This is a genomic window from Streptomyces sp. NPDC087787 (assembly GCF_044743035.1).
In the GTDB taxonomy this organism is placed as follows: Bacteria; Actinomycetota; Actinomycetes; order Streptomycetales; family Streptomycetaceae; genus Streptomyces.
Genome location: NZ_JBIUVQ010000001.1, coordinates 1 through 114437, shown reverse-complemented (window position 1 = coordinate 114437; position 114437 = coordinate 1). Strand labels below are relative to the sequence as shown.

Sequence of the window (114437 nt, the reverse complement as noted above, 5' to 3'; positions counted from 1 at the left end):
TTGATCGACCGGGCGGTGGTGCTGCGCGACGGCTGCGTCGTGCACGACGGACCGCCCCCGAAGGCCGTCGGCCAGCACGCCCTGCCCGGCCACGACCACGTCCACCCCCACGACGCCTCGGGCGCCGATCCGATCCGCACGGGACTGCTGAGCTGATGGACCTGTTGAACTACGCCTTCATGCAGCGGGCCCTGCTCGCCGCCGTCCTGGTCGGCATCACCGCGCCCGCCGTCGGCATCTACCTCGTCCAGCGCCGCCAGGCCCTGATGGGCGACGGCATCGGGCATGTGGCCATGACCGGCGTCGGCCTGGGCTTCCTGCTGTCCACCTCCCCGGTGTGGATGGCCACGGCCGTCTCCATCCTGGGCGCGGTCCTCATGGAACTGATCCGCTGGTACGGCCGCACCCGCGGCGACATCGCCCTCGCGATGCTCTTCTACGGCGGCATGGCGGGCGGCGTCATGTTCATCAACCTCGCCCCCGGCGGCTCCAACGCGAACCTGACGTCGTACCTGTTCGGCTCGCTCTCCACGGTCTCGCAGTCCGACGTCACCGCGATCTGCCTGCTGGCCGCCTTCGTCGTGCTGGTCACCCTGGGCCTGCGCCGCCAGCTGTTCGCGGTCAGCCAGGACGAGGAGTTCGCCCGGGTGACCGGGCTGCCGGTGCGCGCCCTGAACCTGCTGACGGCGGTCACGGCGGCGGTGACGGTGACGGTCGCGATGCGCGTGGTCGGGCTGCTGCTGGTCAGCGCGCTGATGGTGGTCCCGGTGGCCGCCGCCCAGCAGCTCAGCCGCAGCTTCGCCGCGACCTTCGCGATCGCCGTCGCCATCGGGGTGAGCGTGACGATCGGCGGCACGGTCACGTCGTACTACCAGGACGTGCCGCCCGGCGCGACGATCGTGCTGCTCACCATCGCGGTGTTCATCGCGCTCACCGCGCTGGCCACGCCGCTGGCCCGGCGACGCGCGCGGGCCCTTGCCGCGTCGCTGCCCGCCGGGGACCCGGCGGAGTGCGCGATTCCGGCCACCCGGGCCGCCGGCGACGGGGCCGGCGCCTGACCGCGCACGGCCCGGGCTGGCACAATGGCCCGCAGGCGAGACGTGAGGAGGCCGACCGGTGACCACCGCTGGACCGCCCGTGAAGGGCCGCGCCACCCGGCAGCGTGCCGCTGTCGCGGCGGCCCTCGACGAGGTCGACGAGTTCCGCAGCGCGCAGGAGCTCCACGACATGCTCAAGCACAGGGGCGACTCGGTGGGCCTGACGACGGTCTACCGCACCCTTCAGTCCCTCGCCGACGCGGGCGAGGTCGACGTCCTGCGCACCTCCGACGGCGAGTCGGTCTACCGCCGCTGCTCCACCGGCGAGCACCACCACCATCTCGTCTGCCGCGTCTGCGGCAAGGCGGTCGAGGTGGAGGGGCCGATGGTGGAGAAGTGGGCGGAGGCGATCGCCGCGGAGCACGGCTACGTCAACGTCGCCCACACGGTGGAGATCTTCGGCACCTGCGCGGAGTGCTCCGCGGGTTGAGCGTGTTCTGTGCGGGTGGTCCGGGGCGGCCGACCCTGGGGGCTGCCGCCCCCAGACCCCCGCTTTCGGCCTGAACGGCCTCGTCCTCAATCGCCGGACAGCTCGTTCTACTCGCCGTCGCCCTGCATGGCGAGGAGTGCCTCGTTCGGGATGGCGCCGCCGAAGCGGCGGTCGCGGGAGGCGAACTCGATGCAGGCCCGCCACAGGTCGCGGCGGTCGAAGTCGGGCCACAGGACGTCCTGGAAGACCAGCTCCGCGTACGCGCTCTGCCAGAGCAGGTAGTTGGACGTGCGCTGCTCGCCGCTCGGGCGCAGGAACAGGTCGACGTCCGGCATGTCCGGGTAGTACAGGTACCTCTGGATGGTCTTCTCGGAGACCTTGGCCGGGTCGAGCCGGCCCGCCTTGACGTCCTCCGCGAGCGCCTTGGCCGCGTCCGCGAGTTCGGCCCGGCCGCCGTAGTTCATGCAGAAGTACAGTGTGAGCCGGTCGTTGTCCTTGGTCTGCTCCTGGGCGACCTGGAGCTCCTTGGCGACCGACTTCCACAGCTTGGGCATGCGGCCCACCCAGCGCACCCGGATGCCGAGTTCGTCGAGCTGGTCGCGGGTCTTGCGGATGAAGTCGCGGTTGAAGTTCATCAGGAAGCGCACCTCGTCGGGCGAACGCTTCCAGTTCTCGGTGGAGAAGGCGTAGAGGGAGATGTTGCCGACGCCGATCTCGATCGCGCCCTGCAACACGTCCAGCACCCGCTCGGCGCCGACCTTGTGCCCCTCGGTGCGGGGCAGCCCGCGCTCCTTGGCCCAGCGTCCGTTCCCGTCCATGACGATCGCGACATGCTCGGGGACCAGCTCGCCGGGGAGCTTCGGCGCGCGGGCGCCGGACGGATGCGGCTCGGGCGCCCTGTACTCCGGGCGCCGGCGCCCCAGGATCCCGCGTACGGCCATGTGCTTCTCGTCTCCCTTGTCTCGGACCTGTCCTGGACAGGTCTCGGACTACTTTTCCACGTACCGAAGTGAGCGCAGCCCGCGCTCCAGATGCCAGTGCAGGTAGGCGGAGACCAGCCCGCTGCCCTCCCTGACGTACCGCGGCTCGCACGCGTCCGCGGTCTCCCAGTCCCCCGTGAGCAGCGCGCCGAGCAGCGCGAGCGTCTGCGGCGAGGGTACGACGCTGCCGGGCACCCGGCAGTCGGCGCAGACCGAGCCGCCGGAGGCCACCGAGAAGAACCGGTTCGGACCGGGCATCCCGCACCGGGCGCAGTCGCCGAAGCTGGGCGCGTAGCCGTTGACGGCCAGCGAGCGCAGCAGGAAGGCGTCCAGCACGAGGTGCGGGGCGTGCTCGCCCCGGGCGAGGGTGCGCAGGGCACCCACCAGCAGCAGGTACTGCTGGACGGACGGCTCGCCCTCGTGGTCGGTGAACCGCTCGGCGGTCTCCAGCATGGCCGTCCCGGCGGTGTAGCGGGCGTAGTCGGCCACGATCCCGCCGCCGTAGGGGGCGATGGTCTCGCTCTGCGTGCACAGCGGCAGCCCCCGGCCCACCAGCTCGCTGCCCCGGGCGAAGAACTGCACGTCCACGTGCGAGAACGGCTCCAGCCTGGCCCCGAACTTCGACTTCGTCCGCCGCACTCCCCGCGCCACGGCACGAACCCGCCCGTGCCCGCGGGTGAGCAGCGTGATGATGCGGTCCGCCTCACCCAGCTTCTGGGTGCGCAGCACGACGCCGTCGTCCCGGAACAGACTCATGGGTTCCATTCTCACTCACGGCGAACGTGGGCGTGGCCGCGCCCGCGACCCGGTCCGGCTCCCGGCGCGGCGCAACCGCGCTTCGCCCCGCGGCGTCGGTCAGTGTGGAGATCGTTCCGTCCGCACCGACCGGAGGAGAGCACCATTCGAACCCCGGGAGAGTTCAACCCGACCCGACGTACCTTACTGACCGCCGCCGGCTGCGCCCTCGTCACGGCGACGGCGGCCCTCACCACGGCGGCGCCCGCGCACGCCCTGCCGGACGAGGCCGACGGCACCACCGCGCGTCTGCGCGCCCTGGAGCAGGAGCACGGCGCCCGGCTGGGCGTGTTCGCCCACACCCCCGGTACCGGCCGGACCGTCCGGTACCGGGCCGACGAGCGCTTCCCGATGTGCTCGGTGTTCAAGACCCTGGCGGCGGCCGCGGTCCTGCGGGACCTGGACCGCCGCGGCGAGGTCCTCTCGCGCCGCGTCCACTACACCGAGGCCGACCTGGTGCCGGAGGGCTCCGACCAGACCCGCGCGCACCTGGCCACGGGCATGACCATCGCCGAACTCGCCGACGTCGCCATCCGCTTCAGCGACAACACCGCCGGCAACCTGCTCCTGCGGGAGCTCGGCGGCCCCACGGCCATCACCCGTTTCGCCCGCACGCTCGGCGACCCGGTGACCCGCCTGGACCGCTGGGAGCCGGACCTGAACACCGCCGAGCCCTGGCGGCTCACGGACACCACGAGCCCGCGCGCGATCGGCCGCACCTACGCCCGTCTCGTCCTCGGGGACGCGCTGAACCGTCGTGACCGCCGGACGCTGACGCACTGGCTGCTGAACAACACCACCAGCACCCACCGCTTCCGCGCGGGCCTGCCACCGGCCTGGACGGTCGCGGACAAGACGGGCACCGGTGCCCACGGCACCGCCAACGACGTGGGCGTCGCGTGGACCGAGTCCTCTTCGCCCGTGGTCCTGGCCGTGCTGTCGACCAAACCGGCCCAGGACGCCCCGTACGACGACGCTCTCGTGGCCCGCGCGGCCGCGGTGGTCGCGGAGGCGCTGGGATAGACACGGCCGTCGGGGCACCGCGCCGCGACTGCCGGCGTTCGCATGGGTCGTCGCGGCGCTGAGCCCCTCGGGCCACCTTCTCGAGTACGGGCCGCAATTCCGCGAGGGCAAGAGCAGCTACGGCGACGGAAACGGCGGCGACTGCGCCGAAGTCGCCTGCGGAGGCTCCGGCGTCGTCGCCGTCAGGGACAGCAAGGTGCCCTCGCTGGTCACCGCGGCGGCGTGAAGTTCCGTACGTACCGCTTCTGCCACGGTGTCTCCACCGCGTGCCGGTCGTAGTGGGCCCGGACGTAGGCCACCGCCTCCTCGGGCGGTACGCCGTCGAGGACCGCGAGGCACGCCAGTGCCGTACCGGTGCGGCCGCGACCGCCGCCGCAGGCGATCTCGACGCGCTCTGTCACGGCGCGACGCCAGGCTTCGGTGAGGACCGCGCGGGCGGTGGCCCGGTCCGCCGGGAGGCGGAAGTCGGGCCAGCGCAGCCAGCGGGACTCCCAGGGGAGGTCCGGGGGTTGCCTGCCAAGGAGATAGACGCCGTACGACGGGGTAGGCACACCCGGATCGAGGGCTCGCCTCAGACCTCTCCCGCGCACCGACCGGCCGGACGGCAGCCGCAGCACACCTGCGGCCCGCTCGTCCCACGGCTCCTCACGTCCGGCGAATTGCTCGTGATCCCCGTTCACGGGCGCGGTATCCCCTTCCGACGTGTCCGTCGCGGCGCGGCGACTATACAAGCCGGGCTACAGGCCAGGGCAAGCGACAAAGATCACCAATCGATGGACTGCAGGCGGGACTGCAGCCCCTGTACATCGCACGTCCGATCTGTAGGATCCCCCCACACTCCGACCGGCTGAACGGAACCCATGGACATGGCTGCATGGTCTACCCGGATGGCCCACCCCGGTGATCTCGCCCAGCTCCGCACCCTGTTGTCCGATACTTGCGATGCGGCTGTCGTGCCGTCGTCGGCCCTCCTTGCTGACGCCCTCGGGCGCAATCTGGTTCGAGTGGCTGAATCCTCGGGCGAGTTGGTGGGCTGCGTCGCAGCAGAGATGCCTTCTCCGAAACACGTGCACTTGTCCGTGATCGCGGTCCGGGCCGGGATGCGCCGGAAGGGCGTGGCATCACGACTCCTGGCCGAGATGCTGCAGCAGGTTCCCCGAACGTCGGGCGAACCGCCACTGGTCTCCGCCATGGCGAACACCGAGCAGCCGGCGGCGACAGGCCTCTTACTGGCGTGCGGCTTCATAGGAACTCGGGCCATGCACACCAGCGATACAGATGACGCGCTTCCCATTCACTTCCAGCACACAATGCGCGTGGAATATATTGATCCGGATGCGCGACATCTCGTTCCCGTAAGCGCTCGGGAACAACTCGTGGAATCCTTGGCACCCGCCGACCACGCCGTGACGGCGCTGGTGACTCTATCCGGTGCGCCCGCATTCGAAATCGCACGTTTCGAGCGGGATGATCCAGCGACCCTGCAGTCCGGGGAAGCCGCAGCGGGCATAGCATTCTCCGGTTCCATTCTCGCCGCTGTGACGTTCCTCCTGGGCTTGTCTTTCGCGTCGAAACGCTTCCCTGATGATGTACGCCTGCTGCTCATCCTGGCGACCTTCAGCACGGTTCTCTCTCTGATCGTGTACGCGAGCGCCTCCGGCGAGCTGGCTCGAATACGCTCGAACTCATTCGGCAAGATCATGAAGTGGGGGAATGTGCTGTCCGAGTACGGCGGCGTCCTACCCTTCGTGATCTCACTTCCCGTCATCTATGCCCAGGTGAGCAGCAATCCATGGACGACCATGGTCCTGGCCGTCGTACTGAGCGCCGCGATCGCCTGGTACGAGCATTCCGAATTTTCCATCGCTTCCCGATTTCGCCGGAGCCGGAGCGAAATCGCTTTGATGGTATTCACTGCCGTCTCGCCGGTACTCGGTGCAGCGCTCGTGGCGACGAGGACCACCAGCTGGCCGTGGACCGCCGCCCTGGCTGTGGCGCTGGCGATGCGGACCTGGTTGTACCTCTTCCGCAGAGGCTCGGAGAGGGGAATCACGGAGCGTCGGCAGTGGCAGATCAGGGAATGAGTCCGGTCGCCTTGCGAACCCGCTCGGCGACCTCACGGGCGCACCCCCACGACAGGGTCAGTCCAGCTCCGCCATGACCGTAGTTGTGCAGGAGCAGTGTGCCCCTGCGACGCTCCTGCTCGAGCCGCACCTCCTCACGCACCGGCCGCAGCCCGACCCGGTGCTCGAGTACCCGGGCACCCGCGAGGGACGGTTCTACCGCGACGCAGCGCTCAACGATCCCCTGAGCCGCGGCCTCGTCAGGGCGCAGATCCCAGTCCCCGGACGCCGCGGTCCCCCCAAGGACCACGGCGTCGGAGTGCGGGTAAATGTAGGTGAGCTCCTCAGCCCCCGGGGTGTCGTCGCAGAAGAACGACGTAATACCCGGGTTCTCCACCACTGTCAGTTGGCCACGCACCGCCTCGACCGAGGCGTCCGCCGCCAGCGACCGGGCCCCCGCACCCGAACAGTTGACGACCACCGGCGCCTCGTGCGTCGCTTCTTCGAGCGTGTTGTAACGGTGACGGCGAAGGTGACCGCCGGCCCGCTCAAGCCGGCCAGTCAGATAGCGCAGATATCGGGGCATGTCCACGACGGGAGCCCGATAACGCCACCCGGACAGGAAACCCGGGCGGAGTTCACCGGGTTCACAGACGCGTGCCTCGACCAGGTTGCCCCACTCCGGCATCCCGCGGGAAACCCGGGACTCGTGAGTTCCTTCCACCAGCCGGATCCCCGTGTCCGCGTCGGAGCTCAGCGTGTTCAACACCGACAGGGTCACACGGCTCCATCGGTCGACCAGGTGAGCGGGCTCAACCAGGTACGGATCCCACATTGCGCCCGCGGCTGCCGAGGTCGTCTCACCCGGGGACCGATCCGTGTCCACGCGTACGTCCATTCCGGACTCCGCCAGACACACCGCTGTGGTGAGTCCCGCTACCCCAGCACCGATCACCACCGCGCCGGCCGACAATGCACACCTCCGTGTGGTTCTCTCGTCCCCCGCCCGGGCAGCGTGCCTGCCTCGCAACTGTTCCAACCACCGTACGCTCCACGTCTGCCACGACGTCCCCGCGGTGTACCCGACGTAGCGACACCCCCACTCCTTCCCCAGTGGCCCAGCGGGCATACGAGCAGGGCGTCGCCCATCGTCGGCGCGATCCTTGTGCGAGGCCCGCTCACCGCGCACCACTTCTCACCTGGACCTGGCACTCATGCGCAGAGCGGTGCGCAGCCGGCGCGGGTGGCCGGTGAGCAGGCACAGCAGAGCCTGGCGGCGGGCGAGCCGCTTGACCTGGACGCTGTCGGGACCGAAGACGCGGGCCCTGTCGTCGAGCAGCGTGTCGCACAGCGCCGTGGCCCGGTGAGGACGAAGGGACCAGAGGGTGGCGTAGGCGAGGTGACCGCGCGCCATGAGAGTCAGGGGATGGTCGGGGCCGTGGACGCGAGGCAGGTCGTCGGTCAGCCGCGAACACTCGGCGAGGGCCATGCGGACCCGCCCGGTACGGCGGGCCGTGACCGCCACGAGGCGGCGCGCGTCGAACGTCCACAGGTGGTCGGGGCCGTACAGCCGCTCGCAGTCGGCGACACGATCTCGGGCCACCTGCAGTGCCTTGCGCCAGCGGCCCGCGCAGCGCAGGGCGTGAGACCACCAGTCCCGTTGCCACAGCACGTCGGGATGGTCGGGACCGAACTTCTCCGTCAGCTCATCCAGGAGCCGCTTCTGAAGGACGGCATGGCGCCACCCCAGGCCGAGGGACGCGTAGGCGGCGCCCAGGCGTCTGCGCGCGCTGATGGAGGTGTAGCTCAGCCGGCCGCTTCCGGCGATGTTCTCGAAGGCCTGGGCCGTGGTCGTCACCACCACCTGCGCCCGGCCTGCCGTCGGCAGCCAGCGTGCCACCTCGTCCGGGTCGGTGGCGTTGTCCAGGACCAGCAGGCATGGGTCGGGATTGCGCACGATCCAGATGAGCGCCGCCTGAGCTCCGGACACCGTGTCGTCACCGGCCTCACGCACCCCCAGCTGCTCCGCCAGCTCGGCGAGTCCGGACGTGAGCCGGCCGCTGCTCTCCGCCGTGATCCAGGCGACCACGGGCCAGCCCTCCTCGATGCGGCGCCGGGCGTACGCGGCGGCGAGCTGGGTCTTGCCGACGCCGCGGGCTCCGGTGACAGCGTGGACGACGGTCAGCCCGTTCCCCTCGGCGACGCGGGCGAGCTCCGCCACCAGGTCCTCTCGGGGCTGGAAGCCGACAGGCTCGCGGGGCAGGTCGCCCATGCGAACGGGGAGACGGACGGACGCCGCGGGGGAGGCTCCGTGCACGGTGACCGTCGCGTGCCGCATCTCCAGTCGCACGTCGGTCCGGGGAGTCCTGGTCCCCGTCTCATCGGTCGGGGACGGCCCGGTCCGGGTCCCGGAGATGCGCGGTGCCCACCACGCGCCCCATGTGCCGCCCACCGTCGCCGCCACGGTGGCCGCCGCGACTCCGACAGCCACACGATTGTCGTCGGATGTCGGCAGCAAGGGCACATCGGCCGCGTAAAAAAGCAGGAAGACCCCCGCGAATGCCATCACGTTCAGCGCCGCCGCCAGCGCCCAGCGCATGCCGAGCCTCACACGCTCCCCCTCGCCCGCCAACCCCTACCGGCAGGACGATTGTGGCCTCGAACTCCCTCTCCCGCGCCCCTGTGGGAGAGGTTGGGTCCAGCCGGACAGCGGGTGCTACGACGGGGTGCGGGCCTCCGTCAGGAGGCGGGTCACGTCGCTGGTGCAGATGGTCAGGGCCGCGCCGACGGTGCCGAGGGTGTCGTGCTCGGCGGGGGTGTAGGGGCCGTCGGCCAGGGCGATGCGGGCGGCCTGGAGGAGGATCGACTCCCGGCCCGCGGGGGCCAGGTGGGGGGCGAGCGGGTCCAGCGCCTCGTGCAGCTCTATGGCCAGGCCCGCGCCGCACGGCCGGTCCTCGTAGGCGCGCCCGGTGTCCGCGGCCAGCGCCTCCACCAGGGCGGCCAGCTGCTCCTCGGTGCAGTCGGCCAGGCCGGCCGCGCGGACCGTGGCCGCGGCGGTCTCCAGTGCCGTGCGTGAGCTGGTCCCGCCCGCGGACAGCACCGCCAGGGCGACGGTGTGCACGGCGTCGCGGAGCATCGCGGAGAAGCGGTTGGTCGTCGGATGGTCCAGGACGTCCGTGCCGAAGTGCCCGCCGCAGGCGGCGCATTCGACCACGGGCCCCGCGGTGCCGCGCGGCAGCAGCGGGACACCGAGGACGGTGAAGCGCCGACGCCCGGTCAGCCGTTGGTAGTTGCGGTCCCCGCCGCAGCCGGGGCAGAAGAACTCGCCGTCGCCGACCGGCGTCCACGCGGTGCGGGTGCCCAGCAGTCTGGCAAGCGTGGTGACACGGCCGTTTCGTCCCCGTACTGGCAGCACGTCCCACCTCCGTAACGGCACGGCAACATCGCCGCGCTGGCGTGATGTTAGCCACATTGTCGAGGTGTCGTCAGCACCCTGGACGAGACCTTTCCGTGACCTGGGTAGCCGACTGGCCGATACTCGCCGGGCACACGACGGGGCCCCGGCCGCCTCAGCAGGCGGCCGGGGCCCCGAAAGCACCGGTCAGAGCGGTCAGCGCGCCGCGCGGTTGACGGCCGAGACGACGGCCTTCAGCGACGCACGTGTCGTGTTCGCGTCGATGCCGATCCCCCACAGGACCTTGTCGTCAATCGCGCATTCGATGTACGAGGCGGCCTGGGCGGAGGCGCCCTCGCTCATCGTGTGCTCCTGGTAGTCGAGCAGGCGCACGTCGACGCCGATGGAGTGCAGGGCGTCGAAGAAGGCCGAGATCGGACCGTTGCCGGAGCCGGTGAGGACGGTGTCCTCGCCGTCGACGGTGGCCTCGACGGTGAGGGTGTCGACCCCGTCGGTGTCCGTCGTCGACTGGCCGGTCCTGACCTGGATGCGGCCCCAGGCGTTGTCCGGGTTCGGCAGGTACTCGTCCTGGAAGGCCGCCCAGATGTCCTTCGGCGTGACCTCGCCGCCCTCGGCGTCCGTCTTGGCCTGGATGATCTTCGAGAACTCGATCTGCATCCGGCGCGGCAGGTCCAGCTTGTGGTCGTTCTTCAGGACGTAGGCGACACCGCCCTTGCCGGACTGCGAGTTGACGCGGATGACGGCCTCGTAGGACCGGCCGACGTCCTTGGGGTCGATGGGCAGGTACGGCACCGCCCACTCGATGTCGTCGACCGTGACGCCCTTGGCCTTCGCGTCGGCCTCCATCGCGTCGAAGCCCTTCTTGATGGCGTCCTGGTGGGAGCCGGAGAAGGACGTGTAGACCAGGTCGCCCACGTACGGGTGGCGCGGGTGGACCTCCATCTGGTTGCAGTACTCCCACGTACGGCGGATCTCGTCGATGTCGGAGAAGTCGATCTGCGGGTCGACGCCCTGCGAGAACAGGTTCATGCCCAGGGTGACCAGGTCGACGTTGCCGGTGCGCTCGCCCTGGCCGAACAGGCAGCCCTCGACGCGGTCGGCGCCGGCCATCAGCGCCAGCTCGGCGGCGGCGACGGCCGTGCCGCGGTCGTTGTGCGGATGGACCGACAGGCAGACGTACTCGCGGCGGGACAGGTTGCGGTGCATCCACTCGAAGCGGTCCGCGTGCGTCGACGGCGTCGAACGCTCCACCGTGGCGGGCAGGTTGAGGATGATCTCGCGGCCCGGGCCCGGCTGGTACACGTCCATGACCGCCTCGCAGACCTCCAGGGCGAAGTCCAGCTCGGTGTCGGTGAAGATCTCGGGGCTGTACTGGTAGCCGAACGCCGTGCCGTCAGCCTCGGGGCCCAGCAGCTTCTCGGCGTACTCCATCACCAGGCGGGTGCCGTCGACGGCGATCTGCTTGATGTCGTCCCTGGAGCCGCGGAAGACGACCCGGCGGAAGACCGGGGCGGTGGCGTTGTAGAGGTGGACCGTGGCGCGCCGGGCGCCCTTCAGGGACTCCACGGTCCGCTCGATCAGGTCCTCGCGGGCCTGGGTCAGTACGGAGATCGTGACGTCCTCGGGGATCGCGCCCTCCTCCTCGATGATCGAGCGCACGAAGTCGAAGTCGGTCTGGCCGGAGGCCGGGAAGCCGACCTCGATCTCCTTGTAGCCCAGCGCGACCAGCTGGTCGAACATCCGGCGCTTGCGCTCGGGCGACATCGGGTCGATCAGGGCCTGGTTGCCGTCGCGCAGGTCGGTGGAGAGCCAGCGGGGGGCGGCGGTGATCCGGCGGCCGGGCCAGGTGCGGTCGGGGATGTCGACCTGCTCGTAGCGGCCGTACTTGTGGATCGGCATGGAACTGGGCTGCTGACGGTTGACCATGGTGGCGTGGGCTCCTCGTGAGATCCGCGGGTCCGCGGGTGCCGGAGAACGGCCGACGGCGCAACGCCGAACTCCGCGGGGAGGGGGTCGGCCTCGACTACAGGCCCTCGCCGCGGCAGCTAAGGAGAAGCAGCCCGAAACGCATGATGGTCCGCAGCCTAGCCGAGCCGCACCGGATGCGCGGGCCCGTCCCAGTATGCGAAACCGAAGGGGCAAACGGGGCAAAAAGTGCGCGATGTCACGCGCCCCGACCTCTCTCCACCTATCACTCCGTGACGGACGGACGGACCCCTTGCCCCGATATTTCACCAATCATGGTTGCGGGTAGTGACATCGCGGCCACGCAGTGCAATGGTTCCGGACATGACGACCACCGGGGGCTTCGAGCCCGTCTTCTGCACCATCGTGCCGCCGCACGTCCTCGACCGCCTGGCCCGCAACGAGGACCCCGCGCTTTCCGGACCCGCCCGCCGGACCCTGGAGCGCGACGCCTTCGAGCGCACCCGGCGGCGGCTGACCACCGTCATCGGCGCGCCCGCCGTCGCCGCGCCCGCCGGCAGACGGGACGGGCATCCGCACCGCACCGTCTACGACGCCCGGCACGGCACCGGACTGCCCGGCAGAAAGGTGCGCGGCGAGGGCCAGGACCCCGGCGGGGACGCCACGGTCAACCGCGCCTACGCCGGCCTCGGCGCCACCTTCGAGCTGTACCTCACGGCCTACCGGCGCGACTCGATCGACGGCAGCGGACTGCCGCTGGACGCGACCGTGCACTACGACAGGAACTACAACAACGCCTTCTGGAACGGCGAGCAGATGGTGTTCGGCGACGGTGACGGCGAGATCTTCCTGGACTTCACCATCCCGGTGGACGTCATCGGCCACGAGCTGACCCACGGCGTCACCCAGCACACCGCCAACCTGGCCTACTTCGGGCAGTCCGGCGCGCTCAACGAGTCGCTCTCCGACGTCTTCGGCTCGCTGATCAAGCAGTACACGCTCGGCCAGACGGCCACCGAGGCCGACTGGCTGATCGGCGCGGGGCTGCTGGCCCCGGGCGTCAGCGGCACCGCGCTGCGCTCCATGAAGGCACCCGGCACGGCGTACGACGACGACGTCCTCGGCAAGGACCCGCAGCCGGCCACCATGGACCACTACGTCCACACCGGCAGCGACAACGGCGGCGTCCACATCAACTCCGGCATCCCCAACCACGCCTTCTACCTGGTCGCCACGGCGCTCGGCGGCCACGCCTGGGAGAAGGCGGGGCAGCTCTGGTACGACGTGCTGACCGGCGGCGAGCTGCACGAGGACGCGCAGTTCGCGGACTTCGCCACGCTCACCGTGCGGGCCGCGCGGGAGCGGTACGGCTCCGACGGCGGCGAACTCGAGGCCATGCGCAAGGCCTGGGAGCAGGTGGGGGTGCGGACGCTGTAGTTCCGTACTAGACACGGACCATGCTGATTCGAGTGAGGCGCACAGGAGGGTTCGCGGGCATCGAGCGCCGCGCCGAGGTGGACGTCTCGGGGCGGCCCGACGCCCCGCAGTGGCGGGACCTGGCCGAGCGGGCGCTGGCGGGCGGCAAGGCCGCGCCGCCGGCCGGGGTGCCCGACGGCTTCAGCTACGAGATCACCGTGGACGGCCGGACGGTGTACGCGGCCGACCCCCGGCTGACCGGGGAGCAGCGCGAGCTCATCTCCCGCGTGCTCAAGGAGGGCGCGTGAGGCCCTTTTCCCCACCCGGGCGTTGACTTCCGTTACCGACGGTAAGGATGATCCGCCCATGGCGACGAAACCGATGCCCCGGTTCCCGGCCGGCTTCCTGTGGGGCGTGTCCACCTCGGCCCACCAGATCGAGGGGGCGGCCGACCGGCGGGAGCCGTCCGTGTGGGACACGTTCTCGGCCGGGCCGGGACGGATCAAGGACGGCTCGACGGCGGCGGTGGCCTGCGACCACTACCACCGCCACCGCGAGGACGTGGCGCTGCTGGCCGGCCTCGGCGTCGGCGCGTACCGCTTCTCCGTCTCCTGGCCCCGGGTGGACTCCGCCGGCGGCCTCGACTTCTACGACCGCCTGGTCGACGACCTGTGCGCGGCCGGCGTCCGCCCGGTCCCCACCCTGTTCCACTGGGACCTGCCGGCCCGCCTCGACTGGCTGGAGCGGGACACGGCCGCGCGGTTCGCCGACCATGTGTCCGTGGTCGCCGAGCGCCTGGGCGACCGCGTGCCGAAGTGGATCACGCTCAACGAGCCCGCCGAGCACACCCTGCTCGGCCATGCCCTGGGTGTGCACGCGCCGGGCGGGCGGCTGCTGTTCGACGCGCTCCCGGCCGCCCACCACCAACTGCTCGCCCACGGCCTGGCCGTCCGGGCGCTGCGCGCGGCCGGGGCCGCGGACATCGGCATCGCCAACTCGCACAGTCCCGTCCGGCCGGCCTCCGGGGAACAGGCGGACGTCGAGGCGGCCGGCCTCTACGACCTGCTGCTGCACCGCCTGTTCGCCGACCCGCTGCTGCTCGGCCGCTACCCCGGGGGACTGGGCGAGCTGATGCCGGGCACCCCCGGGGAACTGGCCTCGGATCTGGAGATCATCGCCGAGCCCCTGGACTGGTACGGCGTCAACTACTACGCCCCGAGCCGGGTGGGCGCCCCTCGCGGCGAGGAGATCGAGTTCGGCGGTCTCACCCTGCCCGCCGAACTGCCCTTCTCGGTACGGGAGATCGAGGGCCACCCGGTCACGGACTTCGGCTGGCCCGTGGTCCCGGAGGGGCTGACCGAGCTGCTGACCGGCCTGATCGACCGCTACGGCGACCGGCTCCCGCCCGTCGTCATCACCGAGAACGGGTGCTCCTACGAGGGCTTGGACGACCAGGACCGCATCGCCTACCTGGACGGACACCTCCGCGCCCTGCACCGGGCCCTGGAGGCGGGCGTGGACGTGCGCGGCTACTTCGTGTGGTCGCTGCTGGACAACTGGGAGTGGGCGGAGGGCTACGCCCGCCGGTTCGGCCTGGTGCACGTCGACTACGAGACGCTGGAGCGCACCCCGAAGGCGTCCTACCACTGGTTCCGGGACCTGCTGCGGGCCCAGCGGGAGACGGGGACGGCGGCCGCCGCGTCGCCCGTGCCGGACTGACGCGGCTCCGGGTCCGCCGGGGTCGCCGGTCCCATCAGGGTCGCCGGGGTCGCCCAGGTCGCCCAGGTCGCCGAAAAGCCCTACGGCGTCGGCACTCCCCCGTCGTACCCTGGGAAGCGCGAGGCCGCCCTGACGTGTGCGGCCGTGACGAGGAGGAACCGCAGGCCTTCAGCGCCGGCCCATGACTCAGACACCCGCAGCCAAGACCCCCGCGCAGGGGCAGGCCAGAGCACAGTTCACCGTCCCCGCCCAGCACCCCATGGTGACCGTCCTGGGGTCAGGCGACTCTCTCCTGCGCGTGATCGAGAAGGCCTTCCCGGGGGCCGACATCCATGTCCGGGGCAATGAGATCAGCGCGGTCGGCGATCCGGCGGACGTCGCCCTGGTCCAGCGCGTGTTCGACGAGATGATGCTGGTGCTCCGCACCGGGCAGCCGATGACGGAGGACGCTGTGGAACGCTCCATCGCCATGCTCAAGGCCAGCGAGAACGGCGAGAGCGACGGCCAGGAGACCCCGGCCGAGGTCCTGACGCAGAACATCCTGTCCTCCCGCGGCCGCACGATCCGTCCCAAGACGCTCAACCAGAAGCGGTACGTCGACGCGATCGACAAGCACACGGTGGTCTTCGGTATCGGCCCCGCCGGCACCGGCAAGACCTACCTGGCCATGGCCAAGGCGGTGCAGGCGCTGCAGTCCAAGCAGGTCAACCGCATCATCCTGACCCGTCCCGCGGTCGAGGCCGGCGAGCGCCTCGGCTTCCTGCCCGGCACGCTCTACGAGAAGATCGACCCGTACCTGCGCCCGCTGTACGACGCGCTGCACGACATGCTCGACCCGGACTCCATCCCGCGTCTGATGGCGGCGGGCACGATCGAGGTCGCACCGCTCGCCTACATGCGCGGCCGCGCACAACCGCGCTTCACGAACGTGCTGACGCCGGACGGCTGGCGCCCGATCGGCGATCTTCAGGTCGGTGACCTCGTCATCGGCTCCGCCGGCGAGCCGACCCCGGTCCTGGGCGTTTATCCGCAGGGCGAGAAGGACATCTACCGTGTCACCGCCCAGGACGGCTCCTGGACCCTGTGCTGCGGCGAGCACCTGTGGACGGTCAGGACGCGCGACGACAAGCGCCGCGACAAGCCGTGGCGGGTCCTGGAGACCCAGGAGATGATCGGCAACCTGCGTGCCGCGCACGCGCGCCGATACGAGCTGCCGATGCTCACGGCACCGGTGTGCTTCCCCGAGCGTGAAGTACCGATGGACCCCTATGCGCTGGGGCTCCTGCTGGGCGACGGATGCCTGACCGGCTCCACCACCCCCTCTTTCGCCACCGCGGACCCGGAACTGGCGTCGGCCCTGCAATCGGCCCTTCCCGGAGTCTCGGTACGGCATCGCGGCGGGCCCGACTACGTCCTCGACCGGGACAAGGCCGCTGGCGACGTGGTCACCCTGGAAAACCCGGTCACCGGCGTTCTGCGCCGGCTGGACCTGCTGCGGACGCGCTCGTACAGCAACTTCGTCCCCGACGACTACCTCTTCAACTCGGCCGAGGTACGGCTGGCGGTCCTGCAGGGGCTGCTCGACTCCGACGGCGGCCCCGTCGTCCAGAAGAACCGCACCTGTCGCGTCCAGTACACGACCACATCCATCCTGCTCCGTGACGATGTGATCGCTCTGGTGCAGTCACTGGGCGGCGTCGCCCACAGCCGTCGCAGGGCCGCCGAGGGGCGCGGTCCGGGCCGCGCGGAGGGGCGGGACGTCGCCCACCGTCGCGACGCCCACGTCGTCGACATCCGTCTCCCCGAGGGCATCGAGCCCTTCCGCCTTGCCCGCAAGCGGGACCGGTACCAGGCGGCCGGTGGCGGCGGACGTCCGATGCGGTTCATCGACAGCATCGAGCCGGCGGGCCGGGAGGAGTGCGTCTGCATCCAGGTGGCGGCCGAGGACTCCCTGTACGTCACGCAGGACCATCTGCTGACGCACAACACCCTCAACGACGCCTTCATCATCCTGGACGAGGCCCAGAACACCAGTCCCGAGCAGATGAAGATGTTCCTCACCCGGCTCGGCTTCGACTCGAAGATCGTGATCACGGGAGACGTCACGCAGGTGGACCTGCCCAACGGCCAGAAGTCCGGGCTGCGGCAGGTGCAGGAGATCCTGGAGGGGGTCGAGGACGTCCACTTCTCCCGGCTGTCGTCGCACGACGTCGTACGGCACAAGCTCGTGGGCCGTATCGTCGACGCGTACGAGAAGTACGACAGCAAGCACGGCACCGAGAACGGCGCACCCAACAAGTCCGGCGGCCACGCCAGGGCCGGGCACGCGCACGGACACGGGCACAAGGGGAAGTAGACCAGCACCACCATGTCGATCGACGTCAACAACGAGTCGGGAACCGAGGTCGACGAGCGGGCGATCCTCGACATCGCCCGCTACGCACTCACCCGCATGCGCATCCACCCGCTCTCCGAGCTCTCGGTGATCGTCGTGGACGCCGACGCCATGGAGCAGCTGCACGTCCAGTGGATGGACCTGCCGGGCCCCACGGACGTCATGTCGTTCCCGATGGACGAGCTGCGGCCGCCGTCGAAGGACGACGACGAGCCCCCGCAGGGCCTCCTCGGCGACATCGTGCTCTGTCCCGAGGTCGCCGCGAAGCAGGGCGCCGAGGCCCCGACCCGGCACTCCATGGACGAGGAGCTCCAGCTGCTCACCGTCCACGGCGTGCTGCACCTGCTCGGCTACGACCACGAGGAGCCGGACGAGAAGGCCGAGATGTTCGGTCTTCAGGCAGCGATCGTGGACGGCTGGCGCGCCGAGCAGGGCCTGCACGGCCCGTCCCCGGCGCCCACCGTCTCGTAACCCGCCGATGAGCCCTCAGATCGTCGTCGGCGCGATCGCGCTCGTCGTCGTCGCCTGGCTCGCCGCCTGCGCGGAGGCGGGCCTGGCGCGGGTGTCCAGCTTCCGTGCCGAGGAGGCCGTGAAGGCGGGCCGCCGCGGCAGCGCCAAGCTGGCCCAGATCGCCGCCGACCCGACCCGCTACCTCAACCTGGCGCTGCTGGTGCGCGTGACCTGCGAGATGGCGGCCGCCGCGCTGGTCACCTACGCGTGCCTGGAGGCGTTCTCCGGCACGGCCCAGGCGCTGGTCGTCGCCATCGCGGTCATGGTGCTCGTCTCGTACGTGGCCGTCGGGGTCTCCCCGCGCACCATCGGCCGCCAGCACCCGCTGAACACGGCGACCGTGGCGGCGTACGTGCTGGTGCCGCTCGCGCGGGTGCTCGGCCCGATCCCGTCGCTGCTGATCCTCATCGGCAACGCGCTGACCCCCGGCAAGGGGTTCCGGCGCGGCCCGTTCGCCTCCGAGGCGGAACTGCGCGCCATGGTCGACCTGGCCGAGCAGGAGTCGCTGATCGAGGACGACGAGCGGCGCATGGTGCACTCGGTCTTCGAGCTGGGCGACACCCTCGTGCGCGAGGTCATGGTGCCGCGCACCGACCTGGTGGTGATCGAGCGGTACAAGACCATCCGGCAGGCCCTCACGCTGGCGCTGCGCTCCGGCTTCTCGCGGATTCCGGTCACCGGCGAGAGCGAGGACGACATCGTCGGGATCGTCTATCTGAAGGACCTGGTCCGCAGGACGCACATCAACCGGGACGCCGAGAGCGAACTGGTGTCGACGGCGATGCGCCCGGCCGTCTTCGTGCCGGACACGAAGAACGCCGACGACCTGCTGCGCGAGATGCAGAAGGAACGCAACCACGTCGCCGTCGTCATCGACGAGTACGGCGGCACGGCCGGCATCGTCACCATCGAGGACATCCTCGAGGAGATCGTCGGCGAGATCACGGACGAGTACGACCGCGAGCTGCCGCCGGTGGAACCGCTCGGCGACGACCGCTACCGCGTCACCGCGCGCCTGGACATCACGGACCTGGGCGAGCTGTACGGCCTGGACGAGTACGACGACGAGGACGTGGAGACGGTCGGCGGGCTGCTCGCCAAGGCCCTGGGCCGGGTGCCCATCGCGGGTGCGTCGTCGGTCGTGGAGCTGCCCGACGGCCGCGAGCTGCGGCTGACCGCGGAGGCGGCGGCCGGACGGCGGAACAAGATCGTGACCGTGCTCGCGGAGCCGGTGGACCCGGCGGCGCCCACCGGGGACGGGGAGGGGAAGCCGGAGTGAGCCCCGAGGAGCTGCGCGCCCTCTGCCTGTCGTTCAACGCGGTGGCGGAGGACTTCCCCTTCGACCTGCGGACCTCGGTCTTCAGGGTCCGGGGCAAGCTGTTCGCGCTGTCGGCCCTGGACTCCCGGCCGCTGAAGGTCAACCTCAAGTGCGACCCGGAGGACGCGGTCCGGCTGCGCGCGGAGTACGAGGGCCTGATCGTCCCCGGCTGGCACATGCACAAGCGCCACTGGAACACGGTCACGGTGGACGCCGGGCTGCCGGACCGGCTGGTCCGCGAACTCGTCGAGGACTCCTACGACCTGGTGGTGGCGGGGCTGCCGCGCGCGGAGCGGCTGCGGCTCGACCGGGCGTGAGCGTCGGGGACGCCATGGCTGCCGGGGTGATCTCCGCGGCAGCCGGGGCTGCTCCTATGCTCGGGGCATGACCGAGACCAACGCGCTTGATCCCGAGGACCTCAAGATCGTCACTCTGGCCCGTTCGGCACGGGCCCGCAACGGTGTGCCGGAGGGCGCGGCCGTACGGGACGAGACGGGGCGTACGTACGTCGCCGGGTCGGTGAACCTCGCCTCACTGAGGCTGAGCGCCCTGCGGACGGCGGTGGCGATGGCCGTCGCGTCCGGGGCGACGTCGCTGGAGGCGGCGGCGGTGGTCGGCGAGGCGGAGGAGATCGCCCCGGAGGACCTGGCCGCCGTACGCGACCTGGGCGGTGCGAAGACGCCGGTTCTGCTGGCCGGACCCGACGGCACCGTACGGCTCACCCGGCCCGCGGGCGAGGACGGCTGAGGCCCGCCGGGACAGGACGACTGCGGCCCGCCGGGCGGGGTCCGGTGGCGGGCCGCGCGTGGTCGCGGGGCACGGGTCAGTCGGTGGGGGCCGCCCCGGAGGCCTCCTGGACGGTGCGGTAGGCCGTCAGACCGCCGTCCACGCGGATGTCGGTGCCGTTGATCCAGGCCGCGGAGTCGCTCAGGAGGAAGGCCACGACACGGGCGATGTCCGCCGGCTCCCCGAACCGTCCGAGCAGGGCGCCGGCTCCCTCGACCTTGGCGACGCCGTGGTCCCGCTTGAAGTCGTCGAGGATCGGGGTGGCCACGGGGCCCGGGCTGACGGAGGTCACCCGGACCCTGCGGGGCAGGTACTCGGCCGCGAGGTGTTCGGTGAGGTACCGCACGCACTCCTTGGAGAACCGGTAGGAGTGGCCGGTGACGCTCTCGTCCCGGGCCACGGCGTCGAGCGCCGCCTCGGTGTCGGCGGCGAGGGCGAAGGCCCGTACCGCGGGCAGGTTCCGCGCCCAGCCGGTGGCCACGGCCGAGGAGAGGTTGACGACGCAGCCTCCTTCCCGGATCGCCGGTGCGAGAGCGGCGGTCAGTTCCCGCAGGCCGAAGACGTTGACGCCGAGCACCGTCCGCCAGGGCGCCGTTCCGGGCACCCCGGCGATGTTGGCGAGCCCCGCGAGCCCGTCCGGCGCGGCGGCCAGTACGCTCCCCGCGGCCGTGTGCGCGCCGGCGGGCGTGGACAGGTCGGCCCGGACGAAGGTCCCCGCGAAGGACTCGGGCACCGACCGGTCGATTCCGACGACGGGCAGGCCCCTGCCGGCGAGCAGGCGGGCGGCCGCCGCTCCGATACCGGAGGCGACCCCGGTCACGACCACGGGCGACTGCGTGTTGTTCGTCATGGCTCTCACTTGTTCGTCGGCGGAATGTACGGATGACGAATGACCAGGGGTCCGCGGGCCGAGCCTCCGGGTGAAGCGGCGTCCGTGACAAGCCCACTTTCCACCCTGTGGAAAACTCCGCGGCGCCGAGGGTGAGCCGGCGGCCGTGGCACGGTCCGCTTTCCACTGAGTGGATGACCTGCTTGCCCAAGGTGTGACCTGCGGGGATCGTGACATCCCGTCCCCCTCCCCCGACCAGGAGCACGCCGATGGCCCAAGAGACGTACGCCGTACACGACCCGGCCACGCTGGAGCCGGTCGGCCGGGCCCCGGTGCACGGCGAGGGCGAGGTACGGCAGGCGATCGCCGCCGCGCGGGCCGCCGCACCGGCGTGGGCCGCGGACCGCTCTGCCCGGCGGGCCGCGCTGCACGCGTGCGCGGACCTCGTCCGCGCCCACGAGGACGAACTCGGACGGCTGCTGTCCCTGGAACAGGGCAAGGTCCTGGCCGAGGCCGTCGGCGAGTTCCGGGTCGGCGCCGCACTGCTGGACCACTACGCCGCACTCGCCTGGGACGAGGTGGAGAGGCTGCCCGACCGGGCCGACCGCACGGTCGAGGTGCACTACCGGCCCGTGGGCGTGGTCGGCACGATCACGCCGTGGAACTTCCCCATCTCCCTGCTGTGCGTGAAACTCGCCCCCGCGCTGACCGCCGGGTGCACCGTCATCGCCAAGCCCTCCGCCACGACACCGCTGTCCACCATGGCGCTGGTCGACCTCATGAACCGGGTCCTGCCCGCCGGTGTGCTGCAGTACCGCACCAGCCCCGGCCGCGCGGTCAACGTGGCGCTGAGCGCCCTGCCCGGCGTCCGGAAGATCTCGTTCACCGGGTCGACGGAGGTCGGCACCGCGGTGGCCGCCCAGGCGGCCGCCACGGTCAAGCGCGTCACCCTGGAACTCGGCGGGAACGACCCCGCGATCGTCCTGCCGGACGCGGACGTCGAGACGACCGCGTCCGGCATCGTCGGTTCGGCCTTCCGCAACGCGGGGCAGGTGTGCATGGCCGTCAAGCGGGTCTTCGTGCCGCGCGGCCTGCGGGACGAACTGGTCGAGGCCATGGCCGAGGCCGTCGCCCGGCACCGGATCGGCCACGGGGTGGCGGCCGGGTCGACCATGGGCCCGATGCACTCGGCCGCCCAGCACGGCATCGTCCGCGGCCTGGTCGACGGTGCCGTCGCCGCCGGGGCGCGGGTCGCGGCGGGTGGCGGACGCGGCTGCGACCTGCCCGGTCACTTCCTCGAACCGACGATCGTCACGGACGCCGAGGTCGGCATGGACCTCGTCGACGCCGAGCAGTTCGGCAACGCCCTGCCGGTCGTGGCCTACGACGACCTCCGGACGACGATCGACGGCCTGAACGCACAGGACTTCGGGCTCGGCGCCTCGGTGTGGTCGCCGGACCTGGACCGCGCCCACGCGGTGGCGGCGGAGATCGAGGCCGGCACGGTCTGGATCAACCAGCACACCCAGGTTGAGCCGGACGCCCCGTTCGGCGGCTGGAAGGCCTCCGGCCTCGGACGTGAGCGCGGACGCTGGGGACTGGAGGAGTACCTCGAACCCCGGACCGTCAACGCCCGTCCCCACCACACCCCGGCACCGCACGAGGCGGCTCCCGTACCGGAAGGACAGCGTCGGTGACCGACACCACGTCCGCACAGCGCGGCATGGACCTCATCACGCTCGGCGTCGCCGCCGGGCCCGCCATCCGAGGCCCCGAGCACGGCATCGCCAGCGCGGTCGTCGTCGACGACGTCTTCTACCTGGTCGACTTCGGCATCGGCTGCACCCGCGCCGCGGGCGAGGCCGGTCTGCGGGGGCAGCGGTTCCGGGCGGGGTTCATCACGCACCTGCACTCCGACCACGTGATCGAGCTCCCGGGGTTCCTGCTGTGGAACTGGGGGCGGCCGGTGAACGGCTTCTCCACCCCGGTCGACATCATCGGACCCGGCCCCGACCCGGACGACGGCACCCGGCATCTCGCCGGTACGGACCGCCTCGTGGCCTCCGTGCTGGACGCGTTCTCCTACGACATCGCCATCCGGGCGGGCGACGAGGACCGGCCGCCGCTGGCGGACCTGGTGCGTGCCTCGGAGGTGGCCGCCCCGGCCAGGGGCTCGGCGGCCGCCGGGGAGCCGTTCGAGGTCTACGCCGACGAGCGGATCACGGTGACCGCCGTCCTGGTGGACCACCCGCCCGTGCACCCGGCCCTCGCCTACCGGTTCGACTCCGCGTACGGGTCGATCACGTTCTCCGGAGACACGGCCGAATCGGCGAACCTCGCCCGGCTGGCCGAAGGCACCGACATCCTCGTCCACGAGGCCGTCAACCTCGGCTTCTACCGCAGCCGTGGCTTCTCCGCGGCCTTCCTGGCCCACCAGGAGAACTCGCACACCCCGCCGGCCGGGGCGGGCCGGATCGCCAAGGCCGCCGGCGCGCGGCGCCTGGTGCTGTCCCACTTCGCGGGGTTGGCGGACGCCCAGTACTGGCGTGCCGAGGCCGCGTCGACGTACGACGGCCCGATCGACGTCGCCACGAGCGGCGCGCGGTTCTCCGTCGCCACGGACCCGGCGGTCCGCGCGGGGACCTGAACGGGCGTACGTGGGTGTCGGCGGGTGCCGACGGGTGTGGAACGGCACGGGAAGGAAGCGGGAGAACGGCATGGGCTCGGACAGTGGCCGGGGACGCGAAGGCGGGGACGGCAGGGACGGCGGGGAGAGGGAACCCGACTACCGGTTCACGCTCGCCAACGAGCGCACTTTCCTGGCCTGGATCCGCACCGGTGTCAGCCTGCTCGCGGCGGCGGTGGCGGTGCGGCAGCTGGTACCGGCCTTCACGATCCCGCACGCGCGGGAACTGCTCGCGGTCGTGTGCGCGCTGCTGGCCGTCGTGATCACGGGTGGGGCCTATCCGCACTGGCGGCGCGTCCAGCGGGCGATCCGACGTGACGCGCCGCTGCCCGGCTCCTGGCTGCTGCCCGTGCTGGCGACCGTGATCACGGCGATCGCGTCGTTCACCACGGTGCTGGTCTGGGCCGGCGGGCCCGCGTGAGGCGGCGGGATCCGGGACTGCAACCCGAGCGCACCCGCCTCGCCTGGCGGCGGACGACCATGTCCCAGACGGTGGGTGCGCTGCTGCTCGTTCACACGGCGGCGAGCGGCTCCTCTCCGCTGGGCTGGGCGGCCGCGGTCTGCGCGGCCACGGCCACGGCCGTGACCTTCCTCGTCGGTGGCATGCGCCGGGAGACCGCGCCTCCGCCGCCCGCGGCGATGGCCCTGACCGCGGCGACGACGGCCGCCACGGCCCTGATCGGCCTGCCCTTGCTGCTGACCGGCGGGGCGTGAGCCGCAGGCTCCGCCGCCGGATCCGCCGCCCTACGACACCAGCCGCGCGCGATGTGCCGGCCCCGCGAGGTCCTACCGGGGTCCGTACCGCGAATCGCCGACCTCGCGCGGCCCCCGCGGCGCACGCGCCCGGGCGTCATGACGCCCGCCCGGCGGACACCCGCACCGCAAGCGCCCTTCCGCGGACACCCGCCCCGCGAGCACCCACGCCGCGAACGCCGGTCCGCCCGAACCTCCGCACCGCCGAGGCTCGACCCGGGCGATGCCCGCACCGCCGGCCCCCGCACCGCCGACGCCCGCGTCCCGCGCGTATGCCCGCGCCGCACGAACTCCCGCACCACCGAGGCCCCGCGTCCCGGGCGTATGCCTGCCCCGCACGAACTCCCGTAACGCCAAGACGCCAGGCGGATGCCCGCACCGACGACGCTCGGCCGCGCGCCCCCGTCCCTGTGAAGCGCCCATCCCACGCGGACACCGGCGCCCGACCCGGGCGAACCGCCGCACCGCCGAGGCAATCCACCGCGAACGTGTACATGCCTGCACCCGGCGGCAGGGTGCGGGCCCTCGCCTCGCTCGGCCGCCGCGCTACGCGGCCAGGCGGCCCGCCTCCCGGGCGATGCTCCGGGCGGCGATCTGCAGGACCGGGACGATCCCGGCCGGTCTGGGGCGCGTTCCGACGGTGACCACGCCGAGGGCCGCGATGACTCCGCCGCCGGCTGCGGTGACCGGCACCGCGATCCCGTGCGCCCCCTCGACCGCCTCCTCCAGGGTCATGGCGTACCCCTTGCGACGGACCTGTTCGAGTTCACGGCGCAGCCGGGTCGGGTCGATCACGGTGTGCGGGGTGAGCCGCTGCGGGTTGGCCAGGGCGGCCCGCGCGAGTTCCGGCGGTCCGTAGGCGAGGAACGCCTTCCCTCCGGCACTGGCGTGCAGGGCGAGGCGGTCGCCCACCCGGTGCAGGGCTGGACCGGGCTGGGTCCCGGAGATCCGTTCGAGCAGCAGGGCGTGGGCGCCGTCGAGGACGAAGAGGTTGACCACGTGCTTGGTCAGGAACAGCACGTCGTGCATGTAGGGGGCGGCCAGTTCGGCGAGGCCGTGGTGGCTCTCGGACAGCAGCCCCAGGGACCACAGCTTGTGGCCGATGCGGTACCGGCCACCGGTCCGCAGCAGGCCGCCCCACTCGACGAGCTCACGGACGAGCCGGTGGCAGGTGGCCACCGGCAGCCCGCTGCGGCGGGAGATGTCGCTCAGGGACAGCTCGTAGTGCTCGGAGTCGAAGGTGTCCAGGATCCTCAGCGCACGGGCGGCGACGGACTTCGGCGCCGCCTCCGCGGATCCCGCCGGCAACGCCTCCCACTCGGTGGGCCGCTTGTCCTGAGAGCTCATGAAACCGCACAGTACGACCCGTGGGAGGCGAAGGAAAGCCCTCGGGAAATTCCGGTAAGCCGCAGGTCGGAGCAGCGGTGAGCAGGGACACGTCGACCAGGGCGCCCATAGCGGTTTCTACTGAGTGGAAAGCCCCGGGGAAAGGCGCTCCGCGCTACCTAACATTCCCGCACCGGTGCGACACGGTTCGCCCGGCCCCCGAGGACCACGTGAGAAAGCAGGCTTCAGATGGGCGGACTCAGTGCGCGCGCGGACCGCCGCGGCGTCGGGCCCAGCACCCGCGAGGTGATCGCGGAACGCGTGGACCGGATCGCCGACGGTGTCGTCTCCCTGGTCCTCGTGACCCCGGACGGGTCGCCCTTCCAGCCGTGGGAGCCCGGCGCCCACATCGACGTCCACCTCGGCGGCCAGTACGTGCGGCAGTACTCCCTGTGCTCCTCCCCCGACGACCTGTCGCACCTGCGTGTCGCCGTCCTCGACGTCCCCGGCTCGCGGGGCGGCTCCCGCTGGATCCACGGGAACGTACGCCCCGGCGACACGCTGGAGATCTCCGAGCCGCGCAACAACTTCCCGGTCAGGGACTCCCGGAAGTACCTCTTCCTGGCCGGCGGCATCGGCATCACCCCGATCATCCCGATGATCGAGCGGGCGGCGGAGGCGGGCAAGGACTGGCGCCTGGTCTACGGCGGACGGTCGCGCGGCAGCATGGCCTTCGCCGAGCGGCTCGTCGGTACGTACGGCGACCGGGTCGACATCGTCGCCGAGGACGAGCGCGGCCGCATGGACCTGGCGGGCGTGCTGGCCCTGCCCCGGGCCCACATGCTGGTGTACGCCTGCGGGCCGGGCGGGATGCTGCGCGCGGTCGAGGACCTGTGCATGGGATGGCCGCCCGGCTCGCTGCACACCGAGCGGTTCGCGGCGACCGCGCTGGGCCCCGGGTCCGTGGCCGAACCGTTCGAGGTCGAACTCGCACGCAGCGGGAAGACCGTTTCGGTGCCCACCGACCGCACGATCCTGGAGGCGGTCGAGGACGTCGGTGTCCGCGTGCTGTCCTCGTGCCGGCAGGGGCTGTGCGGCACCTGCGAGACCACCGTCGTCTCGGGCGAGCCGGAGCACCGGGACGCGGTGCTCACCCAGGACGACCAGGACGGGGGCGCGACCATGATGATCTGCGTCTCCCGTGCGGCGGCGGGCTGCGGCCGACTCGTCCTCGATCTGTGACAGACCGGCACCGAAAGAGGTTCCCTTCATGACCATCGCACCTGCCGACGGCGTCGTCACGCTCCCGGACGACCCCTTCTCCCCGGCGAACATCGCGGACCCCTACCCGATGCTGACCCGGATGCGCGAGGCCGGCCCCGTGACCTGGCTGGAGAAGTGCGGCGCGTACGCGGTCGCCGGCTTCGAGGAGGTCTACGAGGTCCTCACCGACTTCGAGACGTACTGCTCCTCCGGCGGTCTCGGCCCGCGCGACATCCGCGAGGACGCGGGATGGCGCCCGCCGAGCATCCTGGAGTCCGACCCGCCAATCCACACGGTCATGCGGCGCGCGCTGACCGGCGTCATCAACCCGGCGACGGTACGGCCGCTGCGGGAACGTTTCACCGGACCTGCTGAGGAGATCGCCGACGAGCTCGTCGCCCGCCGCGAGTTCGACGTGGTCAAGGACCTGGCGGAGAAGTATCCGCTGCGGGTCTTCCCCGACGCGGTCGGCATCCCCCAGGAGGGCCGGGAGAACCTGCTGCCCTACGGCAACATGGTCTTCAACGCGTTCGGCCCGCAGAACGAGATCTTCGACCTGGCCTTCGCCCACGCCGACGAGCACAGCGCCGCGATCCTGCGCAACTGCGCCCGGGAGAACCTCGACGACACCGGCTTCGGGGCGCGCGTCTGGGACCGCGTGCAGGACGGTCTGATCACCGCCGAACAGGCCGCGCTCCTGGTGCGTGCCCTACTGTCCGCGGGGGTCGACACCACCGTCTTCGGGATCGGCAACACCCTCGCCTGCCTGGCGCGCACGCCCCGGGCGTGGGCGGCACTGCGCGAGGATCCCTCCCTCGCCAAGTTCGCCGTGGACGAGGCGCTGCGCCTGGAGTCCCCGTTCCAGAAGTTCCACCGGACGACCACGGCGCCCGGCGTGCTGGGCGGCGTCCACATCCCGGCGGGCGCCAAGGTGCTGCTGTTCATCGGCGCCGCCAACCGCGACCCGCGCAAGTGGGGCGCGAACGCCGACACGTACGACCTGGACCGGCAGGCGTCCGGCCACGTCGCGTTCGGCATGGGGCTCCACCAGTGTGTCGGGCAGCCCATCGCCCGGCTCGAGATCGAGCTCGTACTCAAAGCCCTCGCCGCCCGCGTCGACACGATCGAACTCACCGGCGAGCCGGTCCCGCTGACCCACAACGTCCTGCGCGGATTCGCCTCCCTGCCCGTCCGGGTCACGCCGCGGTCCTGACCACCGCGCCACCCCTTCTCCGTTTCGTCCGGCCCTCTGTCCCAGCCGGCCCCTCTGTCCCAGCCGGCCCTCTCGCCCCGTCCGGCCGTCTCCCGGCCGCGCGGCCCTTTCCGTCCCGTCCGGCCAAGGTTCAGGCCTCGCGTCCCGTACCGGCCCCGTGCCCGCCGACGGGCGCGGGTCACGGCTTCCAGGAGCCGTCGGCAGCCCGCCGGCGGCTCCGCCCCTCCCTCTTCGCTCCCAGCGGTCCGTTCGCGACCGTCTCCGCTCCGGAGGCTTCCATGACGCAACACCTCGCCACGCCGCCATCGGCCCCATCGGTTCCGGACCCCGCGGACCCCCGCCACTGGACCCCCAGGAAGCGCACGTCCTACGGCTGGCTGACGGCCGTCCTGCTGCTGGTCCTGATGATGATCAGCTGGGCCGACAAGGCCATCCTCGGCATCGTCGCCGTACCGGTGATGCGGGATCTGCACATCACCCCCGAGCAGTTCGGTCTGCTCGGCAGCGCGGTGTTCTTCCTGTTCGGTGTCGCCCAGCTGGTCGCCGCGCCCATCGCCAACCGTGTGAAGTCGAAGTGGATCCTGCTGGCCCTGTGCCTCATCTGGGCCTTCGCCCAGGTGCCGGTCTTCGTCTTCGCGTCGCTGCCCGCCCTCTGGTTCAGCCGGGTCCTGCTGGGCGCCGGCGAGGGCCCGCTGGCCCCGATGATGATGCACGCCGTCTACCAGTGGTTCCCGAAGAAGAAGGGGGCCACGCCCGCGGCTCTCGCCGCCTCCGGCGTGACGCTCGGCATCGTCTGCTTCGCGCCCGTGCTCTCCTGGATCGCGGCCGACTACGGCTGGCAGGCGACCTTCGTCTTCCTCGCGTTCATCGGCGTGGTGTGGGCGGCGCTGTGGCTGGTGCTGGGGAAGGAGGGGCCCTACACCTCGGAGCGGGCCGAGCACGAGATGGAGGGGACGGCGCCCGTCGAACCCGGCCGCACCGCTCCCGTCGCGCGGCCCGTGAAGTACCGGCGTTCCTTCCTCACCCCGTCGTGGCTCCTCGCCGTGCTCTGCTCCTTCCTCGGCTACTGGACCTTCGCCCTGGCCACGTCGTGGCTCCCCACGTACTACGAGAAGGTCATGGGGTACGGCACCCAGCAGGCCGGATCGATGATCGTGTTCCCCGCGCTCTGGGGCACCGTCGCCACGGTCGGGCTCAGCTGGATCACCCAGGTCCTCGACGGCCGCGGTGTCCCGACCCGGGTCTCGCGCGGGGTCGTCCTCTCCTCCGCCACCGTCTTCAGTGGTCTCACCCTGCTCCTCGGCGCCCTCGTCCCCGACGACACCGTGCGCATCGTCGCCTTCACCTTCGGATTCGGCACCGCTCCGGCCCTGTTCGCGGTGACCTACCTGGTCGCGGCCGAGATGACCACGGTCGGCCAGCGCGGCGCCGTCCTGCAGGTGACCAACGCCCTGCTCAGCACCGGCGGCCTGTTCGCTCCCGCCGTCACCGGCTTCCTGGTCGGCTCGGCGGCCACGAGCGCGCTGGGCTTCACCCACGCCTTCGTGCTCACCGCCGTGCTGCTGCTGGCCGTGGGCGCCCTGTCGATGGTCTTCATCAACCAGCAGCGGGATCGTGCCCGGCTGGGCCTCGCCGACTGACCACGGGCCGCCCCGGCCGGGTCTCCGGCCGGGGCGGCCCGTACCACCGGTGGTACAGACAGGGCTTGTCGATCAGGGACAATGGGCGCCATGAGCGTTCGCAACCAGTCATCCGAGCAGTCCGTCGCGGCTTCCCATCGGGCCGGCTTCGCCTGCTTCGTGGGCCGCCCCAACGCGGGCAAGTCCACCCTCACGAACGCTCTGGTCGGGCAGAAGGTGGCGATCACCTCGAACCGGCCGCAGACGACGCGGCACACCGTGCGGGGCATCGTCCACCGCCCGGAGGCACAGCTGATCCTGGTGGACACGCCGGGCCTCCACAAGCCGCGCACGCTGCTGGGAGAGCGGCTGAACGACGTCGTACGGACCACCTGGGCCGAGGTCGACGTGATCGGCTTCTGCCTGCCGGCCGACCAGAAGATCGGCCCCGGTGACCGGTTCATCGCCAAGGAACTGGCCGGCATCAAGAAGACGCCCAAGGTCGCGATCGTCACGAAGACGGACCTGGTGGACTCCAAGGCGCTCGCCGAGCAGCTGATCGCGGTCGACCAGCTGGGCAAGGAACTGGGGATCACCTGGGCGGAGATCGTGCCGGTGTCGGCGACGGCGAACAAGCAGGTGGACCTGCTGGCCGACCTGCTCGTCCCGCTGCTGCCCGAGGGGCCCGCGCTCTACCCCGAGGGCGACCTCACGGACGAGCCCGAGCAGGTCATGGTGGCCGAGCTGATCCGGGAGGCGGCGCTGGAGGGTGTGCGGGACGAACTTCCGCACTCCATCGCGGTGGTGGTGGAGGAGATGCTGCCCCGTGAGGACCGGCCCGCGGACAAGCCGCTGCTCGACATCCACGCCAACGTGTTCATCGAGCGTCCGAGCCAGAAGGGCATCATCATCGGCCCCAAGGGCAAGCGGCTGAAGGAGGTCGGGATCAAGTCCCGCAAGCACATCGAGGCGTTGCTGGGGACACCGGTGTTCCTCGACCTGCATGTGAAGGTCGCGAAGGACTGGCAGCGGGACCCCAAGCAGCTGCGCCGCCTCGGCTTCTGAGAGCCCCTGGTAACTCAGGGCTCTCCCCCGGGGCTCCGCCCCCGGCCCCGGCAAGGGGCTCCGCCCCTGCACCCCCGCTTGCCCACCCGCCCACCCGTCTCGCTGGGGTGAGGGGTCCCGTCCTGGGGCTCCGCCCCGGACCCCGGCGGGGGCTTCGCCCCCTGCACCCCCGGCTCCAGCCGCCCCAGGACTCTGCCCAGGCTCCCTGCGAGGGGGGCGATCCCCCTCAACGCAGGGCCTTCAGGGCCTTCTTCGCGGCCTTCGCCTTCAGGTTGATGAAGACCGGGGTCGTGTTCAGGGGGGTCGTGTAGGCCGGGAGGGTGCGGGGGCCCTGGACGGTGCGGGCGTGGGTCACGTCGTACCAGGTGCCCGGGGGCAGGTGGACCGGGCGGCTGGGGGCGTCGGTCAACTGGGGGGCCGCCAGGATCGCGGGGCCCAGCATCCACTCGTCGGTGACCGTGTACGCCCGCTCGTCGTGCGGGAAGTCGAAGAAGAGCGGGCGCATGATCGGGTCGCCGGTGCGCAGCGTGTCCCCGACCTGGTCGCGGATGTAGGGGGCGAGGCGGCCGTGGCGGGCGATGGCCTCGCGGTAGAGGCCGGTGGTCCGCGCGTCGTACACCACCTTCCGGCCGGTCGTCACATCGACGGTGCCGACGGGTGACGTGGAGGAGTACATGAGCGGCATCAGCGACGCGGCCTGGGCCCAGCGGACCAGGACCTCACCGGTGGGGGCGGGCTGACCGCTGGAGCCGCCGATCATGTCGGTGGTCACGAAGGGGTAGCCGATGGTGGAGATGGCGAGGTTCTGCGTCACGGCGGCCCGCAGGGAGTTCCACCCGGTGCCCTTGTCCAGTTGGCGGGTGACGAACCCGGCCCGGTGCGCGGTGGTGTCCCAGTGGACGCGGATGCCGACGCCCTGGAGATCGAACTCGTCGGCGAGCCGCGCGCCGAGGCGCTGGTAGTCGGTGGGCTGGTAACCGGCGCGGGGAACGCACCGCTCGTCGAAGAAGCGGGTGTCGAACTTCAGCCCGTCGACGCCGTAGGTGCTCATCAGGCCGCGGAGCCGGCCCTCGTACCAGGCCCTGGCCTCCGGGTTGGCGAGGTCGACGATCCCGGCGGTGCCGTTCCACCAGGTGGCCCGGCACGGCTCGGCGGGATCGGCGGCGGTGCCCAGCAGATAGCCGTGGTCGGCCGCGTACCGGTACTGGTCGGAGTCCAGGTTGATCCACAGCGTCACCCAGAGGCCGAAGTCGAAGCCGAGGCCGTGGATCCGGCGGGACATCGCCCCGGGGTCCGGGTAGGCCTTCGGGTCGAAGGTCATGTTCCCGTAGTCGGACTCCCATTTGTCGTCGAGCTGGAGCGTGTGCCCGGTGATCCCGTGGTCGTGCAGGTCCTGGGCGTAGCCGAGGAGCTTCGCCTGGTCGACGTGGGTGTAGAACTGCGCCCAGGAGTTCCACACCGGCTCGGCGTACTGCCGCGGGGTGGCGTCGCTCTTGTCCGGCCTGCCGACGACGCCGACGTAGTCGCGGTAGACGTCCAGCGGCGTGGACTCGACGAAGACCGTGGCCCGGTAGGGGTCCGCGGACTCGATGTCGAAGCGGCCGAGGCCGTCCTCGTCCTGGTTGATGGCCACGTTCATGACGTGCCCGGTGTCCACGTGCAGTCCGGCCGCGGAGGACGTGTACCAGAACGGGTCGACCATGTAGTAGGAGGCGGGCCCGAAGGCCGGGTCGGCGACCTGTCCGCTGTCGAGCGGCCAGGGCTGGTCGGTGGCGGGGCCGCCGTGCGGGGTCCGGGTCTCGCCGTGGCCGTACCAGTGGCCGGCGGAGGACAAGTCGTAGGCGAGGCCGAGGCGTTCGGGGGCGGCGCCGACGACCTGCCAGTCGAGCCGGTAGCGGTCGGCGGACGGGGTGACGTGGGCCCGTACGGTGACGCCGGGCGCCGTCGTGGCGGCGGTGAGGGTGAGCGTGCCGTTCTTCCAGGTCCAGTCGGTGACGCGGGTGGCGTGCCGCCATGTGCCGGCGGTCCGGAAGCGCAGTGCTCCGGTGTCGCCGCCTGCGGTGGCCAGAACCGTGCCGCCCGAACGGCTGGTCGTCAGGGCGAGTTGATTCCTCGTCACCCGTAATGCGTAACCAGGGGTGGTGCGGTCCGCCGGTACGGTCAGGGTGAGCTGGTCCGCGGAGTGGGTGAGCCGGGGCGCGGACCGGTCGGCGGCGGTCCCGGTCAGCGTCCGCGCCCGGGCCGGTTCCGGCGCGGTCAACGCGACGGGCAGCGCGAGGACAAGGCCGAGGACGGCGAGGAGTACTCCGGGGCTGCGTGAGGGTCTGCGCACGACGCGTGTCCTTCGGCGGTGGGAGTCAGGAGGCCGGAGCTGCTTGCCTCACCGTGCTCGGTCGCGCCGATGATCGGGCGGCGGACGTCACCTGTCAACGACCTTCCCGGCCATGTCGTGGGCGGCTCGGCACGCGACCTGACCGACACGCGACCGCGCCGGTCGGGCCGGTCACACCGGTCACGCCGGCCTGCGGAACCCGATCGTCGGCACGGCCCGGCGCCGTGGCCACGGCTCGACGCTCGCCTCGGGAATCAGGGCCTCGAGGAACGCGTACCGCCGCAGGGCCGCCGGGTCCTGGCCCTCGACCGACTGCACCCGGCGCCACCAGGCGGCGATCTCGGACCAGCCGGGGGCCGACAGGGAGCCGCCGAACTCCTGCACGGACAGGGCGGCGGTGAGGCCTGCGAAGGCGAGCCGGTCGGCCAGCGGCCAGCCGGCCAGGGTGCCGGTGACGAAGCCGGCGACGAAGACGTCGCCCGCGCCGGTCGGGTCGAGGGCCTCCACCGCGATGGCGGGCACCTCGGCGCTCTCCCCCGTGCGCCGGTCGACCGCGTAGGCGCCCTCGGAGCCGAGGGTGACCACCGCGAGCGGTACGTACGCGGTGAGCGCGTGCGCGGCGGCGCGCGGACAGTCGGTGCCCGTGTAGCGCATGGCCTCCTCGGCGTTGGGCAGGAACGCCTCGCAGTGCTCCAGGTCGGGCAGACCCGCCAGGTCCCAGGCGCCGCTGTCGTCCCAGCCGACGTCACCGAAGATGCGCGTGCCCTCGGCCGCGGCCTGGGCGATCCACGGGGAACGCCGGCCCGGCGTCAGGGAGGACACCGCGGCCCGCGCGCGGGGCCGGCACGCCGGGGCGCCCTCCTGGAGGAACACGGCCTCCGGGGGCGGCTCGTGGCCGTGCGAGACCATGGTGCGCTCGCCCTCGTACGCCATGGAGACGGTGACCGGCGAGTGCCAGCCGGGCACGGTGCCGGACGGGGACAGGTCGATGCCCTCGCCCTGTTCCAGCGCGTCCCAGCAGTAGTCGCCGTAGTGGTCGTCGCCGAAGGCCGCCGCCAGGGACGTCCGCAGTCCCAGACGGGCCAGCGCGGTCGCCATGTTGGCGACCCCGCCGGGGCTCGAACCCATCCCGCGCGCCCAGGACTCGGTCCCGCGCACCGGGGCGGATTCGAGTCCGGTGAAGACGATGTCGAGGAAGACGGTGCCCGTGAGGTACACGTCCCAGGGCGGGTCGTCCGCCGAGCGCAGTCCGGCCAGCGGGTCGACCGGGTGATCGACGTGGGCGTGCGGCGCCCCGACGATGTACTCCCGGCCGTCCCGGTCCTCCCGGCCGTCCCGGTCCTCCGGGTACTCCGGTCCCGCTCCGGCGGACGTGTTGGACGCGGTCACGGTGCGCTCCCTGACGTGGTGCTGGTCCGGCCAGTGTGCACCAGAGCGCCGACGACACGTCGGCGCTCGCGCCGGGGAGGTCCGCCGCGCCTACCAGCGGGGGGTCGCCGGGGCGGTCCAGCCCGGTTCGGCGACGCGCATCGCCGCCGCGTCGTCGCGGTCGCGCAGCCGGCCGTCGTCCTCGGCCCAGCGGCGGTGCAGGAAGGCCAGCCTGTCCCGGTCGAGTTCGACGCCGAGACCGGGGCCGTCGGGGACGGCGACCCGGCCGCCGTCGAAGGTGAGCCGCTCGGTCAGGACGTCCTCCGACTGCCAGGGGTAGTGGGTGTCGCAGGCGTGGTGCAGGCCGGGCACGGTGGACGCCACGTGGGTCATGGCGGCGAGGCTGATCCCCAGGTGGGTGTTGGAGTGCATCGACACGCCGACGCCGAAGGCGGCGCACAGGGCCGCGAGTTGCTGGGTGTTGCGCAGGCCGCCCCAGTAGTGGTGGTCGGAGAGGAGCACCTGCACCGCGTTCGAGGTGAACGCCTCCTTGATCTCGGCGAACGTCGTCACGCACATGTTGGTGGCCAGCGGCACGCCGGTCCGGGCGGCCACCTCGGCCATGGCGGGCGTGCCGAGGGCGGGGTCCTCCAGGTACTCGAGGACGTCCCCGAGCTGCCGGGCCACCTCCACGGAGGTCTCCACCGACCAGGCGCCGTTGGGGTCCAGCCGCAGCGGGTGCCCGGGGAAGGCCTCCGCGAGGGCCCGTACGGCGGCGATCTCCTCCTCGGGCGGGAAGACGCCGCCCTTGAGCTTGAAGGAGGTGAAGCCGTGGCGCTCGGTGAACGCGCGCGCCTGCTCGACCACCCCCGCCGGGTCGAGCGCGGCGCCCCAGTCGTCCTTCTCGCAGGCGACGCCCTCCGGATGCCCGGCCCACTTGTAGAAGAGGTAGGCGCTGTACTCGACGGAGTCGCGCACCTTGCCGCCGAGCAGCGCGTGCACGGGCAGGCCGAGCGCCTTGCCGAGGGCGTCCAGGCAGGCGACCTCGAAGCCGGACAGGACGGACAGGCGCAGTTTGTCCGCGGTCTGGACGCCGCGCAGCCCGCCGACGTCGACGGCGTTCTCCACCCGGGAGGCGTCCACGGCGAGATCGAGGCCGAACAGACCGTTCAGGTCGGTGACCCGGCGTCCCGTCAGCCGGTCGGCGAGCGGGCGGGCCAGCTCCAGGTACTTGGTGTCGCCGTAGGTCTCGCCGTATCCGGTGATGCCGTCCGCCGTCACCACTTCCACGATCAGGCGGGGGGTGTACGGCTGGTGGACGCCCTGGGTGTTCAGCAGCGGCGGGTCGGCGACCAGGATCGGGGTCAGCCGTACCTCGGTGACGGTCAGGTCGCCGGTCACAGGGCGGCTCCCACCATGTCGAGTCCCGCGGAGAGCAGTTCCCGCAGGTCGGCCAGGTCGGCGGGCGAGGGTTCGGTGAGCGGGGCCCTCACGGGTCCGACGGGGCGGCCGCGCAGCCGGGCGGCCGCCTTCACCAGGGACACGGAGTATCCGGGCACCCGGTCGCGCAGTTCGACGAAGGGGACGTAGAAGTCGCGCAGCAGTCTGTCCGCGGAGCCGGCGTCGCCGGACCGCAGCGCGGCGAAGAAGGCGTTCGCGATCTCGGGGGCGAAGGCGTGCACGGCGGAGGAGTAGGCGGCCACGCCGACGGTGGCGTAGGCGCGGGCCTGCATCTCGGCGGTGGGGGCGCCGTTGAAGAACAGGAAGCCCTCGGGGGCGGCGAGGGTGAGCCGCTGGAGGGCGTCGAGGTCGCAGCGGCCGTCCTTGAGGCCGATGACCGAGGGGATCCGCACGATGCGCCGGAACGTCTCCAGGCCGTACGCCACCTGTCCGCGCTGGTAGGCGATGAGCGGCAGCCGGGTGCGGGCGGCGAGCTGTTCGAGCTGGGCGGCCAGTCCGTCCTGCGGGGCGGCGACGAGGTAGTGCGGCAGGACGAGGAGCGCGTCGGCGCCGGCCTCCTCGGCGATGCGCGAAAACCGCGTGGCCTGCGCCCAGCCGTAGCCGGTGCCCGCCACCACGGGCATCCGGCCCGCCGCCTCCTCGACGGCGATCGTGACGACCCGGCGGTACTCGTCCTCGTCCAGGGAGAAGAACTCGCCGGTGCCGCAGGCCGGGAAGAGGGCGCCGGGTGCGGTGGCGAGCTGGGCGGCCAGGTAGGCGCGGCAGCCGTCGGGGTCGAGCGAGCCGTCGTCGTGGAACGCCGTCAGTGGGAAGGACAGCACGCCGTGCGCCATCCCGTCCCGCAGTCTGCGCACCACATCGGACGGACCCGCGGTGTTCGTCTCCGGACTCACCCTGGCCATCTCCCCACATAGACGCCATCCACGTATGGGAACGGAGTTTAGAAACGCGAACATGCTGCGTCAACGGGCATGCGCGGAGGGGTCGTTGGCGGAGGACCTAAGGGAACTCGTACGCCTCGACCTCGGCGAGGTACCGGCGGCGCCGCTCCTCGTCGTGTTCCAGGAAGGAGGCCAGGAAGGAGTTGCGGGCCAGTTCGCGCAGCCGGTCCTTGCCCAGGGCCAGGGTGTCGCGCACGGCGTGGAAGTTGTCGCCGACGTAGCCGCCGAAGTAGGCCGGGTCGTCGGAGTTGAGCGTGCACAGCAGGCCGGCGTCCAGCATGGCGGGCAGCGGGTGGTCGGCCAGCGTGTCGACCGCGCGGAGGCGGACGTTCGACAGGGGGCACACCGTCAGCGGGATCCGGTCGCGCACCAGGCGGGCGACCAGCTCCGGGTCCTCCATGCAGCGCAGCCCGTGGTCGACGCGCTCGACGCCGAGCACGTCGAGGGCCTGCGCGATGTACTCCGGCGGGCCCTCCTCGCCGGCGTGCGCCACGCGCCGCAGCCCGAGGGCGGCGGCGGCCTCGTACACCTCGCGGAACTTCGCCGGCGGGTGACCCGCCTCGGCCGAGTCGAGGCCGATCCCGGTGATCCGGTCGAGGTACGGCTTGGCGGCGTCCAGGGTCTCCATGGCCGACTCGGCGGACTCGTCGCGCAGGAAGCACATGATCAGTTGGGTGGAGACGCCGTGTTGCTCCTCTCCCCCGCTCTCGGCTTCGCTCGAGCGGGGGGACCCCCACCGGCCCAGCGCCCGCCACAGCCCGTCGACGACCGTGCCCATGTCGACGCCGCGGGAGAGATGGGCCTGCGGGTCGAAGAAGATCTCCGCGTGCCGCACGCCCTGCGCGGCGGCCCGCGCGAGATAGGCGTCGGCCAGGTCCTCGAAGTCCCGCTCGGTGCGCAGGACGGCCATGAGCTCGTAGTACAGGTTCAGGAAGGACTGGAGGTCCTCGAACCGGTAGGCCTCACGGAGCGCTTCGGTGTCCGCGTACGGCAGTTCGACGCCGTTGCGCGCGGCCAGCTCGAACGCGAGCTCCGGCTCCAGGGTGCCTTCGATGTGCAGGTGCAGTTCGGCTTTCGGCAGAGGCATCGGAACATCGTACGTCCCTGGTCAGCGCCGTTTCGGGACCGGCACTCTGAGCAGGTCGTACGCCACGGTCAGCTCGCCGTCGAACCCTGCCGCGCGTGCCTGCCGCTCGAACTCCTCGGGCCCGGTGTACCGCTGGCTGAAGTGGGTGAGGACCAGATGCCGCACACCGGCGTCCCGCGCCACCCGCGCCGCCTGACCGGCCGTCAGGTGGCCGTGCTCGACGGCCAGCGGCTCGTCCTCGTCGAGGAAGGTCGACTCGATGACCAGCAGGTCGCAGCCCTCGGCGAGCGCGTGCACGCCCTCGCACAGCCGGGTGTCCATGACGAACGCGAAGCGCTGTCCCGGCCGCACCTCGCTGACGGCCTCCAGCGGGACCCCGGCCAGGGAGCCGTCGCGCTGGATGCGGCCCACGTCCGGGCCCTTGATCCCGTGCGCGGCGAGCCGCTCGGGCAGCATGCGACGCCCGTCCGGCTCGACCAGCCGGTAGCCGAAGGACTCCACCGGGTGGGAGAGCCGGCGGGCCTCGAAGGTGTACGCCGGGGTGGTCGCGAGGACGCCGTCGGCGTCGACCGGGACCTCGGTGAGCCCGACCGTCTCGCGGTAGGCGGTGGCGTAGCGCAGGCGGTCGAAGAAGCGCTTGCCCGAACGCGGGTAGTGGGCGGTGATCTCGTGCGGCACCCGGTCGAGGTTGATCCGCTGGATCACCCCGGCCAGGCCGAGGCTGTGGTCGCCGTGGAAGTGGGTGACGCAGATCCGGTTCAGGTCGTGCGCCGCGACCCCGGCGCGCAGCATCTGGCGCTGGGTGCCCTCGCCGGGGTCGAACAGGATGCCCTCGCCGTCCCAGCGCAGCAGGTAGCCGTTGTGGTTGCGGTGGCGGGTGGGCACCTGGCTCGCGGTGCCGAGGACGACCAGTTCACGTACGGACACGACGGCCTACCCGGGGGGCCACTGAAGGCCGCGGCCGCCGAGGACGTGGGCGTGGGCGTGCCAGACGGTCTGGCCCGCGCCGGAGCCGGTGTTGAACACGATGCGGTAGCTGTCCAGCTTGTCCTCGTCGGCGATCGTCTGCGTCTCGCGCAGCACGTCCGCGGCGAGGGCGGGGGCCTCGGCGGCGAGGGCCGCCGCGTCCTTGTAGTGCGCCTTGGGGATCACCAGGACGTGGGTGGGTGCCTGGGGGTTGATGTCGCGGAAGGCGATGGTCGTCTCCGTCTCGCGGACGATCGTGGCCGGGACGTGTCCCGCGACGATCTTGCAGAACAGACAGTCGTCCTGGGGTTCCCCTGCCATGCGGTGCCTCCTCGGTCTGATCCAGTACGGGCATGTTACCGAGCGCCGCTTTCCGGGTTGCCCGGTGTTTCCCCGGTGGGGGCGGGCGCGCAGCCCGGCGCTTGCGGAGTGCCGCCCGCGCCCGCCCGTGCCGCCCTGGGGGTCCCCCTGCGGGGGTAGGCACTTGTGCCCGCGGCTTATGGCAGACCGGGCGGAGTCTTCGCCGGTGTTGTCTCCAGGGCCTCCAGCGCGACGCGGATCGCCTCGTCCAGGGGGGCGTCGAGGGCCGCCGCGTGGTCCTGCGGGCGCTGGGCCACCTCGATGTCCGGATCCACGCCGTAATTCTCCACGCCCCACCCCTGACCCTCCAGCCAGAAGGCGTACTTGGGCTGGGTGATCAGCGTGCCGTCCACCAGGCGGTAGCGGCTGTCGATGCCGATCACGCCGCCCCAGGTGCGGGTGCCGACGACCGGTCCGATGCCGAGCGCCTTGATCGCCGCGTTGACGATGTCGCCGTCGGAGCCGGAGAACTCGTTGGCGACGGCGACGACCGGACCGCGGGGCGCGTCCTGCGGGTAGCTCTCCGGCCGCATGCCGCGCGGCAGGTCCCAGCCGACGATCCGCCGGGCCAGTTTCTCCACCACGAGCTGGGAGGTGTGGCCGCCGCGGTTCTCGCGGACGTCGACGACGAGTCCCTCGCGGGCCACCTCCACGCGCAGATCGCGGTGGATCTGCGCCCAGCCGAGGGCCTGCATGTCCGGCACGTGCAGATAGCCGAGGCGGCCGCCGGACCGCTCGTGGACATGGGCCCGGCGGTCGGCCACCCACGCGTGGTAGCGCAGGGGCTCCTCGTCGGCGACGGGGACCACGACCGCGTGCCGCGGGTCGCCCCCGCCGGCCGGCAGGACGGTCAGCTCGACCGGCTTGTCCGCCGTGCCGACCAGCAGCGGGCCGGGTCCGGACACCGGGTCGACCGGCCGCCCGCCGACCGCGACGATCGCGTCCCCGGCGCGCACCGCGACACCGGGCGCGGAGAGCGGGCTGCGCGCGTGCGGGTCGGAGGTCTCCGAGGGCAGGATCCGGTCGATGCGCCAACTGCCGTCCTCGTGACGGGAGATGTCCGCGCCGAGCAGCCCCTGCCGGGCGCCGTGCCCGTAGCCGCCGGCCGGTATGACGTAGGCGTGCGAGGTGCCCAGCTCGCCGTGCACCTCCCACAGCAGGTCGACCAGGTCGTCGTGGGTGGCGATCCGGTCCAGGACGGGCCGGTAGCGGTCGAGGACGCCGTCCCAGTCGACGCCGCCCATGTCCGGCCGCCAGAAGTGGTCCCGCATGACGCGGCCGGTCTCCTCGTACATCTGCCGCCACTCGGCGGCCGGGTCGACGGTCTGCCGGACGCGGCCGAGGTCGACGGTGATGTTGGAGTCGCTGTCCTCGTCGCCGGAGGCGCGCCGGTCGCTGGGCACGACCTTCAGCTTGCCGTCCGTCCACAGCAGGACCCGCTTGCCGTCGCCGCTGACCGCGAAGTGGTCGGCGTCGGCGGCGAGGTGCTCGATGCGCTGCTGGAGGAGGTCGTAGCGCTCCAGCTCGGTCTTCGGGTCGGGGTCGTCGGGCGTGGCGCGGGAGGCACCGAGGACTCCGCGCACCGGGTGCCTGAGCCAGAGCACTCCGTCCTTGGCGGCGCGCAGGTCGGAGTAGCGGGCGGCCTCGACCGGGAAGGGCACGATGCGGTCGGCCAGGCCCTCCAGGTCGATCCGGGTCGCCGGGACGCCCTCGCTGTCCGGGGTCTCCTCCTTGTCGGGCGTCTCGAAGGGCCGGCCGTGCCGCTGCGGGCCGAACGGCGAGGGGGTCGCCGCGGCGAGCGTGATCAGGTGCGGGCGGGAGCTCTCGACGAACGCCAGGTCGAAGACGTGCTCGTCGTAGACCGGGTCGAAGGAGCGGTGGGAGAGGAACGCGAGGTGCTTGCCGTCGAGGGTGAACGCGGGCGCGTGGTCCCGGAAGCGCAGCGGGGTGGCGTCGGTGACCGACAGGTCGGTGGTGTTGGCGAGGCGGAGCTGGCTGAGGGGGCGCGGGCCGGGGTGCGACCAGGCCAGCCAGGCGGAGTCGGGGGAGAAGGCGAGGTCGCACACGTCCCCGTGCTCGCTGCGGTCGACCTCGCGCACCTCGCCGCTCTCGCGTTCGACGAGCAGTAGCCGGCCGTCGTGGGAGGCGACGGCGACGCGGCTGCCGTCGGGGGCGGTGACGAGTTCCAGGACGCGGCCCAGTTGCCCGGCGCCCAGCCGGCGCGGGGTCGCGCCGGGCGCGAGTCCGGTGGCGGGCGCGAACTCCAGGGCGTCGTCGCCCTCCGCGTCCGTCACCCACACCACCCACTCCTCGCCCTCCGCGCGGAAGGTACGCGGCAGCCGGGTGCGTACGCCGGGCTCGGCGGCGAGCGCGCGGGCGGGACCAAAGCGGTGGGTGACCCAGTGGACGGCACCGCGCACGGCGACCGCGCTGCCGCGCGCGGTGTGGTCGGGGGACGCCGAGCCGAACCAGTGGGAGGCGCTCAGCGGATAGGGCTGCAGGTCCACGCGCGGCCCGCCGAGCCGGACGTCGATCCGGCGCGGCTCGGCGCCGTCCAGGTCGTCGAGGAGCCACAGTTCACCGGCGCTGGAGTAGACGACCCGGGTGCCGTCGGTGGCCGCGTGTCGCGCGTAGAACCCCTCCAGGGGGGTGTGCCTGCGCAGGTCCGAGCCGTCGGCGAGGGAGGAGTACAGCGCTCCGGTGCCCTCGTGGTCGGAGAGGAACGCGATCCTGTCTCCCACCCACAGCGGGTATTCGAGGTTGCCGTCCAGCGCCTCGTGCAGCCGGACGAACTCCCCCGTGTTCTCACGGTCGATCCACAGCTTGCCCGCCGCGCCGCCCCGGTACCGCTTCCACCAGGCCGCCTCGCGGCCCATCGGCGCGGACAGCAGCACGGTGTGCGGGCCGTGGGCGACATCGCCGACGGGCCCGTACGGCAGGGTGGTGGCCGGTCCGCCATCGAGCGGGACGGCGCGTGCCCAGGTGCGGCGGAGGCTGGCCTGGCCCTGGGTGCTGAGCGCGAGGACCTCGCCGTCCGGGGTCCAGCCGCGCACCTGTGTCCTCGTACTCCCCCAGTACGTCAGGCGTCTGGCGGGGCCGCCGTCGACCGGGGCGATGTGCGCCTCGGGTGCGCCGTCGCGGGTGGAGGTCCAGGCGACGAAGGCGCCGTCGGGCGAGATGCGGGGGTGGTTCACCGGCACGTTGTCCGCGCTGACCCGCCAGGCCCGGCCGCCGTCCAGCGGCGCGAGCCACACGTCGTCCTCGGCGGTGAAGGCGACCAACTCGCCCCGCAGGTGCGGGAACCGGAGATACGAAGACGAGGCGGACGAGGCAGACGACACGGACGACACGGACGCGGGCGACGATGTGGGCTGAGTCACGTGATCACCCTACGCAGGGGCGGCGGCCACGGACAGGGGGCGAACGGCCTCCCCGCGCGCGCGAACCGGCGGCCGTGCGGTCTCACTTGCCGCGCACGGGCCAGCAGGTGGGATCGCCCTGGCACCAGATCGTCCGCGTGACGGTCACCGTGACCCCCGGCTGCGGCTGCCCCTGGGGGGGCCGGTAGGTGACGGGAGGCCGGTACGTCGGCCCGGTCGTGGCGTCGCAGTCGCCGAGGCCGCGTACGTGGAACCACTCCTTGCCGCCCACCGTGGCGGTCAGGTCCCCGCGCACGCAGGCTCCGTCGACGGCCCGGGTGACCTTCCCGGTGACGGTGATCCTCCGGCCGTCCTTCGTCTCGCCCTTGCAGTCCACGGAGACCATGGTGATCTCGGACGCCGAAGGCGCCGGACTCCCCGCAGCGCGTGTCCGGCCTCCGTCGTCGTCCCTGCCCGTGCAGCTGAGCCAACTCACGGATGCATGCCGCCGGTTCAGTTCCGCCGTCGCCGTCCTGTCGGTCGTGTGCGCCGCCGAGGCCGCGCTGAGCCCGCCGGGATCGCAGGCGACGGCGCCGCCCGCGGCGACCACCGCGAGCACCGTCACGGCCCTCACCCGCCGCCCGTGCGGCAGGCGCCGAATCCGCCTCAATGCCCCCATGTACGGCAGCCTGCCACCGCCGCGCCCGGGACGGTAGAGCGCATATGGCCACGCGCGCGCCGCGCACGCCCGCGCTCATCCGGCCGGCCTCGGGACGTGCCGGGCCGGTCGGGGCGAGCGGCTGATCAGGACCAGCGGCCGGTACGGCCCAGCAGCAGGGCGGTCGCCGCCGTGCCGGCGGTCGAGGTGCGCAGCACGGTGGGCCCGAGCACGTACGGCTTCGCGCCCGCGTCCCGGAACTGTGCCAACTCCTCGGGGGACACCCCGCCTTCAGGGCCGACGACCAGCACGATCTCGCCCCGGGCGGGGAGTTCGGCGGTGGCCAGGCGTTCCTCGCCGCTCTCGTGGAGCACGGCGGCGAAGTCGGCTCCGGCCAGAAGTGCGGCAACCTGTTTGGTCGTCGCCGCGTCCGCGACCTCGGGGAAGCGCACCCGACGGGACTGCTTGCCGGCCTCGCGGGCGGTGGCGCGCCATTTGCCGAGCGCCTTGAGACCCCGGTCGCCCTTCCACTGCGTGATGCAGCGGGAGGCGGACCACGGCACGATCGCGTCCACGCCGACCTCGGTCATGGTCTCCACGGCGAGTTCACCGCGGTCGCCCTTGGGCAGCGCCTGGACGACGGTGATACGGGGGGACTCCGGCGGTTCCTCGACGAGGGCCGCCAAGTCCGCGATCACCAGCCGGTCCTTGCCCTCGGCCGCCTTGACCACGCCCTCGGTCCAGCGCCCGCGGCCGTCGGTGAGCACCACGTCCTCGCCCGGCCGCAGCCGCTTGACCGAGACCGCGTGCCGCCCCTCGGGGCCGTCCAGCACGAACTCCGTGCCGACCAGGTTCAGTTCGTCGACGACGAACACCGGCGCGGTCATCGCGCGTCACCTCCTGCCGCCGGGCCGGCCGCCAACGCCGTGCGTGCCGCGTCGAGTTCGGCGAGCAGTACCTCCACGAGCCGACCGGCGGGCAGTACGCGGGCCATCCGGTGGCCCTGGCCCGCCCACAGCGCCATGCCCTGCGCGTCCTTCGCCTTGGCGGCCGCCTTGCGCAGCGGCGCGGTGAGGTGGTGGACCTCCGGGTAGGCGGCGGGCGCGTAGGGGCCGTGCTCCCGCATGAAGCGGTTGACCAGTCCGCGGGCCGGCCGCCCGGAGAACGCCCGGGTCAGCTCCGTACGCGGGAACACCGGGTCGGTGAGGGCCTCCTTGTGCAGCTTGTGCGCGCCGGACTCGGGGGTGGCGAGGAAGGCCGTGCCGAGCTGGGCGGCACTGGCGCCCGCCGCGAGCACGGCGGCGATCTGGCTGCCGCGCATGATGCCGCCCGTGGCGATGATCGGCAGGGCGACCGTCTCACGGATCTGCGCGACGAGTGAGAGCAAGCCGATCCCGGCGCCGTCCTGCTCCGGCAGGTCGCGGTGGGTGCCCTGGTGGCCACCGGCCTCCACGCCCTGGGCGATCACCGCGTCCGCGCCCGACCGGTCCACGGCGAGGGCCTCCTCGGTGGTGGTGGCGGTGGCGAGGACGAAGGTGCCGACCCGGTGCAGGGAGTCCACGACCTCCCGGGCGGGCACACCGAAGTGGAAGGAGACCACCGGCACCGGGTCCTCGAGGAGCACGGCGAGCTTGGCGTCGTAGCCGTCGTCGCGTCCGGACTCCGGGTCGCCGAGTTCGGTCTCGTACCAGCCGGGCTCGCCGGCGAGCTGGTGGGCGTAGAGGTCGACGGCGCCGGTCTCGGCGCTCTCCGGCTGCGGCATGAACACGTTGACGCCGAAGGCGCGGCCGGTCAGTCCGCGAAGCTGCTTGATCTCCTGGTACATGCCGTCGGCGGTCTTGTATCCGGCCGCGAGGAATCCCAGCCCGCCGGCGTCGGACACCGCCGCGGCGAGCGGCGGCACCGCGGGACCGCCCGCCATCGGCGCCTGCACGATCGGGTGCGGGAAGAGATCGGTCAGTGCGGAGGACATGACGGCATGTTGTCACGTCCTCCGGACGAGTCCGAATCCGGGCGACCTCCGGCATATGCCGGAGGAATCCCCCTTCCCACCCCAGTCAGGCGTCAGCGACCGTTGGCTGTGACTGCCCGGGGGACAACCCCCGGGCCCCCGGCCGACCCCAGCCCCGCCTCAGCGGCCGTTGAAAGCGTCCTTCAACCGCGAGAACAAGCCCTGCTGCCCCGGCTGACCGTGCCTGCCCGGGGGACAACCCCCGGACCCCCGGCCGACCCCAGCCCCCCTCAGCGGCCGTTGAAAGCGTCCTTCAACCGCGAGAACAAGCCCTGCTGCCCCGGCTGGAACTGCCCCTGGGGGCGTTCCTCGCCGCGCAGCTTGGACAGTTCGCGCAGCAGGCGCTCCTGCTCCGGGTCGAGCTTGGTCGGGGTCTGGACCTCGACGTGGACGATGAGGTCGCCCCGGCCGCCGCCGCGCAGATGCGTGACGCCCCGGCCGTGCAGCGGGATCGACTGGCCGGACTGGGTGCCCGGGCGGATGTCGACCTCCTCAAGGCCGTCCAGGGTCTCCAGCGGCACCTTGGTGCCGAGGGCCGCCGCGGTCATCGGGATGGTGACCGTGCAGTGCAGGTCGTCGCCGCGCCGCTGGAACGTCGAGTGCGGCAGCTCGTGGATCTCGACGTACAGGTCGCCGGCCGGACCGCCGCCGGGGCCGACCTCGCCCTCGCCCGCGAGCTGGATGCGCGTGCCGTTGTCGACACCGGCCGGGATCTTCACGGTCAGGGTGCGGCGGGCGCGGATGCGGCCGTCGCCGGCGCACTCCGGGCACGGGGTGGGCACCACCGTGCCGAAGCCCTGGCACTGGGGGCACGGACGCGAGGTCATGACCTGGCCCAGGAAGGACCGGGTGACCTGCGAGACCTCACCCCGGCCGCGGCACATGTCACACGTCTGCGCCGTGGTGCCGGGGGCCGCTCCCTCGCCGCTGCACGTGTTGCAGACGACGGCCGTGTCGACCTGGATGTCCTTCGTGGTGCCGAAGGCCGCCTCGTCCAGCTCGACCTCGAGCCGGATCATCGCGTCCTGGCCCCGGCGCGTGCGGGAGCGCGGTCCGCGCTGCGACGCCGTGCCGAAGAAGGCGTCCATGATGTCGGAGAAGTTCCCGAAGGAACCGCCGGCCCCGAAGCCGCTCGCGCCGGCCCCGCCGGACTGCGAGAGGGGGTCGCCGCCGAGATCGTAGACCTGCTTCTTCTGCGGGTCCGAGAGCACCTCGTAGGCGGCGTTGATCTCCTTGAACCGCTCCTGGGTCTTCGGATCCGGGTTGACGTCCGGGTGCAGCTCGCGTGCGAGCCGCCGGAAGGCCTTCTTGATCTCTTCCTGCGACGCGTCACGGCGCACGCCGAGAACGGCGTAGTAGTCCGTGGCCACCTACGACTCCGCCAGGATCTGTCCGACGTACCGTGCCACTGCGCGTACCGCTCCCATCGTTCCCGGGTAATCCATGCGGGTCGGTCCGACCACGCCGAGCTTGGCCACTGCCTCGCCGCCCGAACCGTAGCCGACCGACACGATGGACGTGGAGTTGAGTCCTTCGTGGGCGTTCTCGTGACCGATGCGCACGGTCATGCCCGCATTCTGCGTCTCACCGAGCAGCCTCAGCAGCACGACCTGCTCCTCCAGCGCCTCCAGAACGGGCCTGATGGTGAGCGGGAAGTCGTGCGGGAAGCGGGTGAGGTTGGCGGTGCCGCCGATGACCAGCCGCTCCTCGTTCTCCTCGACGAGCGTCTCCAGCAGAGTGGACAGCACGGTCGAGACCGTACCCCGGTCCTCGACGTCGAAGGCGTCGGGCAGGTCCTCCACGAGCTGCGGGACGTCCGTGAAGCGGCGGCCCGCGACCCGGCTGTTCAGCCGCGCCCTCAGATCGGCCAGCGAGGTCTCCCCGAAGGGCACCGGGCAGTCGACCATCCGCTGCTCGACCCGGCCGGTGTCCGTGATCAGCACGAGCATCACGCGCGCGGGCGCGAGGGACAGCAGCTCCACGTGCCGCACGGTCGAACGGGTCAGCGACGGATACTGCACCACGGCGACCTGCCGGGTCAGCTGGGCGAGCAGCCGCACCGTGCGGGCCACCACGTCGTCGAGGTCGACGGCGCCGTCGAGGAAGTGGTGGATGGCGCGCCGTTCGGGCGCGGTCATCGGCTTGACCTCGGCGAGCTTGTCGACGAACAGGCGGTAGCCCTTGTCGGTGGGGATGCGGCCGGCGCTGGTGTGCGGCTGGGCGATGTAGCCCTCGTCCTCCAGGGCCGCCATGTCGTTGCGGACCGTGGCCGGTGAGACGCCCAGGCTGTGCCGCTCGGTGAGGGCCTTGGAGCCGACCGGCTCCTCGGTGCCGACGTAGTCCTGGACGATGGCGCGCAGCACCTGAAGCCGCCGCTCGCTGAGCATCGCGCACACCTCCAGGGTCGTTCCTCGGCCACCCGCCTGGCACTCTGCGCATAGGAGTGCCAGCTCTACCCGGCCCAGTGTACGGCCGCCGGGTACGCCCCCGGCAAGGCCGGGCCACGACTGCCTGCGAGGTCGGGACCGGGATCACCCGGGATCGGCCGGGATGTCGTACCCGGCGGGCATCACCGCTAGCGTCGCCCCATGACGGATGCGCGGGAAACCCCTCGGGACGAAGCCCGGGGAGAACTGGAATGGGAACGGCTGGCGGACGGTGTGGGGCGGTGCCGCCTGCCCGGATGGGACTGCACGACCGGGCTGGTCGTCGGGGAGGGCGCCGCGCTGATGGTCGACGCGGGTTCGAGCCACGCGGAGGGCGCGCGGTTGCGTGCCTGGGCGCGGGCGCGCGCCGGTGGTGATGTGACACATCTCGCGCTCACCCACCCCCACTTCGACCACATCTTCGGGGCGGCGGTGTTCGACGGCGCGGAGATCTTCGCCGCCGAGGGCGCGGACGCGGTGTTCGGTGACAGCGGTGAGCGCGCGGAACTGCGCGAGGACGCGGTACGCCAGGGCCTGGACGCCAAGGCGGCCGAGGAGGCGGCGGACGCCCTGGTACGGCCCGGCCGCGAGGTCCGCGACCGGCTCACCGTCCGGCTCGGGGGCGGGCGGGAGGTGCTGCTGGCGAACATGGGCCCGGCGCACTCCACGCACGATCTCGCGGTGGTGGTGCCCGGCGACCCGACCGTGGTGTTCTGCGGGGACCTCGTCGAGGAGTCCGGCGAACCCCAGGCGGGCCCGGACGCCGTGCCGTCCCGGTGGCCCGCCGCGCTCGACCGGCTGCTGGCGCTCGGCGGCGAGGACGCGCTGTACGTCCCCGGTCACGGAGCGGTGGTGGACGCCGCCTTCGTCCGCGCCCAGCGGGACGCCCTGGCCACGCGCTTCGGCGTGTCGCGCTGAGGGGACACGGCCCCGTCCCTATCGTCACTCGAATGCGCCCACCCGTCTCCCGCCACCGCCCTTCCGGTGAGGGCCCTTCGGGCCCGCGCCCCCGCGTGTACTCGCCCGACCTCACTCCCCCGTGGAAGAAGCCGCGGACCGTGCCGGAGGTTCCCGCCGAACCGGGTCTGGTGGTGGAGGAGCCCGGGACCGGCTTCTGCGGGGCGGTGATCCGCTGCGAGGCGGGCACGGTGACGCTGGAGGACCGCTTCGGCAAACACAGGGCGTTCCCGCTCGCGCCCGGCGCCTTCCTGCTGGAGGGGCGGGCGGTCACCCTGGTGAAGCCGTCGTCCGGTCCGGTACGGCCCACCCGTACGGCATCCGGTTCGGTCGCCGTGCCCGGGGCACGCGCGCGTGTGGCCCGGGCCGGGCGCATCTACGTCGAGGGCCGGCACGACGCCGAACTGGTCGAGAAGGTGTGGGGCGACGACCTGCGCGTCGAGGGCGTGGTCGTGGAGTACCTGGAGGGCGTCGACGACCTGCCGTCGATCGTCGAGGCGTTCGCACCCGGCCCGGACGCCCGTCTCGGCGTCCTCGTGGACCATCTGGTGCCCGGCAGCAAGGAGTGGCGCATCGCCGAGTCGGTGACCAGCAAGCACGCGCTGGTGGTCGGCCACCCGTACATCGACGTCTGGGAGGCCGTGAAGCCCTCCTCGCTCGGGATCGAGTCCTGGCCCCGCGTCCCCCGCGGCCAGGACTGGAAGACGGGCGTGTGCCGCGCCCTGGGCTGGCCGGAGAACACGGGCGCGGCCTGGCAGCGGATCCTGTCCCATGTGCGGTCCTACAAGGACCTGCAACCGGAGCTGCTGGGCCGGGTCGAGCAACTGATCGATTTCGTCACCGCCCAGCCCGAGTAGCCGGGCCGGGCCCGCGTCCCCAGGGACCGCCCGCTCCGGGCGGCTCAGTCCACCAGGTCCCGCACCACCGCGTCCGCCAGCAGCCGGCCCCGCAGGGTGAGCACGGCCCGCCCCGCCTCGTACGGCTCCTCCTGGAGCAGCCCGTCGGACAGTCCCCGCCGGGACGCGGCCAGGCCGTCCGGGCGCAGCAGGTCCAGCGGGACGCCCTCGCGCAGCCGCAGCTCCAGCAGGATCCGCTCCACCCGGCGGTCCTCCTCGGTGAGGAGTTCCCGCCCGGCTCCCGGTGAGCGGCCGGCCGCGAGGGCCGCCGCGTACGCGCCCGGATGCTTCACGTTCCACCAGCGCACGCCCCCGACGTGGCTGTGCGCGCCGGGTCCGGCGCCCCACCAGTCGGCGCCGCGCCAGTACAGCTCGTTGTGCAGGCAGCGGCCGGCTTCCGAGGTGGCCCAGTTGGACACCTCGTACCACTCGAAGCCCGCCGCGGACAGCGTCTGCTCGGCGATCAGATAGCGGTCGGCGTGCACGTCGTCGTCCGTCATCGGGATCTCCCCGCGCCGGATCCGGCGGGCGAGCTGCGTGCCCTCCTCCACGATCAGGGCGTACGCCGAGACGTGGTCGGGGCCGGCGCCGAGGGCCGCGTCCAGCGAGGCGCGCCAGTCGTCGTCCGACTCGCCGGGGGTGCCGTAGATCAGGTCGAGGTTGACGTGCTCGAAGCCGGCGGCGCGGGCCTCGGCCACACAGGCCTCGGGGCGGCCGGGCGTGTGGGTGCGGTCGAGGATCTTCAGGACATGCTGCCGGGCGCTCTGCATGCCGAAGGAGATCCGGTTGAAGCCGCCCTCGCGCAGCGCGGCCAGGTAGGCCGGGTCGACCGACTCCGGGTTGGCCTCCGTCGTGATCTCCGCGTCGGCCGCGAGACCGAACTCGTCGCGGATCGCCGCCAGCATCCGCACCAGGTCCTCGGCGGGCAGCAGCGTGGGCGTGCCGCCGCCGACGAAGACCGTGCGGACCTCGCGCGGATCGTCGCCGAGCACCTTGCGGGCGAGGCGCACCTCGTCGGTCAGCGTCCCGGCGTAGTTGTCCCGCGAGGCGAGCACCCCGCCGGTGCCGCGCAGCTCGGTGGCGGTGTAGGTGTTGAAGTCGCAGTACCCGCAGCGGGTCGCGCAGTAGGGCACGTGCAGATAGAACCCGAGGGCCCGCTCGGCGGCCCCGGCAAGGGCCTGCGCGGGCAGCGCACCGTCATCGGGAACGGACTCACCGTCGGGAAGTGCGGAAGGCATGTCTTCCATTGTCCAGCACACGCGGGCTGGTCCCGGCTGGGTGGTTCGTCAGTCCCGTTCGGCCTGGAGCACCAGGAGGGCCAGGTCGTCCTCCGGGGGGCCCGCGCCGAAGTCGTGGACGAGGTGGCGGATCCGCTCGGCGATCGGTTCGGCGTCGAGGCCGGCGCAGTCGGCGAGGGCCGTGGCGAGGCCGTCGCCGTCGTCGAACTGGCGGGAGCCGGAGCGTCGCTCGGTGACGCCGTCGGTGACGCACAGCAGGGTGTCGCCGGGCCCCAGCTCGAAGGTCTCGCAGTCGTACGTCTCGTCCTCGATCACGCCGAGCAGCGCCTGTGGCCGGGCCACCGTACGGACGCCGCCCTCGAGTCCGAGGACCAGCGGCAGCGGGTGCCCGGCGGAGGCGAGGGTGCAGTGCACGCCGCCGTCGAAGGGGACCAGCTCGCCGTACAGCAGGGACAGGAAGCGGGTCTGGGTGTCCCCGGGGAGCGGGGTGCGTCCGCCGGCCGCCACGAGGACGCGCGCGGCGGCGTCGGCGGCCTCGGTGGCGTCGTCGAGGAGGAGCTGGTTGAGGCGGTCCAGGACGTCGGCGACACCGTAGCCCTCGCGGGCCAGCAGCCGCAGCCAGGGGCGGGCGAGCCCGATGACGACGGCGGCCTCGGGGCCCTTGCCCTGCACGTCCCCGACGGCGAAGCACCAGCGGCCGTCACCGGCCGGGAAGAGGTCGTAGAAGTCGCCGCTCGGGCCACCCTTGTCGCACGGCTCGTACACCAGCGCGCTGCGCAGTCCTGGGATCTCGGCGACCGCGCCGGGCAGCAGGCCGCGCTGGAGCACCGCGCTGATGGTGGCCTGGCGGGCGTACTGACGGGCCGCGCCGATGGCGAGGGCGACCCGGCGGCTGAGGTCCTCGACAAGCCCGGTGACCTCGTCGGGGAAGCGGAGCAGCCCGGTCCGCCCGATGACCAGCGTGCCCAGTGGGCGGCCGCCCGCGATCAGGCGGTACGCCAGCGCCGCGCCGTGGGCCGCGTGCGGCCCGAGGGCCTCCCCTGGCCAGGGGTAGGGGGCGGGCCCGGACCGCAGGCCGTCGGTGGGGCGCGGCGGGTCCTTCTCCAGGGCCCGGCGCAGTTCCTCGATGCGGCTCTCGCTGCCGTGCCAGACCCGGGCGAGCCGCGGCCCGGCCGCGCCGGTGACGTCGCTCCAGCCCCCGCCGCCCTCGCTCCAGCGGGAGGTCCCCCACCGGCCGGTGGACTCGTCCTCCAGCCACACCGCGCACCAGTCGGCCAGCCGGGGCACGAGCAACTGCCCGGTGAGCGAGGCGACCAGATCCTCGTCGAGCTGTCCGGCGAGCAGGTCGGAGGCCTCGGCGAGGAAGGACAGGGCGCCGCGCCCCAGCCAGTCCCGTCCGGCCCGCTGCGGCTCGGGCGCGAGGACCTCGGCGATGCCGAGGCCGCGTTCCGCCCCGTACGCCTCCTCGTCCTCCCCCGCCGGTGGGGCCTCGGCGGGCAGCCGCGCCCACACCGTCTTGGCGCCGGTCCGGTAGGTGACGCCCCAGGCCTCGCAGAGCGTCGCGATCAGCCGCAGGCCGCGGCCGTAATCCGGGGTCTCGTGCGGCGCCCCGGAACCGTGGTCGCGGGGAGCGCGCGAGGGGTGGTGGTCGCACACCTCGACCACGCAGGCGCCGGTCTCCGGTTCCAGCCGGCAGGTCAGCTCGACGTCGGTGCCCGCGTGCACGACGGCGTTGGTGACCAGTTCGCTGACCACGATCAGGGTGTCGTCGGCCAGCCGCTCGCCGATCTCGAACCCGAGGTCCGTCCACTCGGCCAGCGCCGCGCGCAGCAGCGCGCGGGCGGCGCCCGGTGCCAGGGAGCCCTGGGGCAGTGTCGCGTGCGCCTGAGGGCACGCCGCCGTGCAGTGCGCGGGCACCTCGGAGGTACGGGAGACGGTCTCCCGCTGCGTGGGAATGGCCCCCATCTGCGGCTCCCCGGGCGGTCCTGACGGATCGGTTCGGTCAATGCCGACAGGGTGACAGACCGACCGTGCCCATAAGCGAGGAGTTACCGAAGTGAGCCGCCTTGGCCGAAAACTGCACCACCGGAGTGATCAAAAACGGACAGTCCTGAGCACCCGCGAACGTTTTCGGTGATCGTTCCCCGCGCTCCCGAGGCGCGCGGGGAGTTCACCGGCGGTCCGGACTCAGTGATCAGGCCTCACGCGCGCCTGCGTACATCTCGTCGATCAGATGCTTGTACTCCCGCTCCACCACGGGCCGCTTCAGCTTCAGGCTCGGGGTGATCTCGCCGTGCTCGACGTCGAGGTCGCGCGGCAGAAGGCGGAACTTTTTGATGGCCTGCCAGCGCTGCAGGCCCTCGTTGAGCTGCCTGACGTAGCCGTCGACCATCTCGACGGTCCGGGGCGCGGCGACGACCTCGGCGTACGGCTTGCCCTCCAGGCCGTTCTCCTTGGCCCACTCCAGGATCGCGGGCTCGTCGAGGGCGATCAGAGCGGTGCAGAAGTTCCGGTCGGCGCCGTGCACGAGGATGTTGGAGACGTACGGGCAGACCGCCTTGAACTGGCCCTCGACCTCGGCGGGCGCGATGTACTTGCCGCCGGACGTCTTGATCAGGTCCTTCTTGCGGTCGGTGATGCGCAGATAGCCGTCCGGGGAGAGCTCGCCGATGTCGCCGGTGTGGAACCAGCCGTCGGCCTCCAGCACCTCTGCGGTCTGCTGGGGCAGCTTGTGGTAGCCCTCCATGATGCCGGGGCCGCGCAGCAGGATCTCGCCGTCGTCCGCGATGCGCACCTCGGTGCCGGGCAGCGGCTTGCCGACCGTGCCGGTGCGGTAGGCCTCACCCGGGTTGACGAAGGAGGCGGCGGAGGACTCGGTGAGGCCGTAGCCCTCCAGGATGTGGATGCCGGCGCCGGCGAAGAAGTAGCCGATCTCCGGGGCGAGCGCGGCGCTGCCCGAGACACAGGCGCGCAGCCGGCCGCCGAAGGCCTCGCGGATCTTGGCGTAGACGAGCGCGTCGGCGACCTTGTGCTTGGCGGCCAGAGCGAAGGGCGCGGACCGGGTGCCGGTGCGCTTGAAGTTGTCCTGGGTGACCTTGGCGTACTCGCGGGCGACCTCCGCGGCCCACTGGAAGATCTTGTACTTGGCGGGGCCGCCGGCGCGGGCCTTGGCGGCGACGCCGTTGTAGACCTTCTCGAAGATGCGCGGGACGGCCGCCATGTAGGTGGGCCGGACGACCGGCAGGTTCTCGATGATCCGGTCCACGCGGCCGTCCACGGCGGTGACGTGCCCGACCTCGATCTGGCCGGAGGTGAGGACCTTGCCGAACACGTGCGCCAGCGGCAGCCACAGGTACTGCACGTCGTCGGCACCGACCAGGCCGGTGGCGGCGATGGCCTTGGCCATGTACGACCAGTTGTCGTGCGGCAGCCGGACGCCCTTGGGGCGGCCGGTGGTGCCGGAGGTGTAGATGAGGGTGGCGAGCTGGTCCCTGGTGATCGCGCCGACCCGCTCCTTGATCAGCTCGGGGTGCTCCGCCAGATACGCGGCGCCCCGCCGCTCCAGCTCGGCCAGGCCGATCACCCGGTCGCCGGTCTCGACGCCTTCAGGGTCGATGACCACGACATGGTGCAGTTCGGGCAGCTCGGCGCGCTTCTCCTCGGCCTTGGCCGCCTGCTCGGCGTTCTCCGCGATGAGCACCCTGCTCTGGGAGTCGGACAGGATGAAGGCCGCCTCGTCGGCGTTGGTCTGCGGATAGACCGTCGTCGTGGCCGCGCCCGCGCACATGATGCCGAGGTCGGCCAGCGGCCACTCCACACGGGTGGAGGAGGCGAGCGCGACGCGCTCCTCCGGCCGCACGCCCAGTTCGATGAGTCCGGCCGCGATCGCGTAGACCCGCTCGGCGGACTGCGCCCAGCTCAGCGACCTCCATTCGTCCGGGCCCTCGCCGGAGGCCGCGGGTACGGGGTAGCGGTAGGCCTCGGCGCCCGGTGTGGCCGCCACGCGCTCCAGGAAGAGGGCCGCCACGGAGGGCGGACGGTTCTCGATCAGGTTCTGTGCGTCGCTCACGACATCCTCCGGGGCCCGCGGCGGTGCGGTCGGCTCTTTGCGGCTGGGTGACTCACGGGTGGTGGTTCGGACTGTTGTTTAACTCACGAGTAACTAACAGGCGGGATCAGACTAAGGCGCGACCGGCCACCGCGTAAGGGGCCGCGCCCGGACACTTCCCACGGAGAGCTACCGGGCGGATGCGCAGGGGCCCGCCGCGCTTTCGCGCGACGAGCCCCTTTTACACCCGGTTCACCGGGTCGCGTCCGCTCGCTCCGGACTACTGGACGGTCACTTCTTGCCCTTGGCCGATCCCGCGCTCTCGTCGCTGGAGAGCACCGCGATGAAGGCCTCCTGCGGAACCTCCACGGAACCCACCATCTTCATGCGCTTCTTGCCTTCCTTCTGCTTCTCGAGCAGCTTCCGCTTGCGGGAGATGTCACCGCCGTAGCACTTGGCGAGGACGTCCTTGCGGATGGCGCGGATGGTCTCGCGGGCGATCACCCGGGAGCCGATGGCCGCCTGGACGGGCACCTCGAAGCTCTGCCGCGGGATGAGTTCCCTGAGCTTGGCCACGAGCCGCACGCCGTACGCGTACGCCTGGTCCTTGTGGGTGATCGCCGAGAAGGCGTCCACCTTGTCGCCGTGCAGGAGGATGTCGACCTTGACCAGGGAGCTGCTCTGCTCGCCGGTGGGCTCGTAGTCGAGGGAGGCGTAGCCGCGGGTCTTGGACTTGAGCTGGTCGAAGAAGTCGAAGACGATCTCGGCGAGCGGGAGCGTGTAGCGGATCTCGACGCGGTCCTCGGAGAGGTAGTCCATGCCGAGCAGGGTGCCGCGGCGGGTCTGGCACAGCTCCATGATCGAGCCGATGAACTCGGTCGGCGCGAGGATCGTGGCCCGTACGACCGGCTCGTACACCTCGTCGATCTTCCCCTCGGGGAACTCGCTGGGGTTGGTCACCGTGTGCTCGGTGCCGTCCTCCATCAGCACGCGGTAGACCACGTTGGGGGCGGTGGCGATCAGGTCGAGACCGAACTCGCGCTCCAGACGCTCGCGGATCACGTCCAGGTGGAGCAGGCCGAGGAAGCCGACGCGGAAGCCGAAGCCGAGGGCGGCGGAGGTCTCCGGCTCGTAGACCAGGGCTGCGTCGTTGAGCTGGAGCTTGTCCAGCGCCTCGCGCAGCTCGGGGTAGTCGGAGCCGTCCAGCGGATACAGACCGGAGAAGACCATCGGCTTCGGGTCCTTGTAGCCGCCGAGCGCCTCCTCGGCGCCCTTGTGCTGGCTGGTGACGGTGTCACCGACCTTGGACTGCCGGACGTCCTTCACACCGGTGATCAGATAGCCCACCTCGCCCACGCCGAGGCCGTCGGCCGGCAGCATCTCCGGGGAGTTGGTGCCGATCTCCAGCAGCTCGTGGGTGGCGCCGGTGGACATCATCCGGATCCGCTCGCGCTTGCCGAGCTGGCCGTCGATGACACGGACGTAGGTCACGACACCGCGGTAGGAGTCGTAGACGGAGTCGAAGATCATCGCGCGGGCGGGGGCGTCGGCGACGCCGACGGGGGCCGGGATCTCCTTGACCACCCGGTCGAGCAGCGCCTCGACGCCGAGGCCGGTCTTGGCGGAGACCTTCAGCACGTCGTCGGGGTCGCAGCCGACGAGGTTGGCCAGCTCCTCGGCGAACTTCTCCGGCTGGGCGGCCGGCAGGTCGATCTTGTTGAGGACCGGGATGATCGTGAGGTCGTTCTCCATCGCCAGGTAGAGGTTGGCGAGGGTCTGGGCCTCGATGCCCTGGGCCGCATCGACGAGCAGGATGGTCCCCTCGCAGGCGGCGAGCGACCGCGAGACCTCGTAGGTGAAGTCGACGTGCCCCGGGGTGTCGATCATGTTGAGGATGTGCGTGTTGCCGGGGTCGTGGGTCGGGGCCCACGGCAGGCGCACCGCCTGGGACTTGATCGTGATGCCGCGCTCGCGCTCGATGTCCATGCGGTCGAGGTACTGGGCGCGCATCTGCCGCTGCTCGACCACCCCGGTCAGCTGGAGCATCCGGTCGGCGAGCGTGGACTTGCCGTGGTCGATGTGCGCGATGATGCAGAAATTGCGGATCAGAGCCGGGGCGGTACGGCTCGGCTCGGGCACGTTGTCAGGGGTCGCGGGCACGCAGGGTCCTGTTTCTTGAGGCGCCTTATGCCTCGGGTCGGAACGATACGTAGCTTCCATGGTCCCACGGGCGCGGACCGGGGACCGGTTTGGGCCGCCCAGCGGGCCGCTGGTAGCCTGGGCGACTGTGTCTCATGCCCTCTTCGCGCGAGGCACAACTCAAGAAATCACCGGTACGGGACCCGTGCGGCCCCGTGCCAGAACCTGAAAAGGCTCATTCGTGGCGAACATCAAGTCCCAGATCAAGCGGAACAAGACCAACGAGAAGGCCCGGCTGCGCAACAAGGCCGTCAAGTCCTCTCTGAAGACCGCGATCCGCAAGGCCCGCGAGGCCGTTGCCGCGGGTGACGTCGAGAAGGCCACCGAGCTGCAGCGCGCTGCCGCGCGTCAGCTCGACAAGGCCGTCTCGAAGGGCGTCATCCACAAGAACGCGGCCGCCAACAAGAAGTCGGCGCTGGCCACCAAGGTGACGACCCTCAAGGGCTGATCCTTCCCTGATCTGAACGGATCCCCAGGGATCCGAGTGGCCGGAAGGACCCAGGGCGGGCCCTCTCTCATCCGCCCCCGACCGGCCCCCCGGCTCCGCGCGCGGCCTGCGTTCGCCACGCGGGCGCGGAACCGAACGGCGTGACCCGAGGACCCCGTCGCACTCCCTTTCCCCAGGGAGAGCGACGGGGTCCTCGGCGTGTCGGGGGAGCGTCAGGGGCACGGATGCGCGAGGAACGCGAACGTGTGAGGCCGCGGGGCCCGAGGGTCTCGGAAGCGTGAAGGGGCCTTCGTCGCTTGACGTGGGGGCGCCAGGTCATGGGTTGCGCGGGGTGGGACGGCGCGGGGCGGGACGCCATGGGATTGCGCCGAGCGGGGCGGCGCGGGGCGCGGCACACCATGGGCGACCCGAGACAGGCGGCGCGGCTCGCGGCACGCCGTGGATGAACCGAGACGGGCGGTGCGGGGCGGCGCACCAGAGTGACCCGAGACGGGGCGGCGCGAGGCGTGGCAGCGCGGGGCGTCTGAGCCGGTGGTGCGGGGCTTCTCAGGCGCGTCCTCTGGAGCGGGCCGCCCGGGCGATGGTGACGACCGCCTTCTCCAGGGCGTACTCGGGGTCGTCGCCGCCGCCCTTGACGCCCGCGTCGGCCTCGGCGACGGCGCGCAGGGCGACGGCCACGCCGTCCGGGGTCCAGCCGCGCATCTGCTGCCGGACGCGGTCGATCTTCCACGGCGGCATGCCCAGTTCCCGTGCCAGGTCGGCCGGACGGCCGCCACGCGCGGACGACAGCTTCCCGATCGCCCGCACACCCTGGGCGAGCGCGCTGGTGATCATCACCGGGGCCACCCCGGTGGCCAGCGACCACCGCAGCGCCTCCAGCGCCTCCGCAGCCCGTCCCTCGACGGCCCGGTCGGCGACCGTGAAGCTGGACGCCTCGGCCCGCCCGGTGTAGTAGCGGCCCACGACGGCCTCGTCGATCGTTCCCTCGACGTCGGCGGCCAACTGCGCCACCGCGGACGCCAGCTCCCGCAGATCGCTGCCGATCGCGTCGACCAGCGCCTGGCACGCCTCCGGTGTGGCCGAGCGCCCGAGCCCGCGGAACTCGCCCCGCACGAAGGCGAGACGGTCGGCCGGCTTGGTCATCTTCGGGCAGGCCACCTCGCGCGCGCCGATCTTGCGCGCGGCGTCGAGCAGACCCTTGCCCTTGGCGCCGCCCGCGTGCAGCAGCACCAGCGTGATCTCCTCGGCGGGCGACCCCAGGTACGCCTTGACGTCCTTGACGGTGTCGGCCGACAGGTCCTGCGCGTTGCGCACGACCACGACCTTGCGCTCGGCGAAGAGCGACGGACTGGTCAGCTCGGCGAGCGTGCCGGGCTGCAACTGGTCCGGGGTGAGGTCCCGCACGTCCGTGTCGGCGTCGGCGGCCCTGGCGGCGGCCACCACCTCCCGCACGGCACGGTCGAGCAGGAGGTCCTCCTGCCCCACGGCTAGCGTCACCGGGGCGAGAAGGTCGTCGTTCGCAGTCTTCCTGGCCATCGCGACAAGCATCCCACGGACCACCGACAACGCCCCCGGCGCGGGGCCGCGAGGAGGGTGCAGGAAGGCTAGGGCTCCTCCCGCCAGCCCTCCCACTCCCCGGCGAACGCGTCCAGCTCCGCCGGATCGAGCCGTTCCCCCTCGTCCCGGAGGACGACGAGCCACTGCGCGTCCTCGGCGTCGTCCTCACCGGCCAGCGCGTCGCGGACGATCCGCGGTTCCTCGTCGACCGCGAACCGCTCCGCGAGCGCCTGCGCCGCCTCCTCCGCGGCATCGCGGTCGGGCAGCACCAGTACGTGTCTCACATCGCTCACGGGGCCATTGTCCGGTACCCGATGTGACCGCGGCCGCCGGCGTCCGTGACGGCCGCCGTGCCCGGCCGGCCGTCAGGCCTCGGGGACGAGCTGCACGTCGAGGGTGACCTCGATGGTCGGCCCGACCACGGCGATCCCCCGCGCCAGCATCGTCTGCCAGATCACCGTGTAGTCGTCCCGGTGCAGCTCGGTGGTGGCCAGGCAGGCCGCCCGCACCTCGCCCTCGATGCCGTTGCCGAGCCCAGGACGAATCGCGCGGTGCGGCCTGTACCCGCCCGGCGTTCAGTCCCGCGCCACCCGCATTCCCGCACCCGCCCCGGTCACCGCGAGCGCCCCGTCCCGGTCCGTGCGCAGCACCACCGCGCCCAGCGCCCGCAGCACCGCGACGGTGGGAGCAGCCGGGTGCCCGTAGGGGTTGTCCGCGCCGCAGGAGATCAGGGCCAGGCGCGGGGCCGCCACACGTATCAGGTCCGGGCTCTGGAACGCCGAGCCGTGATGGGCGACCTTGAGCACGTCAACGCCCGCCAGTCGCGCGCTCATCGGTGAGTCCAACAGCGCCTGCTGGGCCGGGGGTTCGAGGTCGCCCAGGAGCAGCAGCCGCAGTCCGCCGGAGCGGACGAGCAGTGTGACGCTGGCGTCGTTGGGTCCGTCCGGGTCCGGGGCGGGGGACGGTGGCGGCCACAGGACCTGCCAGGTCAGGTCGCCGGTGCCGCGCTGTTCGCCGGCGCCGGCGTGGGTGAGCGGAATGCCGCGGCGGGCTGCCTCCCGCCGTACGAACTCGGCCTGCTGCGCGGGTTCTTCGTACCCGGTCGTCTCGATCGCGCCCACCGCCCGTCCGCGCAGTACGCCGGGCAGGCCGGCCACGTGGTCGGCGTGGAAGTGGGTCAGCACGACCAGCGGGACCCTGGTGACGCCGAGCTTGCGCAAGCAGTGGTCCACCAGCGTCGGGTCGGGTCCGGCGTCCACCACCACACCCGCTCCGTGCCCCGCCGCGAGCACCGTCGCGTCGCCCTGCCCCACGTCGCACATCGCGAACCGCCAGCCCGGCGGCGGCCAGCCGGTGATCACCCGGGTGAGCGGCGGCGGCTGTACGACCACCAGCAGGAGCACCACCCCGCAGACCGCGCAGACCCAGGGGTGTCTCAGCAGCCGTCGGCCCACGAGCACGGCCGCCGCCGTGACGAGGGCCAGCAACAGCGCACCGGTCCAGCTGTCGGGCCAGTCCACTCCCCCGCCGGGCTGGGCCGCCCCGGTCCTGGCCACGTCCGCGATCCACCCGGCCGGCCAACTCGCGCACCAGGCGAGCGCCTTCGCCACCGGCATCGCGAGCGTCGCCGTCGCCAGCGCCGCGAAACCCAGCACCGTGGCGGGCGCGACGGCGGCCTCCGCGAGCAGGTTGCACGGCACCGCCACCAGGCTCACCCGGGCCGACAACACGACGACGACGGGCGCGCACAGCGCCTGCGCCGCGGCCGCCGCGGCCAGCGCCTCGGCCGCCCGGGCGGGCACCCGACGCCGGCGCAACGCCGCGCTCCAGCGGGGCGCCAGGGTGAGCAGGGCCCCGGTGGCCAGCACCGACAGCAGGAAGCCGTAACTGCGCGACAGCCACGGGTCGTAGAGCACCAGCAGCAGGACGGCCGTCGCCAGGGCGGGGAGCAGCGATCTGCGGCGCCCGGTCGCGAGGGCGAGCAGTGCCACCGCTCCGCAGGCCGCGGCCCGCAGCACACTCGGGTCGGGCCGGCACACGACGACGAACCCCAGGGTGAGCGCGGCTCCGAGCAGCGCGGTGCCGCGGAGGGTGAGGCCGAGCCGCGGCGCCAGGCCGCGGCGCTCCACTCGCTGGGCCAGGCCCGGTGGCCCCAGGAGCAGGACGAGGAGGATGGTGAGGTTGCTCCCGGAGACGGCCAGGAGGTGGGTGAGGTCCGTGGCCTTGAACGCCTCGTCGAGTTCGAGGGTGATCCGCGAGGTGTCTCCGACGACCAGTCCCGGCAGCAGGGCCCGCGCGTCCGCCGGCAGGCCGTCGGTCGCCGCGCGCAGCCCGGCGCGCAGCCGGCCCGCCAGCCGCTGCGGCGCGGACGGCTCGGCCACCACCTCGGGCGCCGCCCGGTCCCGGACCCGGAGGACCGCCGCGATCCGGTCGCCGCCCGTCATCGGGGGCTCCAGCCGCGCGGTCACCCTCAGCCGCGTGGACGGCAGCAGCCCGAGCCAGGGCGAGCGCTGCGCCTGTTCCGCGGGGCGGCCGCCGTGCCCGCCCGGAGCGTGGCCCCCTGACGGGCTCTCGGCGCGGGCCGCCGCCTGTGAACCGGTGTTGACGAGGATCAGTACCGGAGTCCGGGTCGCCACGGCCGCCGCCGGACCTGGACTGTCGACGCGCAGCACCTCGGCGTCCATCCGTACGGAGGCGGGTGCCTGGCGGTCGCCGCGGATCCGGGGGCGGGTGAGCCGGGGGTCGGAGGTCAGTTCCACCTCGGCGGTCACCGTGGCGAACTGCCGTGCCAGAGCGGGCACCGGACCCCGCCGCACGTCCGCCCCGTGGAGCCCGGCGGACACGGCTGCCGCGGCGGCGGCGAGCAGCGCTGCGGCGGCGGAGGTACGCGTCCACGAGGCATGCGACCGGGGCCGCCCGGCAACTGGGGCGGGCGACTGCCCCGTCGCGGGTGTCCTCCGTCTTCCGCCGCGTCGGCAGAGCAGGAGTACGGCGACGGCGAGGCAGACGACCACGAAGCCGGTCACCCGGCCCGGAGAGGCGTCCAGCGCCACCGCCGCCGTCGCCCAGGCCGCGAGGGCGGGCGGGACGAGCCGGAGGTCCACCGGTCCTTCCTGCCGGGGGTGGGCGGCTCCCAGCCGCTTGCCGGAGGCGGCGTGCACCTCCGGGCGGGTGTGGGACGGGTCGGGCGCGGGCTCGGCGGGGGTCGTGCGGCCGGGAAGCGCGGGCTCTCGCCCGGCACCGGGGTGCGGGGCGGTGTGGGAGCTCATGGGCTGACCAGGTCACGCAGATCGGCGAAGCGGCGGGTGCCGATGCCGCTGACCTCACGCAGTTGGTCCACCGAGCGGAAGCCGCCGTGCTGCGTGCGGTAGTCGATGATGCGCCGGGCCAGCACCGGACCGACACCGGGCAGGGTCTGCAACTGTTCCGCGCTGGCCGTGTTGAGGGCCACCGGCGCGGTGGACGTGCCCGCCGTATCCGTACCGGGCGCTCCGGCTGGGCCCGGCCCGGCGGCATCCGGTGCGGCGCCGGGGGCCGGGCCGCCGACGACGACGTGTTCGCCGTCCACGAGGAAGCGGGCCCGGTTGAGGCCGTCGGTGTTGGTGCCAGGGCGCACCCCACCGGCCGCCTGGAGCGCGTCGGCGACCCGCGAGCCGGCCGGCAGGTGCTGGAGACCGGGGCGCCTGACCTTGCCGCTGACGTCCACCACGATCTCCGTGCCGGGGGACGCCGCGGGGCGCCGCGCGGTGACCGGGGCTCCGGCCGGGGCGGCCTTGTCCCGTCCCTGCTCCTCGTGGGGAGCCACGGCACGCATCACCTCGGGTGCCTGGACCGTCTGCGTACGGCCGCTCCAGAAGTGCTGCACGGCGAAGAGCGCGGCGACGGCGAACAGTACGGTGAGCGCGACCACGTTCCTGCGCTCCAGCCCGCACCGCGTCTGCAACCACAACGGCATCCGCTCGCGCACCGCGGCCCCGGCCCGCTCCCGCCAGTCCGGCACCACGGCAGGACCCACGAGCCCCACCTCGGCGCCGCCGTCCGCCTCCGGGGCAGCCCGGAGGTCCAGCTCCGGGGCGCTGCGTACGCCCGCCTCCACGGCGCCCCGCACAGCCACGCCCACCGCGCTCGTCCGGCCCGCCGCCACCGGGCCCACCCCAAGTGCCGTGGCCGAGCAGGACACTTCCCTCACCGCGCCGGAGTTCGCGCGGCCCGGAACGACCGGACTCGCGTCTGCCGAACCCCCGTCGGCCACCACGACCGAGCCGGCGCCGACCACGCCGGCCACCCCTCTGTCAATCGCAACCGAGCCCGCACCGGCGGCTCGGGCCGCGACTGCCCTGCTCGCGCGTACCAGCCCGCCATCGGCCACCGCAGGCGGGCCCACCGCCCGCGCGGCGAGAAAACCCGCTTCGTCCACGCCAGTCGAAGCCGCGCCGTCCATCACGGGCGGACCCGCGGCCGCCGCACTCGGCTCACTCACGGCAGTAGCAGCGTCGGCCGGGAAAGCCGGGGCCGTATCGCTCACCGCGAGCGGGCCCGCGCCAGCAGGGCCGCCCTCACGCACGGCGGCAAAGCCCCCGTCGTCCAAGGCAGTCGAAGCCTTGTCGCCCACGGCAAGCAGACCCGCGCCGGCCGCGCCTGACTTCCGCACCACGCCAAGGCCCGCATCCGCCGTGCCGGCCGACTCGTTGCCGCCCACCGCAAGCCGTCCCGCGGCCCCCCGGCTCGGCGGCCCGAGTGCCTCCGGCGGCGCGCACGCCTCCGTCCGGCGGCGGCTCGGCGACCCGAGTGCCTCGGCTCGGTGGTGCTTCGGTGGCGGGTGTGCCTCCTCCGGTGGGCGGCCGGTCCGGTTCAAAGGCGCTGCGGCCCAGGACGGCCTGGGCCGCAGCGGCCCCGTCGGCGGCATCAGGTCAAGGCCGTCAGAGCTCTCAAGGCCGTCAGGGTCCTCAGGGCCGTCAGAACCGTCACGGCCGTTCGTGTACCTGTGCGCCGCTCCCTGGAAGCCGCTGCCCGGTTCCCCGGTCCGCGCGGCGCGTTCGGCGAACAGCGTCCGCGCGCGCCGGTGCAGGTCCTCCGCCGAGGCCTGAGAGCCCCGGGGGGCCGGCGGGCGGCGGTGGCGGGTGCGGCCGTCCGAATCGGGGGCGCGGCCAGGGCCGCTGGTCGCCGCCGCTGTGCGTGAGCGTGATCGAAGTGCCATGCCAGGAGCATCCGGCAACCCGGCACACACGCGATGATCTTGCTCGATTTCCGGGGACTACCCCCCAGTTGTGGACAACTCACTCACCCGTACGGATCAGCGGGGCGAGACCACGACCGCCAGCAGCCCCGGTCCGGTGTGCGCGCCGATCACCGCCCCGACCTCGCTGACATGCAGGTCGGCCAGGCCGGACACCCGGGTGCGCAGCCGGTCCGCGAGGGCCGACGCCCGTTCGGGGGCGGCGAGATGGTGGACGGCGACATCGACGTCCGCCCCGCCGGCGCGCTCGGCCACGATCTCCTCGAGGCGGGCGATCGCCCTTGATGCGGTACGCACCTTCTCCAGGAGCTCGATACGGCCGTCCTGCAACTGGAGCAGCGGTTTCACGGCGAGCGCGGAACCCAGCAGCGCCTGCGCCGCGCCGATGCGGCCGCCACGGCGCAAATAGTCGAGGGTGTCGACGTAGAAGAAGGCGGAGGTGCCCGCGGCGCGCTTCTCGGCGGCGGCGACCGCCTCGTCCACCGTGCCGCCGGCCTCCGCGGTCTCGGCCGCGGCCAGGGCGCAGAAGCCGAGCGCCATCGCGACCATCCCGGTGTCCACCACCCGTACCGGCACCGGCGCCTCACGCGCGGCCAGCACCGCGGCGTCGTACGTGCCGGAGAGTTCCGCGGACAGATGCAGGGAGACGATGCCGCTCGCGCCGGACTCCGCGACTGTGCGGTAGGTCTCGGCGAACTGCTGGGGGCTGGGGCGCGAGGTGGTGACGAACCGCCGCTTCTGCAGCGCCTGCGCGAGGGAACGCGTCGAGATCTCGGTGCCCTCTTCGAGCGCCTGGTCGCCGAGGACCACGGTCAGCGGAACCGCGGTGATGCCGTGGCGCTCCATCGTCCACGGCGGCAGGTAGGCCGTTGAATCGGTGACGATCGCGACATGGCGGGACATGAGCTGGAGGTTACCTGCCGTAGTGCCCCGACGGCAGCCCAGCCCCTCTCACCGGGTCAGGTGTGGCCGGATCGGGGCCCTGAATCAAGTCGTGCTCTCGGGGCGGGGCTTCTTCTGCCACGGGTGGGCGGGGCGACGGCCCGACGGGGTGATGGCCGGCCGGGCCGGCTCCTCGGCGGAGGCCTGCCGCGGGGCCCCGGACCAGGTGGGCGAATCCGCTCCGGGGGCCGGGGACGCGGCCGTCCGCCCGGCCGCCGGTCCGGCCGCCCCGGTCGTGTGCTCGGTCGTCGGCTCGACCGTGGTCCAGTGGCGCAGCGCGCCGGCCTCCACGTCGATCTGGGCGCTCAGTGTGTCCAGGTCGTCGTCGGCGAAGCGGCGGGCGCGGTCGCGGGCCGCCCAGCGCAGCGACTCGGCCGACTCCGTGATGCGCCGGGTGCGTTCGCGCAGGACCGGAAGCCGCTCGCTGAGCGTCGCCCGGTCCGGGTCGGCCTCCAGGCGCTTGAGGTCCGTGTCCAGCTCGCGCCCGTGCGCGCTGAGCCGCTCGAACAGGGCGATGGACTCCTTGAGGGACTCGTCCTCGCGCACACCCGCGTGCAGGGCGTCCTGAGTGGCGCGCATCGAGGTGCGCAGGGTGAGCCGGAGCTGGGCCAGTTCGCCCGCCGGGCCGGGCTGGGTGAAGGACTTGGCCCGCAGCGTGTGGTCCTCGACCGTGCGGCGGGCCTGGGTGATGGTGCGGTCCACACTGCGCTTGGCGGCCCCGACCACCTTCACCGCGGCGAAGACGCCGAGCGCCACGAAGACCACGAAGAGGAGGACGAGGACGGTGACGACTGTTTCCACGGCGCTCCTCCTCAGGCTGGCGCGGCACAGGTCGCGCCGCCCTTCAACGGTAAACGCAAGGGGCAGGTCCCGGGTTCCGCGGGAACCCCGAACCTGCCCGTAGGGGACTACCCCGAGGCGCTCACGCCCCGGCCGTCACGCGCCCGCCACGAACGAACGCTCACGCCGGAACGATGTTGACCAGCTTCGGCGCCCGCACGATCACCTTGCGGATGCCCGCGCCCTCCAGCGCCGCGACGACCTTCTCGTCGGCCAGCGCCACCTTCTCCAGCTCCTCCTCGGAGATGGCCGGCGACACCTCCAGACGCGCCTTGACCTTGCCCTTGATCTGGACCACGCAGGTCACCGTCTCGTCGACCACGTACGCCGGGTCGGCGACGGGGAAGTCCTGGTGGACGACCGAGCCGGCGCGGCCCAGCTTGTGCCAGAGCTCCTCGGCGATGTGCGGGGCCAGCGGGGCGACCATCAGCACCAGTGCCTCGGCGACCGGGCGCGGCACGGGCCGGCCCGTCTTGGTCAGGTGGTTGTTCAGCTCCGTCACCTTGGCGATGGCGGTGTTGAAGCGCAGGCCCTCCAGGTCCTGGCGGACACCGTCGATCGCCTTGTGCAGGGCACGCAGCGTCTCCACGTCGACGTCCGCGTTCTCTGCTTCAACGACGGTGACCTCGCCGGTCGACTCGTCGACGACGTTGCGCCACAGCCGCTGCAGCAGCCGGAACTGGCCCACCACCGCGCGCGTGTCCCACGGCCGGGAGACGTCCAGCGGGCCCATCGCCATCTCGTACAGGCGCAGCGTGTCGGCCCCGTACTCGGCGCAGATCTCGTCCGGAGTGACCGCGTTCTTCAGGGACTTGCCCATCTTGCCCAGCAGCCGGGAGACCTTCTCGCCCTGGTAGTAGTAGGCGCCGTCGCGCTCCTCCACCTCGGCGGCCGGCACCGCGATGCCGCGGGCGTCCCGGTAGACGTAGGCCTGGATCATGCCCTGGTTGAACAGCTTGTGGAACGGCTCCACGGAGGAGACGTGCCCCAGGTCGTACAGGACCTTGGACCAGAAACGGGCGTACAGCAGGTGCAGCACGGCGTGCTCGGCGCCGCCGACGTACAGGTCGACGCCGCCGTGGGGCATGCCCTCGCGCGGGCCCATCCAGTAGCGCTCGATCTCCGGGTCGACCAGCTGCCGGTCGTTGTGCGGGTCCAGGTAGCGGAACTCGTACCAGCAGGAACCGGCCCAGTTGGGCATGGTGTTGGTCTCGCGGCGGTACTTCTTCGGCCCGTCGCCCAGGTCCAGGGTGACGTGGACCCAGTCCTCGTTGCGTGACAGCGGCGTCTCGGGCTGGGTGTCGGCGTCGTCCGGGTCGAAGGTGCGCGGCGAGTAGTCCTCGACCTCGGGCAGCTCCAGCGGCAGCATCGACTCGGGCAGCGCGTGGGCCACGCCGTCCTCGTCGTAGACGATCGGGAAGGGCTCGCCCCAGTAGCGCTGGCGGCTGAACAGCCAGTCGCGCAGGCGGAAGTTGACGGTGCCCTCACCGATGCCCTTGCGCTCCAGCCACTCGGTGATGCGCGCCTTGGCGTCGACGACGCCCAGGCCGTCCAGCTTCACGTCGTCGCCGGCGGAGTTCACGATCTTCGCGTCGTACGAGGCGAAGGCGTCGTCCCAGGTCGCGGTGTCCGTGCCACGGTCGTCGGCCGGCTCGACGACGCAGCGCATCGGCAGTTCGAAGGCGCGCGCGAAGGCGAAGTCGCGGCTGTCGTGAGCGGGGACGGCCATGATCGCGCCGGTGCCGTAGCCCATCAGGACGTAGTCGGCGATGAAGACCGGGATCTTCTCGCCGTTGACCGGGTTGACGGCGAACGCGCCGGTGAAGACGCCGGTCTTGTCCTTGGCCTCGGCCTGGCGCTCGACGTCCGACTTCGAGGCGGCCTGGGCGCGGTAGGCGGCGACGGCCTCGGCCGGGGTGGCGTGGCCGCCGGTCCACACGTCGTGGGTGCCCTCCGGCCAGGCGGCCGGGGTGAACTTCTCCACCAGCGGGTGCTCGGGCGCCAGCACCATGTAGGTGGCGCCGAACAGGGTGTCCTGGCGGGTGGTGAAGATCGTGATCTTCTCGCCGTCGATCGGGAAGTCGACGCGGGCGCCCTCGGAGCGGCCGATCCAGTTGCGCTGCTGGAGCTTGATGGCCTCGGGCCAGTCCAGCTCCTCCAGGTCGTCAAGGAGCCGGTCGGCGTAGGCGGTGATGCGCATGTTCCACTGGCGCAGCTTGGCCTTGAAGACGGGGAAGTTGCCGCGCTCGGAGCGGCCCTCGGCGGTGACCTCCTCGTTGGCCAGCACGGTGCCCAGGCCGGGGCACCAGTTGACGGGCGCGTCGGAGGCGTAGGCCAGGCGGAACCCGCCCAGGACCTCGGCGCGCTCCGCGGCGCTCAGCTCGGGCCACGCGCGCGTGTGCCCCGGAACGGTCCGCTCACCGGACTCGAACTGGGCGATCAGCTGCGAGATGGGGCGGGCCTTGCCGGCCTCGTCGTCGTACCAGGAGTTGAAGATCTGCAGGAAGATCCACTGGGTCCACTTGTAGTAGTCCGGGTCGATCGTGGCGAACGACCGGCGCTTGTCGTGGCCCAGGCCCAGCCGGCGCAGCTGCGCCTTCATGTTCTCGATGTTGGCCTCGGTGGACACGCGCGGGTGCGTGCCTGTCTGCACGGCGTACTGCTCGGCGGGCAGGCCGAAGGCGTCGAAGCCCAGGGTGTGCAGGACGTTGTGGCCGGTCATCCGCTGGAAGCGGGCGTACACATCGGTGGCGATGTACCCGAGCGGGTGGCCGACGTGCAGACCCGCACCGGACGGGTACGGGAACATGTCCATGATGAACTTCTTGGGCCGGGCGGCCAGGTCGGGGTCGCCCGCCAGGTCACCCTTGGGGTTCGGCGCCGCGTAGGTGCCCTCGGCGTCCCAGAAGTCCTGCCAGCGTGCCTCGATGTCGGCCGCCACGGCGGCCGTGTAGCGGTGCGGCGCTGCCACCTCGGAGGGGGCAGCGGGGTTCGTCTCGCTCATGGTCCTCAAAGCTCCATCGATCGTCTCTGCCCACGGCTGCGACTTTCAGAAACGAAAAATCCCCTCGCACAGGAGGGGACGCCGCGCCGATGCCGACCGTCCTGTTGGTCCGGCGGTCGGGACTGATCAGCGCGGCTCGCTAAGCAGAAGGCGTACGGCACGCATGGCGTCAGGGTACCGCAGGCGTCGAGCCCGGGGCGACGAGCGTCCACGGGACGGGACGCGGTCCCCGGCGAACCGTGAGGGACCGGGGGGCCGCCGGTGAAGGTTCAGAAAAACTGAACATCGTTCAAAGTTAACCCGGCGTAACGGAGCCTATGGGGACAACATGAGCCTCAGCTGTGGCGTTGATAACAACGCAATAACTCAAACGGCGTACTGCTCGGTTTGGAGCCACTTAGAGTTCGTGCTCGGGACCGCTTTCCCGAACCGCTCGGAGTCGCCCCCATGAACCCTCGTCGCAGTAACAGCTCGCTCCCCAAACCCGGCCGCTCGGCCTATGGGGTGGCGTCGGCTGTCGTCCTGCTCCTCATACCCGTGGTCGTGCTGGCCGGAGGCAGCCAGTTCCGCGAGTTCCTGAACTTCGGCGCGGGCGTGCTCTCCCTCGTCTCGCTCAGCTGCTCGGTGATCTGGGGCCTGGTCGCCCAGGACCGGATCATCCTCAACACGCGCCAGCGGATCGTGGGCCAGGCGGTGCACCGGACCACCGCGGTCGCCTCGATCGCGTTCCTCCTGGTGCACATCACCACCAAGATCGTGCTGGGGCACACCCAGCTGATCGCCGCGGTCGTCCCGTTCTCGCTCGGTCTCACCGGGATCGAGGGCCTGGTGGGCCTCGGCTCCCTGGCCGGCCTGCTGATGATCTTCGTCGGCATCACCGGCGCGCTGCGCAGCAACTTCGCCACCCCCGCCCCGGTCGCGGCGCGCTGGCGGGCGATGCACATGCTGGCCTACCCGGCCTGGTGCGCGGCGCTGATCCACGGCCTGTACGCGGGCCGGGAGGCCAAGCCGATCTTCGTCATCCTCTACGGCCTGTCCCTGCTGGGCGTCATCGTGGCCCTGGCCGTGCGCGCGGCGCCGCGTCCGGTCAAGCGCAGGCTCGCCGAGCAGCTGATGGCGGTGCTGGGCGGCGGCGAGCGTCCGGAGCTGGACGACCTGGACGCGAGCCGGGCCAGGGTCTCGGAGTCCGGACTGGCGGGCTACGACAACGCACGCGGCGCGACGCCCCCGCGCGCCGACGCGACGAGGACCGCGCCGCGCGGACCGCGCCCCGCCTCCCCGCTGTACGACACCCCCGCGCCCGCCGCGGAGCCCCAGCCCGGCTTCGCGGCCGCCTACCGGACCGTCGCGACGCCGCCGCCCGGGCAGTCCTTCGCGGCCGACCAGACCGCGCGCATGAACGTTCCGTTCGACGCGCAGACCGCGGGGGCGGCACCGCGCGTGGACGGCCCCGGCAGCACCTCGGGCAGCTGGCCGATCCCCTCGCCGCCGCCGGTCGGTGAGGCGCCCCCGTCGGCCTACGACCCGCTGAACGACACGGGGTACAACATCCCCGCCTACAACAATCAGGGCGCCGCCGCGGGCACTCCCGCGTACGGCGGACGTGATGTGTACAACACCGGTGAGACGAACGCCCCCTACGGCGCGTACAACCCCAACGACACGTACAACAGCGGTCCCGCCAATGAAACACCCCCCGGCGCCTCCTACGACGCGCCGGGTTCGGGCGAACCTTGGAACACGCCTTCCGGAGGCTACAGGTGAACGAGGCCCTGCCCGACGTCCCGGAAGTCCGTGTGGTCGGGCTTCCCCAGCTCACGTCGGGCTTCGACCTTGTCGAACGACTCGATCTGCCCATGCACCTGAAGGTGCACGGGCCGCTCGAACCCTTGGGCGGCGAGCAGCTCGCGAAGCTCTCCGAGGCCATCAACCTGAAGGGCCGCGGCGGCGCGGGCTTCCCCTTCCACAAGAAGCTGCGCTCGGTCGCCGAGGCCGCGATCAAACGCGGCGTACGGCCGGTCGTCGTCGTCAACGGCAGTGAGGACGAGCCGGCCTGCCGCAAGGACACCGTCCTGATCAACCGTGCCCCGCACCTCATCCTGGACGGGGCCCTGCTGGTCGCCGAGGCCCTCGGTGCCCGCACACTCGTGGTGGGCGTCACCCGGGAGTCCACCCAGCGCTCCATGGAGGCGGCGCTCGCCGAACGCGGACTGAGCAACAGCCGCAGGTCGGCGCTGCGCGCGAGCGTCCAGCGCAACCCGGTGCGCATGGTCACGGGCGCGGCCGCCTCGCTGATCCGTTCCATCGACGGCGGTCCGGCGATCCCGCCGGGCCGCAAGACCAGCGCCTCGCAGAACGGCGTGGGCGGCGTTCCCACCCTGCTGTCCAACGCGGAGACCTTCGCGCAGCTGGCGATCGCCGCCCGCATCGGCCCGGAGCGCTACGGCAACACCGGCCTGTACGACGAGCCGGGCACCGTGATGCTGACCATCTCCGGCGCCGTCGCCCGCCCCATGGTGGTCGAGGCGCCCACCGGTGTGCCGCTGCGCTACGTCCTCCAGCTCGCGGGCGCGCCGCCGGTGCCGCAGGGCGTGCTGACCGGCGGCTACCACGGCAAGTGGATCGACGCGGCGACCGTCAACGAGGCGATCGTCTCGCGCAACTCCCTGGACGCGGTGGGCGGTGCGATGGGCGCCGGGGCGATTCTGCCGATCAGTCAGGAGACCTGCCCGCTGGGCGAGTCGCTCCAGGTCGCCAAGTGGCTGGCGGAGGAGAGCGCGGGCCAGTGCGGTCCCTGCTATCTCGGTCTGCCGGCCGCGGCGCGCGGCATGGAGGACATCCTGAACGGCGGCGGCCCGGCCGCCCTCGAGGCCCTCAAGCAGGTCGCCAAGAACGTCAAGCGGCGCGGCGCGTGCTCGCACCCCGACGGCTCGGCGATGTTCCTCGAGTCCACCATCAAGGCGTTCACGGACGACCTGGCCGCGCACGTCCTCGGCAACGGCTGCGGACGCCCCGTGGAGGGCGTCCTGCCGCTCTTCGAGGGCGGCAGGGCCCCCACCGGCATCCCCGGCGGCGCCGAGGCCGAGGAGTCCGGCTCCAGCCGCCAGAAGATCTACGTCGACTGGACGCTGTGCCGGGGCCACGGCCTGTGCGCGGACATCCTCCCGGAGGTCTTCGAACTGGGCGCCGACGGCTTCCCGACCGTCGCCCAGGCGAAGGTCCCGCGCTACGCGGAGGCCAAGGCCCTGCGCGCCGTGCGCCGCTGTCCCGCGCTGGCCCTGCGCCTCGAGGAGGACACCCGCTCGCAGGCCCCGGCCCGCAACCTGCCGGTCCTCTCCCAGGGCCGCGGCCGCCGCGCCCTGGGCCGCTGAACGCACGCGACGGCGGGCTGCCCCCTCGGGGGCGGCCCGCCGTCGCATTGCCACCGTGTACGCGTCCGGGCATACGTCGAGGGCGAGCCATCCGATGGATGACTCGCCCTCATTTTCTGTGGAGCTAAGGAGAATTGAACTCCTGACCTCCTGCATGCCATGCAGGCGCTCTACCAACTGAGCTATAGCCCCTCGTGGCCACGCGGACCAGCCGCGTTCTTGACCGTGTCGCCCGGTTTCCCCGGCGGCGACGCCAACATTACACGGTCCAGGGGGTGGAACACCAAATCGGTTTCGCTGTGCCCCGCACGCCCGCCGGACGGCGGGCCGGGGTCACGCCGTCACGAACGAATAGAACCGCTTCAGCGTGCAGTGCTCCTCCAGGAGCCGGCCGTAGATCGGCTCGCCCTCCAGCTCGCGGTAGGTCTCGATCGGGTCGCCTTTTATGATCAGCGCCCGCGCGCACTCCTCGCACCAGTACTGGTAGTCGGGGTTGATCGGCTCCATGTCGCGGACGATCGGGGTGCCGCCGCCGCACCAGTCGCACTTCCGCCTGTGTGCACCCATGGGTCAGCTCCAGCTGTGGCCGCAGGCCGTGCACACGTACGAGATCCCCCCGTTGTCACCGAGGACTTGGGCCACATGGAGGGAGCCGCAGGAGGGGCAGACGAGGCGGGTGCCCGTGTCTCGTATCAACGCCGCACCGAGGAGGTGGACCTCCTCGAGGATGCAGGCAGGCATCGCTACTCCCTCCCGTCGGGCCGCGCCCCCTCCGGCCGTTTGATTCTGCCACGGCCGGGCCGATACGGTCAGCGACGCCTCGGTACCAGTACGGCCACGACCTGCGTCGCGGGCCACACCCGAGAGCGCGCTCGCACAGATATACGCCCCCGGGGCCCGAGTGACTCAAGCCGGGGCGCGGGAACACAGAAAATCCCGCCCCTGAGAGGGACGGGATCCTTCCGAACGATCTTCGGCTACTCGACGGAGTACCGGTTTGTGGAGCTAAGGAGAATTGAACTCCTGACCTCCTGCATGCCATGCAGGCGCTCTACCAACTGAGCTATAGCCCCTTGCCGCCACGCGAACCTGCCGCGTGGTGTTCCGCTCCGCTCGGCGGGGCGAACAAGAAGAACTTTAGCCTGCGACCTGCCAGAAAGTGAAATCCGGGTCGCGCGGGGCCGGGGGCTGCTCAGTCGTCGTCGCCGAGGACCGGCTCGGGCAGGGTGCCTGCGTTGTGCTCCATCAGCCGCCAGCCCCGGGCGCCCTGGCCGAGGACCGACCAGCAGCAGTTGGACAGGCCGCCCAGGCTCTCCCAGTGGTGGGGCTCCAGGCCGAGGAGCCGGCCGAGGGTGGTGCGGATGGTGCCGCCGTGGCTGACCACCACGAGCGTGCCGTCCTCGGGGACCTTCTCCAGGTACCGCAGCACGACGGGGGCGGCGCGGTCGGCGACCTCGGTCTCCAGCTCGCCGCCGCCGCGGCGCACCGGCTCACCGCGCTTCCACGCGGTGTACTCCTGGCCGTACCGGTCGATGATCTCCTCGTGCGTCAGGCCCTGCCAGACGCCCGCGTAGGTCTCGCGCAGGCCCTCGTCCCTGGCGACCTCCAGGCCGGTCAGCTCGGCCAGCTCGGCGGCCGTGCGGGTGGCCCGCACGAGATCGGAGGAGACGATCGCGTCGGGCCGCAGGGAGGCCAGCAGACGGGCGGCACGGCGGGCCTGGCCGACCCCGGTCCCGGTCAGCTCGACGTCGGTACTGCCCTGGAAGCGGCGCTCCACGTTCCAGGAGGTCTGGCCGTGCCGCCACAGGATGATGCGGCGGCCCCGGCCCGTGGTGCGGCCGGACGCCTCGGCGGCGCCACTCACCGCCACTCACCGCCGGGCTCGTCCGTCTCCTCGTCGGCCTGCTGCTTGGCGTGCTCCTCGGCCCGGCCACGGGTGGCCTTGGCGTCGGCGGGCAGTTCGAGCTCGGGGCAGTCCTTCCACAGCCGCTCCAGGGCGTAGAAGACCCGCTCCTCGCTGTGCTGGACGTGCACGACGATGTCGACGTAGTCGAGCAGGACCCAGCGGGCCTCGCGGTCGCCTTCGCGGCGCACCGGCTTGGCGCCGAGTTCCTTGAGCAGCCGCTCTTCGATCTCGTCGACGATCGACTTGACCTGGCGGTCGTTGGGCGCGGACGCCAGCAGGAAGGCGTCCGTGATCGACAGCACGTCGCTGACGTCATACGCGATGACGTCGTGCGCGAGCTTGTCGGCGGCCGCCTGGGCGGCGGTGTTGATGAGGTCGAGAGAGCGGTCGGTCGCGGTCACTACGAGGCTTTCCTTCGGCGGTCACTTGACACCAAGGGTCTCACGGACCGCCGAGGACGCCTCACGCGTTTCGGGGGATCACTGCGCCGACGGGCCCCGGTAGTCCTGGCCGAGGACGACCGAGACGTCGGCGTTGGAGGTGACCGTGCCCTTCGTCACCGCCGTGTCGGGCAGTCCCAGGGTCCTGGCGACGTCGGTGGCCTTCTGCTTGTCCGCGGCGTCGGCGTAGACGACCTCGGACGCCGAGCGGACGGCGGACGAGGTGCCGCCCTCCAGGAAGGTGAAGCCGCCGCCCAGGAGGGCGACCCGGGCCTTCTCGGTGTCGGCCTTGGCGCCGGTGGCGTTCCGCACGGAGACCCGGACGGCGGACGACTGGTCGGGGCTCTTCGCGGTGCCGCCGAGAACGTCCTTGACCACGCTCTCGCTGGTCTCGGCGCTCAGCGTGCCGTCCGCCTGCACGGGCAGCAGCGCCGTCTTGTAGTCGCCGCCCTTGGCGAACGCGGCCAGCTTGGCGAGGAACGTGCCGAGGTCCTCGTCGGTGAGCGAGGGGTCGAGGATCTGCTGGAGCGTCTGCACTGTCGTCGTGGCACCCCGGGCGTCGGAGGAGAGCTTGCGCAGCACGCTCTGCATCACCTGCCCGAACCGTTCGAGCTGGGCGTTCTCCTCCTCGCCAGAGGCGTGGTAGGTGGCGTAGGCGACGGCCATCTTGCCGCTGAGGGTCTGCGACTTGCCCTTGCGGACCAGGGGCGAGGTGTCCTTCTTCTTGCTGTCCGGGTCGGGTACGTCGGCGTTGGTGTCGACGTCGACGTTGCCGACCGAGTCGACGAGGTTCTGGAGGTAGGGGGTGTCCAGGCGCCAGGTGCCCTCGATGTCGGTGCCGAGCACCGTGTCGAGCTGGTCGCGGGTTCCCGAGGAGCCGTCGCCCTTGACCGACTTGGCGAGGGTCGTGACGCTGCCGTCGTCGCCCGTCAGGGCGAGGGTGTTGGGCAGCAGGACGGTGGTGCCCTGCTTGGTGGTGGTGTTGCCGACGAGCAGGGCCGTGGACGTGCCGCCCCGGGCGGTGTCGTGCAGGTGGACGACGATCACGTCGCGCTTCTGGGCGCCGGACGCGGTCGTGGTGCCGCTCTCCGAGCCGGGGGACGACAGGCCGGGCAGCTTCCCGGCGTACCAGAGGTAGCCGACGCCGCCCACGGCGACCAGGGCCAGCACGACGGTCAGGGCGATGATGCGGCTGCGGGCGCGGCGGCGGGCCTCCTCGCGGCGCTCCGTGCGGTTCTCGGTGAACTTCAGCCAGTCGATGACGTCCTCGGAGTCGTCGCTCGGCTCCTCGACGAAGGCGAACTGCTCGGTTCGGTAGTCGCGTTCGTCCGCGCCGTCCCGGTCCGGTCCCCGCTCCGCCCGGTCGGCGTCCGCCGGGCCGGTCTGCTGCGGGATGTGGGCGGTCTGCTCGGCGACCCGGGGCTGCTGTCCGCTGGTCGCGGCCGCGCCGTACGGGTCGTGGGGGGCCGCGGCCGGGCCGGAGCCGTACGGGTCGTAGGAGCCGTGGGCGCCCTGGGCGGCGGGACCGGGCGCCTGCCGGCCCTGGTCGTGACCGCCGTCGTAGCCGGTGCCGTAGCCGCCCCGGTAGGCGCCGTCCTGGCCGGACTGGTAGGCGCCGCCCTGGTAGGCCGTGGGATCGAGGTGCTGCTGCCCGCCGGTCGCGTAGGGGTCGTAGCCGTAGCCCTGCTGCCCGTACGCGTCGTAGGTCTGCTGCGGAGTCTGCTGGACGGGGATCGGCCGGTACACAGGCCGGCCGTACTCGTCGTAGCCGACGAGTTCGTACTGGTCGCCCCCGTGACCAGCGTCGTATCGGTCGTTCACCGGTGCCCCTCTCGGCTTACTCGCCTCGGTACAGCTGGCGTTTGGCGATGTAGCGCACGACTCCGTCAGGCACCAGATACCAGACCGGGTCGCCCTTGGCGACTCTTGCCCGGCAGTCCGTGGAGGAGATGGCGAGGGCGGGGACCTCGACGAGCGAGACACCGCCTTCCGGCAGGCCGGGGTCGGTCAGATGGTGGCCGGGCCGGGTGACGCCGATGAAGTGCGCGAGGGAGAACAGTTCCTCGGAGTCCCGCCAGGTGAGGATCTGGCCGAGCGCGTCGGCGCCGGTGATGAAGAACAGGTCCGTGTCCGGGTTGAGCGCGCGCAGGTCGCGCAGGGTGTCCACGGTGTAGGTGGGACCGCCGCGGTCGATGTCGATGCGGCTCACGGAGAACTGCGGGTTCTCGGCGGTCGCGATGACCGTCATCAGATAGCGGTCCTCCGCCGGGGAGACATGGCGGTGGGACTTCTGCCAGGGCTGTCCCGTGGGTACGAACACCACTTCGTCCAGGTGGAACTGCGCGGCGACCTCGCTGGCCGCCACGAGGTGCCCGTGGTGGATCGGGTCGAACGTCCCGCCCATGACGCCGAGGCGCCGCTTGCCCGACGCCGAAGTCCCGCCGCCGGGCCGGTGTTCGAGGGGTTTCACCGTGTCACTCGCCGGACCGGTAGGCATGTCCTGCTCTCCCATGCGTGCAGACCCTACCGGCCCGGCCTGAGGACTCCATGATCCAGTTCCCGGGTACGGGCCGGGCGGGGTTCAGCGGTCGCGGTTGAAACGCGTGGTGATCCACAGCAGGAGCAGCAGGATGAACAGCGCGCCGCCGCCGGTGAGGAAGGGGCTGAGGCTCTCGTGGTTGCCGCCCTCGGCCTCGGCGAGGGTGGCCAACTGGGCAGCGGTGCTGGGGAAGCTCATCTTTGGCAGGACCTATCCGGGAGTGGGCGGGACAAGGATGTCGGCCCATCGTAAGCAACCCCCGACGCAGCGCTCACCCCGACTCCACTCTTGGCGCCGCGGGCACGCCCACCCCGCCGGCACCCGCGGGGGCGGGCGCCACGGCCGCGGGAGCCCCCGGGAACCTTTCCGCGCTGTCAGTCGTCGTTCCGCTTGTAGCCGCGGAGGAGGAACCAGCCGGTGAGTACGCAGCCCACGACCATCACGATCAGGACGACCCGGAGCAGGTAACCCGCCCCCTGGTGCTGGGCGGCGGCGCTCGCGGCCTCGGTGAGCCGGGCGGCTGCGGGGTGGTGCTCCATGACGTGGACTCCTTCGTCGTACTGCCCGTCCACGGTATCTCCGCCTAGGCTGGGCCCTGCCTCGGGGGCACATCGGGACACTGACAGACATGGGGGACCACATGTCCGACGACGGCCGCGAACAGGACGGGCGGGAGCAGGTGCCGAGCCGGCAGCGCAGGCGCTTCCCGGAGATCTCCTCGCGCGCGTACGAGCACCCGGCCGACCGCTCCGCCCTGGTCGCGCTGCGCAAGCTGAGCGGCTTCGACACGGTGTTCAAGGCCCTCAGCGGCCTGCTGCCCGAGCGCAGCCTCCGGCTGCTGTTCCTGTCCGACTCCGTACGCGTCTCCGACCAGCAGTTCGCCCATTTGAACGACATGCTGCGGGACGCCTGCTACATCCTGGACCTGGAGAAGGTCCCGCCGATGTACGTGACCCAGGACCCTCAGCCCAACGCGATGTGCATCGGCCTGGACGAGCCGATCATCGTGGTCACCACCGGCCTGGTCGAGCTGCTCGACGAGGAGGAGATGCGGGCGGTCGTCGGCCACGAGGTGGGCCACGCCCTGTCCGGGCACGCCGTGTACCGCACGATCCTGCTGTTCCTGACGAGCCTGGCCGTCCGGGTCGCCTGGATCCCGCTGGGCAACCTCGCGATCATGGCGATCGTCACCGGGCTGCGCGAGTGGTTCCGCAAGTCGGAGCTGTCCGCGGACCGGGCCGGTCTGCTCGTCGGCCAGGACCTGAAGGCCTCCATGCGGGGTCTGATGAAGATCGCGGGCGGCAACCACCTGCACCAGATGAACGTGGACGCGTTCCTCAAGCAGGCCGAGGAGTACGAGGCCGGGGGCGACCTGCGCGACTCCGTGCTGAAGATCCTCAACGTCCTGCCGCGTTCGCACCCCTTCACCACCGTGCGGGCGGCCGAGCTGAAGAAGTGGGCGGAGTCCCGCGACCACCAGCGGATCATGGACGGCCACTACCCGCGCCGCTCCGAGGACAAGGACACCTCGGTCAGCGACTCCTTCCGCGAGTCGGCGGCCCACTACGCCAGCCACGTCAAGAGCTCGAAGGACCCGCTGATGAAGCTGGTCAGCGATCTGGCGGGCGGCGCCGGCGATCTGGGCGACCGGGTGCGGCGCGGCTTCGGCGGCTTCACGGGATCGGCTCCGCCCAAGGGCGGGGCCAAGGACCAGCCGTCCAGCGACACCCCGCCCCGCGACGAGGACTGACCTACCCCACCGTCGGCTCCGCGCTGTGCGCCAGGGAACCGCAGACGGCCGCCGCGGTGTCCGTGGCGTACGGGTCCGTGCCGGGCGGGCCGCCCGCCTTGGCGGTCTGGCCGGCCAGCAGCGGCTCGAACTGCCGTGCGGAGTCCCCGGCGCAGGAGAGCGGGCCGGCCTGCGTGTAGGAGACGACGATCTGCACCTGGTGCAGCCGCAGGTCGTCCGGGGTGAAGCGGAACTGCAGCTCGCGCCGGACGGTGAACAGCGAGGACGGCGCGTGCGTCCCGGAGCCGGCCGGCTTCAGGGCGTATACGAAGGTGTGGTCCGCGCCCACCTCCAGGGTGGAGGAGTCGGTCTCGGCGGCCTGGAGGCTGCCCTGGGCCCGTATCTCGCGTCCGGCCAGCTCGACGCGGGCCGGGTCGAAGCGGACGAGCCAGCCGGTGGCCGCGTGCCGCCCGTCGGCGGCGGGCCGGTCGAAGCTCTGGTCGAACTGGTCGAGCTGACTGGCGTCGAGCAGCGCCCGCACGGGGTCGGTCCGACCGCCGGTGAGCACCTCCGGGTAGAGGGAGGACGCGACGATGTACTCCTTCGCGATGGTCAGGGCGGCGACGACCTGGCTGTCGGAGAAGTGCGCGGTGCGCCGTACGGTGGGCAGCGGTACGCCCTCCGCGCCGACGGAGAACTGGGCGGCCGGGCTGTGCGCGTACAGGTGAGCGGGGTCGGCCGCGCCGGGCACCTTGCCCTGCGGAGCGAGCGGGACGACGGTCATCCGCAGCGGCTCCACGGCCCGCTGGGCCTGTGCGCTCTGGTAGGGGTGCCGTACGCCCATGTAGATCGCGGTGCCGAAGGCGACGAGGATCAGCAGGACCAGCAGCAGTGCCTGCCGTGACAGCCCGCGGCGGGCCGGCGGGCGGCGGCGCACGGCGGGGGTGTGGTCGGTCATCCGTTCGAGTGCGGAGTATTCCTGGAGGCGGGCAGCCCGAACGAACGACTCGTCGAAGACGACGGACCGGTATTCGTCCTCCGCACCTCCAGGGACGCCTTCGGGTGTCCCCTCAGGTGGCTCTCCAGGCCCTCCCATATCTTCAGGGTAGGTCTCCGCAAGCCCTGGTAAACGCCCTGATGTGCGACAAGTTCTGACAGGTTCTCACCAGAACCGCCGCGCCGCCGTCAGGGCGTGCGCGGGACCGCGGGGACGGCGGGCTGGGAGTACTCGGCGGACGCGGAGGGCGCCGCCGCGCTGCCCTGTTCCAGTCCGGTCGAGGCGGGCGGCGGTACCTGGTCCCGGCTGCCCGAGGAGCCGCCCCGGTAGACCGCCGCGAAGGCGAGGGCGACCATGCCGATGCCCATGACGAGGGCGAGCACCCAGGCGACGGGGCGGTGCCAGCGGACGTGCTTGCCGAAGGTCCCCGGGGCGCCGGGCCGGCCTTCGAGAACGTCGGCGTCGGGGTCGTCCGGGTCGCCGTAGGGGTCGGGGCCGAGGCCGTACCCCTCCTCGTAGCGCTCGCCTCTGGCGTGGGCGCGGCGGGCCTCCGCCTCGGAGGCCTCGGCTCTGGCCTGCGCGGCGGCCAGTAGGCGTTCGACCGCGGTCGGCTCGTGGATCACGGCCGCGCGTACGAAGGCCTCGTCGAAGACCACGGAGGCGAACTCTTCGTCCGGCACCCCGTGGTCGTGGTCGTCGTCGGGCTCCCAGCCGTCAGGGAACGGCGTGCCCCCCACGTCCTCCGGCACGGATCCAGAGTAGACCTGAGGGGTCAATTTGGGCAGACGGTATGGAAATTCATCCGTCTGCTGAGACGCCCCGCCACGGGCCGGACCGCGTCAGCGCCGGGTGTGCCCGTCCCCCGTGAGGATGTACTTGGTGCTGGTCAGCTCGGGCAGGCCCATCGGGCCGCGGGCGTGCAGCTTCTGCGTGGAGATGCCGATCTCGGCGCCGAAGCCGAACTGGCCGCCGTCGGTGAAGCGGGTGGAGGCGTTGACGGCGACGGTCGTGGAGTCGACCAGCTGGGTGAACCGGCGGGCGGCCTGCTGCGAGGTGGTGACGATCGCCTCGGTGTGCCCGGAGCTCCACAGCCGGATGTGCGCGACGGCCCGGTCGAGGGAGTCGACCACGGCGGCGGCGATGTCGTACGACAGGTACTCGGTCTCCCAGTCCTCCGCGGTGGCCTCGACGACCGTGGCCCGGGAGTCCTTGGCGTGGGCCATGACCCGCTCGTCGGCGTGGACGGTGACCCCGGCCTCGGCGAGCGCGTCCAGGGCGCGGGGCAGGAACTCGGCGGCGATGTCCTGGTGGACCAGCAGCGTCTCGGCGGCGTTGCAGACGCTGGGCCGCTGCGCCTTTGAGTTGATCAGGATGTCGACGGCCGTGTCGACGTCGGCCTGCGCGTCGACGTAGACGTGGCAGTTGCCGGTGCCGGTCTCGATCACCGGGACGGTGGACTCGTTCACCACGGTCCGGATCAGCGAGGCGCCGCCGCGCGGGATCAGCACGTCGACCAGGCCGCGGGCGCGCATCAGCTCGCGCACGCTCTCGCGGCTCTCGCCGGGCACCAGCTGCACGGCGTCGGCGGGCAGCCCCGCCCCGCCCACGGCGTCGCGGACGACCCGGACCAGCGCGGTGTTCGACTCGTAGGCGGAGGCCGAGCCGCGCAGCAGCACCGCGTTGCCCGACTTCAGGCAGAGGGCGGCGGCGTCCACGGTGACGTTCGGGCGGGCCTCGTAGATGATCCCGACCACGCCGAGCGGGACGCGGACCTGGCGCAGGTCGAGCCCGTTCGGCAGCGTGTTGCCGCGGACGACCTCGCCGACCGGGTCGGGCAGCCCCGCCACGTTCCGCACGTCGGCGGCGATGGCGCGCACCCGCTCGGGGGTGAGCGTGAGCCGGTCGACGATGGCGTCGCTGGTACCGGCCTCGCGGGCCTTGGCGACGTCCTTGGCGTTCGCCTCGAGGATCTCGCCGGTACGGACCTCCAGGGCGTCCGCGATGGCCAGCAGGGCGTCGTCCTTCGCCACCCGCGGCAGCGGCGCGAGGTCGGCGGCGGCGGCCTTGGCGCGGTACGCGGCCTGGGTGACCGGGGACATCGAGTCGTACGGCGAGAGCATGGTCATGAAGGAAGGGTAGTGCGGCGTGCGGGGCGGCCACCGGTCGTCCCACACCGCGAGACGGGTCAAAAGGGATGGACCCCGACCGGTGTCGCCGGCGGCGCCCCGTACCCCTCGGCGAGGCGCTGGTGGTAGGTCTCGCGGTCGACGACCTCGAGTCCGACGATCTCCCAGGGCGGGAGCTGGGCGCTCTGCCGGTGCTCGCCCCACAGCCGCAGGGCGACGGCGGCCGCGTCGTGGAGGTCGCGGGCCTCCTCCCAGTAGCGGATCTCGGCGTGGTCGCCCGCGTACCGGCTGGTCAGCAGGAAGGGGTGGTCGTGGGCGAGCTGCTCGAGGCCGCGCCGCACCTCCTTCAGCGGGGCCTGGGCGCCGGAGACGCTGAGCGTGACGTGCCACAGCCGGGGCAGGTCCGGCGGCGCGGCGCAGCCGTCTCCGCTCGCCACGCTCGTCAGGCCACCGCGGGACGCCGCCGCCCCGGGGCGCACTCGTCTCACGACGTCCTCCTTCGCGCAGCGCTCGCTCGCATCGCTGGCATCGCTCCACCGCTGGTCCCGCTCATGCGGAATGCGTCCCTGCCTCAAAGTGGAGCAGGCCGCACGGCTCCGCGGGGCGGTTTTACGGAACGTCCCCCACCTTCGGCACCCGGGTGGCCGGACGTTTCGGACCATTACGGCTGCAGGAGCACCAGATCGTCCCTGTGTACGACCTCGCGTTCGTACGCCGGTCCCAGCTCGCGGGCGAGTTCTCGGGTGGAGTGGCCGATCAGCCGGGGAATCTCCTTGGCGTCGAAATTGACGAGCCCGCGGGCCACCGCGCGCCCGGTGCCGTCGCGCAGCTCGACCGGGTCGCCGGCGGTGAACTCGCCCTCCACGGCGGCGATACCGGCGGGCAGCAGCGACTTGCGGCCCTCGACGACAGCCCGGACCGCACCGTCGTCGAGGGTGAGCGCGCCCTGCGGGGCGGAGGCGTGCTGCAGCCACAGCAGCCGGTCGGCGGAGCGCTTTCCGGTGGGGTGGAAGTAGGTGCCGGTGTCGCCGCCGGACAGGGCGTCGGCGGCGTGGGCGGCACTGGTCAGCACCACGGGGATGCCGGCGGCGGCCGCGATCCGGGCCGCCTCCACTTTGGTCACCATGCCGCCGGTGCCGACGCCGGCCTTGCCGGCGCTGCCGATCTCGATGCCCGCCAGGTCGGCCGGGCCCCGCACCTCCGCCAGCCGGGACGTGCCCGGCCTGCTCGGGTCGCCGTCGTAGAGGCCGTCCACGTCGGACAGCAGCACCAGCAGGTCGGCGCGGACCAGGTGGGCGACGAGCGCGGCGAGCCGGTCGTTGTCGCCGAAGCGGATCTCGTCGGTGGCGACGGTGTCGTTCTCGTTCACCACCGGAAGGGCCCCCATCGCAAGGAGCTTGTCGAGGGTGCGGGAGGCGTTGCGGTGGTGGGCGCGGCGGCTGGTGTCGTCGCCGGTCAGCAGGACCTGACCTACACGGATGCCGTAGCGGGCGAAGGAGGCGGTGTAGCGGGCCACGAGCAGGCCCTGGCCGACGCTGGCCGCGGCCTGCTGGCGGGCGAGGTCGCGGGGTCGGCGGCGCAGGCCCAGCGGGGCGAGGCCGGCGGCGATGGCGCCGGAGGAGACGAGGACGATCTCCTTGCCTCCCCCGCTCGTCCGTTCCCCGCCGCCCTCGGGCGGGGTCCCTCGGGCGGCGCCGTCCTTGAGGCTCTTGCCGAGCACGTCCACGAGCGCGTCCACGCGGTCGGCGTCCAGGCCGCCCGACGCGGTGGTCAGCGAAGAGGAACCCACCTTGACGACGATCCTGCGGGCCTCGCGCACGGCCTGCCTTGCCCCTGTCACGTACCTTCCCCACTTCCTTACCGGGTGCCCTCAATCTACGTGTACCGGAACGGGAGTCGGCTTCGCATTCCAACCGTCGGACACCCGACGGACGGCCACGTCCGGGCGGGCAGTCACGGATCGCCGCCGCGACATTGCCGAACAATAAATATGAATAACCGGGCGCAAATGCACGACGGCTGTCTCGTGCACTCGAATTGTCTGCTGATCGAGGGCACCTACGCCGGTCACGTCGGCACGAAGTGGACCTTCACCGGCTCGCACAACCTCGACTGCTCGTCGCTGCGCGACAACGACGAGACGCTGCTGAGTTCACGGACGAGCCCGCAGATGGAACGGCACCGCGCACGCCGCGTCGTCCTCGAGGGAGAGCGAGCCCTGTGAGACTGGGACGTGCCGCAACCACGGCAGCCGGCCAGCGGGACCCGGCCGACACCGGCCGCGGCCTGCCGGCGGGCGAGGCCGCGGGGGCGGCGGCGATGGCACCGGAGGAGACGAGGACGATCTCCTTCCGTCCGCCGCCCTCGACCGGGGCCCTGCAGGCGACGCCGTCCTTCGGGCTCCTGCCGAGCACGTCCGTTCCGTCGACGTCCTGACCACCGGCACCGGCGGTCAGGACGAGGAACCCACCTCGCACACGACCGCCCCTCCCCTGTTACCTTGTTGTCCGTCTCCTCGCGCCCGTCCGGCTGCATGGCGATGCCCACATACCGAATCCGCGGGCTGCTGGTGGCACGGTTCGCGCCCGCGCGGTGACGGAGAAGCGCGGAGCGCTGGGCAGAAGTTGACCGCGTCACAGCCATTGGGGCCATTGACGCCCGGATCCGCAGCTCACGCCGCGATGGTGGCCCCTGTCACGGCTTATGGTTGCGCTGACTCGGTGCGCTATGCTCCCACGGTCGCCCCACCTGGCGCGGGCAGGCGTCGTCGCCGTCGCGCAGGCCTCGTAGATGCGCGGCGGTTTCACGGACGGAAGGATGACGATGCCACGTTGCTCGATAGCAGCGATTTCCTGGGAGCGCGTACACCTCAATCTCACTGCGGCCGTCTCGGACTTCACTGGGGATCCTAGTACGCTCCGTTTCCTGATTGTCGATGGTGAGCGCGAGTTCCCGGTGAATTCTCGGCAAATTGACGCCGAACAGCACCGCTTGGAGATCAACGTCACCAACTTCCAGGACCGGCGTCAGGTGCCCAACGGCTCCTGGCGGATCGTCCCGGTGGCCGGGGAGACGCGACTGCCGGCCGCCGGCTTCGACCTCACGGCCACGGACCGCCTCGACGTGGACTCCCGCACCTTCCTCTACGACCGCAACCGCTCCGCGTACGTGATCGCTTTCGGGATCTCGGATGACGAGGACAACCCCGAGTTCCTCATGCGGACGTACCAGTTGTTCCGCAGCGCCGGACCGAGCAAGCCGGGCAAGTCGGGCCCGAAGGGTCCGAAGGCTCCGAAGAAGCCGCTCGGCCAGCGGATCGGACTGTGGTTCTTCCCGCGCGCCCGGCGCCGCAAGCTCGCCAACCGCATCTACTCGGTCTCGCACCGCCTGTACCGGTCGCGCGGCAACCGGATCCTGTTCGCCTCCGAGATGCGCACCGGCCTCGGCGGCAACCTGGCACGCGTCCATGACCGGATGATCGAACGGGATCTCGACAAGAAGTACTCGTTCCGCTATTCGTTCCGAATACCCAGCACCGCCAACAAGTGGAGCACGATCCGTCTCATCTACTTGCTGGCTACGTCGGACATCGTGATGATGGACGACTACTTCGGGCTTCTCGCCCAGTTGGGCATCTCCCCGGACACCAAGATCATCCAGCTCTGGCACGCCGGAAGCGGGTTCAAGTCGGTCGGCTACAGCCGATTCGGACGATACGGTTCGCCGAAGCTGTCCAACGCCCACCGCAAGTACACCTACGTGATCACCGGCTCCCAGCACCTTGTGCCGGTGTACGCCGAAGCGTTCGGCATCGAGGAGTCGGCGGTCGTGCCGACGGGTCTGCCGCGCATCGACACGTTCCTCGACAAGGAACGCTCTCGCAAGGTCACCGAGGACTTCTTCACCGCCAACCCGAAGCTCAAGGGCAAGAAGATCGTGCTGTTCGCGCCGACCTTCCGCGGGAAGAACATCGACGACGCGCACTACGACTACAACCGCATCGACTTCGCGAAGCTCCACGAGGTCTGCGGGGACAAGTACGTCGTGCTCTTCCGGATGCACCACTTTATAACGGATCCCGTGCCGATTCCGGCGGAATACTCGGACCGGCTGCTGGACTTCGCGTCGTTCCCGGACACCAACGACCTGCTGCACGTCACCGACGTACTCGTCACCGACTACTCCTCCGTCATCTACGAGTACACGCTGCTCGACAGGCCGATCCTGTTCTACGCGTACGACAAGGACACCTACTCGGTGATCCGCGGATTCCACCGCGACTACGACTCCGTCGCTCCCGGCAAGATCTGCGTGACCTTCGACGAGCTGCTCAAGGCCCTTCAGGACGAGGACTACGACACCTCGAAGGTGGAGCAGTTCCGGCAGGAGAACTTCGACTTCGTCGACACCAACTCGGCGGACCGGGTGATCGACTGGCTTGTGCTCGGCGACCCCCATGACAGAAAGACGGGCGGCGATCGCCGGTGGCTCGATCTCGCCCCTGACGACACGGCGGTTGGCGACCAACCGCTCAGCGACCAGTCGGAGGCATGAGCTGTGAACGTTGCGTTGCTTTTCGCCGGCGGCATCGGGACGAGGATGAACTCCCGTGCTCTCCCGAAGCAGTTCCTGGAGATCCACGGCAAGCCGATCATCATCCACACCCTCGAGCACTTCGAGGCGCACCCCGATATCGACGGCATCGCCATCGCGATCCTTCCCGAATACCGCCAGCACCTGATGAAGCTGCTCAAGCGGTATGAGATCGAGAAGGTCAGATGGGTCGTCGACGGCGGCAGGACCGGCCAGGAGTCGCGGCACAACGCGCTCAAGACGGTCGCCGCGGACTGCCCCGAGGACACCGTCGTGCTGATTCACGACGGCGTGCGGCCGCTGATCGACGCGAAGCTGATCAGCGCCAACATCGAGACCGTCCGGGAACACGGCTCCGCGATCACCTGCACCAAGTTCAACGAGACCGTGGTGTCGAGCGAGCACGAGCACATCGACGACGTGATCCCGCGCGACCACATCTACGCCGCTCAAGCCCCGCAGAGCTTCCGGCTCGGCCAGATCCTCTCGCTGTACGACCGGGCGGTGGCCGAGGACGAGCACGACACCATCGACTCGTGCTCCCTCATGCACCGGTACGGCGAGAAGATCTACCGTGTGGTCGGCCCCCGCTCGAACATAAAGATCACGACGTCCGAGGACTTCTACCTGTGCCGGACGTTCTTCGAGATCATCGAGAACCAGCAGATCGTAGGTACGTGAATCCAGTGACTACCGTCTCCAGTCCGGTCGTGGCGCACGACCTCGATGAGATCCTCGACCGTGACCTGCCGTGGAGCGAGCTTTCCGGCAGCACGGTGCTGGTCACCGGTGCAAGCGGCATGCTGCCGTCGTACGTCGTCTACACCCTGCTCGCACTGAACGACCGGCACGGGCTGGGGATCTCCGTCCACGGCCTGGTGCGGAACGAGGACAAGGCCAGGCGACTGCTCGCCGATGTGCTCGACCGTCCCGACTTCCACCTCGTCGTCCAGGACGTGTCGGCGCCGCTCGAGCTGCCCGGCCCCGTCGACTACGTGATCCACGGGGCGAGCGCCGCGCGGCCCGCCCTGCACGGCAGCCAGCCCGTCATGACGATCAAGGCGAATCTGCTGGGCACCTTCAACCTGCTCGACCTGTGTGTGGAGAAGGCCGGCCGCGGATTCGTGCTGATGTCCTCCGCGGAGGTCTACGGCGCCCAGCCGCCGGAGACCGAGCTCATCGACGAGCAGAGCTACGGCGGCTTCGACATCCTCAACCCGCGGGCCTGCTATGCCGAAGGCAAGCGCGCCGCGGAGACGATCTGCGCGAGCTACGAGGCGCAGTACGGAATCGACTGCCGTGTCGTCAGGTTCGGTCACATCTACGGGCCGGGGATGGCGCTCGACGACGGGCGGGTGCAGGCCGACTTCGCGGCGAACGTGGTGGCCGGCAAGGACATCGTGCTCAACAGCGACGGTTCCGGCGTACGGACCTACACCTATGTGGCCGACGCCATCGCGGGACTGTTCTACACGCTGCTCCGCGGTGACCAGACGGCCTACAACGTCGCCGACCCGTCCGGTCTGGTCTCCATCCGGCGGCTGGCGGAGCTGTTCACCGAGGTGCGCCCGGAGCGCGGGCTCCGACTGCGGTTCAGCAATGAGTCCGACGCGCGCGCCTACAGCCTGACCAAGAAGCAGGGCCTGGACAGCACGCGCCTGGCGGCCCTCGGCTGGCGTCCGATGGTCGACCTGCCGGTCGGGCTGAACCGTATGGTGACCCATCTGGAGTCGACCGTCGAAGCGCTCTAGCAGACCCCTGACAGCGGATCACCCCGGCACTGACCTTTGTCAGTGCCGGGGTGATCCGCTGTCAGGCCTATGAGGGGTACGAAAGTTTCCGGACCAGCCGCCGCACCGGTGCCGGGAGCATCAGGGCCAGCCGCCGCTTCGCCCCGGCCCGCGGCCGCACGGCCCGCGGCCGCACCACCGGCTTCTCCGGGACCGCCGCGTCATCGGTGAGGTTCCAGTACTTCGGGGACTTCTCCCCCTTGCGCGGATACTCCTCGTTCGGGCGGCGCGGCACGACCTCCGGGCGCTCCCAGGCGATGTCCCGCCGTACCACGCGCGCCGGTGCTCCCACCGCGACGCAGTTGTTCGGAATGGACGAGGTGACGATGGAGCGGAAGCCGATCACCGAGCCATTGCCGATGGTGACGCCGCCCATCACGACCGCGTGCTTCGCGATCCAGACGTGCTCGCCCACGACGATCGACTGGGACGGGTTCACGCGCTTCTCGGTGCGCACGTCGAAGATCGGGTGGGTGTCGTCGCCCCGCACCTCGATGTTCTTGGCGAACATCACGTCGTCACCGATCGACACCGACACGCCTTCGACGGCGGAGATGAAGGTGCGGCCGGCGCAGCCCACGTTCTCGCCGATCAGGATCCGGGACTCGTGTCCGCAGCGCAGTTCGAAGCGGAGGCCCGCGCGCTTCTTCGTGGTCGGGCCGATCTCGATCTGCCCGTTGTCCCCGGAGAAGGTGATGAGCAGATCCTTGATATCGGCCTTGGGGCTGATGATGAGTGTGTTGTTCGACCCCTTGAACCGGATATCGATCTTGTCCTCACGGACCTCGCCGTCATAGACGATCCGATTTCCCTGGTCGTCCTTGTAACGCTCGAGCTTGTGCAGTTGCAGCATCGCGTCTGAGGGTGTGCCCTCGACCGGGTCGGGTCGGACCAGCCCCTCGCACCTCCGTTCCAGCCTGTAGGTTCGCGCTCAAGCTACCAGATGTCCCTATTAGCGAGAATTCATCTGATCAACTGGTTGTCGACGACCGCGTCGGCCTCCGGATCGAAAGCATTTGGCGCTGAACACCTGAGCCTCACGTGGTCCGGATGTGTCAACGCCCGCTTCTAGAAGGGCTCGAAGTCGTCGTACTCGTCCTGGGCGTCGTCGCGTTCCGCCTGGCGGTCGCGGCGGCGCTGGGCAGCCGGGCGCGGCGCCTCGAACCGGTGGTCCTCGCCGCGGCGGCCGAGCATCTCCGCGCCCGCCGTGACCGACGGCTCCCAGTCGAAGACGACGGCGTTCTCCTCGGGTCCGATGGCGACACCGTCACCGGCCCGGGCGCCGGCCTTCATCAACTGCTCCTCGACACCGAGGCGGTTGAGGCGGTCGGCGAGGTAACCGACGGCCTCGTCGTTGTTGAAGTCGGTCTGCCGCACCCAGCGTTCGGGCTTCTCGCCGCGCACGCGGAAGAGGCCGTCGTCCTCGCGGACGACGGTGAAGCCCGCGTCGTCGACCGCCTTCGGCCGGATGACGATACGGGTCGCCTCCTCCTTCGGCCGGGCGGCACGCGCCGTGGCGACCAGGTCGGCCAGCGCGTACGACAGCTCCTTGAGCCCGATGTGCGCGACCGCCGACACCTCGAAGACGCGGTAGCCGCGCGCCTGGAGGTCGGGGCGGACCATCTCGGCGAGGTCCTTGCCGTCGGGGACGTCGGTCTTGTTCAGGACGACGATGCGGGGACGGTTGCCGAGGCCGCCGTACTGCCGCAGCTCCTCCTCGATGACGTCGAGGTCGGAGACCGGGTCGCGGTCGGACTCAAGGGTGGCCGTGTCCAGTACGTGCACGAGCACGCTGCACCGCTCCACATGGCGCAGGAACTCCAGGCCGAGCCCCTTGCCCTGGCTGGCGCCGGGGATGAGACCCGGCACGTCGGCGACGGTGTAGACGGTCGAACCGGCCGTCACCACGCCCAGGTTGGGCACGAGGGTGGTGAACGGATAGTCCGCGATCTTCGGCTTGGCCGCGGAGAGGACGGAGATGAGGGAGGACTTGCCGGCACTCGGGTACCCGACCAGCGCCACATCGGCGACGGTCTTCAGCTCCAGGACGATGTCCTGCACGTCACCCGGCACGCCCAGCAGCGCGAAGCCGGGCGCCTTGCGCCGGGCGGAGGCCAGCGCCGCGTTGCCGAGGCCGCCCCGGCCGCCCTGCGCGGCGATGTACGAGGTCCCGTTTCCGACGAGGTCGGCGAGGACGTTGCCGGCCTTGTCGAGCACGACGGTGCCGTCGGGCACGGCGAGGACGAGGTCCTGCCCGTCCTTGCCGCTGCGGTTGCCGCCCTCGCCGGGCTTGCCGTTGGTGGCCTTGCGGTGCGGCGAGTGGTGGTACTCGAGCAGCGTGGTGACGGACTGGTCGACGGTGAGAATCACGTCCCCGCCGCGACCCCCGTTGCCGCCGTCCGGGCCGCCCAGCGGCTTGAACTTCTCACGATGCACGGAGGCACAGCCGTGGCCTCCGTTACCCGCGGCGACATGGAGTTCGACGCGGTCCACGAAGGTGGTCATGGTGGTGCCTCCAGCACTGTGAAACGTACGGATGTGGTGACTGCGTAACACGCGAAAGGCGGACCCGCCTTCCCGCCGGGGAAGTGAGGTCCGCCTCGCGAAAGCTTCCGATCAGGCGACCGGAACGATGTTCACGACCTTGCGGCCACGGCTGGTGCCGAACTCCACCGCACCGGCCTGCAGCGCGAACAGCGTGTCGTCGCCGCCGCGGCCGACACCGGCGCCCGGGTGGAAGTGGGTGCCGCGCTGGCGGACCAGGATCTCACCCGCGTTGACGACCTGACCGCCGAAGCGCTTCACGCCGAGCCGCTGGGCATTGGAGTCGCGACCGTTCCGGGTGGACGATGCGCCCTTCTTGTGTGCCATGTCTCCTCAGTCCCTTACTTCGCAGCCGCGGGGATCGACGTGACCTTGATCGCCGTGTACTGCTGGCGGTGGCCCTGCCGACGACGGTAGCCGGTCTTGTTCTTGTAGCGCAGAATGTCGATCTTCTGGCCCTTGTGGTGGTCCACGACCTCGGCCTGGACCTTGATGCCGGCCAGCACCCACGGGTCGCTGGTCACGGAGTCGCCGTCGACGACGAGCAGGGTCGAAAGCTCGACCGTGTCGCCAACCTTGGCGGTGGAAATCTTGTCAACCTCAACGATGTCGCCGACAGCAACCTTGTGCTGGCGACCACCGCTGCGCACGATGGCGTACACGCGGATCTCACTCTCTCGCTCGGGACGGCACCCCCGCAGGCCAGCCAACCGGCACAGCGGACGACCTCTCCCAGTCACGGCCTGTGTCCGGGAGGATGAGGTTTACGGGGATGTGGCAGGCACAGAGGCCACGCCGACGGTCAAGGTTACGGTGCCTCCACCGGCCGGTCAAACCGGGCCGGGGACGGCTCAGCCGCCGAGGCTCTCCCGGTGGGCCACGCACTCCTCGTAGGAGGGCAGCAGGCCGTGCTCCCGGGCCTGGGCCAGGGTGGGCGCCCGGTCGTCCTTGCCGGAGAGCAGTGGGGTGATGTCCGCGGGCCAGCCGATGCCGAGGGCCGGGTCCAGCGGGTGGACGCCGTGCTCCCGCTCGGGGGCGTAGCCCTCGGAGCAGAGGTAGATGACGGTGGCGTCCTCGGTGAGTGCCATGAAGCCGTGGCCGAGGCCCTCGGAGAGGTGGACCGCGTGGTGGTCGCGGTCGTCGAGGCGCACCGCCTCCCACTGGCCGAAGGTGGGCGAGCCGGTCCGGATGTCCACGATCACGTCGAGGACCGCGCCGCGCACGCACTTGACGTACTTGGCCTGGCCGGGCGGCACGTCCGCGAAGTGGATTCCGCGCAGGGTGCCACGGCTGGAGACCGACATGTTGGCCTGGGCCAGGGTGAGCGGATGGCCGGCGGCCTCGGTGAAGAGGGGCGCCTTGAACCACTCGTGGAAGCTGCCCCGGCTGTCGGGGAAGACCTTCGGCTCGTGCACCCAGGCGCCGGAAATCGAAAGGGGTCGCATCACACAGTCCTCGGTTCTTGCCTCGGCTCTGCTTCTGTCGGTCCGTCGGGGCTCGCCCGGTGGATCTCTGGGAAAGCCCGGGTGAGCGCCGCGCGCCAGTCGCGCAGCGGCTCGACACCGGCCGGGCGGAGGCGGCCGTGGCCGAGGACGCTGTAGGCCGGGCGGGGGGCGGGGCGGGTGAACGCCTCGCTGGTCGTGGGGCGGACCCGGTCCGGGTCGGCCCCGAGCAGGCGGAAGATCTCGCGGGTGAAGCCGTACCAGGTGGTCTCGCCGGAGCTGGTGCCGTGGTAGACCCCGGCCGGGGCGGTGCCGGCCAGGGCTCCGCGCCCCAGGGCCAACAGCAGACCGGCCAGGTCGGCACTCCAGGTGGGCTGGCCGCGCTGGTCGTCCACGACGTCCAGCGTCTCGCGCTCGCCCGCCAGGCGGATCATGGTGCGGACGAAGTTGGGACCGCCGGCGCCGTACAGCCAGGCGGTGCGGATCACATAGCCGCGGTCCGGGAGGGTCTTCAGGACGGTCTGCTCACCGGCGAGCTTGGTACGCCCGTAGGCACTGCGCGGAGCGGTGGGGGCGTCCTCGGCGTACGGGGTGGTGGCGTCGCCGGCGAAGACGTAGTCGGTGGAGACGTGGAGCAGGACGGCGCCGGTACGGGCGCAGGCGGCGGCGAGGTGGGCCGGGCCGTCACCGTTGACGCGGAGCGCCTCGGCCTCGTGGGTCTCCGCGTCGTCCACGGCCGTCCAGGCCGCGCAGTTGACGACCACGGCGGGGCGGTGACGCTCCAGCTCCCGCCGCACGGCCGCGGGGTCGGTGAGGTCCAGGGCCGCGCGGTCCAGCGCGACGGACCGCTCGCCCTCGGCGGCCAGCGCGGCCAGCACGTCCTGACCGAGCATGCCGCCCGCTCCGGTGACCAGCCAGCCGGCCGCGGCACTTGCCTCTTCGTGTGTCGGGTTCATGCCTCTTCTCGTCCTCGTGCGGGGTGGGGCGGCCCCACGCCGGCGCCCCCGGGCGCACCCGGAATGCCTGAACGGTCCCGGCGAGATGGGCGGCGCGTCAGTTCAGGGCCGCGCGCTCCTTCAGCGGCTCCCACCAGGCGCGGTTGTCGCGGTACCACCGCACCGTCTCGGCGAGGCCCGTGCGGAAGTCCTTGCGGGGCTCGTAGCCGAGTTCCTCGCGGATCTTCGTGCAGTCGACGGAGTAGCGGCGGTCGTGGCCCTTGCGGTCGTCGACGTACTCGACGCTGGTCTCCCAGTCGGCTCCGCACGCCTCGAGCAGCAGCGCCGTGAGCTCCTTGTTGGAGAGCTCCGTGCCGCCGCCGATGTTGTAGACCTCCCCCGCGCGGCCCTTGGTGCGGACCAGGTCGATGCCCTGGACGTGGTCGTCGATGTGCAGCCAGTCGCGGACGTTGCCGCCGTCGCCGTACAGCGGGACCTTCCTGCCGTCGAGAAGGTTGGTGACGAAGAGCGGAATGACCTTCTCGGGGAAGTGGTGGTGCCCGTAGTTGTTGGAGCAGCGGGTGACCCGGACGTCCAGGCCGTGGGTGCGGTGGTAGGACAGCGCGATCAGGTCGCTGGAGGCCTTCGCCGAGGAGTAGGGCGAGTTGGGCGCCAGCGGGTGGGTCTCGGGCCAGGAGCCCTCGTCGATCGAGCCGTAGACCTCGTCGGTGGAGATGTGCACGAAGGTCTTGATGCCGGCCCGGTGCGCCGCGTCGACGAGCGTGTGCGTGCCGACGACGTTCGTGCGGACGAACTCCGCGCCGCCGTCGATGGAGCGGTCGACATGCGACTCGGCGGCGAAGTGCACGACCTCGTCGTGCTCGGCCATCAGCTTGCCCACGAGTTCGGGGTCGCAGATGTCGCCCTGCACGAAGGCGAACCCCGGGTGCGCGCGCACCTCGTCGAGGTTGGCCGGGTTGCCCGCGTACGTCAGCTTGTCCAGGACGGTGATCGCGACATCACCGGGGCCCTGCGGACCGAGCAGCGTACGGACGTAGTGCGAGCCGATGAAGCCGGCGCCGCCGGTCACCAGGATCCTGGTCGTCATGAGGAGATCTGCACCTTGCTGTGATCACCGAGCAGGAGCCGGTGGCCGAGGGGTTCCGGGGTGCGGGCGTCACTTCGACGTCGCGCCCGATGAGCGAGGCCTCCACCCGGCGCACGCCGGTCACGGACGAACCTCGCAGCAGGATGGAGCACTCGATTTCGCTGCCGACGATCCGGCAGTCCCCGGAGACCGAGGTGAAGGGGCCGATGTACGCGTCGTCGACCACCGAGCCGGCACCTGTGATCGCGGGTCCGGCGATCCGGCTGCCGCTGACCGTGGCGCCCGCCTCTGTGCGCGATGGCGCGGACGGCCTCATGTATGGCCGGGGTGAACAGATAGACGCCGACGAGTGCCAGGTCGCTCTGCCGGGGACAGGTGCCCGACCCCCCGGAGAGCACGAGAGCCTTCACGTATTGCGCCCCCATACTGTGAATGGGTTGGGAACAGAATCCCCATATGTCCTTTTGGAGTCAGTGGCTCACACCTTAGCCCTTCCGGTCCGTCTTTCCTTCGCGCAACGAAGCAGCTGACGCACGACACACGAACGCGGGGCGGCGACGGACCGGTGGTCCGTCGCCGCCCCGCGCCGTGCGAGTCGGTCAGTCCTCCGTCGAGGCCGAGACGGACGGCGACGACTGCTCGGCCGCCGCGGTCTTCTTCGACGCGGCCTTCTTCGCGGCCGTGGCCGACTTGACGGTCTTCGCCGCCTTCTTGGCCGTGGCCTTCTTCGCGGCGGTCTTCTTGGCCGTCGTCTTCTTGGCCACCGCCTTCTTCGTGACGGCCTTCTTCGCCGTGGCCTTCTTGGCGACCTTGCGGGCCGTCTTCTTGGCCGGAACGGCCTCGTCGTCGGCGGCGGTCCCGGCCGGCTCGGTGTCGGCGGCGGCCTGTTCGGCGGCCTCGGCCGGCGCACCGGACTCGGTGGCGGCCTCCTCCACCGCGGCCGACGGGACGACCACGACGGCCGTGTCCTCGGGCGCGGTCGGCGCGGTGGCCTTGCGCACGGCACGGCGGCGCGGACGGGCCGGGGCGGCGGACTCGGCCGGAGCCTCCGGCTGCTCCGCCGGAACCTCGGCCGCGTCGGTGTCCCGCGACTCGGCGGACACCGCCGGGGCGGCCTCCGCCACCGTCACCACGGACGCCTCGGCACCCGTCGGGGACCCGGCCGGCGCCGACACCTTGCGGGTCGCGCGACGACGCGTACGGCCCTTCGGGGCGGCCTCCTCGGCCACGGCCGGGACCGTCGGATCCTCCACGGCCACGGGCTCGGCCTGAGCCTGCTCGGCCGGCTCCGGGACCACCGGGCGCGCGGCCTCCTCGGCCGCCGTGACGTCCTGCGCCGTGGGAACCCGAGCGCCACCGTCGGCGTGGGCCTTCGGGGCGCCCGCGGGCGCGGACACCCGCCGGCTCGCGCGGCGCCGCGTACGGCCACGGCTCGCCGCGGCCTCCGCCTCGGCGACGCTGCTGTACAGCTCCTCGTCCGGGGCCATCTCCAGCGTGGGCAGCGCGATGGGCTCGGCGGTCTCCGTCTCGGCCTCCGCCTCCTCCTCGGCGGTCGGGGCGACCGCCTCGACGGCCACGGCCTCGTGCTCGTGCGGCTGCTCGGCACCGGCGCGGGCGCGCTTGCGGCGCTTGCTCCCGCCGCCACCGGCGACGCTCGCCTGCTCCAGATGGACGATGACACCGCGGCCGTTGCAGTGCACGCAGGTCTCGGAGAAGGACTCGAGGAGGCCCTGGCCCACCCGCTTGCGGGTCATCTGCACCAGGCCCAGCGAGGTCACCTCGGCCACCTGGTGCTTCGTACGGTCGCGGCCCAGGCACTCCAGCAGGCGGCGCAGCACCAGGTCGCGGTTGGACTCCAGGACCATGTCGATGAAGTCGATCACGATGATGCCGCCGAGGTCGCGCAGCCGCAGCTGGCGCACGATCTCCTCGGCCGCCTCCAGGTTGTTCCTGGTGACCGTCTCCTCCAGGTTGCCGCCCTGGCCGGTGAACTTGCCGGTGTTGACGTCGATGACGACCATCGCCTCGGTCCGGTCGATCACCAGCGAACCGCCGCTGGGCAGCCAGACCTTGCGGTCCAGCGCCTTGGCGAGCTGCTCGTCGATCCGGTACGTGGCGAAGACGTCGACCTCGCTGGTCCAGCGCTGCAGACGCGGCGCGAGGTCCGGGGCGACGTGCGAGACGTAGCCGTGGATCGTCTCCCACGCCTCGTCACCGCTGACGATGACCTTGGAGAAGTCCTCGTTGAAGATGTCGCGCACGACCCGGACGGTCATGTCCGGCTCGCCGTACAGCAGAGACGGTGCGCTTGAACCGCCGCCCTTGGCCTTCTTCTTGATGTCCTCCCACTGCGCCTGGAGCCGCTCGACGTCGCGGCGCAGCTCGTCCTCGCTCGCGCCCTCGGCGGCGGTGCGCACGATGACGCCCGCATCCTCGGGGACGATCTTCTTGAGGATCGTCTTCAGCCGGGCCCGCTCGGTGTCGGGCAGCTTGCGGCTGATGCCGGTCATCGAGCCCTCGGGGACGTACACGAGGTAGCGGCCCGGGAGGGAGACCTGGCTGGTCAGGCGGGCGCCCTTGTGCCCGATGGGGTCCTTGGTGACCTGCACGAGGACGGACTGCCCGGACTTCAGCGCGGACTCGATACGGCGGGGGCCGTTGGCCATCCCGAGCGCCTCGAAGTTGACCTCGCCCGCGTACAGGACGGCGTTGCGGCCCTTGCCGATGTCGATGAAGGCGGCCTCCATCGAGGGCAGCACGTTCTGCACCTTGCCCAGGTAGACGTTGCCGACGTACGAGGTCGACTGCTCCTTGTTGACGTAGTGCTCGACGAGCACGCCGTCCTCCAGGACGCCGATCTGCGTACGGTCGCCGTGCTGCCGGACGGCCATCACGCGCTCGACGGCCTCACGGCGCGCCAGGAACTCGGCCTCGGTGATGATCGGCACCCGGCGGCGGCCCTGCTCGCGGCCCTCGCGGCGGCGCTGCTTCTTGGCCTCCAGACGGGTCGAGCCCTTGATGGACTGCACCTCGTCGGACGGCTCGGCCGCCTTGCGGGGCTCGCGCACCTTGACCACGGTGCGCTCGGGGTCGTCGGCGGACGGCTCGCCCTCCCCGGCGCCGTCACCGGCCCGGCGGCGGCGACGGCGGCGACGGCGGCTGCTGCTGGAGCCACCGCCTCCCTGCCGGCCCTCGTCCTCATCGCCCGAGTCCTCGGCGCCGGCCGCGTCCTCGTCGTCCTCGTCGAGCTCCTCGGCGGTGTCCTCGGCGTCCTGTGCGGCCTGCTCGGCGGCGAGCTCGTCGCTCTCCTCCGCGTCCTCGCCGGCCTCGGCGGACTCGCCCCGGCGACGACGGCGGCCACCGCGGCGGCGGCGTCGGCGGGAACCGGACTCCTCGCCGTCCTCGCCCTCGGCGGCTTCCTCGGCCGACTCGGCGAACTCCTCTGTGTCCTCGGCGGACTCGGCGGTCTCGGCGGACACGGCGGACCCGTCCGCGGGCACGGCCGTCCGGGTCTCGGACTCCTCACCACCGGAGCCCCTGCGACGACGACGGCGGCGCGAGCCCTGGTCGGAGTGCTCGGCCTGCTCGACCGGCTCGTCCTGCTCCTCCGGGAGCTCCTCGCTCTCCGCGGCCTCGGCCGCCGCCGCGGCGGCGGCACGCTCCGGGGTCTGGAACATCGGCTGGGTGAAGACGGGCGCCTGGAACACGGCGACAGCGGGCCGCGCGGGCCTGCGCGTCGACTCGCCGTCACCGGCGGTGGACTCGGCGGCGGGCTCGGAGAACCCGGTCGCGGCACGCCGGACGACCCGACGACGGCTCCGCCGCGTCCCGGACTCCTCGGCGGCGGGAGCCGTGTCGGAGGGGGCCTCGTCCTCGTGGGGCGCCTCGGCGGGCTGGGCCGCGGGGGCTTCCGCGGCGGGAGCCTCGGCGGCGGGCTGAGCGGCGGGCTCGGAAACGCGACGCGTGGCACGCCGACGAGTACGCCGCGGAGCCGCGTCCTCCGCGACCTCGGCGGCGGGCTCACGCTCGGCGGCCTCGGCGGCGGGGGTGGCTTCGGCGGGGGCCTCGGTCTCGCCGGGAACCTCGGCGGGCTGGGCCGCGGGGGCCTCGCTGACGGCGGCGGTCTGAGCGGCGGGCTCGGAGACACGGCGCGTGGCACGCCGACGGGTACGCCGCGGAGCCGCGTCCTCCGTGGCCTCGGCGGCCTGCGGCGCCGTCTCCTCGGCCGAGCCGGAGCTTCCGGACTCAGCCGTGGCCGCGACGGCCGTGACCTCGGGAGCGGAACTCACCGCGGGGATCTCGGCGGCCTCGGCCGGCGCGGGGGCACCGGCGGGCGCGGACGCGCGCCGGGTGGCGCGGCGACGCGTACGAGCGGCGGGGGCGGGCGCCTCCGCCGAATCGGCGACAGCCTCGGAACTCTCGGCGGCCGTTGCGGGGGCGGCGGTCTCGACCGCCTCCGTGGACGCGGCGGGCGTGGACACGCTGCGCGTGGCACGCCGGCGGGTACGCCGCGGAGCGGCGGCCTCGCCGGCCTCCACGGACCCGGCGGGCGTCTCGACGGCACCGGACTCGGTGGCCGGCGTCTCGGCGACGGCCGCCGGAACGACGGTCTCGGCCGCGGCCTCGCCCTCCGTGGCCTTGGGCGTCCCGGCGGGCGCGGAGGCACGACGGCGCGTACGGCGCGCGGGCGCCGCCTCTTCGGCCGCTTCCTCCGTCTCCTCGCCAGTGACCGGGGCCGCGGCCTCGGCGGCCTCCTCGGTCCCGGGACTCTCCTGCTCCTCCACCTGCTCCGCGAGTTCCGCGGACGCGGCGGCCGGTACGGCCGGAGCGGTGATCTCGGCCGCGGCCTCGAAGGACGCGGCGGCGGGCGGACCCGCCGGGCGGGACGCGGCACGGCGCCGACGACGCGGCGGCAGGGTGTCGCTGGGAGTGTTCAGTTCTTCGGAACCCTCGATGGGTTCGGTCGGTTCGAGCATGCGGGCGTATCTCCCGTCAGGCCCCCGGGCGCCGCGCCCGGTCCGGCGCCGATCACGTCGATCGGCACCGTTGACGTCCGCGGCCGCGCGGTGCGCGTCGGCCGCCGTCCGGGGCGCATGCGCCGCACGGGAGCTCTCTGTGTCCTGTCTCGCCGGTTCCGTACGCCTTGTTGTGCACGGCCTGGCGAAAGTCTTCTGGTCGGTGCGCTGCCCGACCCAGGTGGCTCCCGAGTACGAGGGCGGCGCTTTCGACGTCCGTCCCGGTGCGGAACCGTCCCTACGCGGGCGCCTTCGCGGCGGCAGGAACGGCGGCCCCCACTGAATCGGCCGGGGCGGCCAGGTCTGCCTCGCGGTCGGGCGCGAGCGGGTCGGTCACCGTGCCGGTCTCTTCATCGAGCAGCCCCTGCGCCAGCCTGGTCACCGCAGCGGGGACCGGCGGCGCCAGGTCGGCCACGGCGCGGAGACCGGACAGGACGTCGTCGGGTCGTACGGCAGGCGTCACGTGCCGAACAACCAGCCGCAGTATCGCACAAGGCTGGCCGGTCGGCCCATCAGCCGCCGAACCGTGCGTTTCCATACTCTGCAGGTCCACCACGGCGGACCGGGTGTCGAAGGTGCGCATGCCGTTCTTGGCCAGGCGCTGCACTTCCACGGTCTCGGCCCCGTTGAAGGCCGCGACCGCGTTCTCGGCCTCGGCCGGGTCCACGCCGTCCAGCCGCAGCTCCCACACGGAAGCGGTCAGCCGGTCGGCGAGCCCCGACGTACGGGCCTCGACCGCCTCGACGACATCCAGCCCGGCGGGCAAGGACTCGTCGAGAAGCTCACGCAGACGCTCCGGGTCGCGGGGCGCGGTGAGCGCGATCTCCAGGTACTCCGCCTCACTGCCCGTGCCGGTGGGTGCGGCATTGGCATAGGAGACCTTCGGGTGCGGCGTGAACCCCGCCGAGTACGCCATCGGCACCTCGGCACGGCGCAGCGCACGCTCGAAGGCGCGCTGGAAGTCACGGTGGCTGGTGAACCGGAGGCGGCCTCGCTTGGTGTAGCGCAGTCGGATGCGCTGCACCGCGGGTGCGGGCGGTGGGCCTTCGGGCTGTCGCTTGCCCAGTGGAACTTCTCCTCGTGTACGGCGGGCGGTCCGTGGCGCCGACCCTCGTCGTGGAGAGCGTCCGGTCCGGCACCTCTCCGGTGCCGTCCCGTCCGGATCACCCCCGCCTCGGCGGGGAGACTTCGCGCCCGGTCCTTCCCTCTAGAGTACGCGTTTCGGCCACGTCGGGTTCCCGGCGGCGGTGGATGCCGATCTCACTGATCCAGCGGTTGCGCCAGGGCGTGCTTGATCTGCCTGGTCCGCTCGTCGGCGAGGACCTCGACCCGGTCGTTCGCCAGGGCGTCCATGGTCTGCTCCGCCACGTCCGCCGCGCTGATCTTCGGTGCGTCCGTGAAGGAGCTGAGATCCGTCTCCACGAAACCGGCGTGGACGCCGATCACCAGCGTTCCCTGCTCGCGCAGGCCTTCCCGGAGCGCGCCCGTCAACGACCACTGGGCCGCCTTGGAGGCCGCGTATCCGGGATACTCCGGCCGGGAGATCCAGGAGGCAGCCGACAGCATGTTCACCAGCGCGCCGCCGCCGTTGCGCGCCAGGACCGGGGCAAAGGCACGGGAAACGGCCCAGGTGCCGAAGTAGTTGATCTCCATCGCCTCGCGCGCACCGTCGAAGGAGCCCGTCAGCAGCTTGGTCCCGAACCCTCCGACGCCCGCGTTGTTGACGACGATGCTGACGTCACCGGCGGCCTCGGCCGCCGCGGCGACCTCCTCCGGCTCGGTGACGTCCAGACGCAACGCGGAGAGCTGCTCGTCACCGACGCTCGCCGGATCGCGGACACCGGCGTAGACCTTGGCGGCTCCCCGCTCGATCAGTGCGCGAGCGAATGCGTGACCGATGCCACGATTGGCCCCTGTCACCAGGGCAATCGATCCTTCGATCTCCATCGCGCCTCCTTCCCGCGGCCGCCCGCCGAGCACGGCAGGCACCCCGGCCCGGACCGCTTCGCGGCACGCCCATGCCCCCCGACCAGCCTGCACCGGATACCTCAACGACGCATTCGAGGGGGCGCGCTGCCGGACGAGACCCGCGACCTCGTCCGTGAACTGGACGAAGGCGCCGAAGGACGCGCAAACGGAGCCGGTGGCGGCTGCGAACGTCTAGTGCTGTGACCACACAGGTGCGACGGTGACGACGCCCATCGTCCACCTGAGCGCTTCTCAGGCCACCGGTTCGGTGGTCCGGGTGGTGCAGCAGCCGTCGCCGGTCGCGTTGGGGGCGGCGCTCTTGCCGAGGGTGTCGGCGTCGGACTTGACGACGTAGACCTCCCAGGGCTCCTTGCCGGGGCCGTGCACCCAGACCTTGTCCTGGAGGGCGTAGCAGCAGGAAGTGTCGTTCTCCTCGAAGACGGCCAGGCCGGCGTCCTTGAGCCGGGTGGTGGCGGCGTCGACCTGGTCGGTGGACTCGACCTCGACGCCGAGGTGGTCGAGGCGGGTCTCCTTGCCGGGCTCGCCCTCGATAAGGACGAGCTTGAGCGGGGGCTCGGCGATGGCGAAGTTGGCGTAGCCCTCGCGTCGCTTGGCCGGTTCGGTGCCGAACAGTTTCGAGTAGAAGGTGATCGACGCCTCCAGGTCGCTGACACGAAGAGCGAGCTGAGCACGGGACATGGCAGGGCTCCCATCGGCTTGCATTGATGTCTGTCGATGCCAGATTGCGACTTGGATCGAAGACTGTCAACATAGGCGCATGTCGAATCAGGAGCTTGTGGTGCTCGGAGAGAGCGACGAGAACGGCGCGTGCTGCCCCGGGCTGGTGACCGCTCCCCTGGACGAGGACCAGGCGGCGGAGCTGGCGAAGCCGTTCAAGGCGCTGGGCGACCCGGTACGCCTGCGCCTGCTGTCGATGATCGCCTCACGGGCGGGCGGTGAGGTCTGCGTCTGTGACCTGACCCCGGCTTTCGACCTGTCCCAGCCGACGATCTCGCATCACCTCAAGCTGCTGCGGCAGGCCGGTCTGATCGACTGCGAGCGTCGCGGCACGTGGGTCTACTACTGGGCGCTGCCCGCCACCCTCGACCGGCTCGCCGCCTTCCTGAAGACATCGCAGACGGCCGAGTCAACCGCGTGAGCGCCCCGCTGGTCCGCCGGGCCGCCGCCGAAGCTCTGGGGTCGGCCGCCCTGGTCGCGGTGGTGGTCGGCTCCGGCATCCAGGCCACCGAGCTGACCAGGGATGCCGGCGTGCAACTGCTGGCCGACTCGCTGGCCACGGTCTTCGGCCTTGGCGTGCTCATCGCGCTTCTGGGGCCGGTCTCCGGCGCACACTTCAACCCCGTCGTCACCCTCGCCGCCTGGCTCACCGGCCGCCGCAGCGAGGATGCGCTGACCACGCGGGACGTCGCCGCCTACATCCCGGCCCAGATCATGGGAGCCGTCGCCGGTGCCGTCGTGGCCGACGCCATGTTCGGCAAACCGCTCGTCCAGTGGTCCACCCATGACCGCTCCGCCGGTCACCTGTGGCTGGGCGAGGTGGTCGCGACCGCCGGACTCGTCCTGCTGATCTTCGGCTTGGCCCGCTCCGGCCGTGCCCACTACGGCCCGGTGGCCGTGGCGTCGTACATCGGAGCGGCGTACTGGTTCACGTCCTCCACCTCGTTCGCGAACCCGGCGGTCACCATCGGCCGGGCCTTCACCGACACCTTCGCCGGCATCGCCCCCGGCTCGCTGGGCCCCTTCATCGTGGCCCAACTGGTGGGTGCAGCACTGGGGCTGGGGCTGGTGCTTGCGGTCTTCGGACGCCCAGCACCCGCACGGACCGCAGCCGTCCCTCTCCCGGGCGAACCCGAACTCGCCGCTCCCGAACTCCCCTGACCGGCCTCCGCCCAGAAAGACACACCGGCCATGAACACCTCCGCTGAACGTCCCTCCGTGCTGTTCGTCTGCGTCCACAACGCCGGGCGCTCCCAAATGGCCGCAGCGTTCCTCACCCACCTCGCGGGCGACCGCGTACAGGTCCGCTCCGCCGGGTCCGCGCCCGCCGACACGGTCAACCCGGCCGTCGTCGAAGCGATGTCGGAGGCAGGCATCGACATCTCCGCCGAGGTGCCCAAGGTGCTCACGGTCGAAGCCGTCCAGGCCTCCGACGTGGTCATCACCATGGGCTGCGGCGACGCCTGCCCCGTCTTCCCCGGCAAGCGCTACCTCGACTGGGAGCTCACCGACCCGGCCGGTCAGGGCGTCGACGCCGTCCGCCCCATCCGCGACGAGATCGAGAAGCGCATCCGCGGCCTGCTCGACGAGATCGCCCCGACGAGCCAAGCGTGAGTGCCGCGACCGGAGTTCGCGTCGTGGCCATGGGCCCCGAGCACGCCGACGAGGTTCTGAGGATCTACCGACTCGGCATCGACGAGGGCAACGCCACCTTCGAGACCGCCGCGCCCACCTGGGAACGATTCAACGCCACCAAGCTGTCCGACCACCGGCACGTCGCCGTGGACCAGGGCGGCAAGGTGCTGGGCTGGGTTGCGGCGGTGCCGGTGTCCGACCGGTGCGTCTATGCCGGCGTGGTCGAACACTCGGTGTACGTCCACCCCGACGCCCGCAGCCGAGGAGTCGGCACGGCGTTGCTGAACGCGTTGATCGCCTCGACCGAAGCAGCGGGCATCTGGACCATCCAGTCGGGCATCTTCCCCGAGAACACCAGCAGCCTCGCCCTGCACCGGAGGGCGGGCTTCCGCATCATCGGCACGCGCGAACGCATCGGCCGGCATCACGGCGTATGGCGCGACGTCGTGCTCATCGAACGCCGCAGCCCTGCGGTCGCGTAGAGCGCCCACCACGCCGTCGCACGCCGCCAGACACCTGCGAGCCTCGCGACGGAGGGCGCCTCCCCTGGCCGGTCACGCGCACGGCGGCAGGAGGGGCGGGGTGGTGTTCCGCGGTCGTCACTGCCGCTGGTCCCCCGTCAGCCGGGCCCGCTTCCAGGCGGCATCAGCCAGCAGACGCAGGCCGTTGAGGCCGACGATGACGGTGGAGCCTTCGTGTCCTGCGACACCGAGCGGGAGGGGCAGGGTGCCGACCAGGTCCCAGATGACCAGGCCGGTGATGAACGTTGCGGCGATGATCAGGTTCTGCACGACCAGGAGGCGTGCCCGGCGGGAGAGGCGTACGACGGCGGGGATGGTGGCCAGCTCATCGCGCACCACGACCGCGTCAGCGGTCTCCAGGGCGAGGTCCGAGCCGGCTCGCCCCATGGCAACGCCGGTGTGGGCCGCAGCGAGCGCCGGCGCGTCATTCACGCCGTCGCCGACCACGAGCACCTTTCGGCCTTCCCGTTCCATCTCCTGCACGGCAGTGACCTTGCCCTGTGGGAGGAGACCTGCGCGGACATCGGTGATGCCGACCTCTGCGGCGAGCCGGGTCGCCGCACGGGGATTGTCACCGGTCACCAGCACTGCGGCTGTGCCGGTCAGCTCGCCCAGGGCGGCAACGGTGGCGGCAGCCTCCTCGCGCAGCCGATCCGCGATGCCAAGAACCCCCACCGGGGCGCCGTCGAGGGTGACCAGCACGGCGGTGCGGCCCTCCTGCTCCAGGCCGGCGGTCACGGCGATGACCGGGTGGCCGGTGTCGTCAGCCAAGACGCGGGTAGGACTGCCGACCGCGACGGTGCGGCCGTCCACCTTTGCGCTCACGCCGTCGCCAGGAGTGGATGCGAAGTCCTCCACCAGCGGGATGTCCAGGTTGCGGATGCGTGCGGCGTCCACGATCGCGCGGGCCAGCGGGTGCTCGCTGGGGTGCTCGGCCGCCGCCGCCAGCCGCAGAAGCTCCTGCTCACTCATGCCGGGACGGGCAAGCGGGCGGATGTCGGTGACGCGTGGAGTGCCCTCGGTCAGGGTGCCTGTCTTGTCCAGCGCCACCGCGTCCACCTGGCCGAGCCTCTCCATGACCACGGCCGACTTCACCAGCACACCGTGACGTCCGGCATTGGCGATCGCCGACAGCAGGGGCGGCATGGTGGCGAGGACCACGGCACACGGAGAGGCGACGATCATGAACGTCATCGCGCGGAGCAGCGTGGATCGCAGATCGGCGCCGAACAGCAGCGGCAGTACGAAAAGTGCCACTGTGGCCGCGACCATGCCGAGCGAGTAGCGCTGTTCGACCTTCTCGATGAAGAGCTGGGTCGGCGCCTTGGTCTCGGAGGCTTCCTCGACCATCGCCACGATCCGTGCGATCACCGAGTCGGACGGGTCCCGCTCGACCTTCACCCGCAACGCCCCGGTGCCGTTCAGGGTGCCGGCGAACACCTCGTCTCCAACTTCCTTGGCCACGGGCAGCGGTTCACCGGTGATGGTGGCCTGGTCGACCTCACTGGTTCCGTCCAGCACTCGCCCATCGGCACCGATCCGCTCACCGGGACGCACCAGGATCGTGTCACCCGCGTGCAGCTCCTCCGGGCGCACGCTCTCCTCGCCGCCGCCGTCCGTCAGACGCGAGGCGGTAGCGGGGGCGAGGTCGAGCAGACCGCGCACCGAATCCGCGGTGCGGGCGGTGGCGATCGCCTCCAGCGCGCCGGAGGTGGCGAAGATGACGATCAGCAGCGCCCCGTCCAGCACCTGCCCGATCGCCGCCGCTCCGAGCGCGGCAACGACCATGAGCAGATCCACGTCCAGGGTCCTGTCCTTCAGCGCCTGCAGACCGGCCCAGCCGGGCTCCCAGCCACCGGTGACGTAGACAGCCGCGAACAACGGCCCCCACGACCACGAAGGTGCCCCGGTCAGATTCAGTGGCAGGGCGACCAGGAACAGCACCAGGGCGGCCGCCGCCCACCGGGCCTCGGACAGCGCGAAGATCCGCGTGCGCCGCCGGGGTGCCACCGTCTCGCGGGAGGCTCCGGTCTCGGCCGGGCGGGTGAGAGTGGAGGACATGGGCGTGGGGTCCTTCGCAGATCGGGACGCGACAGGTCGACCCCACTACCGTAACAGGAATGAATGAATAGCCATTCATGCGTTCATGTGTGGTGCCGTAGCATGAGCACATGGGTCATGGAGCCGCACAGCCAGCCGGAAGCGTTCCCCGAGCACGTCTGGATGCCGCCAGTGCCGCCAAGGTCGCCACGACCCTCCAGGCCCTGGCCACTCCCTCAAGGCTGCTCATCCTGGCGCGGCTGCGCGAGGGTCCCCTGCCGGCGACCGAACTGGCGGCGGAAGTCGGCATGGAACAGTCCGCCTGCTCCCATCAACTCCGGCTGCTGCGGAACCTCGATCTCGTCGTCGGCACCCGTAAGGGCCGTTCGGTGGTGTACTCCCTCTACGACAACCACGTGGCCGAACTTCTCGACCAGGCCCTTTACCACGTCGAACACCTCCGCCTCGGTCTGAGCGACGCCCCGGCCATCACTGAGGCCCCGGAGACGGAGCCGGTGGCCGCTCCGAACGCCTAGACAGCGAGGCAGAGCACCCGAATCGCGACGAGCCCCTTCCCGGTACAGGGAAGGGGCTCGGCCGGCCGCGCGGACGCGCAGGAGAGCGGGACGGACACAGCGGCCACCTCGCCCTCACTCGCCCCCGCCGGCGCCCACCTCAGTGCGCGTGACCGCTCGAAGCCGGCGTCGGAGCCGCGTTCTTGACGGTCAGGGGCAGCAACTTCTTGCCGGTCGGGCCGATTTGGATGGATGTGTCCATCTGCGGGCATATGGACACAGGTGTAAAACCAGCTCTACGGTCGCATGCATGGGTACACGAACACGGAAGCGCACAGCAGCCGACCAGAGGCAGTACTCGGTCGAGGCCGAGTGGACTGACGCGGATCTCGCGCTCCTGGAGGAGTTGAAGCAGGCTGAGGCCCTACTCCCCGAGGATGCTCCTCGGGCTCTCTTATCCGTCCGCCTGTCTGTACTGACGGACGAAACCACGTCGCCGGTGCGGCAGGAGCTCGACCTTCGCATCCTGGCGAGGGAGCGAGGCTGCCGAGTCGTCGGCGTCGCTTCGGACCTGAACGTGTCGGCAACGAAGGTTCCGCCGTGGAAGAGGAAGGAACTCGGCGACTGGCTGAACAACCGCTCCCCCGAGTTCGATGAGCTCCTGTTCTGGAAGCTCGACCGCTTCGTACGCCGCCTCTCTGATCTCTCGACGATGATCGAGTGGAGCCTGAAGCGCGGGAAGAACCTGGTCTCGAAGAACGACAGCCTTGATCTCACGACGACCGCCGGGAAGATCATGGTCACGATCATCGGCGGCATCGCCGAGATCGAAGCGGCCAACACCTCTACCCGGGTCACGAGCCTGTGGGACTACGCGAAGACCCAGGAAGAGTGGATCATCGGCAAGCCGGCGTACGGCTACGTCACGGGTGAGGACGACGCAGGGAAGTTCGGTCTCGTCATCGACCCCGCGGCCCACAAGGCACTGCACTGGGCTCGTCGCATGGCGCTTCGAGGACGTTCCGCCCGGTTCATGGTGCGCTGCCTGAAGCGGTCCGGGCTCATGAGCCAGGGGCTCACCGTGGCGACGCTCCACCGCCGCCTCCGTAACCCTGCGCTTCTCGGCTACCGGGTGGAGGAGGACAAACAAGGAGGGCAACGGCGATCGAAAGCGATCCTCGGCAAGGATGGCAGGCCGATCAAGGTCGCTCCCCCGATCTTCACCGAGGAGGAGTTCGAGACCCTCGGCGCCGCTCTCGACAAGCGCAAGAAGAACCAGCCTCCGCGCCGTGTCGGCGGAGCGACTCAGTTCCTCGGCGTCCTCCTGTGCGCCGACTGCAAGACGAACATGACCGTGAAGATCACGAACAACAAGTTCGGGATCTATCACTACCTTCGGTGCCGCAACTGCAAGAGCGGCGGACTCGGCGCACCCGACCCCGACCAGGTCTACGAGCGGCTCGTGGAGGACGTGCTCAAGGTCCTCGGTGACTTCCCCGTACAGGTTCGCCAGTACGCCGAGGGCGCCGAGGCACGGCGGGAGATCAAGCGCCTTCAAGAGTCCATCGCTCTCTACATGAAGGAGCTCGAACCAGGGGGCCGGTACACGAAGACCCGGTTCACAAAGGAGCAGGCAGAGGCGACGCTCGACAAACTCATCGGGGAGTTGGAAGCCATCGACCCCGAGACGGCGAAGGACCGATGGGTCAACGTCCACGGCGGTAAGACCTTCCGCGAGCACTGGCAGGAAGGCGGCATGGAAGCCATGGCCGCAGACCTGTACCGAGTCGGCATCCGGTGCGAGGTCACCCGCACGAAGGTGCCGAAGGTGCGAGCCCCGAAGGTGCACCTCCGCCTACTGATCCCGAGGGACGTACGCGAGCGGCTCGTGATCCGGGAGGACGACTTCGCCGAAGCTTTCTGACACAGCACAGGCGACGGACCAGTGCAGCCGCCTTCCCGAGGCACACGGGGAGGCGGCTTCCCTTTTCACGAGAACCAAGACGCGGGGTCAAACGGCTCTTCAGTGCCGTCATCGTCAATGATCACGATCTCGCTCTCAATCAGGCTCATGGTCCTGTTGTTGGACGTCCGGGGCAGCGGCGAGCGCCCAGGCTGCTGAAGTTCGCGTTCGGGCAGGGCAGTTATCGACACCACTCCCCCTCTTGCCTTGCTTCCAGGCCGAGCCGTCGGGACTCAGCAAGGTCCTCGGCGATTCCGGCCGCGATGAGGGCAGCGCCGGGTGTGTGGCCCGAGCCGACGTAGCGCCATTGCCGCTCGGTGACCATGTCGGGCAGGTCCGCGTGGCCCAAGTGGTCGGCGCGCTCGGCGCGGAGTGCCGCGTACGTCGTCGAGTAAGCACGGGACTTGGTCAGGATGTGACCCCGGTAGCCGAGCGTGTGGGTCCAGTCCCGGAGGCGGAGGTGGGCGTACTCGGGAAGGCCGCCAAGACGCCAGCAGGTGCGCATGAGGATCCGAACGTGTTCGCTGACCGGTGCCGACTCGATGTCCGCCCAGGTGGTAACCGGGTGGTCGATGCCGGCGCCTGTCTCGCTCGCGCCCTTGGTGACGTACTTGGCCACGTATGCGGCGACCGCGTCATCGTCGGGTCCGCCGCTGTCGGCATGCAGGGGCCGGACGTCGACCTGGACGCCCCACCGCAAGGCCAGTTCGCCCACGGCCGGGCTGTAGGGGGTGCGGACCAGGACCCGCCGGGCGGAAGCACGTACGGCGTCGATGAGCAGGTCTGGAGTGCTCCAGGCGGGGGGTTCGTCGTTGGGTCCGTTCGGTCCGTCGAGGCGGACGACGGCGTGCACGTGGACAGCCGCCCGCTTCTGGTACTCGGCGACGCGGGCGAAGGACAGCCGGGCGTGGTAGGCGAAGTGGGACTGTACGAGGCCGACGGCGGAGGCGAGGCGCCGCCGGACGTCGATGACGAACCGGTCCCACAGTTTGGAGGCGTGTGCGTGCCACAGCACGTGGCCCGTGTAGTCGTAGCAGTCGAGGCAGAGGGGTTGGCCGACGACCGGCGCGTCCGAGGCGTGGGCGGCGCCGCAACCGAGGGGACGACGGTGTTCGCAGGTTCCGCCGTCGCGACGGGGGCGGCACAACTCCTCAGCCCGGTGCACGGGGCCGAAGGACGGGGCGGTGAGGGTGACGAAGAGGCGGGGGCGGTGGCGAACGGTAGCGGGGACGTTCTTGCCGCCGAGGAGGCCGGCGCGGACGAGGTGGTAGGTGTCTGCGGCGCGGAGGCGGGAGCAGGCCGGGCAGACGGTCGCGCGCCGGTTGCGGCAGCGGACGAGGAGCCGCTCACCGGGCTCGTTGAGGGTGTCGTAGTGGTGAAGGATCTCACCAGTCGCACCGTCGAGGATGCTGGTGGAGCCTGACAGGTAGACAGGGTGAGTGCAGCCGCCGGTGGCGGTGATCTGCTCCAGCCAGCGGGGGAACTTGGGGTCTTGGGCGAGGCGGATGGCGTCGCGGTCCGCTTCGGGGAGCTGACGCAGGCGCGCCGCGTGGTCGAGGGCGGCGCGCCGGTCAGCCGGGGTGATCTGCGGGGTGATGGTGGTGACCTTCCTGGGTGGGCCGCCGAAGCGGCACGGATGGTGGTTGGTGGCGCGCTCTCGTCCATGGGCCGAGCTCCTTACGGGTGTGGTCAGTCGCCGTGGTCGTCGGTCAGCGGATGGTTCCGGTGCCGCGGCAGACGCGGCAGCGCCGCTGTCGTCCGGTCCAGGTGCGGCGGGCTCCGTCGCCCTTGCACTGGGGGCACCTCACGCGAGGCATGGGCATGGTGGTGTGTCCTCTCTGCTCAGGTGTGGGAGAAGCCGCTGATGACCCAGGTGACGAGGCCATGCACGGTGTAGATCACGGGGGTCTGGCCGAGGTAGACGCCGAAGAGGCCGACGCAGACCGCTTCCCAGGCGCGGACGTCGCGGGAGCGGACGAGGAGGACGGTGATGATCCCGAAGATCACCGCGAACGTGAACGCCGTACCTTCGCCGATCACCTGTCGTCTCCTTTCAGCGCCTCAAGGGCGCGTGTCAGGCCGGGCAGTTCGGGCGTGGTCGCCGCGTACTTCCTCGCGGTCGCCACGGCCTCTTGCGTGGGGGTGAGGTGGGAGCGGGCGCGGCTCCAGCCGCCGTCCGGCCCTGTGCACACGGCCACGCCGCGTTCTTCCGCTGTGATCGACTGGGCGACGGCCACGGCGTCCTTGTTCAGGTCGCCGAGGGTCATCTCTGCGGTGCCGGGGTCGTTGACGCGGTGGCAGATCCGGCCACCGAGCTGAGCCCGCAGCGCCGTGACGCCGGGGCCGAGGTCGGAGCCGACGCGTTGGCCGGCGACGACCAGGTGCAGGCCGAGCGCGGCCCCGAGCTGGGCCAGGCGGAGCAGCAGCGTGGAGCACTGGTCTGCTTCCGCCTTGCTCTCGCGGGTGCCGTCGGACAGGTACAGTTCGGCGATCTCGTCGACGATCACGACGACCGGCACCGGCCGCAGCTTCTCCGGTAGTTCCCAGATCGAGCGGACACCGGCGGACCGGCAGGCGCTCATTCGGTCCTGCATGTCGACCACGAGCGCGGAGAGCACGGCGACCGCTTCCCTGCGGCAGGTCGCCAGCGCGCTGAGCCGTCCGGCGAACAGGCCCAGTTCCATGCCGCCCTTGCAGTCGATGCCGACCAGGGCTACGGGCTGAGTTGCCAACTGAGTGATGAGCCGGGCCAGCAGGGTGGACTTGCCCGAGCGGGTGGCCCCGGCGATGAGCCAGTGCGGCACGAGCCGCAAGTTCATCACCCACGCCCCACCGGACTCCAGTACGCCTATCAGCACGGAGAGGAGTTCGGCCGGAGCCGTGGCTAAGCCAGGCCGCTCCAATGGATCCGTGGCCGTCGCCGTCAGCAGGACGAGCCCGCGTTCCGGCGAGGTGACCCGAACGGCGTGCACCTTCCACGCGTGCACGAACGCGTCCGCCGCCTTCAGGTACGTCGCCGGGGTCTGGCCCGCGTGCAGGCGCACGATCACGGTCAGGCCCAGGCGGGTGGCGCGCGGGAAGGAGATGCGCGGAGCCACCGGCCGCAGCGGATCACCCTTGACCACCAGGTCCCCGAGCAGGCCGCGCGGCGGGCGGCGGGAGACGGCGAGGTCGTTGAGCATGGCGACCTTGCGCCAGGTGAACACCACCCGGCACGCGGCGGCCGGGTAGCCCACCAGGTACCAGTGCCAGGCCGGACGGTGCCGGCGCACCAGGTCACCGACCACCAGCACCCAGGCCAGCACGGCCAGGCCGAAGGCGAGGAGGATCGGCCTCATCAGGCGCCACCGCCCTTCCCAGGTGCCGCCGCCGGGCTGGGCACGGGCGTGATGGCGTCGGCACGGAAGCTGACGCCGTGCCGGTCGCCCATGGCCCACATGAACGCCGTCAGGCCGGTGACCTTGACGATCTGCCCTTCCTCGATGCCCTTCGGTTCACCGGTCACGGCGATCTCGATGACGGAGATCCGCCGCCGGTCCTGCCGCACGGTGACCGCAACGGTGTAGACGGGGTTGCCGTCCCGGTCCTTCTTCACCTCCTGTGTCTCGGGGTTGCTGATCTTCGCTTCCGGCGCGATGGCGCACCGCAGTACGCCCAGCCGCGCCGTGTCCACGGGAATGGACTGCATTTCTTTGGCCTCCCTGGCCAGTCAAGACGCCAGCGATGTACTGACGTCACTTGTCCTTACGAGTTACGACTATGGAGTCCTGTACGGCGAGGGTGCAACTACTTATGCTGACGAGTGATGTCGCGCGTGCGACGTGCCTACGACCCCGACCCGGAGAAGCCGAGATGACCGAGATCCAACGCCCCGGAGCCCTCTACCAGCAGGTGGCCGCCGCGATCAGGGAAGCGATCCTCACGGGCGAGTTCGCCCCCGACTCCCTGCTTCCGTCCGAGGCCCAGCTCATGGCCCGCTACGGCGTCTCCCGCCCCACGGTCCGCAACGCGATCGCCGCCCTGCGCGCGGAAGGGCTGATCGATGTCCGGCACGGCAAGGGCAGCTTCGTACGCTCCAGCGGACAGCCCGTCCTCACCCTCGAGCGACGCATCGGCCGCACCGCCGAGGGCAAGTTCGTCATGCCCAATGGCGACGTCTGGCAGGAGACCGAGGAGCCGAGCACCTACCGCACCCACACCGCCAAGGACACCAGCCGACTGCTTCAACTCGGCGAGGAAGAAGCACTGTTCGGCTGCGATCGACTGCTCACCGACCCAGGCACCGGGACGCGCGCCATGCACCGCACCCTGATCCCCTTCGAGATCGCCGAGGCTGTCCCGCTGCTCGGCAAGGAGCCGTGCAAGCCTCCGGCAGCGATCTACTGGGTACTCACCCAGGCCGGACACAAGCTGTCGTGGACCGAGACCGTACGCGCCCGCATGCCGCTGCCCGACGAGCGCGCCACGCTCCAGCTCCCCGACGCGACCCCGATCCTGCACATGGCCCGCGTCACCCACGGAACCGACGACCGCCCCCTGATCCTCGAAGAGCTGCGCATCGGCGCGGACCGTGCCGAACTCTCCTACCGGATCACCGCCGACAAACAGCCCGCCCGACGCGCCCGCGCCTGAGTAACCGGCATCGGTCGAAACCGCCTTCACTTCCTCAAGGGCGCGCCTGCGGCGCGCCGGGCCGCCCGGCCGCCCCGGCCGGGCGTGCGGCGTGGCCGCCGGTCCCGTCCGGTCGCCGGACGCCCCCCACCGCAGCCGGCCGGAGAAGTCGCAGCGTCGACCGGCCGTCGCAGGCAGGGGCGTGGAGGGCTGGGGGTCGCCGACCTCCGAGACTTTAGGCAGCTCCCATGGGGCGAGCCTCGAAGAACAGGGGGCCCATCGGGCACAACCGCGGGCAGGTCCAGTACCTGCCCGATTCGCCGGGCCAGCGTAAGGCCCCCTGTTCACTCGCCCCATGGCAGCTACTGCCCAAAGTCTCTCCAGCCAGCGACGTGCCCACATACCGCGCTCACCAGCGAAAGGGCCACTCATGCCGCACCGCCGCCACTGCCAGCGAGCTGCTCCAGGAGCCCGGCGAGCCGGTCCACGGTGTCCAACCTGCCCGCCAGGCGCACGAGCCCGCGCCCGTCCTCACCCGTCGAGGCGACCGCCCGCACGGCGGACAGCTCGAAGCCCGCGCCGAGGAGCGCCCGGTTCAGCCGGTCGGCACCCTCCCGAGCCTCCCGCCAGCCCCCCACGTAGTCGACCCCTGGCACCCACAGGCCGTGGTCGACGCCCATCACGTCATCGAGGCCATCGTTCAGCCAGCTCTCACCCGAGCCAGTCACCTTGCCCACCTCTGCCCTGATCTAGATAACGGATCATCAACTCTGTTTGTCCCAGGGCAGATACGCAGCACGACGGCCCCGGTACCATCAGGCACCGGGAACCGCCGTGTTCCCAGCCGGGCCACCCTGAAGCTTCCCCTTGATGTTGGACACCTGGAGACTGGGACGTGAGGTTCCAGAGGAAGTAGTGCCAGGTGGGAAGCAAGAGCAACCGCAGCAGGC

At 71.6% G+C, this 114437-nt stretch carries 104 protein-coding genes, 2 tRNA genes and 1 pseudogene (1 of these 107 running past the window's edge); 40 read left to right on the top strand and 67 right to left on the bottom strand.

The window, feature by feature from the left end; all coding sequences use genetic code 11:
* The 3 genes in view from ACIOWN_RS00535 to ACIOWN_RS00525 are tightly spaced (at most 58 nt apart) and all read left to right on the top strand, a layout consistent with a single transcriptional unit that may run on beyond the window.
* Positions 1-156: the end of a metal ABC transporter ATP-binding protein gene (locus ACIOWN_RS00535; protein WP_362347366.1), read on the top strand. Its footprint begins 630 nt before the window's first position; only the last 156 of its 786 coding nucleotides appear in the window; its start codon lies beyond the left edge, outside the window; the stop codon is at positions 154-156.
* Entirely contained in the window at positions 156-1058 is a 903-nt protein-coding gene (locus tag ACIOWN_RS00530; protein WP_362347364.1) for a metal ABC transporter permease, read from the top strand. Before ACIOWN_RS00535 ends, ACIOWN_RS00530 begins: the two co-directional genes overlap by 1 nt.
* A gap of 58 nt (positions 1059-1116) precedes the next feature.
* Complete coding sequence (locus ACIOWN_RS00525; protein ID WP_100566930.1) at positions 1117-1527, top strand: Fur family transcriptional regulator; 411 nt, start codon at positions 1117-1119, stop codon at positions 1525-1527.
* Positions 1528-1634: 107 nt separating this feature from the next.
* Here ACIOWN_RS00525 and ACIOWN_RS00520 read toward each other — a convergent pair whose 3' ends face one another.
* Together ACIOWN_RS00520 and recO are read right to left on the bottom strand one after the other, a co-directional pair.
* On the bottom strand, positions 1635-2468 hold the full coding sequence (locus ACIOWN_RS00520; protein ID WP_401979515.1) for an isoprenyl transferase: 834 nt from the start codon (positions 2466-2468) through the stop codon (positions 1635-1637).
* A 48-nt stretch (positions 2469-2516) separates the two neighbouring features.
* Positions 2517-3263, bottom strand: coding sequence for a DNA repair protein RecO (recO, locus tag ACIOWN_RS00515; RefSeq protein ID WP_100566928.1), 747 nt, complete (start codon positions 3261-3263; stop codon positions 2517-2519).
* A gap of 102 nt (positions 3264-3365) precedes the next feature.
* Here recO and bla point away from each other — a divergent pair, with 102 nt between their 5' ends.
* Complete coding sequence (gene bla, locus ACIOWN_RS00510) at positions 3366-4325, top strand: class A beta-lactamase (protein ID WP_401979513.1); 960 nt, start codon at positions 3366-3368, stop codon at positions 4323-4325.
* A 28-nt stretch (positions 4326-4353) separates the two neighbouring features.
* Positions 4354-4551: a DUF397 domain-containing protein gene (locus tag ACIOWN_RS00505; protein WP_401980216.1), complete on the top strand. Its 198-nt coding sequence runs from the start codon at positions 4354-4356 to the stop codon at positions 4549-4551.
* Here the strand turns inward: ACIOWN_RS00505 and ACIOWN_RS00500 are convergent.
* Positions 4535-5005 carry a protein phosphatase gene (locus ACIOWN_RS00500; protein ID WP_362347360.1) on the bottom strand — a complete coding sequence of 157 codons (471 nt, stop codon included), beginning with the start codon at positions 5003-5005 and terminating at the stop codon, positions 4535-4537. The two genes, ACIOWN_RS00505 and ACIOWN_RS00500, sit on opposite strands and share 17 nt — an antisense overlap.
* A gap of 207 nt (positions 5006-5212) precedes the next feature.
* Here ACIOWN_RS00500 and ACIOWN_RS00495 point away from each other — a divergent pair, with 207 nt between their 5' ends.
* Positions 5213-6409, top strand: coding sequence for a GNAT family N-acetyltransferase (locus ACIOWN_RS00495; RefSeq protein WP_401979511.1), 1197 nt, complete (start codon positions 5213-5215; stop codon positions 6407-6409).
* Here ACIOWN_RS00495 and ACIOWN_RS00490 read toward each other — a convergent pair.
* From ACIOWN_RS00490 to leuA, 4 genes are all read right to left on the bottom strand, one after another.
* Positions 6399-7343, bottom strand: coding sequence for an FAD-dependent oxidoreductase (locus ACIOWN_RS00490; protein ID WP_401980213.1), 945 nt, complete (start codon positions 7341-7343; stop codon positions 6399-6401). The two genes, ACIOWN_RS00495 and ACIOWN_RS00490, sit on opposite strands and share 11 nt — an antisense overlap.
* Positions 7344-7583: 240 nt before the next feature.
* Entirely contained in the window at positions 7584-8999 is a 1416-nt protein-coding gene (locus tag ACIOWN_RS00485; protein ID WP_401979509.1) for a hypothetical protein, read from the bottom strand.
* Positions 9000-9104: 105 nt separating this feature from the next.
* Complete coding sequence (locus tag ACIOWN_RS00480) at positions 9105-9803, bottom strand: TerB family tellurite resistance protein (protein ID WP_362347354.1); 699 nt, start codon at positions 9801-9803, stop codon at positions 9105-9107.
* 195 nt (positions 9804-9998) lie between these two features.
* A complete protein-coding gene (gene leuA / locus ACIOWN_RS00475; protein ID WP_362347352.1) occupies positions 9999-11729 on the bottom strand; it encodes a 2-isopropylmalate synthase in 1731 nt (576 codons plus the stop codon).
* A gap of 363 nt (positions 11730-12092) precedes the next feature.
* Here leuA and ACIOWN_RS00470 point away from each other — a divergent pair, with 363 nt between their 5' ends.
* From ACIOWN_RS00470 to ACIOWN_RS00435, 8 genes are all read left to right on the top strand, one after another.
* Entirely contained in the window at positions 12093-13166 is a 1074-nt protein-coding gene (locus ACIOWN_RS00470) for a M4 family metallopeptidase (RefSeq protein ID WP_362347350.1), read from the top strand.
* 20 nt (positions 13167-13186) lie between these two features.
* Entirely contained in the window at positions 13187-13453 is a 267-nt protein-coding gene (locus tag ACIOWN_RS00465; RefSeq protein ID WP_100566924.1) for a protealysin inhibitor emfourin, read from the top strand.
* A 58-nt stretch (positions 13454-13511) separates the two neighbouring features.
* Positions 13512-14864 carry a GH1 family beta-glucosidase gene (locus tag ACIOWN_RS00460; protein WP_401979506.1) on the top strand — a complete coding sequence of 451 codons (1353 nt, stop codon included), beginning with the start codon at positions 13512-13514 and terminating at the stop codon, positions 14862-14864.
* Between the two features lie 181 nt (positions 14865-15045).
* Positions 15046-17220, top strand: a complete 2175-nt coding sequence (locus ACIOWN_RS00455) for a PhoH family protein (RefSeq protein WP_401979504.1) — start codon at positions 15046-15048, stop codon at positions 17218-17220.
* A 12-nt stretch (positions 17221-17232) separates the two neighbouring features.
* Entirely contained in the window at positions 17233-17730 is a 498-nt protein-coding gene (gene ybeY, locus ACIOWN_RS00450; protein ID WP_362347346.1) for an rRNA maturation RNase YbeY, read from the top strand.
* Between the two features lie 7 nt (positions 17731-17737).
* Positions 17738-19048 (top strand): hemolysin family protein, encoded by a 1311-nt coding sequence (locus ACIOWN_RS00445; protein ID WP_362347344.1) that lies wholly within the window; start codon positions 17738-17740, stop codon positions 19046-19048.
* Positions 19045-19404 carry an MmcQ/YjbR family DNA-binding protein gene (locus tag ACIOWN_RS00440; protein WP_362347342.1) on the top strand — a complete coding sequence of 120 codons (360 nt, stop codon included), beginning with the start codon at positions 19045-19047 and terminating at the stop codon, positions 19402-19404. The genes ACIOWN_RS00445 and ACIOWN_RS00440 overlap by 4 nt, the downstream gene beginning before the upstream one ends.
* Positions 19405-19471: 67 nt before the next feature.
* Positions 19472-19834, top strand: a complete 363-nt coding sequence (locus tag ACIOWN_RS00435) for a cytidine deaminase (protein ID WP_362347340.1) — start codon at positions 19472-19474, stop codon at positions 19832-19834.
* Between the two features lie 76 nt (positions 19835-19910).
* Here ACIOWN_RS00435 and ACIOWN_RS00430 read toward each other — a convergent pair whose 3' ends face one another.
* Positions 19911-20723 carry an SDR family oxidoreductase gene (locus tag ACIOWN_RS00430; RefSeq protein ID WP_362347338.1) on the bottom strand — a complete coding sequence of 271 codons (813 nt, stop codon included), beginning with the start codon at positions 20721-20723 and terminating at the stop codon, positions 19911-19913.
* Positions 20724-20971: 248 nt separating this feature from the next.
* On the opposite strand from ACIOWN_RS00430, the gene ACIOWN_RS00425 reads away from it, so the two are divergent.
* The 4 genes from ACIOWN_RS00425 (at position 20972) to ACIOWN_RS00410 (ending at position 24102) form a co-directional block, all read left to right on the top strand.
* On the top strand, positions 20972-22399 hold the full coding sequence (locus ACIOWN_RS00425) for an aldehyde dehydrogenase family protein (protein WP_362347336.1): 1428 nt from the start codon (positions 20972-20974) through the stop codon (positions 22397-22399).
* Positions 22396-23349 (top strand): MBL fold metallo-hydrolase, encoded by a 954-nt coding sequence (locus ACIOWN_RS00420; RefSeq protein ID WP_401979499.1) that lies wholly within the window; start codon positions 22396-22398, stop codon positions 23347-23349. The genes ACIOWN_RS00425 and ACIOWN_RS00420 overlap by 4 nt, the downstream gene beginning before the upstream one ends.
* A gap of 70 nt (positions 23350-23419) precedes the next feature.
* Positions 23420-23809 carry a DUF202 domain-containing protein gene (locus ACIOWN_RS00415; protein ID WP_362347333.1) on the top strand — a complete coding sequence of 130 codons (390 nt, stop codon included), beginning with the start codon at positions 23420-23422 and terminating at the stop codon, positions 23807-23809.
* Positions 23806-24102, top strand: coding sequence for a DUF202 domain-containing protein (locus tag ACIOWN_RS00410; RefSeq protein WP_362347331.1), 297 nt, complete (start codon positions 23806-23808; stop codon positions 24100-24102). The genes ACIOWN_RS00415 and ACIOWN_RS00410 overlap by 4 nt, the downstream gene beginning before the upstream one ends.
* Positions 24103-24687: 585 nt before the next feature.
* Here ACIOWN_RS00410 and ACIOWN_RS00405 read toward each other — a convergent pair.
* A complete protein-coding gene (locus ACIOWN_RS00405) occupies positions 24688-25488 on the bottom strand; it encodes an IclR family transcriptional regulator (RefSeq protein WP_362347329.1) in 801 nt (266 codons plus the stop codon).
* Between the two features lie 228 nt (positions 25489-25716).
* On the opposite strand from ACIOWN_RS00405, the gene ACIOWN_RS00400 reads away from it, so the two are divergent.
* From ACIOWN_RS00400 to era, 4 genes are all read left to right on the top strand, one after another.
* Entirely contained in the window at positions 25717-26709 is a 993-nt protein-coding gene (locus ACIOWN_RS00400; protein ID WP_362347327.1) for a PDR/VanB family oxidoreductase, read from the top strand.
* 28 nt (positions 26710-26737) lie between these two features.
* Positions 26738-27943, top strand: coding sequence for a cytochrome P450 (locus ACIOWN_RS00395; protein WP_362347325.1), 1206 nt, complete (start codon positions 26738-26740; stop codon positions 27941-27943).
* A gap of 278 nt (positions 27944-28221) precedes the next feature.
* Positions 28222-29583 carry an MFS transporter gene (locus tag ACIOWN_RS00390; RefSeq protein WP_362347323.1) on the top strand — a complete coding sequence of 454 codons (1362 nt, stop codon included), beginning with the start codon at positions 28222-28224 and terminating at the stop codon, positions 29581-29583.
* 90 nt (positions 29584-29673) lie between these two features.
* Positions 29674-30627, top strand: a complete 954-nt coding sequence (gene era / locus ACIOWN_RS00385; RefSeq protein ID WP_362347321.1) for a GTPase Era — start codon at positions 29674-29676, stop codon at positions 30625-30627.
* A 226-nt stretch (positions 30628-30853) separates the two neighbouring features.
* Here the strand turns inward: era and ACIOWN_RS00380 are convergent, their stop codons facing one another.
* From ACIOWN_RS00380 to hrcA, 13 genes are all read right to left on the bottom strand, one after another.
* Positions 30854-32959: a glycoside hydrolase family 31 protein gene (locus ACIOWN_RS00380; protein WP_401979495.1), complete on the bottom strand. Its 2106-nt coding sequence runs from the start codon at positions 32957-32959 to the stop codon at positions 30854-30856.
* A gap of 180 nt (positions 32960-33139) precedes the next feature.
* Positions 33140-34261, bottom strand: a complete 1122-nt coding sequence (locus tag ACIOWN_RS00375; protein WP_401980210.1) for a carbohydrate kinase family protein — start codon at positions 34259-34261, stop codon at positions 33140-33142.
* 177 nt (positions 34262-34438) lie between these two features.
* A complete protein-coding gene (locus ACIOWN_RS00370) occupies positions 34439-35728 on the bottom strand; it encodes a glucarate dehydratase family protein (RefSeq protein WP_362347318.1) in 1290 nt (429 codons plus the stop codon).
* Positions 35725-36690 (bottom strand): 5-dehydro-4-deoxyglucarate dehydratase, encoded by a 966-nt coding sequence (locus tag ACIOWN_RS00365; protein WP_401979492.1) that lies wholly within the window; start codon positions 36688-36690, stop codon positions 35725-35727. Before ACIOWN_RS00365 ends, ACIOWN_RS00370 begins: the two co-directional genes overlap by 4 nt.
* Positions 36691-36787: 97 nt before the next feature.
* Positions 36788-37816: an adenosine deaminase gene (locus ACIOWN_RS00360; protein WP_362347314.1), complete on the bottom strand. Its 1029-nt coding sequence runs from the start codon at positions 37814-37816 to the stop codon at positions 36788-36790.
* Between the two features lie 21 nt (positions 37817-37837).
* A complete protein-coding gene (locus tag ACIOWN_RS00355; protein WP_362347312.1) occupies positions 37838-38743 on the bottom strand; it encodes a ribonuclease Z in 906 nt (301 codons plus the stop codon).
* A 6-nt stretch (positions 38744-38749) separates the two neighbouring features.
* Positions 38750-39103, bottom strand: coding sequence for a histidine triad nucleotide-binding protein (locus ACIOWN_RS00350; RefSeq protein ID WP_362347310.1), 354 nt, complete (start codon positions 39101-39103; stop codon positions 38750-38752).
* 176 nt (positions 39104-39279) lie between these two features.
* A complete protein-coding gene (locus tag ACIOWN_RS00345) occupies positions 39280-42423 on the bottom strand; it encodes a S41 family peptidase (RefSeq protein ID WP_362347765.1) in 3144 nt (1047 codons plus the stop codon).
* Positions 42424-42604: 181 nt separating this feature from the next.
* A complete protein-coding gene (locus ACIOWN_RS00340) occupies positions 42605-43180 on the bottom strand; it encodes a hypothetical protein (protein WP_401979489.1) in 576 nt (191 codons plus the stop codon).
* A 125-nt stretch (positions 43181-43305) separates the two neighbouring features.
* A complete protein-coding gene (locus ACIOWN_RS00335; protein WP_362347307.1) occupies positions 43306-44046 on the bottom strand; it encodes a 16S rRNA (uracil(1498)-N(3))-methyltransferase in 741 nt (246 codons plus the stop codon).
* Complete coding sequence (locus tag ACIOWN_RS00330) at positions 44043-45131, bottom strand: nitronate monooxygenase (protein WP_362347305.1); 1089 nt, start codon at positions 45129-45131, stop codon at positions 44043-44045. Before ACIOWN_RS00330 ends, ACIOWN_RS00335 begins: the two co-directional genes overlap by 4 nt.
* A 269-nt stretch (positions 45132-45400) precedes the next feature.
* Positions 45401-46540, bottom strand: a complete 1140-nt coding sequence (dnaJ, locus tag ACIOWN_RS00325) for a molecular chaperone DnaJ (RefSeq protein ID WP_362347303.1) — start codon at positions 46538-46540, stop codon at positions 45401-45403.
* Complete coding sequence (gene hrcA, locus ACIOWN_RS00320) at positions 46541-47557, bottom strand: heat-inducible transcriptional repressor HrcA (RefSeq protein ID WP_362347301.1); 1017 nt, start codon at positions 47555-47557, stop codon at positions 46541-46543.
* A gap of 201 nt (positions 47558-47758) precedes the next feature.
* On the opposite strand from hrcA, the gene ACIOWN_RS00315 reads away from it, so the two are divergent.
* The gene (locus tag ACIOWN_RS00315; protein WP_401979485.1) at positions 47759-48514 is read left to right on the top strand and encodes an MBL fold metallo-hydrolase; all 756 of its coding nucleotides are present in this window, start codon (positions 47759-47761) and stop codon (positions 48512-48514) included.
* 32 nt (positions 48515-48546) lie between these two features.
* The gene (locus ACIOWN_RS00310; RefSeq protein WP_401979483.1) at positions 48547-49410 is read left to right on the top strand and encodes a DUF3097 domain-containing protein; all 864 of its coding nucleotides are present in this window, start codon (positions 48547-48549) and stop codon (positions 49408-49410) included.
* 44 nt (positions 49411-49454) lie between these two features.
* On the opposite strand, the gene hemW is transcribed toward ACIOWN_RS00310, so the two are convergent.
* The 4 genes from hemW to lepA form a co-directional block, all read right to left on the bottom strand.
* Entirely contained in the window at positions 49455-50687 is a 1233-nt protein-coding gene (gene hemW / locus ACIOWN_RS00305) for a radical SAM family heme chaperone HemW (protein WP_401979481.1), read from the bottom strand.
* A 48-nt stretch (positions 50688-50735) separates the two neighbouring features.
* On the bottom strand, positions 50736-52652 hold the full coding sequence (locus tag ACIOWN_RS00300; protein ID WP_401979479.1) for a SpoIIE family protein phosphatase: 1917 nt from the start codon (positions 52650-52652) through the stop codon (positions 50736-50738).
* A 229-nt stretch (positions 52653-52881) separates the two neighbouring features.
* The gene (locus tag ACIOWN_RS00295; RefSeq protein ID WP_401979477.1) at positions 52882-54756 is read right to left on the bottom strand and encodes an AMP-dependent synthetase/ligase; all 1875 of its coding nucleotides are present in this window, start codon (positions 54754-54756) and stop codon (positions 52882-52884) included.
* A 270-nt stretch (positions 54757-55026) separates the two neighbouring features.
* Entirely contained in the window at positions 55027-56895 is a 1869-nt protein-coding gene (gene lepA, locus ACIOWN_RS00290) for a translation elongation factor 4 (RefSeq protein ID WP_362347289.1), read from the bottom strand.
* A 220-nt stretch (positions 56896-57115) separates the two neighbouring features.
* Between lepA and rpsT the strand changes: the two genes are divergently transcribed.
* Positions 57116-57382 carry a 30S ribosomal protein S20 gene (gene rpsT / locus ACIOWN_RS00285; RefSeq protein WP_362347288.1) on the top strand — a complete coding sequence of 89 codons (267 nt, stop codon included), beginning with the start codon at positions 57116-57118 and terminating at the stop codon, positions 57380-57382.
* A 546-nt stretch (positions 57383-57928) separates the two neighbouring features.
* Here rpsT and holA read toward each other — a convergent pair.
* The 8 genes from holA to leuS all read right to left on the bottom strand — a co-directional run bounded on the left by holA (position 57929) and on the right by leuS (position 68961).
* Positions 57929-58918, bottom strand: a complete 990-nt coding sequence (gene holA, locus ACIOWN_RS00280) for a DNA polymerase III subunit delta (protein ID WP_362347287.1) — start codon at positions 58916-58918, stop codon at positions 57929-57931.
* Positions 58919-58986: 68 nt separating this feature from the next.
* Positions 58987-59232 carry a hypothetical protein gene (locus tag ACIOWN_RS00275; RefSeq protein WP_326802413.1) on the bottom strand — a complete coding sequence of 82 codons (246 nt, stop codon included), beginning with the start codon at positions 59230-59232 and terminating at the stop codon, positions 58987-58989.
* Between the two features lie 72 nt (positions 59233-59304).
* The gene (locus ACIOWN_RS00270) at positions 59305-59448 is read right to left on the bottom strand and encodes a hypothetical protein (RefSeq protein ID WP_362347285.1); all 144 of its coding nucleotides are present in this window, start codon (positions 59446-59448) and stop codon (positions 59305-59307) included.
* A 66-nt stretch (positions 59449-59514) separates the two neighbouring features.
* Positions 59515-62208, bottom strand: a complete 2694-nt coding sequence (locus ACIOWN_RS00265; protein ID WP_401979474.1) for a ComEC/Rec2 family competence protein — start codon at positions 62206-62208, stop codon at positions 59515-59517.
* Positions 62205-63053 (bottom strand): helix-hairpin-helix domain-containing protein, encoded by an 849-nt coding sequence (locus ACIOWN_RS00260; RefSeq protein WP_401979471.1) that lies wholly within the window; start codon positions 63051-63053, stop codon positions 62205-62207. Before ACIOWN_RS00260 ends, ACIOWN_RS00265 begins: the two co-directional genes overlap by 4 nt.
* Positions 63054-64232: 1179 nt before the next feature.
* On the bottom strand, positions 64233-65078 hold the full coding sequence (locus ACIOWN_RS00255) for a DegV family protein (RefSeq protein ID WP_100566882.1): 846 nt from the start codon (positions 65076-65078) through the stop codon (positions 64233-64235).
* Positions 65079-65162: 84 nt separating this feature from the next.
* Entirely contained in the window at positions 65163-65918 is a 756-nt protein-coding gene (locus ACIOWN_RS00250) for a hypothetical protein (RefSeq protein WP_362347283.1), read from the bottom strand.
* A 160-nt stretch (positions 65919-66078) separates the two neighbouring features.
* Positions 66079-68961 carry a leucine--tRNA ligase gene (leuS, locus tag ACIOWN_RS00245; RefSeq protein WP_362347281.1) on the bottom strand — a complete coding sequence of 961 codons (2883 nt, stop codon included), beginning with the start codon at positions 68959-68961 and terminating at the stop codon, positions 66079-66081.
* Between the two features lie 447 nt (positions 68962-69408).
* On the opposite strand from leuS, the gene ACIOWN_RS00240 reads away from it, so the two are divergent.
* Together ACIOWN_RS00240 and ACIOWN_RS00235 are read left to right on the top strand one after the other, a co-directional pair.
* Entirely contained in the window at positions 69409-70725 is a 1317-nt protein-coding gene (locus tag ACIOWN_RS00240) for a cytochrome b/b6 domain-containing protein (protein WP_362347279.1), read from the top strand.
* A complete protein-coding gene (locus ACIOWN_RS00235; RefSeq protein ID WP_362347278.1) occupies positions 70722-72332 on the top strand; it encodes an NADH-ubiquinone oxidoreductase-F iron-sulfur binding region domain-containing protein in 1611 nt (536 codons plus the stop codon). The genes ACIOWN_RS00240 and ACIOWN_RS00235 overlap by 4 nt, the downstream gene beginning before the upstream one ends.
* 119 nt (positions 72333-72451) lie before the next feature.
* Here ACIOWN_RS00235 and ACIOWN_RS00230 read toward each other — a convergent pair.
* The 10 genes from ACIOWN_RS00230 to ACIOWN_RS00185 all read right to left on the bottom strand — a co-directional run bounded on the left by ACIOWN_RS00230 (position 72452) and on the right by ACIOWN_RS00185 (position 77756).
* Positions 72452-72524, bottom strand: a tRNA-Ala gene (locus ACIOWN_RS00230).
* 141 nt (positions 72525-72665) lie between these two features.
* On the bottom strand, positions 72666-72899 hold the full coding sequence (locus ACIOWN_RS00225; protein ID WP_100566877.1) for a hypothetical protein: 234 nt from the start codon (positions 72897-72899) through the stop codon (positions 72666-72668).
* Positions 72900-72902: 3 nt separating this feature from the next.
* On the bottom strand, positions 72903-73073 hold the full coding sequence (locus ACIOWN_RS00220; RefSeq protein WP_100566876.1) for a hypothetical protein: 171 nt from the start codon (positions 73071-73073) through the stop codon (positions 72903-72905).
* Between the two features lie 259 nt (positions 73074-73332).
* Positions 73333-73405 (bottom strand) — tRNA-Ala (locus tag ACIOWN_RS00215).
* A gap of 119 nt (positions 73406-73524) precedes the next feature.
* Positions 73525-74202: a histidine phosphatase family protein gene (locus tag ACIOWN_RS00210; RefSeq protein WP_401979465.1), complete on the bottom strand. Its 678-nt coding sequence runs from the start codon at positions 74200-74202 to the stop codon at positions 73525-73527.
* Positions 74193-74639, bottom strand: a complete 447-nt coding sequence (rsfS, locus tag ACIOWN_RS00205; RefSeq protein ID WP_362347274.1) for a ribosome silencing factor — start codon at positions 74637-74639, stop codon at positions 74193-74195. Before rsfS ends, ACIOWN_RS00210 begins: the two co-directional genes overlap by 10 nt.
* A gap of 78 nt (positions 74640-74717) precedes the next feature.
* The gene (locus ACIOWN_RS00200; RefSeq protein WP_362347272.1) at positions 74718-76499 is read right to left on the bottom strand and encodes an LCP family protein; all 1782 of its coding nucleotides are present in this window, start codon (positions 76497-76499) and stop codon (positions 74718-74720) included.
* A gap of 16 nt (positions 76500-76515) precedes the next feature.
* On the bottom strand, positions 76516-77190 hold the full coding sequence (nadD, locus tag ACIOWN_RS00195) for a nicotinate-nucleotide adenylyltransferase (protein ID WP_362347270.1): 675 nt from the start codon (positions 77188-77190) through the stop codon (positions 76516-76518).
* A gap of 69 nt (positions 77191-77259) precedes the next feature.
* Complete coding sequence (locus ACIOWN_RS00190) at positions 77260-77415, bottom strand: hypothetical protein (RefSeq protein WP_199836487.1); 156 nt, start codon at positions 77413-77415, stop codon at positions 77260-77262.
* 176 nt (positions 77416-77591) lie between these two features.
* Positions 77592-77756 (bottom strand): hypothetical protein, encoded by a 165-nt coding sequence (locus ACIOWN_RS00185; protein ID WP_362347268.1) that lies wholly within the window; start codon positions 77754-77756, stop codon positions 77592-77594.
* Between the two features lie 101 nt (positions 77757-77857).
* Between ACIOWN_RS00185 and ACIOWN_RS00180 the strand changes: the two genes are divergently transcribed.
* On the top strand, positions 77858-78967 hold the full coding sequence (locus ACIOWN_RS00180; RefSeq protein WP_401980208.1) for a M48 family metallopeptidase: 1110 nt from the start codon (positions 77858-77860) through the stop codon (positions 78965-78967).
* A gap of 1 nt (position 78968) precedes the next feature.
* On the opposite strand, the gene ACIOWN_RS00175 is transcribed toward ACIOWN_RS00180, so the two are convergent.
* From ACIOWN_RS00175 to proB, 5 genes are all read right to left on the bottom strand, one after another.
* Complete coding sequence (locus tag ACIOWN_RS00175) at positions 78969-80042, bottom strand: hypothetical protein (RefSeq protein WP_362347264.1); 1074 nt, start codon at positions 80040-80042, stop codon at positions 78969-78971.
* An 89-nt stretch (positions 80043-80131) separates the two neighbouring features.
* Positions 80132-80719 (bottom strand): hypothetical protein, encoded by a 588-nt coding sequence (locus tag ACIOWN_RS00170; protein WP_362347263.1) that lies wholly within the window; start codon positions 80717-80719, stop codon positions 80132-80134.
* Positions 80720-80782: 63 nt separating this feature from the next.
* Positions 80783-82069, bottom strand: coding sequence for a glutamate-5-semialdehyde dehydrogenase (locus tag ACIOWN_RS00165; RefSeq protein ID WP_401979461.1), 1287 nt, complete (start codon positions 82067-82069; stop codon positions 80783-80785).
* Positions 82070-82128: 59 nt separating this feature from the next.
* Positions 82129-82557 carry a hypothetical protein gene (locus ACIOWN_RS00160; protein WP_362347260.1) on the bottom strand — a complete coding sequence of 143 codons (429 nt, stop codon included), beginning with the start codon at positions 82555-82557 and terminating at the stop codon, positions 82129-82131.
* 173 nt (positions 82558-82730) lie between these two features.
* Positions 82731-83909 carry a glutamate 5-kinase gene (gene proB, locus ACIOWN_RS00155; RefSeq protein ID WP_362347258.1) on the bottom strand — a complete coding sequence of 393 codons (1179 nt, stop codon included), beginning with the start codon at positions 83907-83909 and terminating at the stop codon, positions 82731-82733.
* 168 nt (positions 83910-84077) lie between these two features.
* On the opposite strand from proB, the gene ACIOWN_RS00150 reads away from it, so the two are divergent.
* The 5 genes from ACIOWN_RS00150 (at position 84078) to ACIOWN_RS00130 (ending at position 88413) form a co-directional block, all read left to right on the top strand.
* Entirely contained in the window at positions 84078-84293 is a 216-nt protein-coding gene (locus ACIOWN_RS00150) for a hypothetical protein (protein WP_401979458.1), read from the top strand.
* Positions 84290-84505 (top strand): hypothetical protein, encoded by a 216-nt coding sequence (locus ACIOWN_RS00145; RefSeq protein ID WP_362347254.1) that lies wholly within the window; start codon positions 84290-84292, stop codon positions 84503-84505. Before ACIOWN_RS00150 ends, ACIOWN_RS00145 begins: the two co-directional genes overlap by 4 nt.
* A gap of 555 nt (positions 84506-85060) precedes the next feature.
* Complete coding sequence (locus ACIOWN_RS00140) at positions 85061-86623, top strand: CDP-glycerol glycerophosphotransferase family protein (protein WP_362347253.1); 1563 nt, start codon at positions 85061-85063, stop codon at positions 86621-86623.
* A gap of 3 nt (positions 86624-86626) precedes the next feature.
* Entirely contained in the window at positions 86627-87343 is a 717-nt protein-coding gene (locus ACIOWN_RS00135; protein ID WP_326802428.1) for an IspD/TarI family cytidylyltransferase, read from the top strand.
* Entirely contained in the window at positions 87340-88413 is a 1074-nt protein-coding gene (locus tag ACIOWN_RS00130; protein WP_362347251.1) for an NAD-dependent epimerase/dehydratase family protein, read from the top strand. Before ACIOWN_RS00135 ends, ACIOWN_RS00130 begins: the two co-directional genes overlap by 4 nt.
* A 67-nt stretch (positions 88414-88480) precedes the next feature.
* Here the strand turns inward: ACIOWN_RS00130 and ACIOWN_RS00125 are convergent, their stop codons facing one another.
* From ACIOWN_RS00125 to ACIOWN_RS00070, 12 genes and pseudogenes are all read right to left on the bottom strand, one after another.
* Positions 88481-89305 (bottom strand): acyltransferase, encoded by an 825-nt coding sequence (locus ACIOWN_RS00125; protein WP_362347250.1) that lies wholly within the window; start codon positions 89303-89305, stop codon positions 88481-88483.
* 215 nt (positions 89306-89520) lie between these two features.
* Positions 89521-90957 carry a GTPase ObgE gene (obgE, locus tag ACIOWN_RS00120; protein WP_362356641.1) on the bottom strand — a complete coding sequence of 479 codons (1437 nt, stop codon included), beginning with the start codon at positions 90955-90957 and terminating at the stop codon, positions 89521-89523.
* Between the two features lie 111 nt (positions 90958-91068).
* Complete coding sequence (rpmA, locus tag ACIOWN_RS00115; RefSeq protein WP_030051735.1) at positions 91069-91323, bottom strand: 50S ribosomal protein L27; 255 nt, start codon at positions 91321-91323, stop codon at positions 91069-91071.
* 14 nt (positions 91324-91337) lie between these two features.
* Positions 91338-91658: a 50S ribosomal protein L21 gene (gene rplU, locus ACIOWN_RS00110; RefSeq protein ID WP_030653874.1), complete on the bottom strand. Its 321-nt coding sequence runs from the start codon at positions 91656-91658 to the stop codon at positions 91338-91340.
* Positions 91659-91847: 189 nt separating this feature from the next.
* Positions 91848-92441: a dTDP-4-dehydrorhamnose 3,5-epimerase gene (rfbC, locus tag ACIOWN_RS00105; RefSeq protein WP_362356639.1), complete on the bottom strand. Its 594-nt coding sequence runs from the start codon at positions 92439-92441 to the stop codon at positions 91848-91850.
* Positions 92441-93394, bottom strand: a complete 954-nt coding sequence (gene rfbD / locus ACIOWN_RS00100) for a dTDP-4-dehydrorhamnose reductase (protein WP_362356637.1) — start codon at positions 93392-93394, stop codon at positions 92441-92443. Before rfbD ends, rfbC begins: the two co-directional genes overlap by 1 nt.
* 97 nt (positions 93395-93491) lie before the next feature.
* The gene (gene rfbB / locus ACIOWN_RS00095) at positions 93492-94481 is read right to left on the bottom strand and encodes a dTDP-glucose 4,6-dehydratase (RefSeq protein WP_362356635.1); all 990 of its coding nucleotides are present in this window, start codon (positions 94479-94481) and stop codon (positions 93492-93494) included.
* Positions 94478-94846, bottom strand: a pseudogene (locus tag ACIOWN_RS00090) (hypothetical protein); the annotation flags it as partial. The pseudogene ACIOWN_RS00090 and the gene rfbB, both read right to left, overlap by 4 nt.
* Before the next feature lie 234 nt (positions 94847-95080).
* The gene (locus ACIOWN_RS00085) at positions 95081-99457 is read right to left on the bottom strand and encodes an Rne/Rng family ribonuclease (RefSeq protein ID WP_401979452.1); all 4377 of its coding nucleotides are present in this window, start codon (positions 99455-99457) and stop codon (positions 95081-95083) included.
* A 277-nt stretch (positions 99458-99734) separates the two neighbouring features.
* Positions 99735-100520 carry a TIGR03936 family radical SAM-associated protein gene (locus ACIOWN_RS00080; protein ID WP_362356631.1) on the bottom strand — a complete coding sequence of 262 codons (786 nt, stop codon included), beginning with the start codon at positions 100518-100520 and terminating at the stop codon, positions 99735-99737.
* 236 nt (positions 100521-100756) lie between these two features.
* Positions 100757-101443 carry an SDR family oxidoreductase gene (locus ACIOWN_RS00075; protein ID WP_362356629.1) on the bottom strand — a complete coding sequence of 229 codons (687 nt, stop codon included), beginning with the start codon at positions 101441-101443 and terminating at the stop codon, positions 100757-100759.
* A gap of 273 nt (positions 101444-101716) precedes the next feature.
* Complete coding sequence (locus ACIOWN_RS00070; RefSeq protein ID WP_362356627.1) at positions 101717-102163, bottom strand: ArsI/CadI family heavy metal resistance metalloenzyme; 447 nt, start codon at positions 102161-102163, stop codon at positions 101717-101719.
* 79 nt (positions 102164-102242) lie between these two features.
* Here ACIOWN_RS00070 and ACIOWN_RS00065 point away from each other — a divergent pair, with 79 nt between their 5' ends.
* The 4 genes from ACIOWN_RS00065 to ACIOWN_RS00050 are packed head-to-tail and all read left to right on the top strand — an operon-like array spanning position 102243 to position 104319.
* The gene (locus tag ACIOWN_RS00065) at positions 102243-102623 is read left to right on the top strand and encodes a metalloregulator ArsR/SmtB family transcription factor (RefSeq protein ID WP_362356625.1); all 381 of its coding nucleotides are present in this window, start codon (positions 102243-102245) and stop codon (positions 102621-102623) included.
* Complete coding sequence (locus tag ACIOWN_RS00060) at positions 102620-103363, top strand: aquaporin (protein WP_362356623.1); 744 nt, start codon at positions 102620-102622, stop codon at positions 103361-103363. The genes ACIOWN_RS00065 and ACIOWN_RS00060 overlap by 4 nt, the downstream gene beginning before the upstream one ends.
* 30 nt (positions 103364-103393) lie before the next feature.
* Positions 103394-103816 carry an arsenate reductase ArsC gene (locus ACIOWN_RS00055; protein WP_401979444.1) on the top strand — a complete coding sequence of 141 codons (423 nt, stop codon included), beginning with the start codon at positions 103394-103396 and terminating at the stop codon, positions 103814-103816.
* 29 nt (positions 103817-103845) lie between these two features.
* A complete protein-coding gene (locus ACIOWN_RS00050) occupies positions 103846-104319 on the top strand; it encodes an N-acetyltransferase family protein (RefSeq protein WP_362356647.1) in 474 nt (157 codons plus the stop codon).
* Positions 104320-104436: 117 nt separating this feature from the next.
* Here ACIOWN_RS00050 and ACIOWN_RS00045 read toward each other — a convergent pair whose 3' ends face one another.
* Positions 104437-106419, bottom strand: coding sequence for a heavy metal translocating P-type ATPase (locus ACIOWN_RS00045; RefSeq protein ID WP_401979442.1), 1983 nt, complete (start codon positions 106417-106419; stop codon positions 104437-104439).
* Positions 106420-106529: 110 nt separating this feature from the next.
* On the opposite strand from ACIOWN_RS00045, the gene ACIOWN_RS00040 reads away from it, so the two are divergent.
* On the top strand, positions 106530-106934 hold the full coding sequence (locus ACIOWN_RS00040; protein WP_362356617.1) for a metalloregulator ArsR/SmtB family transcription factor: 405 nt from the start codon (positions 106530-106532) through the stop codon (positions 106932-106934).
* Between the two features lie 289 nt (positions 106935-107223).
* The gene (locus tag ACIOWN_RS00035; RefSeq protein ID WP_401979439.1) at positions 107224-108837 is read left to right on the top strand and encodes a recombinase family protein; all 1614 of its coding nucleotides are present in this window, start codon (positions 107224-107226) and stop codon (positions 108835-108837) included.
* 220 nt (positions 108838-109057) lie between these two features.
* Here ACIOWN_RS00035 and ACIOWN_RS00030 read toward each other — a convergent pair whose 3' ends face one another.
* The 4 genes from ACIOWN_RS00030 to ACIOWN_RS00015 all read right to left on the bottom strand — a co-directional run bounded on the left by ACIOWN_RS00030 (position 109058) and on the right by ACIOWN_RS00015 (position 112564).
* Entirely contained in the window at positions 109058-110416 is a 1359-nt protein-coding gene (locus ACIOWN_RS00030; RefSeq protein ID WP_401980205.1) for a replication initiator, read from the bottom strand.
* 302 nt (positions 110417-110718) lie between these two features.
* Positions 110719-110916, bottom strand: coding sequence for a hypothetical protein (locus tag ACIOWN_RS00025; protein ID WP_383731653.1), 198 nt, complete (start codon positions 110914-110916; stop codon positions 110719-110721).
* A complete protein-coding gene (locus ACIOWN_RS00020; protein ID WP_401979436.1) occupies positions 110913-112214 on the bottom strand; it encodes an FtsK/SpoIIIE domain-containing protein in 1302 nt (433 codons plus the stop codon). The genes ACIOWN_RS00025 and ACIOWN_RS00020 overlap by 4 nt, the downstream gene beginning before the upstream one ends.
* Positions 112214-112564, bottom strand: coding sequence for a hypothetical protein (locus ACIOWN_RS00015; RefSeq protein WP_401459182.1), 351 nt, complete (start codon positions 112562-112564; stop codon positions 112214-112216). Before ACIOWN_RS00015 ends, ACIOWN_RS00020 begins: the two co-directional genes overlap by 1 nt.
* A 164-nt stretch (positions 112565-112728) precedes the next feature.
* Between ACIOWN_RS00015 and ACIOWN_RS00010 the strand changes: the two genes are divergently transcribed.
* A complete protein-coding gene (locus ACIOWN_RS00010) occupies positions 112729-113508 on the top strand; it encodes a GntR family transcriptional regulator (protein WP_401979433.1) in 780 nt (259 codons plus the stop codon).
* Between the two features lie 407 nt (positions 113509-113915).
* On the opposite strand, the gene ACIOWN_RS00005 is transcribed toward ACIOWN_RS00010, so the two are convergent.
* Entirely contained in the window at positions 113916-114215 is a 300-nt protein-coding gene (locus tag ACIOWN_RS00005) for a hypothetical protein (RefSeq protein ID WP_401979430.1), read from the bottom strand.
* Between the last annotated feature and the right edge of the window lie 222 nt (positions 114216-114437).

Coding starts and splice junctions, on each gene's coding strand:
- ACIOWN_RS00530 (WP_362347364.1), top strand. CDS start 156: ATGGACCTGTTGAACTACGCCTTCATGCAGCGGGCCCTGCTCGCCGCC.
- ACIOWN_RS00520 (WP_401979515.1), bottom strand. CDS start 2,468: ATGGCCGTACGCGGGATCCTGGGGCGCCGGCGCCCGGAGTACAGGGCG.
- recO (WP_100566928.1), bottom strand. CDS start 3,263: ATGAGTCTGTTCCGGGACGACGGCGTCGTGCTGCGCACCCAGAAGCTG.
- ACIOWN_RS00495 (WP_401979511.1), top strand. CDS start 5,213: ATGGCCCACCCCGGTGATCTCGCCCAGCTCCGCACCCTGTTGTCCGAT.
- leuA (WP_362347352.1), bottom strand. CDS start 11,729: ATGGTCAACCGTCAGCAGCCCAGTTCCATGCCGATCCACAAGTACGGC.
- ACIOWN_RS00470 (WP_362347350.1), top strand. CDS start 12,093: ATGACGACCACCGGGGGCTTCGAGCCCGTCTTCTGCACCATCGTGCCG.
- ACIOWN_RS00465 (WP_100566924.1), top strand. CDS start 13,187: ATGCTGATTCGAGTGAGGCGCACAGGAGGGTTCGCGGGCATCGAGCGC.
- ACIOWN_RS00460 (WP_401979506.1), top strand. CDS start 13,512: ATGGCGACGAAACCGATGCCCCGGTTCCCGGCCGGCTTCCTGTGGGGC.
- ACIOWN_RS00455 (WP_401979504.1), top strand. CDS start 15,046: ATGACTCAGACACCCGCAGCCAAGACCCCCGCGCAGGGGCAGGCCAGA.
- ybeY (WP_362347346.1), top strand. CDS start 17,233: ATGTCGATCGACGTCAACAACGAGTCGGGAACCGAGGTCGACGAGCGG.
- ACIOWN_RS00445 (WP_362347344.1), top strand. CDS start 17,738: ATGAGCCCTCAGATCGTCGTCGGCGCGATCGCGCTCGTCGTCGTCGCC.
- ACIOWN_RS00435 (WP_362347340.1), top strand. CDS start 19,472: ATGACCGAGACCAACGCGCTTGATCCCGAGGACCTCAAGATCGTCACT.
- ACIOWN_RS00430 (WP_362347338.1), bottom strand. CDS start 20,723: ATGACGAACAACACGCAGTCGCCCGTGGTCGTGACCGGGGTCGCCTCC.
- ACIOWN_RS00425 (WP_362347336.1), top strand. CDS start 20,972: ATGGCCCAAGAGACGTACGCCGTACACGACCCGGCCACGCTGGAGCCG.
- ACIOWN_RS00415 (WP_362347333.1), top strand. CDS start 23,420: ATGGGCTCGGACAGTGGCCGGGGACGCGAAGGCGGGGACGGCAGGGAC.
- ACIOWN_RS00405 (WP_362347329.1), bottom strand. CDS start 25,488: ATGAGCTCTCAGGACAAGCGGCCCACCGAGTGGGAGGCGTTGCCGGCG.
- ACIOWN_RS00400 (WP_362347327.1), top strand. CDS start 25,717: ATGGGCGGACTCAGTGCGCGCGCGGACCGCCGCGGCGTCGGGCCCAGC.
- ACIOWN_RS00395 (WP_362347325.1), top strand. CDS start 26,738: ATGACCATCGCACCTGCCGACGGCGTCGTCACGCTCCCGGACGACCCC.
- ACIOWN_RS00390 (WP_362347323.1), top strand. CDS start 28,222: ATGACGCAACACCTCGCCACGCCGCCATCGGCCCCATCGGTTCCGGAC.
- era (WP_362347321.1), top strand. CDS start 29,674: ATGAGCGTTCGCAACCAGTCATCCGAGCAGTCCGTCGCGGCTTCCCAT.
- ACIOWN_RS00365 (WP_401979492.1), bottom strand. CDS start 36,690: ATGGCCAGGGTGAGTCCGGAGACGAACACCGCGGGTCCGTCCGATGTG.
- ACIOWN_RS00360 (WP_362347314.1), bottom strand. CDS start 37,816: ATGCCTCTGCCGAAAGCCGAACTGCACCTGCACATCGAAGGCACCCTG.
- ACIOWN_RS00350 (WP_362347310.1), bottom strand. CDS start 39,103: ATGGCAGGGGAACCCCAGGACGACTGTCTGTTCTGCAAGATCGTCGCG.
- ACIOWN_RS00340 (WP_401979489.1), bottom strand. CDS start 43,180: ATGGGGGCATTGAGGCGGATTCGGCGCCTGCCGCACGGGCGGCGGGTG.
- ACIOWN_RS00335 (WP_362347307.1), bottom strand. CDS start 44,046: ATGACCGCGCCGGTGTTCGTCGTCGACGAACTGAACCTGGTCGGCACG.
- ACIOWN_RS00330 (WP_362347305.1), bottom strand. CDS start 45,131: ATGTCCTCCGCACTGACCGATCTCTTCCCGCACCCGATCGTGCAGGCG.
- hrcA (WP_362347301.1), bottom strand. CDS start 47,557: ATGCTCAGCGAGCGGCGGCTTCAGGTGCTGCGCGCCATCGTCCAGGAC.
- ACIOWN_RS00315 (WP_401979485.1), top strand. CDS start 47,759: ATGACGGATGCGCGGGAAACCCCTCGGGACGAAGCCCGGGGAGAACTG.
- ACIOWN_RS00310 (WP_401979483.1), top strand. CDS start 48,547: ATGCGCCCACCCGTCTCCCGCCACCGCCCTTCCGGTGAGGGCCCTTCG.
- hemW (WP_401979481.1), bottom strand. CDS start 50,687: ATGCCTTCCGCACTTCCCGACGGTGAGTCCGTTCCCGATGACGGTGCG.
- ACIOWN_RS00300 (WP_401979479.1), bottom strand. CDS start 52,652: ATGGGGGCCATTCCCACGCAGCGGGAGACCGTCTCCCGTACCTCCGAG.
- holA (WP_362347287.1), bottom strand. CDS start 58,918: ATGGCCAGGAAGACTGCGAACGACGACCTTCTCGCCCCGGTGACGCTA.
- ACIOWN_RS00265 (WP_401979474.1), bottom strand. CDS start 62,208: ATGAGCTCCCACACCGCCCCGCACCCCGGTGCCGGGCGAGAGCCCGCG.
- ACIOWN_RS00255 (WP_100566882.1), bottom strand. CDS start 65,078: ATGTCCCGCCATGTCGCGATCGTCACCGATTCAACGGCCTACCTGCCG.
- leuS (WP_362347281.1), bottom strand. CDS start 68,961: ATGAGCGAGACGAACCCCGCTGCCCCCTCCGAGGTGGCAGCGCCGCAC.
- ACIOWN_RS00240 (WP_362347279.1), top strand. CDS start 69,409: ATGAACCCTCGTCGCAGTAACAGCTCGCTCCCCAAACCCGGCCGCTCG.
- ACIOWN_RS00225 (WP_100566877.1), bottom strand. CDS start 72,899: ATGGGTGCACACAGGCGGAAGTGCGACTGGTGCGGCGGCGGCACCCCG.
- ACIOWN_RS00220 (WP_100566876.1), bottom strand. CDS start 73,073: ATGCCTGCCTGCATCCTCGAGGAGGTCCACCTCCTCGGTGCGGCGTTG.
- nadD (WP_362347270.1), bottom strand. CDS start 77,190: ATGGGAGAGCAGGACATGCCTACCGGTCCGGCGAGTGACACGGTGAAA.
- ACIOWN_RS00190 (WP_199836487.1), bottom strand. CDS start 77,415: ATGAGCTTCCCCAGCACCGCTGCCCAGTTGGCCACCCTCGCCGAGGCC.
- ACIOWN_RS00185 (WP_362347268.1), bottom strand. CDS start 77,756: ATGGAGCACCACCCCGCAGCCGCCCGGCTCACCGAGGCCGCGAGCGCC.
- ACIOWN_RS00180 (WP_401980208.1), top strand. CDS start 77,858: ATGTCCGACGACGGCCGCGAACAGGACGGGCGGGAGCAGGTGCCGAGC.
- ACIOWN_RS00175 (WP_362347264.1), bottom strand. CDS start 80,042: ATGGGAGGGCCTGGAGAGCCACCTGAGGGGACACCCGAAGGCGTCCCT.
- ACIOWN_RS00165 (WP_401979461.1), bottom strand. CDS start 82,069: ATGACCATGCTCTCGCCGTACGACTCGATGTCCCCGGTCACCCAGGCC.
- ACIOWN_RS00150 (WP_401979458.1), top strand. CDS start 84,078: ATGCACGACGGCTGTCTCGTGCACTCGAATTGTCTGCTGATCGAGGGC.
- ACIOWN_RS00125 (WP_362347250.1), bottom strand. CDS start 89,305: ATGCTGCAACTGCACAAGCTCGAGCGTTACAAGGACGACCAGGGAAAT.
- obgE (WP_362356641.1), bottom strand. CDS start 90,957: ATGACCACCTTCGTGGACCGCGTCGAACTCCATGTCGCCGCGGGTAAC.
- rpmA (WP_030051735.1), bottom strand. CDS start 91,323: ATGGCACACAAGAAGGGCGCATCGTCCACCCGGAACGGTCGCGACTCC.
- rfbC (WP_362356639.1), bottom strand. CDS start 92,441: ATGCGACCCCTTTCGATTTCCGGCGCCTGGGTGCACGAGCCGAAGGTC.
- rfbD (WP_362356637.1), bottom strand. CDS start 93,394: ATGAACCCGACACACGAAGAGGCAAGTGCCGCGGCCGGCTGGCTGGTC.
- rfbB (WP_362356635.1), bottom strand. CDS start 94,481: ATGACGACCAGGATCCTGGTGACCGGCGGCGCCGGCTTCATCGGCTCG.
- ACIOWN_RS00085 (WP_401979452.1), bottom strand. CDS start 99,457: ATGCTCGAACCGACCGAACCCATCGAGGGTTCCGAAGAACTGAACACT.
- ACIOWN_RS00075 (WP_362356629.1), bottom strand. CDS start 101,443: ATGGAGATCGAAGGATCGATTGCCCTGGTGACAGGGGCCAATCGTGGC.
- ACIOWN_RS00070 (WP_362356627.1), bottom strand. CDS start 102,163: ATGTCCCGTGCTCAGCTCGCTCTTCGTGTCAGCGACCTGGAGGCGTCG.
- ACIOWN_RS00065 (WP_362356625.1), top strand. CDS start 102,243: ATGTCGAATCAGGAGCTTGTGGTGCTCGGAGAGAGCGACGAGAACGGC.
- ACIOWN_RS00055 (WP_401979444.1), top strand. CDS start 103,394: ATGAACACCTCCGCTGAACGTCCCTCCGTGCTGTTCGTCTGCGTCCAC.
- ACIOWN_RS00050 (WP_362356647.1), top strand. CDS start 103,846: ATGGGCCCCGAGCACGCCGACGAGGTTCTGAGGATCTACCGACTCGGC.
- ACIOWN_RS00045 (WP_401979442.1), bottom strand. CDS start 106,419: ATGTCCTCCACTCTCACCCGCCCGGCCGAGACCGGAGCCTCCCGCGAG.
- ACIOWN_RS00040 (WP_362356617.1), top strand. CDS start 106,530: ATGGGTCATGGAGCCGCACAGCCAGCCGGAAGCGTTCCCCGAGCACGT.
- ACIOWN_RS00035 (WP_401979439.1), top strand. CDS start 107,224: ATGGGTACACGAACACGGAAGCGCACAGCAGCCGACCAGAGGCAGTAC.
- ACIOWN_RS00020 (WP_401979436.1), bottom strand. CDS start 112,214: ATGAGGCCGATCCTCCTCGCCTTCGGCCTGGCCGTGCTGGCCTGGGTG.
- ACIOWN_RS00015 (WP_401459182.1), bottom strand. CDS start 112,564: ATGCAGTCCATTCCCGTGGACACGGCGCGGCTGGGCGTACTGCGGTGC.
- ACIOWN_RS00010 (WP_401979433.1), top strand. CDS start 112,729: ATGACCGAGATCCAACGCCCCGGAGCCCTCTACCAGCAGGTGGCCGCC.